The 115,343-nt window shown below is 71.6% G+C and carries 83 protein-coding genes and 3 pseudogenes (1 of these 86 running past the window's edge); 29 read left to right on the top strand and 57 right to left on the bottom strand.

Annotation, left to right across the window (positions count from 1 at the left end):
• From ACFC0D_RS05885 to ngcE, 7 genes are all read right to left on the bottom strand, one after another.
• Positions 1 to 1,009: the 5' portion of a sugar ABC transporter permease gene (locus ACFC0D_RS05885; protein WP_376431445.1), read on the bottom strand. Its footprint begins 329 nt before the window's first position; only the first 1,009 of its 1,338 coding nucleotides appear in the window; it begins with the start codon at positions 1,007 to 1,009; its stop codon lies off the left edge, out of view.
• The gene (locus ACFC0D_RS05880; RefSeq protein ID WP_376431443.1) at positions 1,006 to 1,812 is read right to left on the bottom strand and encodes an ATP-binding cassette domain-containing protein; all 807 of its coding nucleotides are present in this window, start codon (positions 1,810 to 1,812) and stop codon (positions 1,006 to 1,008) included. Before ACFC0D_RS05880 ends, ACFC0D_RS05885 begins: the two co-directional genes overlap by 4 nt.
• 177 nt (positions 1,813 to 1,989) lie before the next feature.
• Positions 1,990 to 3,090 (bottom strand): substrate-binding domain-containing protein, encoded by a 1,101-nt coding sequence (locus tag ACFC0D_RS05875; RefSeq protein ID WP_376431441.1) that lies wholly within the window; start codon positions 3,088 to 3,090, stop codon positions 1,990 to 1,992.
• Between the two features lie 122 nt (positions 3,091 to 3,212).
• A complete protein-coding gene (locus tag ACFC0D_RS05870; protein ID WP_376431439.1) occupies positions 3,213 to 4,436 on the bottom strand; it encodes an ROK family protein in 1,224 nt (407 codons plus the stop codon).
• A gap of 275 nt (positions 4,437 to 4,711) precedes the next feature.
• Positions 4,712 to 5,635 (bottom strand): carbohydrate ABC transporter permease, encoded by a 924-nt coding sequence (locus ACFC0D_RS05865; protein ID WP_376431437.1) that lies wholly within the window; start codon positions 5,633 to 5,635, stop codon positions 4,712 to 4,714.
• Between the two features lie 11 nt (positions 5,636 to 5,646).
• Positions 5,647 to 6,570: a carbohydrate ABC transporter permease gene (locus ACFC0D_RS05860; protein ID WP_376431435.1), complete on the bottom strand. Its 924-nt coding sequence runs from the start codon at positions 6,568 to 6,570 to the stop codon at positions 5,647 to 5,649.
• A gap of 42 nt (positions 6,571 to 6,612) precedes the next feature.
• Positions 6,613 to 8,058 (bottom strand): N-acetylglucosamine/diacetylchitobiose ABC transporter substrate-binding protein, encoded by a 1,446-nt coding sequence (gene ngcE / locus ACFC0D_RS05855; RefSeq protein ID WP_376431433.1) that lies wholly within the window; start codon positions 8,056 to 8,058, stop codon positions 6,613 to 6,615.
• Positions 8,059 to 8,438: 380 nt separating this feature from the next.
• Here ngcE and ACFC0D_RS05850 point away from each other — a divergent pair, with 380 nt between their 5' ends.
• The gene (locus ACFC0D_RS05850; protein WP_376431431.1) at positions 8,439 to 12,257 is read left to right on the top strand and encodes a GH92 family glycosyl hydrolase; all 3,819 of its coding nucleotides are present in this window, start codon (positions 8,439 to 8,441) and stop codon (positions 12,255 to 12,257) included.
• A 69-nt stretch (positions 12,258 to 12,326) separates the two neighbouring features.
• On the opposite strand, the gene acnA is transcribed toward ACFC0D_RS05850, so the two are convergent.
• A complete protein-coding gene (acnA, locus tag ACFC0D_RS05845; RefSeq protein ID WP_376431429.1) occupies positions 12,327 to 15,044 on the bottom strand; it encodes an aconitate hydratase AcnA in 2,718 nt (905 codons plus the stop codon).
• Between the two features lie 219 nt (positions 15,045 to 15,263).
• Positions 15,264 to 16,139 carry an NAD(P)H-binding protein gene (locus ACFC0D_RS05840; protein WP_376431427.1) on the bottom strand — a complete coding sequence of 292 codons (876 nt, stop codon included), beginning with the start codon at positions 16,137 to 16,139 and terminating at the stop codon, positions 15,264 to 15,266.
• Between the two features lie 81 nt (positions 16,140 to 16,220).
• Between ACFC0D_RS05840 and ACFC0D_RS05835 the strand changes: the two genes are divergently transcribed.
• A complete protein-coding gene (locus tag ACFC0D_RS05835; protein WP_376431425.1) occupies positions 16,221 to 17,207 on the top strand; it encodes a cupin domain-containing protein in 987 nt (328 codons plus the stop codon).
• A 4-nt stretch (positions 17,208 to 17,211) separates the two neighbouring features.
• On the opposite strand, the gene ACFC0D_RS05830 is transcribed toward ACFC0D_RS05835, so the two are convergent.
• Positions 17,212 to 18,210, bottom strand: a complete 999-nt coding sequence (locus ACFC0D_RS05830) for a LacI family DNA-binding transcriptional regulator (protein WP_376431423.1) — start codon at positions 18,208 to 18,210, stop codon at positions 17,212 to 17,214.
• A 93-nt stretch (positions 18,211 to 18,303) separates the two neighbouring features.
• Between ACFC0D_RS05830 and ACFC0D_RS05825 the strand changes: the two genes are divergently transcribed.
• From ACFC0D_RS05825 to ACFC0D_RS05815, 3 genes are all read left to right on the top strand, one after another.
• Positions 18,304 to 20,181: an amidohydrolase gene (locus tag ACFC0D_RS05825; RefSeq protein ID WP_376431421.1), complete on the top strand. Its 1,878-nt coding sequence runs from the start codon at positions 18,304 to 18,306 to the stop codon at positions 20,179 to 20,181.
• A 71-nt stretch (positions 20,182 to 20,252) separates the two neighbouring features.
• A complete protein-coding gene (locus ACFC0D_RS05820; protein WP_376431419.1) occupies positions 20,253 to 20,609 on the top strand; it encodes a VOC family protein in 357 nt (118 codons plus the stop codon).
• Between the two features lie 50 nt (positions 20,610 to 20,659).
• Entirely contained in the window at positions 20,660 to 22,189 is a 1,530-nt protein-coding gene (locus ACFC0D_RS05815) for a helix-turn-helix domain-containing protein (RefSeq protein ID WP_376431417.1), read from the top strand.
• Between the two features lie 91 nt (positions 22,190 to 22,280).
• On the opposite strand, the gene ACFC0D_RS05810 is transcribed toward ACFC0D_RS05815, so the two are convergent.
• Positions 22,281 to 23,045 (bottom strand): hypothetical protein, encoded by a 765-nt coding sequence (locus ACFC0D_RS05810; RefSeq protein WP_376431415.1) that lies wholly within the window; start codon positions 23,043 to 23,045, stop codon positions 22,281 to 22,283.
• Positions 23,042 to 23,380 carry a hypothetical protein gene (locus tag ACFC0D_RS05805; RefSeq protein WP_376431413.1) on the bottom strand — a complete coding sequence of 113 codons (339 nt, stop codon included), beginning with the start codon at positions 23,378 to 23,380 and terminating at the stop codon, positions 23,042 to 23,044. The genes ACFC0D_RS05810 and ACFC0D_RS05805 overlap by 4 nt, the downstream gene beginning before the upstream one ends.
• 477 nt (positions 23,381 to 23,857) lie before the next feature.
• Between ACFC0D_RS05805 and ACFC0D_RS05800 the strand changes: the two genes are divergently transcribed.
• On the top strand, positions 23,858 to 26,416 hold the full coding sequence (locus ACFC0D_RS05800) for a helix-turn-helix domain-containing protein (RefSeq protein ID WP_376431411.1): 2,559 nt from the start codon (positions 23,858 to 23,860) through the stop codon (positions 26,414 to 26,416).
• A 57-nt stretch (positions 26,417 to 26,473) separates the two neighbouring features.
• Here the strand turns inward: ACFC0D_RS05800 and ACFC0D_RS05795 are convergent, their stop codons facing one another.
• The 4 genes and pseudogenes from ACFC0D_RS05795 to ACFC0D_RS05780 all read right to left on the bottom strand — a co-directional run.
• Positions 26,474 to 28,027 (bottom strand): MFS transporter, encoded by a 1,554-nt coding sequence (locus ACFC0D_RS05795; RefSeq protein ID WP_376431409.1) that lies wholly within the window; start codon positions 28,025 to 28,027, stop codon positions 26,474 to 26,476.
• A 94-nt stretch (positions 28,028 to 28,121) separates the two neighbouring features.
• A complete protein-coding gene (locus ACFC0D_RS05790) occupies positions 28,122 to 28,967 on the bottom strand; it encodes an alpha/beta fold hydrolase (protein ID WP_376431407.1) in 846 nt (281 codons plus the stop codon).
• 22 nt (positions 28,968 to 28,989) lie between these two features.
• The gene (locus ACFC0D_RS05785) at positions 28,990 to 29,388 is read right to left on the bottom strand and encodes a RidA family protein (protein WP_376431405.1); all 399 of its coding nucleotides are present in this window, start codon (positions 29,386 to 29,388) and stop codon (positions 28,990 to 28,992) included.
• 317 nt (positions 29,389 to 29,705) lie between these two features.
• A pseudogene (locus tag ACFC0D_RS05780) lies at positions 29,706 to 30,827 on the bottom strand (acyl-CoA dehydrogenase family protein); the annotation flags it as partial.
• 119 nt (positions 30,828 to 30,946) lie between these two features.
• On the opposite strand from ACFC0D_RS05780, the gene ACFC0D_RS05775 reads away from it, so the two are divergent.
• From ACFC0D_RS05775 to ACFC0D_RS05765, 3 genes are read left to right on the top strand one after another with little or no spacing between them, the layout of a single operon-like run.
• A complete protein-coding gene (locus tag ACFC0D_RS05775; protein ID WP_376431403.1) occupies positions 30,947 to 32,590 on the top strand; it encodes an AMP-binding protein in 1,644 nt (547 codons plus the stop codon).
• A 9-nt stretch (positions 32,591 to 32,599) separates the two neighbouring features.
• Positions 32,600 to 33,451 carry a PaaX family transcriptional regulator C-terminal domain-containing protein gene (locus ACFC0D_RS05770; protein WP_376431401.1) on the top strand — a complete coding sequence of 284 codons (852 nt, stop codon included), beginning with the start codon at positions 32,600 to 32,602 and terminating at the stop codon, positions 33,449 to 33,451.
• Entirely contained in the window at positions 33,448 to 33,897 is a 450-nt protein-coding gene (locus ACFC0D_RS05765) for a hypothetical protein (RefSeq protein WP_376431399.1), read from the top strand. The genes ACFC0D_RS05770 and ACFC0D_RS05765 overlap by 4 nt, the downstream gene beginning before the upstream one ends.
• Here the strand turns inward: ACFC0D_RS05765 and ACFC0D_RS05760 are convergent.
• Positions 33,884 to 36,571, bottom strand: coding sequence for a bifunctional salicylyl-CoA 5-hydroxylase/oxidoreductase (locus ACFC0D_RS05760; RefSeq protein WP_376431397.1), 2,688 nt, complete (start codon positions 36,569 to 36,571; stop codon positions 33,884 to 33,886). The genes ACFC0D_RS05765 and ACFC0D_RS05760 overlap by 14 nt on opposite strands.
• A gap of 74 nt (positions 36,572 to 36,645) precedes the next feature.
• A complete protein-coding gene (locus ACFC0D_RS05755; protein WP_376431395.1) occupies positions 36,646 to 37,473 on the bottom strand; it encodes an enoyl-CoA hydratase family protein in 828 nt (275 codons plus the stop codon).
• Positions 37,474 to 37,918: 445 nt separating this feature from the next.
• Between ACFC0D_RS05755 and ACFC0D_RS05750 the strand changes: the two genes are divergently transcribed.
• Entirely contained in the window at positions 37,919 to 39,169 is a 1,251-nt protein-coding gene (locus tag ACFC0D_RS05750) for an MFS transporter (protein WP_376431393.1), read from the top strand.
• A gap of 31 nt (positions 39,170 to 39,200) precedes the next feature.
• Here the strand turns inward: ACFC0D_RS05750 and ACFC0D_RS05745 are convergent.
• A pseudogene (locus ACFC0D_RS05745) lies at positions 39,201 to 39,437 on the bottom strand (Tn3 family transposase); the annotation flags it as partial.
• 1 nt (position 39,438) lies between these two features.
• Here ACFC0D_RS05745 and ACFC0D_RS05740 point away from each other — a divergent pair.
• Positions 39,439 to 39,563 (top strand): annotated as a pseudogene (locus ACFC0D_RS05740) (ATP-binding protein); the annotation flags it as partial.
• Here ACFC0D_RS05740 and ACFC0D_RS05735 read toward each other — a convergent pair.
• The 18 genes from ACFC0D_RS05735 to ACFC0D_RS05650 all read right to left on the bottom strand — a co-directional run bounded on the left by ACFC0D_RS05735 (position 39,529) and on the right by ACFC0D_RS05650 (position 68,860).
• On the bottom strand, positions 39,529 to 41,058 hold the full coding sequence (locus ACFC0D_RS05735) for an amino acid permease (RefSeq protein WP_376431391.1): 1,530 nt from the start codon (positions 41,056 to 41,058) through the stop codon (positions 39,529 to 39,531). The pseudogene ACFC0D_RS05740 and the gene ACFC0D_RS05735 sit on opposite strands and share 35 nt — an antisense overlap.
• Before the next feature lie 144 nt (positions 41,059 to 41,202).
• Complete coding sequence (gene argF / locus ACFC0D_RS05730) at positions 41,203 to 42,213, bottom strand: ornithine carbamoyltransferase (protein ID WP_376431389.1); 1,011 nt, start codon at positions 42,211 to 42,213, stop codon at positions 41,203 to 41,205.
• Positions 42,214 to 42,364: 151 nt separating this feature from the next.
• Positions 42,365 to 43,597, bottom strand: coding sequence for an arginine deiminase (locus ACFC0D_RS05725; protein WP_376431387.1), 1,233 nt, complete (start codon positions 43,595 to 43,597; stop codon positions 42,365 to 42,367).
• A gap of 58 nt (positions 43,598 to 43,655) precedes the next feature.
• Positions 43,656 to 45,902 (bottom strand): hypothetical protein, encoded by a 2,247-nt coding sequence (locus tag ACFC0D_RS05720; RefSeq protein ID WP_376431385.1) that lies wholly within the window; start codon positions 45,900 to 45,902, stop codon positions 43,656 to 43,658.
• A complete protein-coding gene (locus ACFC0D_RS05715) occupies positions 45,902 to 48,073 on the bottom strand; it encodes a hypothetical protein (protein WP_376431383.1) in 2,172 nt (723 codons plus the stop codon). The genes ACFC0D_RS05720 and ACFC0D_RS05715 overlap by 1 nt, the downstream gene beginning before the upstream one ends.
• Positions 48,070 to 50,520 (bottom strand): hypothetical protein, encoded by a 2,451-nt coding sequence (locus tag ACFC0D_RS05710; protein ID WP_376431381.1) that lies wholly within the window; start codon positions 50,518 to 50,520, stop codon positions 48,070 to 48,072. Before ACFC0D_RS05710 ends, ACFC0D_RS05715 begins: the two co-directional genes overlap by 4 nt.
• A complete protein-coding gene (locus tag ACFC0D_RS05705) occupies positions 50,517 to 53,978 on the bottom strand; it encodes a tubulin-like doman-containing protein (protein ID WP_376431379.1) in 3,462 nt (1,153 codons plus the stop codon). The genes ACFC0D_RS05710 and ACFC0D_RS05705 overlap by 4 nt, the downstream gene beginning before the upstream one ends.
• Before the next feature lie 39 nt (positions 53,979 to 54,017).
• On the bottom strand, positions 54,018 to 56,441 hold the full coding sequence (locus ACFC0D_RS05700; protein WP_376431377.1) for a VWA domain-containing protein: 2,424 nt from the start codon (positions 56,439 to 56,441) through the stop codon (positions 54,018 to 54,020).
• 6 nt (positions 56,442 to 56,447) lie between these two features.
• Positions 56,448 to 56,993 carry a Pycsar system effector family protein gene (locus ACFC0D_RS05695; protein ID WP_376431375.1) on the bottom strand — a complete coding sequence of 182 codons (546 nt, stop codon included), beginning with the start codon at positions 56,991 to 56,993 and terminating at the stop codon, positions 56,448 to 56,450.
• Positions 56,990 to 58,252 carry a hypothetical protein gene (locus tag ACFC0D_RS05690; protein ID WP_376431373.1) on the bottom strand — a complete coding sequence of 421 codons (1,263 nt, stop codon included), beginning with the start codon at positions 58,250 to 58,252 and terminating at the stop codon, positions 56,990 to 56,992. Before ACFC0D_RS05690 ends, ACFC0D_RS05695 begins: the two co-directional genes overlap by 4 nt.
• On the bottom strand, positions 58,249 to 60,645 hold the full coding sequence (locus ACFC0D_RS05685) for a hypothetical protein (protein ID WP_376431371.1): 2,397 nt from the start codon (positions 60,643 to 60,645) through the stop codon (positions 58,249 to 58,251). Before ACFC0D_RS05685 ends, ACFC0D_RS05690 begins: the two co-directional genes overlap by 4 nt.
• Positions 60,642 to 61,448 (bottom strand): hypothetical protein, encoded by an 807-nt coding sequence (locus ACFC0D_RS05680; protein ID WP_376431369.1) that lies wholly within the window; start codon positions 61,446 to 61,448, stop codon positions 60,642 to 60,644. Before ACFC0D_RS05680 ends, ACFC0D_RS05685 begins: the two co-directional genes overlap by 4 nt.
• Before the next feature lie 76 nt (positions 61,449 to 61,524).
• Positions 61,525 to 62,244 carry a Crp/Fnr family transcriptional regulator gene (locus tag ACFC0D_RS05675; protein ID WP_376431509.1) on the bottom strand — a complete coding sequence of 240 codons (720 nt, stop codon included), beginning with the start codon at positions 62,242 to 62,244 and terminating at the stop codon, positions 61,525 to 61,527.
• A 239-nt stretch (positions 62,245 to 62,483) separates the two neighbouring features.
• Complete coding sequence (locus ACFC0D_RS05670) at positions 62,484 to 65,045, bottom strand: polynucleotide kinase-phosphatase (protein WP_376431367.1); 2,562 nt, start codon at positions 65,043 to 65,045, stop codon at positions 62,484 to 62,486.
• Positions 65,042 to 66,511 (bottom strand): 3' terminal RNA ribose 2'-O-methyltransferase Hen1, encoded by a 1,470-nt coding sequence (locus ACFC0D_RS05665; protein ID WP_376431365.1) that lies wholly within the window; start codon positions 66,509 to 66,511, stop codon positions 65,042 to 65,044. The genes ACFC0D_RS05670 and ACFC0D_RS05665 overlap by 4 nt, the downstream gene beginning before the upstream one ends.
• 46 nt (positions 66,512 to 66,557) lie before the next feature.
• Entirely contained in the window at positions 66,558 to 67,484 is a 927-nt protein-coding gene (gene mmuM, locus ACFC0D_RS05660; protein ID WP_376431363.1) for a homocysteine S-methyltransferase, read from the bottom strand.
• A 16-nt stretch (positions 67,485 to 67,500) separates the two neighbouring features.
• Complete coding sequence (locus ACFC0D_RS05655) at positions 67,501 to 68,424, bottom strand: LLM class F420-dependent oxidoreductase (RefSeq protein ID WP_376431361.1); 924 nt, start codon at positions 68,422 to 68,424, stop codon at positions 67,501 to 67,503.
• A gap of 55 nt (positions 68,425 to 68,479) precedes the next feature.
• Complete coding sequence (locus tag ACFC0D_RS05650; RefSeq protein ID WP_376431359.1) at positions 68,480 to 68,860, bottom strand: nucleotide pyrophosphohydrolase; 381 nt, start codon at positions 68,858 to 68,860, stop codon at positions 68,480 to 68,482.
• Between the two features lie 199 nt (positions 68,861 to 69,059).
• Here ACFC0D_RS05650 and ACFC0D_RS05645 point away from each other — a divergent pair, with 199 nt between their 5' ends.
• The 3 genes from ACFC0D_RS05645 (at position 69,060) to ACFC0D_RS05635 (ending at position 71,887) form a co-directional block, all read left to right on the top strand.
• The gene (locus ACFC0D_RS05645; protein ID WP_376431357.1) at positions 69,060 to 70,604 is read left to right on the top strand and encodes an MFS transporter; all 1,545 of its coding nucleotides are present in this window, start codon (positions 69,060 to 69,062) and stop codon (positions 70,602 to 70,604) included.
• Between the two features lie 228 nt (positions 70,605 to 70,832).
• On the top strand, positions 70,833 to 71,378 hold the full coding sequence (locus tag ACFC0D_RS05640; protein ID WP_376431355.1) for a TetR/AcrR family transcriptional regulator: 546 nt from the start codon (positions 70,833 to 70,835) through the stop codon (positions 71,376 to 71,378).
• Positions 71,379 to 71,668: 290 nt separating this feature from the next.
• The gene (locus ACFC0D_RS05635) at positions 71,669 to 71,887 is read left to right on the top strand and encodes a hypothetical protein (RefSeq protein ID WP_376431353.1); all 219 of its coding nucleotides are present in this window, start codon (positions 71,669 to 71,671) and stop codon (positions 71,885 to 71,887) included.
• Between the two features lie 56 nt (positions 71,888 to 71,943).
• Here the strand turns inward: ACFC0D_RS05635 and ACFC0D_RS05630 are convergent, their stop codons facing one another.
• The 4 genes from ACFC0D_RS05630 to ACFC0D_RS05615 form a co-directional block, all read right to left on the bottom strand.
• Positions 71,944 to 72,438, bottom strand: a complete 495-nt coding sequence (locus tag ACFC0D_RS05630; protein WP_376431351.1) for a DUF6099 family protein — start codon at positions 72,436 to 72,438, stop codon at positions 71,944 to 71,946.
• A 243-nt stretch (positions 72,439 to 72,681) separates the two neighbouring features.
• Positions 72,682 to 73,899, bottom strand: coding sequence for an AAA family ATPase (locus ACFC0D_RS05625; RefSeq protein ID WP_376431507.1), 1,218 nt, complete (start codon positions 73,897 to 73,899; stop codon positions 72,682 to 72,684).
• A 241-nt stretch (positions 73,900 to 74,140) separates the two neighbouring features.
• The gene (locus ACFC0D_RS05620; RefSeq protein WP_376431349.1) at positions 74,141 to 74,560 is read right to left on the bottom strand and encodes a cell division protein SepF; all 420 of its coding nucleotides are present in this window, start codon (positions 74,558 to 74,560) and stop codon (positions 74,141 to 74,143) included.
• A 100-nt stretch (positions 74,561 to 74,660) separates the two neighbouring features.
• Positions 74,661 to 75,116, bottom strand: a complete 456-nt coding sequence (locus ACFC0D_RS05615; RefSeq protein ID WP_329114786.1) for an Lrp/AsnC family transcriptional regulator — start codon at positions 75,114 to 75,116, stop codon at positions 74,661 to 74,663.
• 116 nt (positions 75,117 to 75,232) lie between these two features.
• Here ACFC0D_RS05615 and ACFC0D_RS05610 point away from each other — a divergent pair, with 116 nt between their 5' ends.
• The gene (locus ACFC0D_RS05610; protein ID WP_376431346.1) at positions 75,233 to 76,291 is read left to right on the top strand and encodes an asparaginase; all 1,059 of its coding nucleotides are present in this window, start codon (positions 75,233 to 75,235) and stop codon (positions 76,289 to 76,291) included.
• 154 nt (positions 76,292 to 76,445) lie between these two features.
• Positions 76,446 to 77,900 (top strand): aspartate ammonia-lyase, encoded by a 1,455-nt coding sequence (gene aspA / locus ACFC0D_RS05605; RefSeq protein WP_376431344.1) that lies wholly within the window; start codon positions 76,446 to 76,448, stop codon positions 77,898 to 77,900.
• On the opposite strand, the gene ACFC0D_RS05600 is transcribed toward aspA, so the two are convergent.
• Positions 77,897 to 78,871, bottom strand: a complete 975-nt coding sequence (locus ACFC0D_RS05600) for an NADP-dependent oxidoreductase (protein ID WP_376431342.1) — start codon at positions 78,869 to 78,871, stop codon at positions 77,897 to 77,899. The two genes, aspA and ACFC0D_RS05600, sit on opposite strands and share 4 nt — an antisense overlap.
• Before the next feature lie 69 nt (positions 78,872 to 78,940).
• On the opposite strand from ACFC0D_RS05600, the gene ACFC0D_RS05595 reads away from it, so the two are divergent.
• Together ACFC0D_RS05595 and ACFC0D_RS05590 are read left to right on the top strand one after the other, a co-directional pair.
• Positions 78,941 to 79,930 carry a GlxA family transcriptional regulator gene (locus ACFC0D_RS05595; RefSeq protein ID WP_376431340.1) on the top strand — a complete coding sequence of 330 codons (990 nt, stop codon included), beginning with the start codon at positions 78,941 to 78,943 and terminating at the stop codon, positions 79,928 to 79,930.
• Positions 79,931 to 80,272: 342 nt separating this feature from the next.
• Complete coding sequence (locus tag ACFC0D_RS05590; RefSeq protein ID WP_376431338.1) at positions 80,273 to 80,968, top strand: type 1 glutamine amidotransferase domain-containing protein; 696 nt, start codon at positions 80,273 to 80,275, stop codon at positions 80,966 to 80,968.
• Between the two features lie 54 nt (positions 80,969 to 81,022).
• Here the strand turns inward: ACFC0D_RS05590 and ACFC0D_RS05585 are convergent, their stop codons facing one another.
• Positions 81,023 to 81,415, bottom strand: coding sequence for a nuclear transport factor 2 family protein (locus tag ACFC0D_RS05585; protein ID WP_376431336.1), 393 nt, complete (start codon positions 81,413 to 81,415; stop codon positions 81,023 to 81,025).
• Between the two features lie 51 nt (positions 81,416 to 81,466).
• Positions 81,467 to 82,870: a short-chain fatty acyl-CoA regulator family protein gene (locus tag ACFC0D_RS05580; RefSeq protein WP_376431334.1), complete on the bottom strand. Its 1,404-nt coding sequence runs from the start codon at positions 82,868 to 82,870 to the stop codon at positions 81,467 to 81,469.
• A 427-nt stretch (positions 82,871 to 83,297) separates the two neighbouring features.
• Between ACFC0D_RS05580 and aceA the strand changes: the two genes are divergently transcribed.
• From aceA to meaB, 6 genes are all read left to right on the top strand, one after another.
• Positions 83,298 to 84,584, top strand: a complete 1,287-nt coding sequence (aceA, locus tag ACFC0D_RS05575; protein ID WP_376431332.1) for an isocitrate lyase — start codon at positions 83,298 to 83,300, stop codon at positions 84,582 to 84,584.
• Between the two features lie 98 nt (positions 84,585 to 84,682).
• Positions 84,683 to 86,275 (top strand): malate synthase A, encoded by a 1,593-nt coding sequence (aceB, locus tag ACFC0D_RS05570; RefSeq protein ID WP_376431330.1) that lies wholly within the window; start codon positions 84,683 to 84,685, stop codon positions 86,273 to 86,275.
• Positions 86,272 to 87,186: a 3-hydroxybutyryl-CoA dehydrogenase gene (locus ACFC0D_RS05565; RefSeq protein ID WP_376431328.1), complete on the top strand. Its 915-nt coding sequence runs from the start codon at positions 86,272 to 86,274 to the stop codon at positions 87,184 to 87,186. Before aceB ends, ACFC0D_RS05565 begins: the two co-directional genes overlap by 4 nt.
• Positions 87,187 to 87,424: 238 nt before the next feature.
• Positions 87,425 to 89,233, top strand: a complete 1,809-nt coding sequence (locus tag ACFC0D_RS05560; protein WP_376431326.1) for a methylmalonyl-CoA mutase family protein — start codon at positions 87,425 to 87,427, stop codon at positions 89,231 to 89,233.
• Positions 89,233 to 91,410, top strand: coding sequence for a methylmalonyl-CoA mutase (gene scpA, locus ACFC0D_RS05555; protein ID WP_376431324.1), 2,178 nt, complete (start codon positions 89,233 to 89,235; stop codon positions 91,408 to 91,410). Before ACFC0D_RS05560 ends, scpA begins: the two co-directional genes overlap by 1 nt.
• Positions 91,407 to 92,408 (top strand): methylmalonyl Co-A mutase-associated GTPase MeaB, encoded by a 1,002-nt coding sequence (meaB, locus tag ACFC0D_RS05550; protein WP_376431322.1) that lies wholly within the window; start codon positions 91,407 to 91,409, stop codon positions 92,406 to 92,408. Before scpA ends, meaB begins: the two co-directional genes overlap by 4 nt.
• Positions 92,409 to 92,420: 12 nt before the next feature.
• Here meaB and ACFC0D_RS05545 read toward each other — a convergent pair whose 3' ends face one another.
• The 5 genes from ACFC0D_RS05545 to ACFC0D_RS05525 form a co-directional block, all read right to left on the bottom strand.
• Positions 92,421 to 93,971 (bottom strand): ATP-binding protein, encoded by a 1,551-nt coding sequence (locus ACFC0D_RS05545; protein ID WP_376431320.1) that lies wholly within the window; start codon positions 93,969 to 93,971, stop codon positions 92,421 to 92,423.
• A complete protein-coding gene (locus ACFC0D_RS05540) occupies positions 93,968 to 94,708 on the bottom strand; it encodes a response regulator transcription factor (RefSeq protein ID WP_376431505.1) in 741 nt (246 codons plus the stop codon). The genes ACFC0D_RS05545 and ACFC0D_RS05540 overlap by 4 nt, the downstream gene beginning before the upstream one ends.
• A gap of 84 nt (positions 94,709 to 94,792) precedes the next feature.
• Positions 94,793 to 96,316 carry a streptophobe family protein gene (locus tag ACFC0D_RS05535; RefSeq protein ID WP_376431318.1) on the bottom strand — a complete coding sequence of 508 codons (1,524 nt, stop codon included), beginning with the start codon at positions 96,314 to 96,316 and terminating at the stop codon, positions 94,793 to 94,795.
• Between the two features lie 204 nt (positions 96,317 to 96,520).
• A complete protein-coding gene (locus ACFC0D_RS05530; RefSeq protein ID WP_376431316.1) occupies positions 96,521 to 98,860 on the bottom strand; it encodes an MMPL family transporter in 2,340 nt (779 codons plus the stop codon).
• A 194-nt stretch (positions 98,861 to 99,054) separates the two neighbouring features.
• The gene (locus tag ACFC0D_RS05525; protein WP_376431314.1) at positions 99,055 to 100,263 is read right to left on the bottom strand and encodes a serine hydrolase domain-containing protein; all 1,209 of its coding nucleotides are present in this window, start codon (positions 100,261 to 100,263) and stop codon (positions 99,055 to 99,057) included.
• A 292-nt stretch (positions 100,264 to 100,555) separates the two neighbouring features.
• On the opposite strand from ACFC0D_RS05525, the gene ACFC0D_RS05520 reads away from it, so the two are divergent.
• Positions 100,556 to 101,908: an MFS transporter gene (locus tag ACFC0D_RS05520; protein ID WP_376431312.1), complete on the top strand. Its 1,353-nt coding sequence runs from the start codon at positions 100,556 to 100,558 to the stop codon at positions 101,906 to 101,908.
• A 129-nt stretch (positions 101,909 to 102,037) separates the two neighbouring features.
• Here the strand turns inward: ACFC0D_RS05520 and ACFC0D_RS05515 are convergent, their stop codons facing one another.
• Entirely contained in the window at positions 102,038 to 102,634 is a 597-nt protein-coding gene (locus ACFC0D_RS05515) for a TetR/AcrR family transcriptional regulator (protein WP_376431310.1), read from the bottom strand.
• A 136-nt stretch (positions 102,635 to 102,770) separates the two neighbouring features.
• On the opposite strand from ACFC0D_RS05515, the gene ACFC0D_RS05510 reads away from it, so the two are divergent.
• From ACFC0D_RS05510 to ACFC0D_RS05500, 3 genes are read left to right on the top strand one after another with little or no spacing between them, the layout of a single operon-like run.
• Entirely contained in the window at positions 102,771 to 104,354 is a 1,584-nt protein-coding gene (locus ACFC0D_RS05510; protein WP_376431308.1) for a class I adenylate-forming enzyme family protein, read from the top strand.
• Between the two features lie 34 nt (positions 104,355 to 104,388).
• Positions 104,389 to 105,591: an acyl-CoA dehydrogenase family protein gene (locus ACFC0D_RS05505; RefSeq protein WP_376431306.1), complete on the top strand. Its 1,203-nt coding sequence runs from the start codon at positions 104,389 to 104,391 to the stop codon at positions 105,589 to 105,591.
• Between the two features lie 15 nt (positions 105,592 to 105,606).
• A complete protein-coding gene (locus tag ACFC0D_RS05500) occupies positions 105,607 to 106,743 on the top strand; it encodes a CaiB/BaiF CoA transferase family protein (protein ID WP_376431304.1) in 1,137 nt (378 codons plus the stop codon).
• 45 nt (positions 106,744 to 106,788) lie between these two features.
• Here ACFC0D_RS05500 and ACFC0D_RS05495 read toward each other — a convergent pair whose 3' ends face one another.
• Genes ACFC0D_RS05495 through ACFC0D_RS05470 form a run of 6 tightly spaced genes read right to left on the bottom strand, consistent with a single transcriptional unit; the run spans position 106,789 to position 112,602 of the window.
• Positions 106,789 to 107,841, bottom strand: a complete 1,053-nt coding sequence (locus tag ACFC0D_RS05495) for a pyridoxal-phosphate dependent enzyme (protein WP_376431302.1) — start codon at positions 107,839 to 107,841, stop codon at positions 106,789 to 106,791.
• Entirely contained in the window at positions 107,762 to 108,793 is a 1,032-nt protein-coding gene (locus ACFC0D_RS05490) for a GHMP kinase (RefSeq protein WP_376431300.1), read from the bottom strand. The genes ACFC0D_RS05495 and ACFC0D_RS05490 overlap by 80 nt, the downstream gene beginning before the upstream one ends.
• Complete coding sequence (locus ACFC0D_RS05485) at positions 108,790 to 109,626, bottom strand: Rossmann-like domain-containing protein (protein ID WP_376431298.1); 837 nt, start codon at positions 109,624 to 109,626, stop codon at positions 108,790 to 108,792. The genes ACFC0D_RS05490 and ACFC0D_RS05485 overlap by 4 nt, the downstream gene beginning before the upstream one ends.
• Before the next feature lie 21 nt (positions 109,627 to 109,647).
• Positions 109,648 to 110,445, bottom strand: a complete 798-nt coding sequence (locus ACFC0D_RS05480) for an ABC transporter ATP-binding protein (protein ID WP_376431296.1) — start codon at positions 110,443 to 110,445, stop codon at positions 109,648 to 109,650.
• On the bottom strand, positions 110,442 to 111,593 hold the full coding sequence (locus tag ACFC0D_RS05475) for a FecCD family ABC transporter permease (protein ID WP_376431294.1): 1,152 nt from the start codon (positions 111,591 to 111,593) through the stop codon (positions 110,442 to 110,444). Before ACFC0D_RS05475 ends, ACFC0D_RS05480 begins: the two co-directional genes overlap by 4 nt.
• Positions 111,583 to 112,602: an ABC transporter substrate-binding protein gene (locus tag ACFC0D_RS05470; protein WP_376431292.1), complete on the bottom strand. Its 1,020-nt coding sequence runs from the start codon at positions 112,600 to 112,602 to the stop codon at positions 111,583 to 111,585. Before ACFC0D_RS05470 ends, ACFC0D_RS05475 begins: the two co-directional genes overlap by 11 nt.
• Positions 112,603 to 112,745: 143 nt before the next feature.
• Between ACFC0D_RS05470 and ACFC0D_RS05465 the strand changes: the two genes are divergently transcribed.
• Positions 112,746 to 114,014 carry an MFS transporter gene (locus ACFC0D_RS05465; RefSeq protein ID WP_376431290.1) on the top strand — a complete coding sequence of 423 codons (1,269 nt, stop codon included), beginning with the start codon at positions 112,746 to 112,748 and terminating at the stop codon, positions 114,012 to 114,014.
• A gap of 127 nt (positions 114,015 to 114,141) precedes the next feature.
• Here the strand turns inward: ACFC0D_RS05465 and ACFC0D_RS05460 are convergent, their stop codons facing one another.
• Entirely contained in the window at positions 114,142 to 115,263 is a 1,122-nt protein-coding gene (locus ACFC0D_RS05460) for a DNA alkylation repair protein (RefSeq protein ID WP_376431288.1), read from the bottom strand.
• Positions 115,264 to 115,343 lie beyond the last annotated feature (80 nt).

Below are 115,343 nucleotides of genomic sequence, written 5' to 3'. Positions count from 1 at the left end.
CCAGGATCCGGATCCGGTCGACGTTGATGCCCGCGCGGCGGGCGGCCTCGGCGTTGCCGCCGACCGCGAAGACCTTGCGGCCGAACAGCGTGCGGCGGGCGACGAAGTCCGCGATCACCAGGACGGCGAGGAAGAGGACCAGGGCCAGCGGCAGGCCGCGGGCGCCCTCGGGCTCGTTCAGGACGTACGCGACGACGAAGCAGAGGATCGCGACGACGGCCGTGCGGAGCACGATCTCGCTGGTGGGGCGGGACGGCAGCGCCGCGGCCTTGCGACGCTTGGCGTCGAGGAGCAGCGAGCCGGCGTAGGCGAGGACCGCCACGAGGGCCAGGCCGTACGCGGCGGCCTTGTCCTCGAAGTAGTACGCGGTGAGGTTCTCCACGATCGAGCCGGTGGGGGCGTTGATCGAGCCCTCCTTGCCCATCATCCAGATCTGCAGGCCGCTCCAGCCGAGGAAGCCGGCGAGGGTGACCACGAAGGCCGGGACGCCGATCTTGGCGAAGAAGAAGCCGTGGAGCAGGCCGATGAGGAGGCCGGAGGCGACGGCGATGACGACCGAGAGCAGGTCGTTCATTCCGTTGGTGACGTTGAGTACGGCCCAGACGGCGGCGCCGACGCCGGCGACCGAGCCCATCGACAGGTCGATCTCGCCCAGGATGAGGACGAAGACGATGCCGACGGCCATGATGCCGAGGCCGGAGGAGTAGACCGCGATGTTGGCGACGGAGCTCGCCGAGAGGAAGTTGCTGTTCTGGACCTGGAAGACGATCGCGATGACGATCAGGCCCAGGACGACGGGCAGGGAGCCGAGTTCGCCGCCGCGGATCTTGCGGTTGAACTCGGTCCAGTAGCCCTTGATGCCCTGCTCGCGGACCAGCAGGCGCGGGTCGACGGCGGGAATCGGGGCGGCAGAGGCCTCGACGGGGGAGGCCTGGGCGGGCACGGCGGCCTCGGGCGCCGCGGTGCCGGTGCTCTCGGGCGTCTCGGGGGTCTTGGCGAGGTCGCTCACTTCGCGTCCTCCTTCGTGGCCGTGGCCGAGGCCGTACGGGCCTGCCGACGGGTCACGGCGTTGTCCGTGGCACCGGTGATGGCGGCGATGATCGTCTCGTGGCTGGTGTCCTTCACGTCGAAGACACCGTTGTTGCGGCCCAGCCGGAGGACCGCGACCTTGTCCGCGACGGCGCGGACGTCGGCCATGTTGTGGCTGATGAGGATGACTCCGTGGCCGCGCTCGCGCAGCCGCTCCACGAGGTCGAGCACCTGTGCGGTCTGCTCGACGCCGAGTGCGGCGGTGGGCTCGTCCAGGATGACGATCTTGGGGTCGCCGATCAGGGCGCGGGCGATGGCCACGACCTGACGCTGACCGCCGGAGAGCGCCGCGACGGGGATGCGGACCGACGGAATGCGAATGGACAGGGTGTCCAGGAGCTCCTTGGCGCGCTTCTCCATCGCGATCTCGTCGAGGACGGACGCGGAGCGGAGCTCGCTGCCGAGGAACAGGTTGGCGACGACGTCGAGGTTGTCGCAGAGCGCCAGGTCCTGGTAGACGGTGGCGACCCCGAGGTTCTGGGCGTCGTGGGGCTTGGCGATCTGGACGGGGTTGCCGTCCCACTCGATGACGCCCTCGTCGATCGGGTGAACGCCCGAGATCGTCTTGACGAGGGTCGACTTGCCGGCGCCGTTGTCGCCGACCAGGGCGACGACCTCACCGGCGTGGATCTCCAGTTCTACGTCGGTGAGCACCTGGACGGCGCCGAACCGCTTGGAGACTCCGCGCAACGCCAGCACGGGCGTAGCGGACACGTGAATCATCTCCTTCGCCGCCTGACCGGCGGGGATGGTGGTGCGAAGAGCACAGAGGGGCTGTGAGAGGAGTCCGGCGCCCCGCCCCCGCTTGCGGGGCGTTGAACGGGGCGGGGTGCGCCGGACCGGACCGGGGGCCGCTTCGAAGGAGGTCAGTGGGTCGAAGGGCCGTACCGGCAGCGGGTGTTACTTGATGCCCGCCGCCTCGCAGGCCGCCTTGTACTCGGCGGTGCAGATGTCGGCGGCCTTGTAGACGCCGTCCTTGATGATCGTTCCGGCGATGTCGCCCTTGGTGACCACCTGCGCGTCGTACAGCTTCGCCGGGATGTCCTTGAACTCACCGGTCAGGCTGGTGACCTTGGTGGGAACCAGGTCGTCGATCTTCTCGCCCTTGAGCAGGCGGACCGCGATCTCGGCGGTGGTCTCGGCCTCCGGCTTGATCTGCTTGTAGATCGTGAAGGACTGGTCGCCCTTCAGGATGCGCTGCAGACCGGCGAGCTCGGCGTCCTGGCCGCCGACCGGGACCTTGATGCCCTGCTTGGCGAGGGCGGTGATGATGCCGCCGGCCATGCCGTCGTTGGCCGAGTAGACGCCCTGGAAGCCGTCCTTGCCCAGCGAGTCGATGGCGGCACCCATCTTCTTGTTGGCCTCGTCCGGGGACCAGTCCGGGATGTCCTGCTCGTAGACGACCTTCTTGACGGCGCTGTCGAGGACGCTGTGGGCGCCCTTCTTGAACAGCGGGGCGTTCGGGTCGGTCGGCGAGCCGTTGATCATGACAACGTTGGCGTCCTTGGCCTTGTCGCCGAGCGCCTTCACGAGGCCCTCGCCCTGCAGGCGGCCGATCTTCTCGTTGTCGTAGCTCACGTAGGCGGAGATCGGGCCCTCGGCCAGACGGTCGTACGCGACGACCTTGACGCCCTTCTTCTCGGCCTGCTGGACCCAGGACTTGGTGGCCTTGTAGTCGACCGAGTCCAGGATGATGACCTTCACGCCCTGCGTGACGAGCGCGTCGAACTGCTTCTTCTGCGTCTCGGTGTCCTGCGCGGCGTTGTTGTACTTGACCTCGCAGTCCGAGCAGAGAGCCTTGATCTTGTCCTCGATGATCGGACGGTCGAAGGTCTCGTAACGCGTGGTCTTGTTCTCCGGCAGCAGCAGACCGATGGTCTTGCTGTCACCGCCGTTCCCGTTACCCGAGTCGCTGTCGCCCGCCTTGCCACAGGCGGCGACGGAGAGGGCCATCGAAACGGCGGCCGTGCCTATGACGACGCGACGCGTCAATGCGTTCATGTGGGGTTGCCTCCCTGACGAGGCCGCGACATTGCGGCCGAGGTGGCTGGAAGTCAACTCGGCCGCAACCCCGACGTCAAGGAGTAAATCCTTAACGAGATGACAACGGTGCCATCCGTTATCTAAGTGAAGGCAGGAGTGGAGGCCGGAGCGGCGGCGGGAGCGGCACCGGGAAGGGCACCCTCCAACAGGGTCGAATCACCCATTTCGCTCAGCGCGAGGGCCAGTGCGCCCAGCACCTCGGCCCGTCCGCCGAGAGCCCCCGGGGCCAGCGACAGCTGGCGCGCGGCGCTGGGGATGGCATAGCGCGAGACGGAGTCGCGGATCGGGGCGAGCACCAGCTCACCGGCCTCCGCGAGGTCGCCCCCGAGGACCACCCGGCTGGGGTTCAGCAGGTTGCAGAGGTTGGCGACACCGCTGCCGATGTGGCGGCCCACGTCGGCCACCACACGCCGGCACCCCGGGTCGCCCTCGCGCGCCAGCTGGACGACCCGTTCCATCGTCAGATCGGACCCGTGGCCGGGCTGGAGCAGCGGCAGGACGTACCGGGCGGCGGTGAAGGTCTCCAGGCAGCCGCGGTTGCCGCAGCGGCAGACAGGGCCCGATTCGTCGATCGTGATGTGCCCGATCTCGCCCGCGGTGCCTCCGGGGCCTCGGTAGACCCGTCCGTCGATGACGAGGCCCGCTCCGACGCCGCTGGCGACCTTGATGTAGGCCAGGTCCTTGACCCCTCGCCCACTGCCCCAGACGAGCTCGCCGAGCGCGCCGAGATTGGCGTCGTTGTCGACGTACACGGGCACGCCGAGCCGGCCGGAGAGCTCGTCGGCCGGGTTGATCCCGCTCCAGCCCGGCAGGATCGAGGTGGAGCCGAGCGTGCCGGAGGAGACGTCGATCGGACCCGGTACGCCGAGGCCGACGCCGACGACCTTGTCGCGGCCGATGCCGGTGGCCTGGATCAGCCGTGTGACCAGCCGTTCCGCCCGGTCGAAGCCCTCCGCGGAGGAGGCGTCGACATCGAGCGGCTCGGACTCCTCGGCGAGGACCTGGTGGGCGAGGTTGCCGACGGCGACCCGCAGGTGCGTATGGCCGAAGTCGACGCCGATGACGATGCCCGCGTCGCCGGAGAGCGAGACGCTGCGGGCCCGGCGCCCGCCCGCGGAGGTGGGGGTGACCTCGACGGTCCCGCCGTCCTTCAGCTCCCGCACGATGTTGGAGACCGTGGCGGCGGACAGCCCGGTCGCCCGGGCGATCTCCGCCTGGGTGAGCGAGCCGGCCATGCGTACCGCACGGACGACCCGTTCGAGATTGGCCCTGTGCAGAGATGTCTGCGACCCCGGAGTCTCCATCGACTCATCCACTCCCGCCTGCGATGGACGGCGCGTGCACCGTCCCCGGCCGGGGCCACGCCAATGGGACCCCGGCTACTTCTCCAACTTGTGAACTCTAAGATGAGCCTTTCGGCCTGTCCCCCGTCAAGACCTGAGCGCGAGCGGGCTCGAATGAGCCCGGCCGCCACGGCGTTCCCGGCCTGACACCGCGGCTACCCCCGGACACCCGGCCCGACACGGCCGAGGCCCCGGCGGGATGTCCCGCCGGGGCCTCGCTCGTGGGTGTGGGTGGGCTACTTCAGCGCCCCGGCGGTGAGGCCGGACTGCACCTGTCGCTGGAAGATCGTGTACACGACGAGCACGGGCAGCATGGCGATCATCATGCCGGCCATGAGGGCGCCCCAGTCGTTCTCGTACCCCTGCTGCAGCGCGATCATCGCGAGCCCCTGCGTCAGGACGTACTTGTCCTCCTGCTGATTGAGCACCATCGGCAACAGATACTGGTTCCACTGGCCCAGGAAGTTGAAGATGCCGATGCTGATCAGGCCGGGCTTGGCCATCGGCACCATCACCTGGAAGAACGTCCGGGTGTGCGAGGCGCCGTCGATCATCGCCGCCTCCGCCACCGAGGTCGGCAGCGTGCGGAAGAACGCCGTCATGAAGAAGACGGTGAACGGCAGCGAGTAGGCGATGTAGACCAGGATCAGGCCGTGGTACGTCGCGAGGAGCGAGCTTCCCGGGAAGTCCCGCAGCACGAAGAAGAGCGGGATGACCAGCATGAAGACCGGGAACGACATGCCCGCCACGAACAGGTAGTAGATGAACCTGTTGCCCGGGAAGGTGAAGCGGGCCAGGACGTACGCAGCCATCGAGCCGAGCACCATGGTGCCGATGACGGAGCCGCCGACCACGATGACGGTGTTGATGAAGTACTGGCCCATGTTCGCGTCGTTCCACGCGTTGGACCAGTTCTCCCAGTGCAGGACCGTCGGCAGGCCCCACGGGTCGGTGAGGATGCCGTTGCTGTCCTTGAAGGCGCTCCACAGCACCCAGAGCAGCGGGACGCCCACCATGAGGCCCCAGACGATCAGGATGCCGTGGGAGAAGACGTTGAGGATGCCGCCCTCGGAGGTGCGGCCGGTCGTCGGGCCGAGCTTCTTGGTGACGGTGGCGGGCGTCGTCTCCGGCGCCACCTTCTCGATCTCTTCGGTCGTCATCCGCCGTACCCCTAGTACTCGATCCGCTCACGGCGCGCGAAGCGCATCGTGAGCACTGCGAAGGTCATCGTGACAATGAGCATCGCGATGCCCATGGCGGAGGCGTAGCCGAACTGGCTGTCGCGGAAGGCCGTCAGATAGAGCCTCAGCGGCATGACGTCCGTGGCGCCGTCCGGGCCGCCCATGTTCACCGACATGATCTGGACCAGGGCGAATGCGTCGAGCGCGATGATGCCCATGTACACCCAGCCGGTCTGGACCGTGTCCCACAGCAGCGGCAGGGTGATCTTGAAGAAGGTGTGGAAGCGGTTGGCCCCGTCGAGCAGGGCCGCTTCGTAGATGTCCCGGGGGACGGAGGCCATCGCCGCGGAGAAGAGCACCACGAAGAAGCCGACGTGGCCCCAGACCATGACCGCGCTGATGCACCACAGCGCGAGGCTCTTCTCGCCCAGCCAGGAGTTCTGCAGGCTGTCCAGGCCCACCGCGCCCAGCAGCGAGTTGAGCATGCCGTCCTGCGGGTCCGGGTTGTAGATGTTGAACCAGATGACGGCGACGATCGTGATCGAGATGACCTGCGGGAAGAAGAAGACGAACTTGTACATCTTCGAGCCCGCCACACCGGTGACGACCTCGTTCCTCCTGCGCCGGCCGCCGACATTCAGCATGAAGGCGAAGAAGAGGCCCAGACCGAGCGTGACGACCGGGACCAGCACCAGCATGTAGATGTTGTGGCGCAGTGCGTTCCAGAAGTCGTCGCTGTCCCAGAGCTTCTGGAAGTTGTCCAGGCCGACGAACTCGGCCGTTCCCACGAGCCCGGACCAGTCGGTCATCGAGATCTGGAACGCCTGGACAAACGGCGAGATCACGAAGAGCGCGTAAATGATCAGAGGCAGGGCCAGGAAGCCCACGATGAATCGGTATTTGCCGTGTTGCATGGTGCTCCCCGGCCCTTCCCCTCTTTGTACTGGATCAGCAGGTCAGGCGGTGCGCTTGAACTTGGCGACGGAGCTGTCCTTGGCCACCTTGTCGCATTCCTCCTGGGTCCTCTTGATCCAGTCGGCCGCCTTCAGCTCGCCGGCGAGCAGCTGACCCGTCAGACCACCGATCTTCTCGTCCGTCAGCGCCGGGTACCACTCCTGCAGCTGAAGGCTGATCAGGTTGGTGCCGGCCTCCTTGAAGACCTTGCTGGCGGAGGCGAGGCCGGGCGAGAGCGTCATGCCCTCGGTGGCGTCCATGACACAGGTCAGGGACTTCACCTTGGTGGCGAAGTTCTGCGCGTGCTTCTTCGAGAGCATGATGCGCAGCAGCTCCATACCGCCGGCCGGGTTCTTGCCCTTGGCCGAGACCAGGTACGGCTCGCTCGGCTCGGCGCGCAGGGTGCCGTGCGGCATCTTGTCGCCGGTGCCGTCGAAGAGGGCGCCGACCGCCATGCCGAAGTCGGCGGGGGTGGTCGGGGCGGCCTCGTTCTCGACCCAGGAGCCGTTCGGGATGAAGACGGCCTTGCCCTTGTTCCAGGCGGTCTGCGACTGGATGTGGGTCAGGCCCTGGCTGCCTTCGAGGAAGTACTTCTTGGCCGCCAGCTCCTCGTAGTGCTCGACGACCTCCTTGACCGCGTCGTTGCCGGTCCAGGCGTTGGGCTCGAGGTTGTCGATCGCGATCCACTTCTCCATGCCGCCGATCTTGGCGATCTGCGCGAAGAGGTTGAAGTGGACGTAGTACGGGAACTTGCCGGCGTACGTCCAGGGGGCGATGCCGGCCTTCTTGATCTCGCCGCAGAGCGTGACCATCTCGTCGAGGGTCTTGGGGTACGCCCAGCCCTTGGACTCGAGCAGCTTCTGCGAGTACCAGGTGCCGTAGATCGTGAAGGCGTAGTACAGCACGTCGAACTTGTCGCCGTGCTTGCCCTTCTCGATGGTGCTCGGGTGGATCGTGTCCCGGATCTTCTTGGCCGGGTCGTCCATGGAGGCGGCGTCGAGGAGCTGGCCCAGGTCCTGGAGCTGCCCCTGGGTGGAGAGCTTGTTCATGTCCAGGTGGTCGGCGCCGGAGTTGTCGATGACGTCCGGCGGGTTGCCGCCCGCGAAGCGCGGCGTCAGCTTGGGGCCGACCTGCTGGGTGCCCGTGTGCTTGACCTCGGCGCCGTACGTGGCCTTGTAGTCGGCCTCCGCGTCCTTGGCGTACTGGTCGCCCAGGCCGCCCTTGAAGATGAACGCTTCGAGCGGGGCGCCGTTCTTGACGCCGAGCGGGTTCTTCGCGGTCTTCGCGCCGCCGGCGGCCTTCGGCCCCTGGTCGCCGCCGCCACCACCGGTGGCACAGGCGGACAGGAAGCTCATCGTCGGCACCGAGATCAGACCGAGAGCGGCGGAGCGCTTGATCAGATCGCGGCGGCCGGGGCCTTCGTGGTTGTGCGCGGAGGTGGATCCCATGCTCAAGTCCTCGCCTTCATTCAGGACTCAGGCGGTGTACCGGTCGCCCGTTATCTGCTCGCCAAGGCGAAGGGCCCCGCCACCGCATTCGAATGCAGCTTGGGTCGTACAGGCGTCGTGCCGCCGTGTGAGTGGTACGACGGGCTGGACGCCGACAGGTATAGTCCACTTCCCTTCGAGTGAGCAAGATCGAAAGCAGGTTTGAGCGGCAGTCTTTCCCGAGTTGAGACCTCGGGGATATCCCCGCTGTATCTGTACCGTTTCATCCCTCGACTTGTCGTCAACACCCTTGACACCATCGGCCACTTGGCCCCCTACTGGATTTGCTTCATTCGGATGACAACGTTGTCTAGATCCAGTGGCAGGAGCGGCGACACGGCATGGAGCCCAGAATTCGCACCCGATCAGGGTCCAGAAACCACCCCCTCGCAGCCGCCGCCCTGGTGGCCGCGTCGGCATTGGTACTGGGCTCGGTGCCCTCGGTGGCACAGGCACTTCCCGGCCAAACGGACACAAGCGCACAGGAATTCACCACCTCGTTCGAAGCCGACGAAACTCAACCCACCTGGCGCAACACGGTGGAGGTCGGCGCGGACGGCACCAAACGGACATCAGGGGTCGACGGCGGCTTCGCGAGCGGCATACCGGGCAATGTCACCGACAGGGTGACGGAGCTGCGGGCCAGCGGCGAGAACGCGGGCGCGGGCGAGACCAAGGAGAACCTGGTCGACCTTCAGTCCGGCACGAAATGGCTGGTTTTCGAGCCGACCGCCTGGATCGAGTTCGACCTCGCCGAGCCGGTCAAGGTGGTGACCTACGCGCTGACTTCGGCGAACGACGCCGCCGAGCGCGACCCCCGCGACTGGACGCTCCAGGGCTCGGCGGACGGCAAGGAGTGGAAGGTCCTCGACACCCGGGAGGGCCAGACCTTCGCCAAGCGCTTCGAGACGAGGACGTACGACTTCGCGAACGACACGGCGTACGCGCACTACCGCCTGGAGGTCACGAAGAACGGCGGCGCGGGACTCACCCAGCTGGCGGACGTTCAGTTCTCGAACGGGGACACCTCGGCCCCCGTCCCCGAGGAGATGCGCAGCCAGGTCGACCGCGGTCCCGGCGGCTCCCCCACCGCCAAGGCCAACGCCGGCTTCACCGGCAAGCGGGCGCTGCGCTACGCCGGCACGCACAAGGCCGACGGCCGGGCGTACTCGTACAACAGGATCTTCGACGTGGACACCCGGATCGCCCGGGACACCGAGCTGTCGTACCGGGTCTTCCCGTCCCTGCCGGAGACGGACCTCAACTACCCCGCCACGAACGTGTCGGTGGACCTGGCCTTCACCGACGGCACCTATCTGAGTGATCTGCGGGCCGTCGACTCCCACGGCGGGCTCCTGACCCCGCAGGGCCAGGGCGCCGCCAAGCGGCTCTACGTCAACCAGTGGAACCAGGTGAGCTCGCGGATCGGCGCGGTCGCGGCCGGTAAGACCGTCGACCGGATCCTGGTCGCGTACGACTCCCCCAAGGGGCCGGCGAAGTTCCAGGGCTGGATCGACGACATCGCTCTGAAGGCGAAGGCTCCCGAGAAGCGTCTCGACCGGCTCTCGGACTACGCCTCCACGACCCGCGGCACGAACTCCAGCGGTGCGTTCTCGCGCGGCAACACCTTCCCCGCGACCGCCGTCCCGCATGGCTTCAACTTCTGGACGCCGGTGACCAACGCGGCCTCCAAGAGCTGGCTGTACGAGTACGCGCGCGCCAACAACGCGGACAATCTGCCCGCCGTGCAGGCGTTCGCCGTCAGCCATGAGCCGAGTCCCTGGATGGGCGACCGGCAGACCTTCCAGGTGATGCCCTCGGCGGCGGCCGGCACTCCGGCGACGGACCGGGTCGGGCGGGCGCTGGCCTTCCGTCACGAGAAGGAGACGGCGAAGCCTCATCTGTACGGCGTCACCTTCGAGAACGGTCTGAAGGCGGAGATCACCCCCACGGATCACGCGGCGATGATGCGCTTCACCTATCCGGGTGAGGACGCGAGCGTCGTCTTCGACAACGTCACCGAGGAGGGCGGGCTGACCCTCGACCCGGCGACGAGCTCGTTCACCGGCTTCTCCGACGTCAAGAGCGGTCTTTCGACCGGCGCCACCCGGATGTTCGTGTACGGCGTCTTCGACGCGCCGGTCACCGGCTCCGCGGCGCAGGGCGTGAAGGGCCACCTCCGCTTCGACGCGGGCGCCGACCGCACGGTCACCCTCCGGATCGCGACCTCGCTGATATCCGTGGACCAGGCGAAGGCCAACCTCGCCGGCGAGATCCGCGAGGGCACCCGCTTCGAGCAGGTCAGGGAGCGGGCGCAGGACGCCTGGGACCGGATCCTGGAGCGGGTGGAGGTCGAGGGCGCGACCCACGACCAGCTGGTGACGCTCTACTCCAGCCTCTACCGGCTCTACCTCTACCCCAACTCCGGTTTCGAGAAGGTCGGCGGGAAGAACCAGTACGCCAGCCCCTTCTCCCCCATGACGGGCCCGGACACCCCGACCCGTACCGGGGCGAAGATCGTCGACGGGGAGGTGTACGTCAACAACGGCTTCTGGGACACCTACCGCACGACGTGGCCCGCGTACTCCTTCCTCACCCCGAACAAGGCCGGTGAGCTGGTCGACGGCTTCGTGCAGCAGTACAAGGACGGCGGCTGGATCTCCCGCTGGTCCTCCCCCGGCTACGCCGACCTGATGACCGGCACCTCCTCGGACGTGGCGTTCGCCGACGCGTTCGTCAAGGGCGTGGACTTCGACGCCGAGGCGGCGTACGAGGCGGCGCTGAAGAACGCGACGGTCGTGCCGCCGAGCCGGGGCGTGGGCCGCAAGGGCATGGAGACCTCTCCCTTCCTCGGCTATGCGTCGACGGAGACCCACGAGGGCCTGTCCTGGTCGCTGGAGGGCTACCTCAACGACTACGGCATCGCGAAGATGGCGCAGGCGCTGCACAAGAAGACCGGCAAGAAGCGGTACCAGGAGGAGGCGACGTACTTCCTCTCGCGCGCCCAGAGCTACGTCTCCCTCTTCGACTCCAAGGCCGGCTTCTTCCAGGGGCGCGACCTGAAGGGCGGCTGGCGGGTGCCTTCCGCGCAGTACGACCCGCGGATCTGGGGGTACGACTACACCGAGACCAACGGCTGGGGCTACGCCTTCACGGCCCCGCAGGACTCGCGTGGCCTCGCCCAGCTGTACGGCGGCCGCAAGGGTCTCGGGCAGAAGCTGGACACGTACTTCTCCACTCCGGAGACCGCGAGCCCCGAGTTCGTCGGCTCCTACGGCAGCGTCATCCATGAGATGACCGAGGCCCGGGACGTCCGGATGGGCATGTACGGGCACTCCAACCAGGTGGCCCACCACGTCCCGTACATGTACAACGCGGCCGGGCAGCCCTGGAAGACGCAGGAGAAGGTACGCGAGGTGCTGTCCCGGCTGTACACCGGCAGCGAGATCGGGCAGGGCTACCACGGTGACGAGGACAACGGCGAGCAGTCCGCCTGGTACCTCTTCTCCGCGCTCGGCTTCTATCCGCTGGTGATGGGCAGCGGGGAGTACGCGATCGGCTCGCCGCTGTTCAGCAAGGTGACGGTCCGCATGGACAACGGGCGCACGCTGGTCGTCGAGGCGCCGCGCAACAGTGCGACGAACGTCTACGTCCAGGGCGTGAAGGTCGACGGCCGGCAGTGGAACTCCACCGCGCTGCCGCACGAGCTGCTCGCCAAGGGCGGCACGCTGAAGTTCGAGATGGGGCCGAAGCCCTCGGCGTGGGGCACGGGCGCGAACGCGGGCCCGGTCTCCGTCACCCCGGCGGGCAAGGCTCCCTCGCCCCGTACGGACGCGATCACCGGCGTCGGGCCGCTCTTCGACAACACCTCGGCCACGGAAGGCGCCGTCGCCAGCGTGGATCTGCCGGTGGCGAAGCCGGTCCGGGCCGTCCAGTACACGCTGACCTCGTCCGCACGGGACAAGGCGCCGGCCGGCTGGGTCCTCCAGGGCTCGACCGACGGCACCACGTGGAAGGACCTGGACCGGCGCGCGGGCGAGTCGTTCGCCTGGGACCGGCAGACCCGGGTCTTCTCGGTCGCCGCACCCGGCTCGTACGCGAAGTACCGGCTGGTGGCCGCCGCACCGGGCACGCTCGCGGAGGTCGAGCTGCTCGGTTAGCGAGGCGTGGACGCGAGAGGGCCGCACTCCCCGTGAGGGGGGTGCGGCCCTTCGCTGCTACCGGATCCTTCAGCCGCGGATCAGGTTGCGCAGCACGTACTGCATGATGCCGCCGTTGCGGTAGTAGTCCGCCTCACCGGGGGTGTCGATGCGGACGACCGCGTCGAACTCGACACCGGTGTCGGTGGTGACCTTGACGGTGCTCGGGGTGGTGCCCTCGTTCAGCTCGGTGATGCCCGCGATGGAGAAGGTCTCCTCGCCGGTCAGGCCGAGCGAGTCGGCCGACTGGCCGGCCGGGAACTGGAGCGGGAGGACGCCCATGCCGATGAGGTTCGAGCGGTGGATGCGCTCGTACGACTCGGTGATGACGGCCTTGACGCCGAGGAGCGCGGTGCCCTTGGCGGCCCAGTCGCGGGACGAGCCGGAGCCGTACTCCTTGCCGCCCAGGATGACCAGCGGGGTGCCGGCGGCCTGGTAGTTCTGCGAGGCGTCGTAGATGAAGGAGACCGGGGCACCCTCGACGGTGAAGTCGCGGGTGAAGCCGCCCTCGGTGCCCGGCGCGATCTGGTTGCGCAGGCGGATGTTGGCGAAGGTGCCGCGGATCATGACCTCGTGGTTACCACGGCGCGAGCCGTAGGAGTTGAAGTCACGACGCTCCACACCGTGCTCGGTGAGGTACTTGCCGGCCGGGGTGTCGGCCTTGATGGCACCGGCCGGGGAGATGTGGTCGGTGGTGACCGAGTCGCCCAGCTTTGCCAGGACGCGGGCGCCGGCGATGTCGGTGACCGGCGTGGTCTCCATCGTCATGCCCTCGAAGTACGGGGGCTTGCGGACGTAGGTGGACTCGGCGTCCCACTCGAAGGTGTTGCCGGTCGGGATGGACAGCGCCTGCCACTGGGCGTCGCCCGCGAAGACGTCCTGGTAGGACTTGTTGAACATGTCCTCGCCGATGGCGTTGGCGACGACGTCGTTCACCTCGGCCTCGGAGGGCCAGATGTCCGCCAGGTAGACCGGCTTGCCCTCGGTGTCGGTACCGAGCGCGTCCTTGGTGATGTCCACCTTCATGGAACCCGCGAGGGCGTACGCGACGACCAGCGGCGGGGAGGCCAGGTAGTTCATCTTGACGTCGGGGTTGATGCGGCCCTCGAAGTTCCGGTTGCCCGAGAGGACCGAGGTCACGGCCAGGTCGTGGTCGTTGACGGCCTTGGAGACCTCCTCCGGCAGCGGGCCGGAGTTGCCGATGCAGGTCGTGCAGCCGTAGCCGACGAGGTTGAAGCCGACCTTGTCGAGGTACGGGGTCAGGCCCGCCTTGTCGAAGTAGTCGGTGACGACCTTCGAGCCCGGGGCGAGGGTGGTCTTGACCCACGGCTTGCGGGTCAGGCCCTTCTCCACGGCCTTCTTCGCGACGAGCGCGGCGGCGACCATGACGTACGGGTTCGAGGTGTTGGTGCAGGAGGTGATCGCGGCGACGGTGACGGCGCCGTGGTCGATCTCGTACGTCGAGCCGTCGGGGGCGGTCACGGTGACCGGCTTCGACGGGGCGCCGTTGGGGTGGTTCGCCGGGGAGTCGGAGGCCGGGAAGGACTCCTTGCCCGCCTCGTCGACCTCGTCCACGTAGTTGCGCACGTCCAGCGCGAACTGCTGGGCCGCGTTGGCCAGGACGATGCGGTCCTGCGGGCGCTTCGGGCCGGCGATGGAGGGGACGACCGTGGAGAGGTCGAGCTCCAGCTTCTCGGAGAAGTCGGGCTCGGCGGAGGGGTCCAGCCAGAGGCCCTGCTCCTTGGCGTACGCCTCGACGAGCGCGACCTGCTGCGCGGAGCGGCCGGTGAGCTTGAGGTAGTTCAGCGTCTCGCCGTCGATCGGGAAGACCGCGGCGGTGGAGCCGAACTCGGGCGACATGTTGCCGATGGTGGCGCGGTTCGCGAGGGAGGTGGCGGCGACGCCCTCACCGTAGAACTCGACGAACTTGCCGACGACGCCGTGCTTGCGCAGCATCTCGGTGATCGTGAGGACCAGGTCGGTGGCGGTGGTGCCGGTCGGCAGCTCGCCGGTCAGCTTGAAGCCGACGACGCGCGGGATCAGCATGGAGACCGGCTGGCCGAGCATGGCGGCCTCGGCCTCGATGCCGCCGACGCCCCAGCCCAGCACGCCGAGGCCGTTGACCATCGTGGTGTGCGAGTCGGTGCCGACGAGGGTGTCCGGGTAGGCCTGGCCGTTGCGGACCATGACCGTACGGGCCAGGTGCTCGATGTTCACCTGGTGGACGATGCCGGTGCCGGGCGGGACGACCTTGAAGTCGTCGAAGGCGGTCTGGCCCCAGCGCAGGAACTGGTAGCGCTCCTTGTTGCGGCCGTACTCCAGCTCGACGTTCTGCGCGAAGGCGTCGTTGGTGCCGAACTTGTCGGCGATGACGGAGTGGTCGATGACCATCTCGGCCGGGGAGAGCGGGTTGATCTTCGCCGGGTCACCGCCGAGCGCGGCGACGGCCTCACGCATGGTGGCGAGGTCGACGACGCAGGGCACACCGGTGAAGTCCTGCATGATCACGCGGGCCGGCGTGAACTGGATCTCCTGGCTCGGCTGGGCCTGCGAGTCCCAGTCGCCCAGGGCCCGGATGTGGTCGGCGGTGATGTTCGCGCCGTCCTCGGTGCGGAGGAGGTTCTCCAGAAGCACCTTCAGGCTGTAGGGAAGGCGCGCGGAGCCCTCGACCTTGTCCAGCTTGAAGATCTCGTACGACTCGTCGCCCACGCGCAGCGTGCTGCGGGCGTCGAAGCTGTTCGCCGACACGACAGTCTCCTTCATCAATGTGCGCGTATTACCGCCATGCTGCCGCCACGACTCCTCGCCGATCCGCTAAGGTAAGGCTTAGTTAGGTAACCCTTACCGGGTGGGCGGCCGCGGTGCGCCGTAAGCAGTTATCTCGATGTCGAGATAACTCTAGTGCATCACCGCGGCCCGGTCATGCCCGGCATGACTGTGACGGGCATCATCCTGATGTCCGTCCGGTCAGCCGAGCCACACCCCGGTCGCGGCCGTTGTCCGGACATACTCGGCGAAGTCGCGCGGTTCGCGGCCGAGCGCGCGCCGGACACCGTCGCCGAGCCGGGCGAAACGGCCTTCCCTGATCCAGCCGTAGAGCATGTTCAGCAGCTCCACATGCTCCTCCGACACTCCCTGCCGCGCACCGTACGCCGCGAAGTCGGACGGCGAGACGGCGCGGTGGGCGATGTCGCGGCCCGTGGCACGCGCGATCTCGTCGACCGCCTCGGCCATGCTCAGCAGCCGGGGCCCGGACAGCGCGTACGACTGCCCTTCGTGGCCGTCCTCGGTCAGGGCCGCCACGGCGACATCGGCGATGTCCTCGACGTCGAGCCACGGCTCGAGCCCCTCGCCGGTCGAACTCACGACGTCACCGTCGAGGATCTGCCGGAGGAAGAAGGGGTCCTCGCTGAAGTTCTGCGAGAACCAGGCGGGCTTGAGGATCGTCCACCGCGCGCCGGACTCACGCACGGCGCGCTCACAGGGAAGCTTCTCCTCCCCTTCCGGCGCCACCCAGTCGCTGTGGGAGAGGAGCACCAGGCGCTCGACGCCCATGGAGGCGGCGAGCTTCGCGAAGGCGCGCATCGACGTCCCGGCGTCGGCGCGCTGCGAGTCGACCAGGTAGGCCGCACCGACACCGGCGAGGACCGGCTCCCAGGTGCTCTCGTCGGTCCAGTCGAAGCGGATCGGCCCCTTGCGGGAGACGGCGCGGACCTCGTGTCCCCGCTCGCGGAGGCGGGAGGCGACGCGGCTTCCCGTCTTGCCCGTGCTGCCGAGGACCAGGATCGGCTTGGCGGACTTCGTCGTGTTCGCCGTCGTGTTCGTCGTCGTCTTGATCGTCATGGGAGCAGTCAAACCGTTCACCGGTGAGGCGTGGAATGGTCTGTCCGCTCATTTCGATGTCTCAGCGTCTAACCTTGGCGCATGGATGCGTTGGCGAGTCTGCTGTACGAAGTGCGGTCCGACGGAGCTCTGTTCAGCCGGAACGTCCTGACGCCGCCGTGGTCGATCCGGTTCGCGGACCGCAGACCGATCACTCTCGTCACCATGTTGCGCGGCTCGGGCTGGGTCCTCCCCGGCGACGGCTCCGGCGACGCCACGCCCGACGCCTCGCCGGATGCCGCGCCCGTCGCGCTGGAGCAGGGCGATGTGGCCATCGTCGTGGGCTCGGAGCCGTTCTCCTTCGCCGACAGCGCCGAGTCGCAGGCGCCCCCGCTGTACGTCCTGGCAGGTCCCGACCGGTGCACCACGGCCGACGGCGAGGAGATCAGCGAGGACATCGTCCTGGGAATGCGCACCTGCGGGAACAGCCTGGACGGCCCGACGGTGCTGCTCACCGGCAGCTACCAGGTCGGCGGCCGGGTCTCGGAACGGCTCCTGAGCGCCCTGCCCCGGGTCCTCGTGGTGCGCAACGACGGGCGCCCCGGCCCGATCCTGGACCTCACCGCCGAGGAGGTCTCCCGGGACGAACCGGGACAGCAGGCCGTTCTGGACCGGCTCCTCGATCTGTTGCTGCTGTCGACGCTGCGGGAGTGGTTCACCCGCCCGGAGGCCGACCCGCCCGGGTGGTACCGCGCACTCGGCGACCCCGTCGCCGGCCGCGCGCTGCGCCTGATCCACGACCGTCCCGCACGTCCCTGGACCGTGGCGGCACTCGCCGAGGAGACCGGCGTGTCGCGAGCGACCTTCGCCCGCCGCTTCGGCGATCTGGTCGGCGAGCCGCCCATGGCGTATCTGACCGGCTGGCGGCTCGCCCTCGCCGCCGATCTGCTGGCACGCACCGAGGCCACGGTGGAGTCGATCGCCCGACAGGTCGGCTACGGCAGCGCCTTCGGGCTGAGCGTGGCCTTCCACCGCGTGTACGGAACCCGCCCCACCGAGCACCGCGCGGCCGCCCGCGCGGCGGGGTAGGGCGTCACCGGCTCCTGGGGCGGGACGAAGCACGCGGGCGGAGCAGGGCCGGGATCGTCAGACCGCCCGGCTCGGGGTCGGGGAGTGCGGGGTCGAGACGGGCGACCAGGGTCGTGACGGCGGTCTCCGCGATGGCCTCCGGCCGCAGCGTCACCGTGGTCACCGGCGGGTCGGCCTCGGCGTAGGCCGGGTCCTCGCTGGCACAGACCAGGAGCAGGTCGTCGGGGATCCGCAGACCGTGGCGGGCCGCCGCCGCGTGGACCTGGCGGCCGCCGGGGTCGTAGACGGAGTGGACGGCGTCGCAGGCTCGGTCGGCGAAGACCCGGTCGAAGGCGTGGCCGGGCGCGTCGTCCGGGTCGAAGGCGATCACCTGCGGGGCGTGGCCCCGCTCCCCGCACCACTGTTCGTAGGCCCGGGTCACCGCGCCCGTGTAGTACTCGCGGCCGAATCCGGCGTGCAGCGCGATCCGGTGCGCGCCGGCGGCCGCCAGGTGGTCGAGGACCTCCCGGGTGGTCGTGGCGTGGTCGTTGTCGACCCAGATGTCGTCGGGGCGCGGGTCGGCGGGGCGGCCGTCGAAGACCACGGGGATGCCCCGCGCCCGCAGGGCGCGCAGGACCGGATCGCCGTCGGGGCTGTCGAGCAGGAGCATTCCGTCGACGGTCAGGGTGTGCCACAGGGTCTCGCCGCCGCGCGCCGCGGGGAGGACCGTCAGGGCGTAGCCATGGGCGTGCGCGGTGGCGGTGGCGGCGGTCAACAGGCGGGAGAAGTAGGGTACTTCGAGGTAGTTCCAGGGCTCGCCCGCGTACGTGGTGACGGCGAGACCGAGGGTTCCGGTGCGGGTGAGCGGCGTCCGGCGCGATCCGTAGCCGAGGGCCGCTGCGACCTCGCGGACCCTGCGTCGTGTGGACTCACCGAGCCGGCCCGTGCCGTTGAGGGCGTGGGACACCGTGGCGGTGGACACCTCCGCCGCGCGGGCGATGTCGGTGAGGGTGGGCCCTGACATGCGCGCCATCGTACGGATTTCGCAGGCCGGGGAGGGTACTGGTTATGACGTTAATCAGCGAACGTCCGGCCACAGCCAATCTTTGGAGTGGTCATGACTTCTTCCCTGAGTCGACGCACCGTTCTCGCCGCCGCCGGTGCGGCAGGTCTCGTCGGGATCGCCGCCGGCCCCGCCGCGGCGGGCTCGCGCCCCCGGTCCGCGTCCTTGGTCGTGCACAACGCGCGGGTGTTCACCGGCCTGCCCGGCGGCCGTCCCGTCGAGGCGGTGGCCGTCGGGCGCGACGGCCGGATCCTGGCCACCGGGCGGGGCAACGAGTTGCGCCGGCTCGTCGGCCGGGACACCGAGGTCGTCGACGCGCGCGGGGCGACCGTGATGAGCGGGATACACGACGGTCACGTCCATCCCCTGGGTGCGGGCAGCCGCTCGCTGCGGCCCTCCCTCGAAGGCGCGGAGACGACGAAGGAGGAGCTCCTCGCGATCCTGACCGGCTTCCTGAAGGACACCCCGGGCCAGGAGCCGGACGGCTGGCTGGTCGTGGAGGACTGGAATCCGGTCGGTCTGCTGCCGCAGGGCACCCTCCCCCACCACTCGCTGCTGGACACCCTGCCGACCCGCCGCCCGGTCGCGCTGGTCGGCGGCGACGGCCACAACATCTGGGTCAACGCCCGCGCTCTGGAGATCGCCGGCATCACGGCCGCCACTCCCGACCCGGTGGGCGGGAAGATCGTGAAGGGGCAGGACGGCAGGCCGACCGGGGTGCTCAAGGACGACGCCCAGCCGCTGGTGACCCGGCACATCCCGGAGCCGAGCGAGGCCGAGCTGGTCGAGGCGTGCGCCCGGGTGCTCGGCCGGGCGGCGGCCTCCGGGGTCACCACGATGATGGACGCCTGGGTCGGGCGCGGTGAGCTGGGCACGTATCAGGCACTGTCGGCGGCGGGGAAGCTGCCGCAGCGGATCGTCCCGGCGATCAGGATCGACTCGGAGCAGGCGAAGGACCCGGCGGCCGCCCTCGCGTACGCCCGGGGGCTGCGCCGGGAGTTCGGGGGCGTGCGCGGGCTCCGCTTCGGGATGATCAAGGTGTTCCTGGACGGGGTGATCGAGTACCCGGCGCAGACGGCGGCGCTGATCGAGCCGTATCTGGACGGCGAGGGACGACCGACCACCAATCGGGGCGAACTGTATGTTTCCGGGCGTGACTACGGCCGGCTGACGGCAGCGTTCAACCGGGCCGGGTGGCAGCTGCACGCCCATGGCCTCGGCGACCGTGCCGTGCGTACGGCGCTCGACGGTTACGCGTACGCCCGCCGCACCACCGGGCTGCGTGACGCGCGCAACGCCGTCGCGCACCTTCAGCTGGTGAACCCGGCCGATCTGCGGCGCTTCGCCGAACTGGGCGTCGCGGCCTGCATGCAGCTGCAGTGGGCGGCCCGGGACACCTGGACGATGGAGGCGCTCCTGCCGTACATCGGGCCCGAGCGGCACCGATGGATGTACCCGGCGCGCTCGCTGGAGCGCCATGGCGCGCGGCTCTCGGCCGGCTCGGACTGGCCGGTGGACGCGCTCCAGGTGTGGAACCAGATCCGGACGGCGATCGACCGGCAGGGGGCGCACGGCGAGGGCCCGCTGCACCGGGAGCTGGAGGGGCTCAGCCGCACCTCGGCTCTGCGGATGCACACGTACGGCACGGCCTGGCAGCTGCGCATGGACGGGGAGACCGGGACGATCCGGGAGGGGCGGGCCGCCGATCTGGTGGTTCTCGACAGGGATGTAACGAAATGTCCGGTCGCGGACATCAGCGACACCGCGGTGCGACTCACGCTGGTCGGGGGCCGCGTGGTGCACGACGCCGACTCCATGTCGGGCCGTACGGCGTCCGCCGGACTGGCCCGCGCGGTGTCGGCGCCACGGCCTTCGGCGTACGCGGCGGTGCACGGCGGCCGCCACCGGGCCTGCGGCTGCGGCGCGAACTGACAGGCCCACCCCCACCCTCGTACGGCCGCGGAGGAATTGCCGCGGCCGCACGAGGGGCCGAGGATCGGACCATGTTCAGCGGCGCGCATGTGATCCTCTACACCCCGGACGCGGAGGCCGACCGGGCCTTCGTCAAGGACGTCCTGGGCTTCGACCATGTCGACGCGGGTGGCGGCTGGCTCATCTTCCGGCTGCCACCGGCGGAGCTCGCGGTCCACCCCACGACGGGCGAGCCGAAGCACGAGTTCTACCTGATGTGCGAGGACATCACGGGCACGCTGACCACCCTGGAGGACCGTGGGGTGGAGGTCTCACGGCCCATCAGCGACCAGGGCTGGGGACTGCTCGCCGCCGTACGGATGCCGAGCGGGGCCGAACTGCCGCTCTATGAACCGCGTCACCCCACGGCGCACAGCGCGTCACCCTGACGGCCCACCCCCTCGCAAGACACATCTCATATCTGAGATAACGTGACGGCATGGCAGACGACTACCTCGTACGCATCGGCAAGCTCATCCGTGACGCCCGCCAGCACCGCGGCTGGACCCAGACGCAGCTCGCAGAGGCCCTGGCCACCAGCCAGAGCGCGGTCAACCGGATCGAACGCGGCAACCAGAACATCAGCCTTGAGATGATCGCACGCATCGGCGAAGCGCTCGACAGCGAGATCGTGTCTCTGGGTTATGCCGGCCCCATGCATCTGCGGGTCGTCGGCCGCCGCCGGCTCTCCGGCGCCATCGACGTCAAGACGAGCAAGAACGCCTGTGTCGCGCTGCTCTGCGCCACCCTCCTCAACAAGGGCCGCACGGTCCTGCGCCGTGTCGCCCGCATCGAGGAGGTCTTCCGGCTCCTGGAAGTCCTCAACTCCATCGGGGTGCGCACCCGTTGGATCAACGACGGCGTCGACCTGGAGATCGTGCCGCCGGCCGAGCTGGACATGGACTCGATCGACGCCGAGGCCGCGATCCGCACGCGTTCCATCATCATGTTCCTCGGCCCGCTGCTGCACCGCCTCGACCGCTTCAAGCTGCCCTACGCGGGCGGCTGCGACCTCGGTACGCGCACCATCGAGCCGCACATGATCGCGCTGCGCCGCTTCGGTCTGGACATCACCGCCACCGAGGGCCTCTACCACGCGCAGGTGGAGTCGTCCGTCGTGCCCGACCGCCCGATCGTGCTGACCGAGCGCGGCGACACCGTGACCGAGAACGCGCTGCTGGCCGCCGCCCGCCACGACGGGGTGACCGTCATCCGCAACGCCTCCTCCAACTACATGGTCCAGGACCTGTGCTTCTTCCTGGAGGCGCTGGGCGTACGGGTGGACGGCATCGGCACGACCACGCTGACCGTGCACGGCGTGCCGCAGATCGACGTGGACGTGGACTACTCCCCCTCCGAGGACCCGGTCGAGGCGATGAGCCTGCTGGCCGCGGCCGTGGTGACCGAGTCGGAGCTGACGATCCGCCGCGTACCGATCGAGTTCATGGAGATCGAGCTCGCGGTCCTGGAGGAGATGGGCCTCGACCACGACCGCTCGCCGGAGTACGCGGCCGACAACGGCCGTACGCGTCTGGTCGACCTGACGGTCCGCCCCTCCAAGCTGGAGGCGCCGATCGACAAGATCCACCCGATGCCGTTCCCCGGCCTCAACATCGACAACGTGCCGTTCTTCGCGGCCATCGCGGCGACGGCCCAGGGCAAGACCCTGATCCACGACTGGGTCTACGACAACCGCGCGATCTACCTCACGGACCTCAACCGCCTGGGCGGCCGCCTCCAACTCCTCGACCCCCACCGCGTCCTGGTCGAGGGCCCGACCCGCTGGCGCGCCGCCGAAATGATGTGCCCCCCGGCCCTGCGCCCCGCGGTGGTGGTCCTCCTGGCGATGATGGCGGCGGAGGGCACGTCGGTCCTGCGGAACGTCTACGTCATCAACCGGGGCTACGAGGAGCTGGCGGAGCGCCTGAACTCGGTGGGGGCGCAGATCGAGATCTTCCGGGACATCTGAGGGCTCGTCGAGAACCGCCGGCACCCCTTCGAACCGCGTACCTGCCGGTTCGGAGGGGTGCGTCGGCAGCCGTGGGACTTCCGCCGGCCGGCTACTGCCCGGAGGCGTCGGACGGGAACAACGACTCCACGCCGCACTTGGGATCCTGCGATCCGCCTTCGCTCCAGCCGCCCCCCGGGCACTCGTCAGGGTGGAACTCCGCGAAGAGGACCCGGTGCGACCAGCGCCATCGGTCGCCGAAGCGCTCCATGTAGCTGTAGGACGGCTCCGCATCGCCCGGCCGCACCTGCACGACCTCTGCCCACTCCCCCTGCACCGTCACCTCCCGCAGACTGCCGGACGCCGCGTCGTTCAGCGTCGAGGACTCCGAGCCGGCGAAGAGTTCCCCCACCGCCTTGGCGCACTTGTCCGGGACCATGTCCTCCAGCTTCTTGCGGTACTCCGGCGTCATGAGGGCGCACATGGTCTCCCCGTCACCCTTTCGCACCGCCTCGGACGTGGTGGCCCACGTGTCATGGACACCGGGCTCACCCGGCTGTGCTCCGACATCGAGGACGGAGTCCCCGGCTCCCTGCGTGGCCCAGTAGACGCCTCCGCCCGTGACGGTCAACAGCACGGCCGCGAGCGCGATCCACCAGCGCCCACCCTTCTTGGTCGTGTTGTTGATGTCCCGGCCCACGACGGTGCCCCAGTTGTCCCGGCCGATCGACGGGCCGGTGACCGGGTCGGTGATGTCGTGGCCGGCCAGCAGCGCCCCGTCACCCGCGGTGAATGCGGTGGAGGGCGGATGAGCGGGAGGGGGCGGCACAGCCCCCATCCGGTCGACAGATGCGTGGGAATCCGGTTCGGCTGTCATGAGTTGCCGGCGTCCTCTCCCGCTGTCACATCGCGGAGGTCGGCACCGGAGAGGACGGATCCGTCGCCCGCCGCCATGTGCACTTCTTCACCGACGTCGACCTGCGACGAGCCGCCACGAGGCACACGGGCGTGTGACCGCTCGATGCTTCCCTGGGCGAGGAGCGAGCCACGCCCGGCGCGCATGGTGATCACCGTGGGTGGGCTGCTCGGAGTTCTCAGGAGAATCACCAGCGGCACAACGGCCGCGACGACGCCCGCGATCGCTCCGCACACACTCGCCACCTGATCAACCTGATCCAGGTCTCCGAGGAATGCCCAGGAGGCAAGCCCCACACCGACCAGCGTTCCCAGGCATACCAGGGACCCACAAAGAACTCGCTTCGACATCTCATTTCCCCGTGCGCGTGAATAGCCGTACATCAAGAGGCTTTGGAAAAGCGGTGCACCTTCAGGCCCTTCCTCAGCCGTGTGTGGCGCGGGAAGGGCCCGGGCATTCGGTATCCGACGGTGTGAGCGGTTCAATCCGCGGCATTCACGCGATCAGCCACGGCCGTCGCAGGCCTTGCAGTCACCACTGCCGCGGCAGCTGTCGCACTTCCACACGCCGCGGTATCCGCTTCCGTCGCAAGTGGTGCACTGCCCCTTGCCGTCGCAGCGCTGGCACTTGTTCCACATGGTGAATCCCCTCTTCGTCACTGTCGGGAGACCGGTCGATCTCGAGCATCGGGGGTGGTCGGGATGTTCACCACGCTGAGCGGGCAGCCATAATCAACCGATCATCGAACCAAGCACCTTGAAAGGTGAATCAACTTGGCAGGCAAGCCGGGACGTCGGGAACAGCCGCTCGATCCGCAGGCCGGCCCGCTCGAACGCTTCGCACTGGGTCTGCGTGAGCTGCGCGAAAGGGCCGGCCTGACCTACATGGAGATGGCCGACGTGGCTCATTTCGCGGCCAGCACCCTTTCTCAGGCCGCTGCCGGGCATCGACTCCCGACCCGCCAGGTGCTCCTGGCATACGTCCGTGCCTGTGGCGCGGATCCGGACCCGTGGGAAGAGCGTTGGGAGGTTGTGCGGCACGACCTTTTCGGTCCGGAGGTGGACCGGAAAGCTGCCGCGATCGCCCCGCACGACTCCGGCCCGGAGGAAGTCACGAGTTTCGTGGGCCGCGAGGCCGAACTCACCGCGGGCAGCGCACTGATCGAGCGCTGCCGACTGGTCACGCTGGCCGGAGTCGGCGGTGTGGGCAAGACGCGGCTCGCCAGACGTCTCGTCCGTCAGGTGGCCGACCGGTTCAAGGACGGTCAATACTGCGTGGAGCTGGCCGACGTCGGCGGCGGCGACTCCGTCGCGGCGGCGGTCGCCGCAGCGGTCGGCGTACACACCTCCGCCGAGCAGGACCCACTGGACGAACTCGCCACGGCTCTGCACGGACGTGGCGTACTCCTCCTGCTCGACAACTGTGAGCACGTCCTGGACGCGAGCGCCCGAACCGCCCGCGCCCTGCTCACGCTCCTGCCGGAGCTCCATGTCCTCACCACCAGTCGGCAGCCCCTCGACATCGGGGAGGAGCACGTGCTGCAGGTGGAACCGCTGGCCCTGCCCGCCCTGGGAGACGGCCATCTCGACGAAGCCGGTGCCGAGGGCGGGTTCCACGCGACCTCACCGGCCGTGACCCTCTTCGCCGACCGAGCCAGGGCCGCCTCCCCCGGCTTCCGGATCACCGAGGCGAACCGGCACACGGTCGCCCGAGTGTGCCGAAAGCTGGACGGGCTGCCCCTCGCGCTGGAGATCGCCGCGCGACGGTTACGCACCCTGACTCCCGAAGAACTTCTGGAACGGCTCGATCACCGGTTCCGCCTGCTCGGCCCCGGCGGCCGCGACCGCATGGCTCATCCTCGTCACCATGCCCTGCGCGCACTCTTCGACTGGAGTTACGAGCTGTGCACCGACGCCGAGCGGGCCGCCTGGGAGCAGCTGTCCCTCTGCTCCGGCGGCGTCCTGCTCACCGACGCCGAGCAGCTCTGCGGTCGCACCGCGGCATACGGATCACGGGAGGCCACCCCTGCTGACGAGGCTTTCGAAGCCCTGGCCGGGCTCGTGGACAAGTCGGTGCTCACCAGGGCGGAAACAGGCGGCCACAGCCGTCTGTACATGCTGGAGACCGTCCGGGCCTACGGGCAGGAGCGCCTCGCGGAGAACGACCGTGCGCAGTACGCGCTGCGCCGCCACCGCGCCTGGTACCTGGGCCTCGCCGCACAGGCAGGAGCCGCATACGGCTCGTCCGAAGAGGCCGACTGGTTGCGGCGCCTACGCTCCGAGCACGCCAATCTGCGGCAGATCGTGACGGCGCCCCAGGCGGCCGGAGAGCCCGCGGAGACGGTGCTGCGCGCGTCCCTCGCCTTCTGGCTGCACTGCCTCACCTCGGGTCATGTGGGAGAGGGCGCACAATGGATGCGAAAGATCATCGAGCGGCACCCGCTCCCGCCTCATCCGGAGTCCACCCTCACCTGGTGTCGAGCCGTATGGGTCGCGGGCTTTCTGCTGCTCCTCCACGGAGACCGCACCGGCGCCCACGAGATGATCGGCCGGGGCGAACAGGCTCTGTCCCACGTGCCGGCGGCGGACGTCACGGCGTACGAGGTGACGAGGGCCGAACTCACCGCGGCGTTCCTGCAACTGCGCGGCCTGGCGGCGATGATGACCGAGGACACCGAGGGATCCGAACGCTACGCGCTGTCCGCGCTGGCTGCAGGACACTGGTCCCCGATGTTGCTGACGCAACCGCAGTGCATCGCCCAACTCGGCTTCTCGGCCGTCATCCAAGGAGACCATGCCCGCTCCATCACGCTGCTCGAACAGGCGCTCGCCATGTCCGAGGAGCGAGGGGACACCTGGCACCGCTGCTATCTGTTGTGGGCGCTCGCCATCGAACACGGGGAGACGGGGCGGGCGAAGGAGGCACTCGTTCTCCTCCGACGCGCGCTCCGACATGCCTGGGAGATCGACGAGCACATGGGAGAGGCGACACTGAGCGAGACGCTGGCGTGGGTGCTCGCCTCCTGCGGCGGCGCGCGCTCGGCGGCCCTCGTGCTGGGAGCCGCGGATCGTGTCTGGCACCCGTCCGGCGTTCCTCGACTCTTCGGTTTCGCCGCCATGGCCGCACACCGTGAGCGCGGCCTCGATCGCGCCCGCCAGGCACTCGGCGAGACCGAGTACGCAGACGCGTATCGAGAAGGTCGGGAACTCGGCTTGCGCATGGCGCTGGAGAAAGTGTTCAAGGACATGGAGCAGCTCACCGATCGGGACGGGACTCTCATGGAGGCGGCCGAGGATCGCACCGTCCGTCCCTCTGCCGGGCACCGGGCCTGACACGCCACACGGTGCGGTTTCCGGGGCATCGGGCCGCGCCGCGCGCGGGCCGGCGGCTCAGCCCATCCCGGGGGGTCCCATGCCGCCCTTGAGGCGTTCGATGTCCGAGGCTCGGACCTGGATCACGAACAGGGCTATGAAGAACGCCACGATGGAGAAGGCCGCCGCCGTGATGAAGCCGGACGAGACGCCGGCCGTCAGGACCTCGTCGGCGTAGGGCGGGGGTAGTTGGCCGGTCTTGGCGAACTGGGCCTTCTCCAGGGGGCCCGCCTGGGAGAGGAAGATCGGTATCTGATCCTGTGCCTCGTTGCGGCTGGCCGTGCCGAAGACGGTCACCAGGATCGACAGGCCGAGCGAACCGCCCACCTGCTGGGTGGCGTTGAGCAGTCCGGACGCGGCGCCCGCCTCCCGCTGCTCGACATTGGACAGCGCCATGATGGTCAGCGAGACGAACATCAGGCCCATGCCCATGCCGAAGACGAGGATCGGGCCCAGGATGCTGCCCAGGTAGGTGGAGTCGACGTTGGTCAGGGTCAGCCAGGACAGGCCGGCCGCCGACAGGAGCGAGCCGACGACCATGAAGGGTTTCGGCCCGAACTTTGGCAGCAGCTGGGAGGCGCACCCGGCGCCGACCGCGATGATCGCGCTGACGGGCAGGAACGCGAGGCCGGTCTTCAACGGGCTGAAGTGCAGGACGCCCTGCACCCAGAGCGTCAGGAAGAAGAACATCCCGAAGATCGCCGCGGCCAGGCAGAGCATGATGGCATACGTGCCCGCCCGGTTGCGGTCGGCGAACATGTGCAGCGGGGTGATCGGCTGCCGGGAGCGGCGCTCCACCAGGATGAACAGGAGCAGCAGGACGACCGCCGCGCCGAACGAGGCGAGCGTCCACGGGTCGCGCCAGCCCTCCTGGGAGGCGCGGATGAACCCGTACACCAGCGCCACCATGCCGAGGGTGGAGGTGAACGCTCCGGTGAAGTCGAAGTGGCCGGGGTGCCGCTCGGACTCCTTGATGTGGCGGGGCGTGAGGAACGCGATGAGCAGCGCGATCGGCACGTTGACGAAGAAGATCCAGCGCCAGTCGAGCCATTCGACGAGCAGTCCGCCGGCGACGAGCCCGATCGCACCGCCGCCCGCGGAGACGGCCGCGAACACGCCGAACGCCCGGTTGCGTTCCGGGCCTTCTTCGAAGTTCGTGGTGATCAGGGAGAGCGAGGTCGGGGAGGCGATGGCGCCGCCGACGCCCTGGAGCGCCCGGGCGGCGAGGAGTTGCCAGTCGTTCTGGGCCAGCCCGCAGAGCAGCGAGGCGAATCCGAAGAGCAGGATGCCGAACATGAAGACACGGCGGCGGCCGAGGATGTCACCGGCTCGTCCGCCGAGGAGCAGCAGTCCGCCGAAGGTCAGCGTGTAGGCGTTGACGACCCACGACAGGCTGGTCGTGGAGAAATCCAGCGAGCTCTGGATGTGCGGCAACGCGATGTTGACGATCGTGATGTCGAGAACGACCATCAGCTGGCAGGAGGCGATCACGAACAGGGCGATGCCCTTGCCATCACCGTGCTTCCCGTGCGCTGTGGTCTCCGCCGGAGTCGTCGGCTTCGGGGTACTCATGGCGCATCGCGCCCCTCGCCTGGTGTGGGGGAGCCGTGGGCCGGTCAGTCCACCCTTTCGACATTAAGCCCGGGTCCGGCGGCTGACCAGTTGATCAAGCCCCGCCCGCGGAGGCCTCCGCGACGAAGGCGCGCAGCTCCTTCGCGAGCCGTTCGGGCTGGTCCTCGGCGACGAGCGTCCTGCTGTCCTCGATCTCGACGAGCCGCCCCCGGGGCAGGAGTTCGGCGAGCCGGCGGCCGTGCTCGCGCGGCATCATCAGGTCGTCGACGGCCCAGACGACGAGCGCGGGGCTGTCGAACGTCCGCAGCCCCTCTGCGGCCCGGAGGAGTTCGTCCTTGCGGACGGCGAGGCAGTAGCGGCGGAAGTCGTCGCGGATCGCGGGGTCGGTGCGCAGGGGCCGCAGCCAGCCGTCGGCGACCGCCTCGGGCACGGGCCGTTTGGTCAGCGCGCCGAGACCGACGGGCAGCCGGCGCAGCGGCTTCAGGCCGAGGACCCGGGCCATCAGGAGGACTCCCCCCGGGATGCGGCAGGCCAGGTCGATCATCTTTCCGGGTGCGCCGGGAGGGTAGTTGTCGAAGGCCTCGCAGGAGATCAGGACGAGCCCTGCGAGCCGTTCGGGGTGGCGGACGGCGACGGTCTGGGCGCGTCCGCAGTCGCTCTCGACGAGCGTGACATCGGTGAGGTCGAGCCGGTCGAGGAGTTCGGCGATCAGGTCGACGACGCTGTCGGGCGACAGCGGCACGTCCGGATTCATCGGGGTGCGGTGGGAGCCGTACGGGAGGGTCGGGGCCACCACCCGGTAGTCCGGGGCGAGTTCGGCGACGACCTTGCGCCAGACGGTGGCGTCGTGGACCAGCCCGTGCAGCAGGACGAGCACGGGGCCGGGGCCGCCGGTGTCCTCGTACGCGACGGTTCCGGCGGTCAGCTCGATCTCCGGCACAGCTCCCCCTGTTCGTCCGGCCCTACTCCACGACCGCGAAGCCGTCCAGCTCCACCTGGGCCTGATCGTCCCACAACCGTACGACTCCGATCACGGCCATCGCGGGATAGTCGCGGCCCGCCAACCTCCGCCAGATCGCGCCGAGTTCATGGGCATGGGCGCGGTAGGCGGCGACATCCGTGGCGTAGACGGTGACGCGGGCGAGATCGCGGGCGGTGCCGCCGGCGTGGCGCAGGGCGGTGAGGAGGTTGGTGAGCGCGGTCTCGAACTGCTCGGGCAGGGTCTCCCCCACCACCTTGCCGTCGCGGTCGAGGCTGGTCTGCCCGGCGAGGAAGACCAGCCGGGTGCCGGTGGCGGTCACGGCGTGGGAGAAGCCGGTGGGCGGGGACAGTGCGGCGGGGTTGTGCCGGTGCAGGCTCATCGGGACGACTCCTTCGGCGACTCGGCGACGACGGCGGGCTCGGCGGGCGACCGGGGCCCGGTGGGCGGCTCCGCGGGCGGCCCCCCGGCGACAGGCTCCAGCAGCGACTCGGTCGCCACGGCAGGCTCCGCGGGCGGCCTCTCGGTGGCGGGTTCCACGTGCGGCCCGGGCGCGGTGGCGGCAGGCTCCGCGGGCGGCCTCTCAGCGGCAGGCTCCAGCGGCGACTCGGGCGCCACGGCGGGTTCCGCCTGCGGCCCGGGTGTCACGGGAGGCTCCCCGTTCCGCCGGGCGGTGGCGGGTTCCGGCGGCGCTGCGGCGGCCTCGGCCTCGGCGTACAGCTCCTTGGCGATGATCGTGCGCTGGACCTCGGTCGCCCCTTCGTAGATGCGTGGTGCACGCACCTCCCGGTAGAGGTGTTCCAGCAGATGGCCGCGTTGCAGCGCCCGCGCGCCGTGGAGCTGGACGGCGGCATCGACCACGTATTGCGCGGTCTCGGTGGCCAGGAGTTTCGCCATCGCCGAGCGCCGGGGCACGTCGGCCGCGCCGGCGTCGTACGCCGCTGCCGCCGCGTAGACGAGCAGGCGGGCGGCCTCCGTGCGGGTGGCCATCTCGGCGACCTGGTGGGAGACGGCCTGGAGGTCCCGGAGGACGCCGCCGAAGGCGGGCCGGGCGGCGGTGTGGGCGAGGGTCGCGTCGAGGGCGGCCTGGGCCATGCCGACGGCGAAGGCGCCGACGCTGGGGCGGAAGCGATTGAGGGTGGTCATGGCGACCCGGAAGCCCCGGTCGGTCTCGCCGAGGACGTCCGCCGGGCCGACCGGGACGCCGTCGAAGACGAGGGAGCCGATGGCGTGCGGGGCGAGCATGTCGAGGGGCGTGCCGGAGAGGCCGGGGCGGTCGGCGGGGACGAGGAAGGCGGTGACGCCGCGGGCTCCGGCGCCCTGGGTCGTCCGGGCGAAGACGGTGGCGAAGTCGGCCTCGGGCGCGTTGGAGATCCAGCGCTTCTCGCCGTGGAGGCGCCAGCCGCCCGCGCCGTCGGGCCGCGCCTCAAGGGAGAGCGCGGCGGCGTCGGAGCCGGCGTCGGGCTCGCTGAGCGCGAAGGCCGCGACGGCGCGTCCCGCGACGATCTCGGGGAGCCAGCGGGCCCGCTGCTCGGGCGTGCCGAAGGCGGCGACGGGGTGGCCGCCGAGGCCCTGGAGGGCGAGGGCGGTCTCGGCCTCCGTACAGGAGTGGGCGAGGGATTCCCGCAGCAGGCAGAGGTCGAGGGCGCCTGCCTCGAAGGGCCCGGCGAGCAGGCCGAGCTCGCCGAGGGCGGCGACGAGGGGCCGGTTGACCCGGCCCGGCTCGCCCTTCTCGGCGAGCGGCCGCAGACGGTCGGCCGCGAGGGCGCGGAGTTCGGCACACCGGGCGGTCTGGCGTGGATCGAGTGAGAATACGGACATTCGGACCCCTGTCTCCGTCTGGCTCGCTCGCCTGCATCAGTTCTATCGCGCACCGTTGACTGTCGTCACCATCACGATACGCTCGATGGGCGACCCCACCACGACAAGGGGACGAACTCATGGAGCTGACCCCCTCGGCCCACCACGACACGTTCGCGCGCGACCATCTGCCGCCCACGGACGACTGGCCCCATCTGCTCTTCGATCTGCCGGAACTGGCCTACCCGGAGCGCCTCAACTGCGGGGCGGAGCTGCTCGACCGCACGGTGGAACGATTCGGCACGGAGCGTCCGGCATTCCGGGACGGCAACGGGAATGTCTGGACATATGGACAGCTGCGCGAACGGGTGAACCGGATCGCGCACGTCCTGACCTCCGATCTCGGCATCCTGCCGGGCAATCGAGTGCTCCTGCGCGGCCCCACCACGCCCTGGCTGGCCGCCTGCTGGCTCGCCGTGATGAAGGCGGGCGCGGTCGCCGTCACCGTCCTGGCCCAGCAGCGCGCCCAGGAACTGGCCGTGATGTGCGAGATGGCCCGCTGCACCCACGCCCTGTGCGACATCAGGAGCGTCGACGACCTGGTGAAGGCCGAGGTCCCGGGGCTGCGGATCACCGCCTTCGGCGGGGACTCCCCCGACGATCTACTCTCGCTCGCCATGGGCCGACCGGACAGCTACGAGGCGGTGGAGACGGCCGCCGACGACGTGGCCCTGATCGCCTTCACCTCGGGAACGACCGGTCGGCCCAAGGGGTGCATGCACTTCCATCGCGATGTCCTCGCGGTCGCCGACACCTTCTCGGCCCACGTCCTGCGCCCCGAGCCGGACGACGTCTTCGCCGGCTCGCCCCCGCTCGGCTTCACCTTCGGCCTCGGCGGGCTCGTCCTCTTCCCCCTGCGCGCCGGGGCGAGCGCACTGCTGCTCGAGCAGGCGGGGCCCAAGCAGCTGCTGCAGGCGATCGCGGACCACCGGGTGTCGGTGCTGTTCACGGCGCCGACCGCGTACCGGGTGATGCTGGAGGAGATCGACCGGCACGACGAGTACGACATCACCCCGCTGCGGTCGCTGCGGCGGTGCGTGTCGGCGGGCGAGAACCTGCCCGCCGCGACCTGGGACGCCTGGCACCGGCGTACCGGCCTGAAGCTCATCAACGGCATCGGAGCGACCGAACTGCTCCATATCTTCATCTCGGCCGCCGACGGCGACATCCGCCCCGGCATGACCGGACGGCCCGTGCCCGGCTGGCAGGCGCGGGTGGTCGACCGGGCCGGCACGGAGGTCCCCGACGGCGAGGAGGGCCTGCTCGCGGTGCGCGGGCCCGTCGGCTGCCGATATCTGTCGGACCCGCGGCAGAGCGAGTACGTCCACGACGGCTGGAACGTCACGGGCGACACCTACGTCCGCGACACGGAGGGCTACTTCCGCTATGTGGCCCGCGCCGACGACATGATCATCTCGGCCGGTTTCAACATCGCGGGCCCCCAGGTCGAGGAGGCACTGCTCTCCCACCCGGACGTGGTCGAGGCGGCGGTGGTGGGTCAGCCGGACGAGCTGCGTGGCCAGATCGTGGTCGCGTACGCGGTCGTACGGGACGGGGTGCCGCGCGACGCGGACACGGCGGAGGCGCTGCGGGCGTTCGTCCGGGCCCGGCTGGTGCCGTACAAGAGCCCCCGCAAGATCGTCTTCCTGGACGCGCTGCCACGGACGGCGACGGGGAAGCTGCAGCGATTCCGGCTGCGCGCGGGGCCTGAGGAGACCCCCTAGAGTGATCACGTGGCCGAGCAGCACACCCCCCGTTCCCTGATCGTCTCGCTGTACGGCGCGTACGGCCGTGGCCTCGCGCCGGGCGAGGAGCCGTTGCCCGTGGCCGAGCTGATCCGCCTCCTCGCGGTGCTCGGCGTGGACGCGCCCTCTGTGCGGTCGTCGGTGTCCCGGCTGAAGCGGCGGGGGCTGCTGCTGCCGCGCCGGACGGCGGACGGAGCGGCCGGATACGCCCTCTCGGACGACGCGCGCCAGCTTCTGGACGACGGCGACCGCCGGATCTACACCCGTACCGTGCCCAAGCTGTCCGACGGCTGGGTCCTCGCCGTCTTCACGGTCCCGGAGGCCGAGCGCCACAAGCGCCATCTGCTGCGCTCGCGGCTGGCGCGGCTGGGCTTCGGGACGGCGGCCCCGGGCGTCTGGATCGCCCCCGCGCGGCTGTACGAGGAGACCCGCCACACCCTGGAGCGCCTGGAGCTCTCCGCGTACGTGGACCTCTTCCGGGGCGAGCACCTGGGCTACGCGGCGACGGCGGAGGCGGTGGGCCGCTGGTGGGACCTGCCGTCGATCGCCAAGCTCCACGAGGAGTTCCTCTCGGCCCACGAGCCGGTGCTGCGGGCCTGGACGTCCTCCCCGGGCTCGGCGGAGGACGCCTACCGGGACTACCTCTTCGCCCTGGACTCCTGGCGCCGCCTGCCGTACGCGGACCCGGTCCTGCCGGCCGAGCTGCTCCCGCAGGACTGGCCCGGCGCCCGCTCGGCGGAGGTGTTCGCGGCGCTGCACGAAAGTCTCCGGGACCGGGGCGCCGATTTCGTGCAACCGGCGCAACCTTCCGGGGGTTCCGATCGTCCTACGGGGTCATGAGTGCAGATCCCGGGGAGCCGATGGAACCGGCCTGGCTGGTCGCGGCGAACGTGGTGCTGTGGCGGCGGTGGGGTGACCTCGGGCAGGAGCTGCGGCCCGGCACCAAGGCGTACAAGGGCGGGACGAAGGTGTACGTCGTCGACACCTACCCCGGCATGGGGAACGAGCAGCTGACCACCGTCGGCCGTGGCCGGCACAACGGCCGGTGGATCACCATCGACACGGGCACCCGGCACCTGCACACCTTCCGCGCCACCCTGGTGTACACGCCGGCGGTGCTGCGGCGGCACCGCGGCGCCGGCTGGTTCCCGCGCACGCCCGAAGCGGCCGCGCGTGCGGCCGTCGAACTGGAGCGGACGGCCCGGGAGCTGCGGCGCACGCATCACGCGGGCCCCCACCCCGATCCGTGCCTGTGCCACGAATGCCTCGACGTCAGCCCAGACTGAGCCGCGGCTTCGGGGCGTCCGTGCGGCCCGTCGGGGGTGTGCGGCTGCCGGCGCGGTACGGGGGTGGCCAGGGGGCCGCCGGGCCCTGGTAGTTCTGGTCGGCGGCCGCGTGGAGGGTCCAGTGCGGGTCGTAGAGGTGCGGCCGGGCCAGGGCGCAGAGATCGGCGCGGCCGGCCAGGAGGAGGGAGTTCACGTCGTCCCAGGAGGAGATCGCGCCGACGGCGATCACCGGGACGGCGAGGGCGTTGCGGATCCGGTCGGCGTACGGGGTCTGGTACGAACGGCCGTACTCGGGGCGCTCGTCGGGGACCACCTGGCCTGTGGAGACGTCCAGCGCGTCGGCGCCGTGGGCGGCGAAGGCGCGGGCGATCTCGATCGCGTCCTCGGCCGTCGTGCCCCCTTCCGCCCAGTCGGTGGCGGAGATGCGGACGGTCATCGGCCGGTCGTCGGGCCACGCCTCACGGACGGCGTCGAAGACTTCGAGCGGGAAGCGCAGCCGGTTCACGAGCGCCCCGCCATAGGCGTCGTCGCGCCGGTTGGTCAGCGGGGAGAGGAAGCCGGAGAGCAGATAGCCGTGGGCGCAGTGCAGTTCGAGCAGATCGAAGTCGGAGCGGGCGGCCCGGCGGGCGGCGGCCGCGAACTCCTCGCGTACGGCGGTCATCCCGGACCGGTCCAGAGCGTGCGGGACCTGGTTGACACCGGGCCGGTACGGCAGCGGTGACGCGGCGGTCAGGGGCCAGTTGCCCTCGGGGAGCGGCTGGTCCATGCCCTCCCACATCCTGCGGGTGGAGCCCTTGCGGCCGGAGTGGCCGAGCTGGACGCCGATCGCGGTGCCGGGCGAGCGGCCGTGGACGAAGGCGGTGATCCTGCTCCAGGCCGCCTCCTGCTCGTCGTTCCAGAGGCCGGTGCAGCCGGGGGTGATCCGGCCCTCGGGGCCGACACAGACCATCTCGGTCATGACGAGCCCGGCGCCGCCGAGCGCCCGCGCGCCGAGGTGGACGAGGTGGAAGTCGCCGGGGAGGCCGTCCTCTGCGACGTACATGTCCATCGGGGAGACGACGACCCGGTTGCGGAGGGTCAGTCCGCGCAGCCGGAGCGGGGTGAACATCGGCGGGGTATCGGGCGGGCAGCCGAATTCGCGCTCGACGGAGCCGGTGAAGGCGGGGTCGCGCAGCCGCAGGTTGTCGTGGGTGACGCGACGGCTGCGGGTGAGGAGGTTGAAGGCGAACTGCCGGGACGGCTGGTCGAGGTAGCCGTCGAGCTCCTCGAACCAGCGCAGGCTGGCGGCCGCCGCGCGCTGGGTGGATTCGACGACGGGCCGGCGTTCCGTCTCGTACGCGGCGAGCGCTTCGGCCAGGGTGGGCTGTTCCTCGACGCAGGCGGCGAGCGCGAGGGCGTCCTCGACGGCGAGCTTGGTGCCGGAGCCGATGGAGAAGTGCGCGGTGTGGGCGGCGTCGCCGAGGAGGACGGTGTTGCCGTGCGACCAGCGTTCGTTGACGACGGTACGGAACGCGGTCCAGGAGGAGTTGTTGGAGTGCAGGGCCCGGCCGCCGAGCGCCTCGGCGAAGAGCTTGGCGCAGCGGGCGGTGGATTCCGACTCGTCCAGCTCGTCGAAGCCCGCGGCCTGCCATACCTCCTCGCGCATCTCCACGATGACGGTGGAGGAGTCGGCGGAGAAGGGGTAGCCGTGGAGCTGCATCACGCCGTACTCGGTCTCGGCGATCTCGAAGCGGAAGGCGTCGAAGGCGAAGTCGGCGGCGAGCCAGATGTACCGGCAGCGGTGGGTGGTGAGCGTGGGCCGGAAGACGTCCGCGTGGGCGTCGCGGGTACGGCTGTGGACGCCGTCGGCGGCGACGACCAGGTCGTGCGTGGCGGCGAGGACGGCGGCGGGCGGCGCCTCGGTCCGGAAGCGGAGTTGTACGCCGAGCTCGGCGCAGCGGGCGTGCAGGATCTCCAGGAGCCGGCGGCGGCCGAGGGCGGCGAAGCCGTGGCCCGTGGAGGTGAGGAGGTGTCCGCGGTGGGCGATGTGGATGTCGTCCCAGCGGACGAACGCGTCCTGGAGGGCGCGGTACACGGCCGGGTCGGCGTGCTCGATCCCGCCGAGGGTCTCGTCGGAGAGGACGACGCCGAAGCCGAAGGTGTCCTCGGGGGCGTTGCGCTCCCAGACGGTGATCTCGCGCTCGGGGTCGAGCCGCTTGAGCAGCGCGGCGGCGTAGAGCCCACCGGGCCCGCCACCGACGACCGCGACACGAAGCGGGGCACCGGCCCGGCTTCCGTCGTCCGAGCGCTCGGCCTGCGGGCGGGGGGTCTCCGGCCGGGGGGTCTCCGGCCCGGACGGCTCCGGTCCGCCCGTCTCCAGCCGGGGGGCTTCCGGCCCGGACGTCTCTGGCCCGCCCGTCTCCACCACGGACGGCTCCGGCCCGGAGGGCTCCGGCCCGACCGAGCCGGGGCCGGCCGGCGTGGTGGTGGCGCTGTCCCGAGGGGGCGCCTTCTCCAGCCGGGGCGTCTCCAGCCCGCCCGCCTCCGGCCGGAGCGTCCCCGGCCCGCACGTCCCCGGCCCGACCGCGCCGGTGCCGACCGGCGCGGCGGCGGCATGCCGGGCGGGCGCCATCTCCGGCCCGCACGTCTCCGGCCCGGACGTCTCCAGCCGGCGCGTCCCCGGTCCACCCGTCACCAGCCCAGACGCCTCCGGCCCGACCGTGCCGGGGCCAGCCGGCGCGGTGGCGGTGTCCCGGGCGGGCCCCACCGTCACCGCCCCTGCCACTTCGGGGGCCGCTTCTCGGTGAATGCCGCGTGGAACTCGGCGTAGTCCTCGCCGTTCATCAGCAGTGCCTGGGTGTTGGCGTCCAGTTCGACGGAGGCCGCGAGGGGCATGTCCAGCTCGGCGGTGAGCAGGGCCTTGGTCTGGGCGTGGGCGAGGGCGGGACCGTCGGCGAGGCGACGGGCCAGCTCGGCGGCGCGCGCGTCGGCGCCACCGTCCTCGGTGAGCTCGCTGAGCAGGCCGATCCGCTCGGCCTCGGGCGCGCGGACGGGTTCGCCGAGCATGAGCAGCCGGGTGGCGTGGCCGAGGCCGACGACCCGGGGCAGCAGATAGGCCGCGCCCATGTCTCCGCCGGAGAGTCCGACGCGGGTGAAGAGGAACGCGAAGCGGGCGCTCGGGTCGGCGATCCGGAAGTCCGCGGCGAGGGCGAGGACGGCGCCCGCCCCGGCCGCGACGCCGTGGACGGCGGCGATCACCGGGAAGGGGCACTCCCGGATGGCTCGGACGACCTGTCCGGTCATCCGGTTGAAGTCGAGCAGCTGCGCCGTGTCCATGGAGAGCGTCGCGCCGATGATCTCGTCCACGTCGCCGCCGGAGCAGAAGCCCCGGCCCTCGCCGCCGAGGACGAGCGCGCGGACGGCCCGTTCCCGGGAGAGTTCGGCGAGCAGATCGCGCAGGTCGGCGTAGGCGCCGAAGGTGAGCGCGTTGAGTTTCTCCGGGCGGGCGAGGGTGACGGTGGCGACGCCGTCGTCGACGGTCAGCCTCAGATGGTGCCAGCGCTCGGTGCGGGGTGCGGAGCCGATAAAGGGGCTCATACGGAACGGCCTCCCTTCCTCCTGTTCGGAGAGTATCACCGTGTTGTGACTGTCGTCACGAGCGCGCGATAGAAGCGAGGCCGGACCGTACCGCCGAAGGCCCCCGCCGACCGGGGACTCATGACCTCGTCGCGAGGGAGGGGGTGCCCATGGCGTTCACTCTTACGGTTCGAAGGGCTGAAAGCGGGACGTCTCGGGCTCGCGTCGCCCTCCTCCGCCCTCCCGCGATCGGACCTTGCCGTGGTCGAAGCCACTGACCCCACGACATGGCGCATCCAGCACGGGTTCGTTGGAAGGGTTGCCCGCCTGTCGCCAAACGATCGTTTGACGACAGATTCCTCGGGGGGGGGGTGGCGCGGTCCTGGTTCGGGCCCCTGGCGGAACCAGAGCACGCGATCTTGGTGCTACTCCCGCTGGATCAGCGACCGCTGTTAGCGTGCTTTCCATGATCAAGGGCGACTTGGCGGGTCGAATAGGCCGGATGACGGGGGACAGTGGGCCGGAGCGCGTGCTGGTCGCCGCCAGTTTCGTCAACCGAGTCGGCAATGGTCTGTTCAACGCGGCGTCGGCGCTCTACTTCACCTTGGTCGTGGGCCTGCCTGCGGTGCAGGTCGGCGCCGCGCTCACCATCGCCGGAGTGATCGGGCTGTGCGCGGGGATACCAGGCGGGCATCTCGCAGATCGGCGAGGGGCGCGCACGATCATGATGTCGGCCCTCGCGGTCCAGGCCGTGTCGATGGCGGCCCTCGTCCTCGTCGAGAGCTGGGCCGCGCTCACGATCATCGCGACGGTCGACCAGATCGCCGCGGCGGCCGGCGGGGCGGCGTGGGGCGCACTGGTGGTCCGGGTCGGGGGTGAGCGCCCGGCCCTGTTCCGTGCCAAGCTGCGCACGTTCGTCAACCTGGGCGTCGTCCTGGGAACGGTGGGTGCGGGGCTGGCGCTGGCCGCGGACACCCGCGGTGCCTATGTCACGCTGATCCTCGGCAACGCGACGAGCTTCGCCCTGTGCGCGGTGCTGTTGCTCCTGCTGCCCCGCTATCCGGTGCTGGCAGCGCCGCCGCGCCAGCGTCGCTGGCTCGTCTTCGCGGATCGTCCCTTCCTGGCGTTCACCGCCCTCTACGGGGCCATGGGACTGCAGTACCCGGTGGTCTCCCTGCTCCTGCCGATCTGGATCTCCGAGCACACAGAAGCGCCGCGCTGGACGGTGGCCGCGCTGTTCGCCGTCAACTCCCTCTTCTGTGTGCTGATGCAGACCAGGATCGGCTCGCGTATCGAGACCCCGCACGACGGCGGCCGGGCGTTTCGCACGGCGGGGCTGCTCTTCCTCGTCAGCTGCCCGATGATGGCGCTGGCGGCGTACACCCCGGTCTGGGCCGCGGCAGGACTTGTCCTGGCCGCGATCTTCGTCCACAGCCTGGGAGAGGTCTGGGAGTCGTCTGCGGGCTTCGCCCTGGGCTTCGGTCTTGCCCCAGACCACGCCCAGGGCCAGTACCAAGGTGTCCTCGGTCTCGGCTTCAGCGCGGGCCAGGCTCTCGCCCCCGCGATCCTCACCACGGTAGTGCTCGGCCTCGGCACGACAGGCTGGCTGCTGCTGGCGGCGTTCTTCGCGGCACTGGGCGCTGTTGGCCCATCTCTTGCCCGCTGGGGCACGCGGACCCGGCCGCAGCCAAGCGTTGCCGCGGAAGTGACGGGATGACCAGCGAGTCGGTGTCAGAAGCCGTCTTCCGGTCGTCCTCTGCCAGCTCCGGTGCGTCCGAGTCGCGCAGCGGGCGCAGGGCACCGGCGGCCGGGACACTTGCGGTGTAGCTGTAGCGGCCGAGAAGGTTCAGGTTGCGGTGCTTGAGCGGGGAGAACCGGGCGATGTCCTCGTCGCGGATCTCGTGGCCCTCGGCGCGGAGCTGGGCGACGGCGGCGTCGATGCACTTCGTCACCCAGAACACGATGGCGTTGAGGACCGGGCCGAGCTGGCAGGAGCACGGCCCGGTCTGCTGCTCATCCGCGCGCTCAGCAGCGACTGCGGCCACCGCCCCACCGCGCACGGCAAGGCGGTCTGGTTCACCCTTCTCGCGATACCGGCACAGCGGCGGCCCCGGCGACCTCGGCCGGCATGGCGTCCGCCCCTCCGGCCGCCGTCGGCCCACCGGCGGCCGGAGCGGCATCGGACACCGCCGCATCGGACGGCGCGGCCGTGACCAGGCGCGAGTTGCGGCGCCCGTAGACCGCGTACACCACCGCGCCGACGGCGAGGAAGACCGCGAACTGCACCCAGGTCGCCCAGCCCGTGCCCCAGATCAGATACAGGCAGAAGGCGATGCCGAGCAGCGGGCTGACCGGGTACAGCGGCACCCGGAAGGTGCGCGGCAGCTCCGGGTCGCGGCGGCGCAGCACGATCACCGCGACGTTCACGACGGCCATGACGGCGAGCGTGCCGATCGTCGTCAGACCGACCACCACGTCGAGCGAGGAGAACGCGGCCGGGACCGCGAAGACGGCGGCCACGATCCAGGTGTTGGCCACCGGGGTCGCGCTCTTCGGCGAGACCCGCTCGAAGACCCGGGGGACGAGTCCGTCGCGGGACATCGACATCAGGATGCGGGTCTGCCCGTACATCACCGCGAGGACGACGGACGCGATCGCGACGACCGCGCCGAAGGCGATGATCCCGCCGCCGACCGTCGACCCGGTGACCTGGTCGACCACGAGCGAGAGCGCGGCCGGCTTGTCGCCGACGGCGTCGGCGCCGAGCGCGCCGATCGCGGAGAGCGCCACCGCTCCGTAGAGCACCGTGACGACGCCGATGCAGATGAGGATGGCGAGGGGGATGGTGCGGCGGGGGTTCTTCACCTCTTCACCGGCGGTGGTGATGGCGTCGAAACCGATGTACGAGAAGAAGGCCAGCGAGGCCCCCGCGGTGATCCCGGCGGCGCCGTGCCCCGCGAACGGCGAGAGGTTGCCGTCCTGGAAGGCGGTGAAACCGATCGCGCAGAAGAGGATCAGGACGCCGATCTTGAGGACGGCCATCGCGGCCGTCGCCCGGGCGCTCTCCCGGATCCCGCGCACCAGCAGCACGGCGGCGAGGAGGATGACGACCACCGCGGGCAGGTTGATCATGCCGCCGTCGGCGGGGCCGGAGGAGAGCGCGGCGGGCAGCCGCAGTCCGACGAGGCTGTCGAGCAGCTCGTTGAGGTACTGGCTCCAGCCGACCGCGACCGCCGACACCGAGACGCCGTACTCCAGGAGCAGACACCAGCCGACGAGGAAGGCGACGCGCTCGCCGAGGCTCGCGTAGGCGAACGAGTAGGACGATCCGGAGACGGGGATCGCGCTGCCGAGCTCCGCGAAGGACAGCGCGGTGAAGATGCAGGTGACCGCGGCCAGGACGAACGAGATCACGACGGCGGGGCCGGCCTCGGCGACGCTGTCGGAGAGGCCGACGAAGATACCGGTGCCGACGATCGCGCCGACGCCGAAGCACACGAGCTGGAAGAGGCCCATGGTGCGCTTGAGGCCGTGGCCCTCGAGGTCCGCGCCGGATTCGGCGATCAGCTGCTGGGGGGATTTGATCCGCGACGCGGACGGGGACATGCGGTGGTTCTCATCTCTGGTCGAGCACACGCGCACACGCACGCGTGGGTCACACACGCGTGGGGTTCGAGCGTGCGAGCTCGAACCCCACCAATCGACCGATGGTAACCACGGGTGCACATATCCACCCAATCGGGCGTATCGCTATCCGAGGGCGGGAGCCATCGTCGCGACCAGGACCGCCTTGATCGTGTGCATCCGGTTCTCGGCCTCGTCGAAGACGACGGAGTACTCCGACTCGAAGACCTCGTCGGAGACCTCCAGCTCGGTCAGCCCGTGCCGGGCGTGGATGTCGCGACCGACGGCGGTACCCAGGTCGTGGAAGGCGGGCAGGCAGTGCAGGAACCTCACGTCCGACTTCCCCGTGGCGCGCAGGACGTCCATGGTCACGGAGTACGGGGCGAGGTGGGCGATCCGCTCGTCCCAGATCTCCTTGGGCTCACCCATCGAGACCCAGACGTCGGTGGCGACGAAGTCGGCGTTGTGGACGCCCGCGGCGACGTCCTCGGTGAGCGTGATCGTCGCGCCGCTCGTCTCGGCCAGTTTCCGCGCGGCCGCGACGATCTCCGCGCCCGGCCAGTACGCCTCGGGGGCGACGATCCGCACGTCCATGCCGAGGAGGGCGCCGGTGACCAGGTAGCTGTTGCCCATGTTGAAGCGGGCGTCGCCGAGGTAGGCGAACGTGAGGGCGTCCAGGGGCTTGTCCGTGTGCTCGGTCATCGTCAGGACGTCGGCGAGCATCTGGGTGGGGTGCCAGTCGTCCGTCAGTCCGTTGAAGACGGGGACGCCCGCGTGGGCGGCGAACGCCTCGACGTGCGCCTGACTGTCGCCGCGGTACTCGATGCCGTCGAACATCCGGCCGAGGACGCGGGCGGTGTCCTTGACCGACTCCTTGTGCCCGATCTGCGAACCGGAGGGGTCGAGGTAGGTCGTGGAGGCACCCTGGTCGGCGGCGGCGACCTCGAAGGCACAGCGGGTCCGGGTCGAGGTCTTCTCGAAGATCAGGGCGATGTTCTTGCCGCGCAGCCGCTGGACCTCGTTACCCGCCTTCTTCGCCGCCTTCAGCTCGGCGGCCAGGTCGATCAGACCGCGGAACTCCTCGGCGGTGAAGTCCAGCTCCTTGAGGAAGTGGCGGCCGATGAGGTCGGTGGCCATGGGTGCTCCTGGGTACGGTCGGGTACGGCTGATGAGTCAACGCCTGGAAGTCTATACGTCGATCAGCATTTATATACAGTGATGCGGCCCACTCGTCGCCCGCCCCACCGGCCGCCCCGTCCACCGCTCCCCGGCACAGCCGGCCGGGTCGTCACACCGCGTCCCGCTCCACCGGGCAGCTCATGCAGCGCGGTCCGCCCCTGCCCCGCCCCAGCTCGCTTCCCGGGATCTCGATCACCTCGATCCCCTGCTTGCGCAGATGCGTGTTGGTCGTGACGTTCCGCTCGTACGCCACGACCACGCCCGGCTCGACGGCGAGCACGTTGCAGCCGTCGTCCCACTGCTCGCGCTCCGCCGCGTGGACGTCCTGCGTCGCCGTCAGCACGCGGATGTCCTGCAGTCCGAGCGCGGCGGCGATCGCGCTGTGCATCTGCTCCGGAGGGTGGTCGGTGACCCGGAGCGAGTGCCCCTCGTCGCCCGGTTCGATCGTGTAGGAGCGGAGCATTCCCAGCCCCGCGTACTGGGTGAAGGTGTCCTGGTCGACCATCGTCATCACCGTGTCGAGGTGCATGAAAGCGCGCCGCTTCGGCATGTCCAGCGCGACGATCGTCCGGGCCGAACCGGCCGCGAACAGACCGCGCGCCAGCATCTCCACCGCCTGCGGGGTGGTGCGCTCGCTCATCCCGATGAGCACGGCGCCGTTGCCGATGACGAGCACGTCCCCGCCCTCGATCGTCGACGGATAGTCGGACTGTCCCTCCGACCAGTGGTGGAAGGTGCCCGCCTCGGGTCCGGTGAAGAGCGGATGGTGCTTGTAGATCGCCTCGAAGTGGACCGTCTCGCGTTGCCGTGCGGGCCAGCGCATCGCGTTGATGGAGACGCCGTCGTAGATCCAGGCGGAGGTGTCCCGGGTGAAGATGTGGTTGGGCAGCGGCCGGAGGACGAAGTCGTCCAGGTCCATGACATGGAAGCGGACCGAGGTCGGCTCGCGGTGCGCGGCCAGGAACTCCCGCTTCGTCATCCCGCCGACCAGCGCCTCGACGAGTTCGGAGGCGTCGAGGGAGTCGAAGGCGGCGCGCAGATGGTCGGCGGCCAGCGGGCCGTACTCCTTCTCGTCGAAGACCCGGTCGAGGACGAGCTTGCGGGCGGCGGGCAGCTCCAGCGACTCCCGCAGGAGATCCCCGAAGAGATGGACCTCGACGCCCCGGTCGCGCAGTACGTCGGCGAATCCGTCGTGCTCCTGCCGGGCCCGGCGCACCCAGAGCACGTCGTCGAAGAGAAGAGCGTCCTTGTTGGAGGGTGTCAGCCGCTTCAGCTCCAGATCGGGCCGGTGCAGTACGACGCGGCGGAGACGCCCGGCCTCGGAGTCGACATGGAATCCCATGCGCCCATCCTGACGGAGCCGGGCGGCTCGCGCGTGGTTCTCGGCGCGGTCGCCGGGGTCACGTCGCGTAGATCGCGACGATCACGGAGATGAGGATGACCAACACCGCGACCAGGGCGAGGGCGACGAGCTTGCCGTCCCCTCCCGAGGAGACCGCCGGGGGCGGCTCGGGTCGCCGGGACGGTGGTGGCGGGGCGGCGGGGCGGGGCGGCGGAGGGGATGGGGATACGGGGGTGGGTGCGGGGGCAGGGGCGGGTACGAACGCCGGGCGCATGGCCCGGGGTTGGGGCTGAGGCTGGGCGTAGGCCTCCCTGAGAAGCGCCCGCCAGATGTCCTCGGGGAGTCCCGGCCGCTCGTCGTCCACGATCTGCCGGAACGCGGACCGCGCGGCCGGGACGGGGCTCGACCGGAGCCCGGACAGCAGCGCTACGAGCGCACCGGCCGGGACGTCGCCCTCGTCGAGGAGGGGACGGACGGCCCAGCGGTGCAACGCGGCCGCGTTGGCGGCCCGTTCGGCCTCGCCGGGCTCCCCGGGCTGGGTGGAGCGGGGCGTCGTCGCGAACAGCTCCTGGCCGATCACGAGGTCGCGGAACTCCCTGCGCAGCGAGTGCTCCCAGGACGGCAGACGTCGGGCGACCTCCCCCATGAGCAGGGTCGTGACGGCGTACGGCTGGGGCCGGCGGAGCGCGTCGAGCAGTTCGCCGTCGCCCCCGGCCCGTACGTGCGCCTCCGCGTCCTCGGCGGAGGTCGCGAGCCTCCGTACGAGACCGGTCTCCACGGCCTTCCCCCGTCCCCGTGGCCGCAACAGGCGGCGCTGCCCACCGCCCTCGGGCCCGCGCCAGACGGGGGCCACGACGGGCACGTCCACCGGGTCGTGGGCGGGCGCCGGAGCACGGGGGGCGGGAGGAAGGGGTGCGTCCTTCCGGCCCCCGGGGTCGTGCGCCGCACGGGCCTCCCGCACCTCCTGGGGCACGTACGCCTGGGGCCCGTACGCCTGGCGTTCGCCGCCGTACGGGAGCCGGTCCGCGTGTGGCGCCCCGGGTCCGGGCTCCTCCCGGCGTCCACGGGACTCCTGGTCCTCATGGGACGCCTGCGTATCGCGGACCGCTCCGGCACCACGGGCTCCCCGGTCACCGCCGGACGCATCCCCCGGCGGCCACCCCTCGTGGGGATGCGAGATCCCCGGAGCCTGGGCGGCCCCAGCTGCACGGTTCGGCCCGCCGCCGGCCTCGGTGTCCCCCGGCCACGCCTCCTCGGAGCGCGGGACGCCCCGCCCCTCGGGGACTCCACCGGGCGCTCGCGCACCCGCGTCGCCGTCGTCGTGCGCGTCCCGCGGCCACGTGGCCCGGGCGCGGGAGTCGCCCCGGCGTGCCTCCCCGGCGCCCTGGCTCCGCTCGCGCCGGGTCTCCCCCGCCCGGCGGGTCCTCATGTCGTCGAGCGCGGCGAGTGCGCGCTCCGCCGTCTCCAGCAGGGGGCGGTCTTCCGAGCCCGGTACTGCCCGCAGCGCGTCGGCGACCGAGGCCGTCTTGCGTGCGTCGGCCTCCGACAGGGACCAGAGGTGGTGGTGGACGAGCCGGGTCGCGATCTCCTCCGCGCGGTCGCCGAGGCGTTCGCGTGGGTCGACGCGGCGGCGGTCGGTGTTCCGGCTCGCCGCGCCCGCCCACTTGCCGACGAACACGAAGCGCAGCGCGGGCAGTTCGACCGTGTCGTGGCTCGCGAAGGTCCAGCGCCGGTCGGGGAGGAGCCCGCCGAACATGCCGTGCAGTCCCCACAGCACGGGGCACGCCGTGTCCCCGCGCTCGTCGAGCAGGGTGAACCTCGCCTTCGGGTTGCGCAGCAACTCCGCAGTCGTACCGACGAGTTCGGACTCCACCTCCTGCAGCGCGATCGGCCCGGACGCCCGCTCCAGCGCCCGCGCCGGTACGACGGGGAGCGGACCGCGCACCTCGGCCAGAGGAAGCGCGGCCCCCTCCCAGTTCCACCCGTGGAGTCCCAGGCAGGTGGCGGGATCGAGCAGCTCCGCCGAGCCGACGAGGGCATGGCAGATCACGGAGGACCGTCCCCCGGGGTCCGTCCACGGCGTACGGCGTATCAGCAGTACCCCCGCGCGCTGGTGCAGCCGGAGCAGCGCGGGCCGGGTCTCCTCGCCGCTCGCCCGCAGCAGCGCGCCGAAGATCCCGAAGAGCGTCTCCACCTCCTCGTGCGGCGCCGACCAGGCCACCGGACCGAAACCGGTGCTGCCGGATACGTTCTCGCTGTCCCAGCGGAAGACGATCTGGTCGACCTCGTTCTCCGACCGTGCCATCAGGCTCTCCCCTCGCTCGGTTCCGCCTCGGGAAGCAGCCCGCACATGGCGAAGATGGACAGCAGCGGTGCGAGGACCCGGCGTGACCGGGCCCCGTGGGGGAAGCGGTCCCCCTTGGCCTCCCCGCCGGTCGCCGCGACGAAGTGCAGCGTGCAGCGTGCACAGTCGTCGAAGGGCTTGAGCCAGGCGGAGCTCGCGTGGTGGGCCAGGAACGCGTAGGCGTCCCGGCTCTCCGAGCGCAGCGCCTCCCGGTCGAGTGGCCGGGGCAGCGCGCGGCCGAGCCAGCGGTCGACGGACGGTTCGAAGCGCACCAGGTCGGACTTGTTGACGGCGATGGTCGCCGGCGCGCCCACCAGGCCGCCGTTCTGCCGCGGGATCCGGTTGAGGACCGTCGTGAACGCCTCGTCCCCCAGGTCCCGCCGCGGTAGGCCGTTCTGTTCGCGGACCGGGTCGAGCGACGGCATCCGCAGCGCCCGCAAGGGATCCAGGACGAAGACGAAGGCGTCGACGCCCATCAGGAAGCGGGCGACCTCCCCGTCCTGGGCGAGGTCCTCACCGGCCAGGTCGAAGAAGACGACGGGCCGGGGCAGGGTGCCGCGCGCGGAGACCAGCAGCCCGTCGGCGAACCGGGCGAAGGTCTGCTGGCCCGTGCGGCCCAACTGCCGTCCCTGCTGGAGGCTCTGCACCCGTTCCCGCAGATAGGTGCGGTGCGCCTCGGGGTTGAGCGGCAGGCACTTCAGACCGTACGGCTCCAGGCCGCCGAGCTCGACCTCGCCGAGCATGGCGGCCAGCAGATGGGTCTTGCCCACGGAGGAGCTGCCGACCAGGGCGATGGACAGCGGCTCGCCGTTGGTGAGGTAGGGCACGGGAAGTTCGTGCGCCTCCTCGCCCTTCCCGGCGTGCGGGCACAGGTGGTACGCCTTGCGCAGGGCGTCCTCCCGGTGCCCGGGACGGTGTTCGCCGCTGAGGTCGAGCGGTATCCGATTGCCCTTGGCGTCGATGGTGACGAGCAGGCGCTCGTCGTACTCGACGGGGACCAGACAGTGCGGGCACATCCGCCCCCGCGTGGGCGGCGGGACGGGCTCGGGGACGACCTGAGGGGGCGGCGGGGTCGGATCGGGGTCGCCGCCGCCGAAGAACCGGTCGCGCAGGGAGCGCTTCGGCGGCACCAGGTCGTACGGATTGCGCGGGCCGTCGTACGAGCCGGCCGGAGTCCCGTACGAGGTGTGCGACGGGCCCTCACCCTGCCAGGACGCCCTCGACACCTCGCGCTTGCGCGCGAGTTGGGCGTCGTACTCGGCGCGGCCCGCGCTGAGCGGATCGGCGGTGCCGACCGACGTGGCGAGCGGGTCGGGGACGTGGAGCAGCCGCATCAGTTCGGCGGGGGACGGCCGGGCGGCCGCTTCCGTGGCGAACAGGCCGCTCTGTTCGAGCGCCGCGAGGCGCCGGTAGTCGCCGAGGTCCTCCGGCGGGCCCTCGCCCCGGTCGGGGTGGCCGGACAGCAGGAAGTAGCCGAGCCTGGCCACCGACCACAGGTCGTCCCGGGTGTCGGCGACGCCGCGTCCCGCGCGTTGTTCGGGCGAGGCCCAGGGCGCCCCGCCGAAGACCTCGCGGGACTCGCCGGTGCGCAATGCCGCGTACGGCTCGCACAGCCGCACATGGGTGCCGTCCCAGCGGACGGTGTCGGGTGCGATCGCCCGGTGCACCAGCTCGACCTCGCTCAGGAGCCGTACCGTGAGCGCGAGTTGGGCGATGATCTGCTGCTGTTCGTCACCGCCGAGGCGGTCCCTGCACTCGGCCAGCGGCGTACCGCCCGGCGTCCGGTAGAGGACGAAGGGCTCGGCGCAGTCCAGGTCGAAGCCGATCACCCGGGTGAAGACCTCACCGAACTTCTCGGCGCCGTAACGCCGTTCGAGGGCGACGGCGGCGGAGACCTCCCGTTCGAGCGTCCCGTACGCCCGCGGGTCGCCCTGCGCGGAGAGCGGCAGCCGGAACTGGAGAGCCTGCCAGCCGGTGCTCAGGGTGACCTGCCGGGCGAGGACGCCGGGCCGGCCGGGGAGTCTGCGGTCCTCGCCGTAGCGGACGGAGAACCGGATCGGCTCCTCGAGATGCGTACGGAACTCCAGCTCCTCCTGCGGGCCGGGGCGCTGTGGCGCTTCCGCCTCGGTCATGACGCTCCCGCCCCTTCTTCCCTGACGATGCGGACCACGTCGCCGCGCAGCGGCACGAGACGCAGGATCCCCGCGTGGCGTCCCGCGCGCGTCCACACCACGTCCTCGACCGTGCCCCGCCAGATGTCGTCGCCGGTGGCGCCGCGGCGCATCGCCTCGGGCACGAACCGGACCTGGCGGCTGGCGGAGGGATCGTGGGACAGCAGCCGCAGATGCTCCGGGCCGCACAGCGGCACCGTACGGTCGGGGTCGTCGTCGGCCGCGAGCAGCCGGGCGACCGCGTCCGGCGCCACTCCGGTGAGCCGGGCCGCGTCGGGGCGTTCGCCCCGGTCCGCGGCGCCGGGCGGCGGGGACGCGGCCACGTCGCGCTCCAGCCGGACCCGGGTCTCGTGGAGCAGCTCCGTCAGCCGGTCGTCGAGCGGCAGCCGGCCGGCGTTCCCGGGGTCGCGTTCGATCCCGGCCCAGCAGCTGTCGAGGATGCGGACGGTGCCCTCGCGGAGGTCGGCGACGAGGGTGTCCACGAGAGCGGGTCCCCCGTCGCCGTACCGGCGTTCCAGCCAGGGCGGCGCGGCACCCGCGGCCCGCGCCGGAGCGGGATAGGGCGCCGCGGCCGGGGTGGGAGCGGGTTCGGGGAAGGCGGTGGGGCCGGCCCCCGGCGGCGGATCGTCCGGTACGTCGGACCAGGCGTCGTCCCCCGCGCTGTCCGCCCAGTCCTGCCAGCTCCACGCCGCGGTCGCCCCGGTCACCGGGGCGTCGGCGCGCTCCTCCTTCACCCCGCTGCCCTCGTACCCGTACGCGTCCTCGGACTCGGACTCGTACGGGTACGCGCCCGCGGTGGCCGCCAGTCCGCGCAGCAGCCGGGCGACGGCGGCCGCGCCGTCCGAGCAGTGGTGGCGCACCTCGGCGAAGAGCCAGTCGTGCACCGCGGTCGTGACGACGAGGGTGCGGATCTCCCCGACCACGCGGCCCGCGCTCTCCGGGTCCACCCGGGCCCACCAGTCGTCCACGGCCCGGGTCCAGTCCCGCAGGGCGAGCGCCACGACGGCGACGACGGCCACCGCCAGGGCCACGGCCCCCGCCCAGAGCGGGAGACCGAGGACCTGTCCCAGGCCCGCTCCTCCGGCGCCGCCGACGAGGCCGCCGAGGAGCCGGGGCGCGGCGCCGGTGCTGCCTCCGCCGTCGAGCCGTCCGTCCGGGGAGCGGTTGGGCCTGCGCCGCAGCATCAGATGGGCGAGGGCTGCGCTCAGGACGCCGACGGCGGGGCCGAGTGCCCAACCGGCGACGGGCCAGAGCCCCGCCACGAAGGCGAGGACGGCGGTGACCGCCAAGGCGACGGTCCGTGACCCACCGGCCGTGAACGGATGCTGCGCGGCGAGGCGGTTCCTCTCCTCCCGGCCGCAGATCTCGTCGAGGCGGGCCAGCCGGGCGGCGCTGCCCGCCGGAGCGGTGCGCGCCGACAGGGCGGCGAGGCGGGCGGCGACGGAGCGCAGTGGAAGGCCGCGCCCGATCAGATCGTGGGTGTGGTCGCGCAGCGCGGGGACGATCCCCGCACGCGAGATCTCCCGTGGCATCTCGGGCAGTTCGATGCCCCGGTCGTGCAGCTGCCCTCGGTGCTCGGCCGTCAGCCGTGTGCCGCCCGCCGCGGCGAACGCTTCGGCGACAGCGGTACGGAGGCGGGCGAGGGCGCCCGCCACCCGCTCGATGTCACCGGGCAGGTCGGGCCTCCGGCCGGATCCGCTGAGCAGTCCGGCCGGGCCCCGCACCCAGGTGTATCCCTCGACGGCGTCGTCCAGGGCCTCCTCAGAGGTACGCAGCAGGATTCCGGCCCGTCCCTGGGCGGGAATCCAGTCGTGACCGGAGAGGGAGCGCGGCACGGACTCGTCCAGGAGCACGGCGAGTTCGGCGGGGACGGCGTCTGTGGGCGCGAGGGCCGGGACGTCGGGTCCGGCCAGGCCCTCGACGGCCTGCCGCCAGGAACGCGCACGGGCCTCGTCGGTGAGGTCGTGCTCCAGGACGCGCGCGGAGGGGACGGCCACGCCGCGCACGACGTCCCCGAGCGCGCGGAGCACGGCGTCGAACACCTCGGGGGTGGCCAGCACGTCGACGAGCGGGCGCAGCGCGGCGTCGTCGGAGTCGTCGAGCAGCCACAGAACTCCCGCGCCCGGCGGCCGCAGCGTCAGCGAGCGGCTCAGGATCCGCTGCCCGGGGGCGCCGACGGCCAGACAGACGACCCGTGCGGGGCCGTAGGACGACAGGCGCTCGTGCAGGAGTTGATGGGCGACGAGCCGGTCGGCGTCGTCGAGGACGAGGAAGCGCCGTTCGCCGCGGGGCTGCGGGGCGTCCAGGGCGGCGCGCACCGCGCCGTCGGGGTCGTGCACCCCGGCCCTCAGGTCGAGGCACACGGCATGACCGGGCACCGGATGATCCGGGGTCGCGCGGGGGCTCACTCCTCCTCACCGTCCAGGTCCCAGGGGTAGCGGGCGTTCTCGGGCGCGTCGACGGGGTCGGAGGCCGGCCGCGCCGTGGGCCTGGGCTCGCGCACAGGCCCGGGCTCGTAGGACGAGCGGGGCTCGGACTCGTACGACGACCGCGGCCCGGACTCGTACGACGACCGCGGCGCGCGCTCGGACTCGTACCCGGCCCGCGGCCCGGACTCGTACGACGAACGCGCCTCGGACTCGTACCCGGCGCGCGGCCCGGACTCGTACGACGAACGCGGCTCGCGCTCGTACCCGGCGCGCGGCTCGGGCACGCGCGGGGGCTGCGCGGCCGGGCCGTTCGGGGCGTGGCGTTCGAAGAGGGCGCGCAGGTTGGGGCGGGTGGCCAGGCCCGCCCCGGAGAAGCGCATGTCCAGGGCGCCGGGGAAGGTCACCTCCCAGAAGTGGCGCAGCGGCGCGAGCCACTGCGTGTACTCCTCGCCGTACTCGGCGGCCAGCTCCTCGATCAGGACGAGCTGGCGCGGCGCGACCTTCTCGACGAAGTGGACGAAGAGCGGCGAGGGGCCCGCCGGTGTGGTCGCGAGGCCCTTCGGCAGAGCGCGCATCAGCCGCTCGCAGAACTCTTCGATGATCCGGCCCTCGTCGAGCAGCGCCCAGCGTTCGTAGGCGCGCAGCAGCCCCGCCCAGCTGGAGAGCGCCCCGTCGAAGCCCTCAAGGCGCAGTGACATGGTCGCCGACTCGCCCTCCTGCAGCCGGATCCGGACCAGTTCCGGCGACTCCGCGGGACCCTCGATCATGATGTGTCCGTTCCACATCGCGTTCAGCAGCCGGTGCAGGATCCGCTGCCGGTCCTCCTCGGTGGAGACCAGCCAGTCGTCCTGGTAGCCGAGCCGCTGCCGCCAGTGCAGGAAGTCGTCCTCGCCCGCCGAGTCCCGTGCGTCGGCCCAGAGTTTGAGGACGCCGCGGACCTCGGAGATGTCGGTGAGGTTCATCCCGCTGCGGAACAGGACCACGGTGAGGGAGTCGGTGTCCACGGCCCGGTACTCCTGCGTCGCCCCGGCCGGCAGGTTCAGCTCCGCGCCGAGGTACTCGGCCGCGCGTGCGTCGGACTCGCTCGCCGGATGCACGATGAGGATCTTCAGCGGCCCGCTGCCGTCCGGGCTGAAGCCCAGCGGGAGCAGCCCGGCGATACCGGAGCGGAACTGCTCCAGCCAGCGGACGTCGATCTTCGACTCGGCGGCCTCGTCCCCGGACGCGGCCCGCAGCAGCAGCTCCATCGAGGGCAGCAGCGGGCGGGTGTAACGGTCCTCGTTCGCCTCGCCGAAGAGCCGCTTGACGCGCTGCTCGACGACCTGCTTGATCACCTTGACCGGGGCGCCCGGCGAGTGGCGGACGGCGTCCAGGGCCGAGCGCCAGTCCTCGGGCCGGACCAGCCGGCCCAGCAGGGTGGCCGCGTCGACGTTCTCCGGCAGCCGCTCGCTCTGCGCCAGCCGGTCCAGGACGTCGTCGTAGAAGGCGCGCAGGCTGTTCTGCGGGGGCAGCAGATAGGTGATGCCGGTGCGGTCGTCGCGGTAGAGCTCGCGCCTGCGGTCGGCGAAGAGCCGTCCCTCGTCCTGCTCATGGGCACGGAGCGCCTTCGTCAGCTCGCCGAGGTCGTGGACGATCCGGTGCAGCGCGTCGCGCCACTGCGGCTCGCCCGCCTCCCAGCCGCTGTGCCACAGCTTCCGCGCCCGCCACTGGTACCAGTCCTGCTGTTCGGCCAGCACGTCCTGTACGTCGGGGTCGGTCCACCGCGCCGGTACGAGGCCGGCGGCGCTGCGCCTGATGTGCGGGATCACGGGGGACGCGGTCTGGACGTGCGCGGGCCGTTCGGGGATGTTGCGCCGGTTGTCGAGCATTCCGGTGAACCCTTCCCTGGCGACCCGGTCGGGGTGGCCGGGCAGCCCGTTCAGGACGGCCTCCAGCTGGAAGGGCCCGATCTTGTCGAGCAGTTCACGGGCTCCGGTGCTCGGTTTGAACTCCTCGGTGAGGCGCGGGACTTCACGGTCGAGCTGGCCCTCCAGGCGGGCGAGCGAGTCCTCCATGTCGCCGAGCCGGTCACGCAGCGCCTTGGTGATCGCCCGGTTGCCGCGCGGGAGTTCCTCGGGATCGGGCACGTCCGGGGCCTCGCGGGTCCACAGCCGGCCGATGCCGGAGCGGTTGAAGAGATCCCGTACGAGTTCGGGGGACTCGGTGGAGGGCCGGCGGGCCTTCTCGGTCATGCCGCGGACGGCCTGGGCGAGGAGGCGGGCGGCGACGATCTCGGCGAGGTCGTCGACCGGCACGGTGAGGGAGGCGGCGAGGCTGCTGGACATGCCGCGATAGCCGATGCCGGTACGGGCGGGGGTGGACCGCTCCACGCTCTTGTTGACGAAGCTGGCGGCGAAGGACTGGTAGTCGTCGTCGCTGCCGTGGTTGCCCGATCCGGTGTCCTCGCCGAGTTCGGTGCCGATGAGGGACATCACCATGGCGGTGATGGAGCGGCGCAGGTCCTCGGGCCGGATCACCGAGGGCTTGGAGAAGAGGAAGGCGGTCTGCACGGTCGAGGGCCGCAGCGCGACGACGCCCTCCCCCGGGTAGTGCACGCTGATCCGGCTGCGCTGTCCGATGTCGCCGACCTCGTCGAGGGCGTTCGGCACGTTCTGGTCGTCGACGAGCCGGGAGAGGTCCACCAGGGCGCGGGCCGCGTTGAGTTCGGCCTCCCGGCCGCCGCCCGCCTCGGGCGGGAACGCGGAGGGCATGACGACCAGCGGATAGATCTTCACTCCGCGCACCTTGGCGTGGCGGAACTCGTGCCCGATGAGGTGGAGGAAGTCGTAGAAGATGCCGGCTCCGGTGCCGCCGGCCACCGAGAAGGCGACGAAGACGTCGCAGCCCCGGATCCGGCCGCCACCGACCCGCTGGAGGTCCCCGGCCGCGGTGCCGATGGCGCTGATCGCCTCGCGCAGCTGGCGCAGGACCGGTTCGAGGCCGGAGCGCATCGTCGCGAACAGCGCGGCGCGGCCCACGGTCGGGAGCTGGCCCGCGCCGTCGTGCAGGGGGGCGACCCGGGGCTGGCGGGCCTGCGGCGGCAGCCAGGACCGGGTCTCCTCGTGGAGGGCGATCCGCAACATGCGGGTCACCTCGGGCGAGGAGTCGAACTCGGCCGGCAGCAGGTCGCGGATCACCCTGGACGTACGGGCGTAGGCCTGGCTCTCCGCTCCCCTGGCCCGGAACTGCGGCTGCTGCCGCAGGTCGCCCTCGCTGAAGTCCGCGTACACGAACTGGAGGCATTCGGGCAGCTGGAAGGGGAGCCGCTTCCCCCCGTCGACGAGGTCGGTGCCGTCGGGGCCGCACAGCTCTCTGCGCAGGCTCCGCTCGAGTTCGCTGCCGATGCGTGCGCCGGTGCCGCCGAGGCCGACGAAGAGCATGGGCTGGTAGATCTTCATGTCGTGTCTCCCCTTGGGACCCTGTGCTGCGTGGTCCGGTCAGAAATTCGGGTCCCATGTGCTGGTGGTCGTGGGCTGCTCCCGGCGGCCCTCGTCGGTGTCGGGCGTACGGCTCCGGTCCCGGCCGGTGTCACGGTCGCCGGAGGCGGACGTGCGGCGGCGGGGGACGCGGGCGCGCCAGCCGCCGGTACCGGGTGTGCGGTCCGTGCGCGTCGATCTGCCGCCGCCGCCCGAGCCGCCGGATCCCGTCTGTCCGCCACGGCCGGTGCGGCGGCCGTCCCCGACGATGAGCTCGAAGTCGTCGAGCCCGGCCGGTACTCCGGGGCGTACGGAGAACTCCCGCCCTCCGTTCGGGCGCAGCAGCAGTTCACCGGCGCCCGTGCGGCGCAACCGGTGGGCCGAGGACGCGCCGCGGGCGCGGCGCAGCGCGGGAGCCGCGCCCCTCGCCTCCTCGACCGTGAAGAGGTACTCGCCGCCGCCGCTCCGGCCGTTGCGGACGGTGAGCGTGCTGAGGGACTGTCCGTCGCGGAGGAGTTCGAGCCGGACTCCGGTCAGGTCCTTGCGACGGCTGCGGGCGGCCAGCCGGATGCCCACGACGGCGCCGGCGAGCAGGACGGCCGCCGCCCCGCCGATCACCGCCCACCGCCACGTGTCCCACCAGGTGGGGGGCGCCTCGACGCGTACGTCGAGGAAGGCGGTGTCGAGCGCCTGCCCGGCGGCACCGGTGTCCAGGACTTCGACCAGGCCGCCGAGTTCGCCGACGGGGGTGCCCTTCCCCACGGTGACGGTGAAGTCGAACCGGGTCTTTCGGCCCGCTTCGGCGGTGACCGTGGCCGGGGACACCTTCAGGTCGGTGCCGGCCGCCTGGTCCTTCAGGGCGAGGCGCAGGGTGTGCGGGCCGCTGTCGTTGTTGGTGATGTCGAGGGTGCCCCGCACGGTGTCTCCGGGGTGGACGCTCACCCGGTCGACGGCGAGCCCGGCGGTGACCGCGGGGGTGCCCTCCGACCGTGTGGTGTTGAGCGGGCGGCGGTCGGAGGTGACTCCGGGCGCCGCCATGTCGGTGACGAGTGTCAGGTCGCCGGTGGCGGTGGCGGGGACGGTGATGCGGCCCGAGAACCGGACGTCGCCGGCCCTGCGGTCGGGTGCGCGACCGTCGTCGGTGAGGCGGACGGTGACCGGCGCGAAGCCCGTGCCGGTCAGTACGGCGGAGACCGTGACGCCCTCCAGCAGCTTGGGGTCGGTGATGACGACCCCGCGCCGCGTCTGCATCCGTACCTCCACGACGGCCTCCTGGCCGGCGCGCGGCGAGGCGGGGTCGAGGGTGACCTCGGAGCGCAGCCGGCCCTGCCAGATCGCCCGGACGGCGACCTCGCGGTCCCGGTGGCCCTCCGGGGCCTCGATGTGGACGCGCCAGCGGCCGGGCATCGGGTTCTTGACGCGCAGCGCCTCGACCGGGCCGTCCTGTCCGCTGACCTCGAAGGTGGAACCGTCGAACTCTCCCTGGGTGGGCACCTTGCGCCCGCTCGGGTCGTAGTAGGTCACCCGTACCTTGGGGTCGTGCTTGCCGACCGTGAGCGAGCCGTCGGTGGCGATGGGCGGGATGGTGACGGACAGGTCGGCGGGCGGCTTGCCGACGGTGCCGTGCGCGATGCGTGCGCAGCGGGCTGCCGCGAAGGTCTCCTGGAGCGCCTTGTCGATCTCCGCCGCGGTGTCGACCACCCGCATCTTGGGGGTGGCCTCGGGCAGGTCGGCGCAGCTTCCGCGGTGGCCTCCCTCGGCCATGGCGGTGAGCGTGGCGCGGTCGATCTCGCCGCCGAAGCCGAGCGGCCAGATCTGGATGGACGCGGCCCGGGCGCGGGCGAGTTCCTCGGCGAGCCGCTTCTCGCCGTTCGCCTGCCGGTTGGCCTTGTCGGTGCCGTACTCCGGGCTGTCGCTCACGTCGAGCTTGCCGTCGGTGAGCAGGAAGACGACCTTGGGCGTGTCCTTGCGGCCGTCCTCGGTGAGCCGGGAGACGGCCTGGCGGATCGCGGCGGGGAAGTCGGTGCCGGGGCCCATGCTCGCCGCGTCGCGCCGGGTCAGCCGCGGGACGCAGTCGCTGAGCCGCTGGCGGCCTGCCGCGTCGGCGACGGTGAGCGGGCAGACCTCCCGTACGGGGGACTGGCCGGCCTTCTCGGAGCTGCCGAAGCCGATGACGGTGGCCCGTGAGCGCTCGGATATCTCACCCTGGCTGAGCAGGGCGGCGGCCTCGGTCTCGAGGGCCAGGTCCTTGTCGGCGAGGCTCGCGGACTGGTCGACGACGACGGCGAAGTCGATCGGGTCCGGACCGTCGTCCTTCGGAGGGGCGTTCGTGGCGGCGGGGGTTCGTGGGGTCGCCGCGTCGGCTCCGGTCGGGCCCGTCGGGCCGGAGAGCGCGAGCAGCGCCCCGGCGAGGAGCAGGACGCCCCCGGTGTTTCTCCACTGCATTGTCTCTCACCACAGTTCGCTGAAGAGGGCCGGCAGGGCGCCGAGCACGAGGGAGCAGACGCCCAGGCGCAGCCACCGGTATTTCGCGGCGAGCACGACACCGTGCACGCTCGCCTGTTCGAGGAGCCAGCCGGTGGCGTCGTCACCGGACGCCGTGAGCCGGTCGCGCAGCGCGTCCGCGGGCGTCCCCGCCGTCAGGTCCCGCAGGAGGGTGCGGTCGGCCCCTGTGCGGGTGCGCGGCAGGACCACCGAGACGAGCATCAGGACCCCGGCCGTCCACAGCGTCCCGGCCACGACGATCAGGGCGAGACCCGCGCCGGAGGTGGGCAGCGGGCCGCGGTCCCGGGAGAAGACCACCGCCAGGAAGGCGAGGGCGCCGGAGAGCAGGATCGCCGCCTTGGTGTCGGCCCGGCCGATGTCCTCGCGGACGGTGACGAGCAGCCGGTCGGCCATGAAGCGGAGGTCTTCGGGGTCGGGGGCGGGCGAGGGCGTCGGGGGTACGGGGTCGGACGGCGCCGGGCTCGGCACGGGGGCCGGCGCGGGCGTGGTCATTCGGCGTCCCAGTCGTCGAAGTCGGAGCTGTGCCGGGAGCCGGACGACCGACCTCGGTTGCCGTCGCGGTCCCGCTCGGAGGAGGACTGGACGCGGGTCGGCTCGTACACCGGCCGGTCCCCCTCGGCCCGGTCGTCGACCCGCGCCCGGCCCGCTTCGCGGCGCTCGCCCCAGGCGCCCTCGTCCGCACCGGCGTCGGCGTCCCCGTCGGGGTCGGCGTCCCACGGCGGCTGGACCGGTTCGGGGTGCCCCCGGTCCAGGGCGGCCCGCCCCCGCCCGGAAGCGGGCGGGTTGAGGACGTGCCCGGCGACTCCGCCGAGTACGGAGCCGGTGCTCTCCCGCAGGAACTCCAGTACCTGGTACATCGGTTCGCCGATGTCGTGCCGCTCCAGGACCCCGGTGTCGAGGAGCCGGTTGAACACCGCGAGGAAGTCGGCCTGACCCTCCCGCTTCTCGTGCTGGAGTTCGCGCCTGATGTCCCACTGCTTGTCGGGGTTCATCGCCATGTGGTGGGCGATCTGCGCGAGGTCGCCGCGCCGGAAGAGCTCTTCGAGATCGCGGGCCCGCTCGGCGACCAGCCGCCGTTCGGCCATGTCCTTGAGGCGCTGCTGCTCCATCTCGCGCTCGTCGACCTGCATGGCCACGGAGACCATGTCGCGCTTGCCGATCGCCTCCTTGATGGCGTCGTCCAGGTCGATGAAGACGAGCACACGGGTCCGCAGCCCGAGGTCCGCGCCGAGGCTGAACCGCCCGGAACTCAACTCGTCCCGTACGGCCTCGTCGGCGCGCTGCGCGTCGGTGAGCCGGAACCTGCGGGACACCGCGCGCAGCCCGTCCAGGAGATCGTCGCGCAGCAACTCGGCGACGTCCCAGACCTGTTGGGTGACGACGAGATGCGGGTCCGCGACCTCCCACTGGATCCGGGCGGCGGCCTTGAAGAAGACCCCGTCGCCGGAGGCCGGCAGGGTGAGTTCGAACTCGGTGACGTTCCGTCCGAGCTGGACCTCGAAGACGGTGTACGGAAAGCCCATCAGGGGCTTGTCGGTGTCCTCGTTGCGGTCGGGCCACATGACCCGGTGGCCGCCGTTGCGGTAGAGGAGGACGGCGGCGATCTGGCCGCTGTCACGCTTGTACGGGGGCTTGCGCTCGCGGAGCAGCGGGCCTCTGGCTCCGTTGCCGCGCGGGTCCTGCTCCTGTCGTCCCTGCTCCTGGCCCCGGCGCTCGTCGGACGGGTCGCCCTGGTTCCGCGGGTCGTTCATCGCGTCGCTCCTTCCGCGACGGCGTCCCACATCCGGCCCGCCGCGCGTTTGTCCATGGGCCGGTCCCGGTCGCCGACCAGCTCCTTCAGCAGCCCCCGCAGCCGGTCCCGGTCCCGGCGGCTGACACCGAGCAGCGGCAGGAGCCGGCAGACGTGACCGAGCGCCTCCTCGTCCTTGGCCGCACGGCGCAGCAGGCTGCCCAGACCGTCGAGGGCCACCTCGCCGGCGCGGGCGGTGTTGAGCGTGTGGCGCAGCAGGGCGCCCAGTTCCGGCGTGAGTTCGGGACGGGTGGCGAGCAGGGCGACGAGCAGCGGCCTGGCGGCGTGCGGTTCGAGCTCGCCCACGTCGCGCAGCCCCCACAGGTGGGTGGTACGGAACGTCAGGGTGTCGACCATGGTGACGAGGACCAGGTTGGCGAGATTGTGCCGTCCGTCCTTGAGCCACTCGGTCATCCGCCGGGTCACCGTCTCGGGCTCGCCCGAGGCGAGGAGCCTGGCGACGCTGAATGCGGCGGCGGAGATGACGTCCACGTCGGTCGCCTCGCGCTCGCGCACGACCCGGGCCAGCCCGTCGAGCGAACCGCTCACGGTGCCCGCCGCCAGCACGTAGCCGTGGGCGAGCAGGACCACGTCGCGCAGGTCGTCGTCGCCGGCCCACTCCTTCAGGACGGCGACGACGGCGGGCCGCACACGGGGGTCGCGCGCCGCCTCGGCGAGCGCCGTGGCGGCCGCCATCCGCGGTACGGCGCCGTCCGTGACCGCCAGCGGGGCGATCAGCTCGCCGAACCCGTGGATCCAGTCCCAGGAGCAGAGCACCCCGGCGGCGATGGAGGCGCGCACCCACACCTCCGGGCGCGGGTCGTCGCAGAGCGAGCGGAGCCAGCGGGAGACCGGGCCGCGCACGTTGTGGTAGCCGTGCCAGATCTCGCCGAGGACGGCGGTGGCCAGCGCGTCGCCCTGGAAGCGGATCGCCCGCACGGGCACCTTGGCGGGCCCGAGGTCGAGCTCGCCGTCCTCCAGGACGGAGCGGGCGAGCACCGGGCGGCTGTCGGCGTGGGTGCCGAACAGCCGTCGTCCCGAAGGGTGTTCGGGGTCGAGGGTGGAGCTGAGCTCCCAGGAGAGGAGTTCGGCGGCCTCGGCGGCGATGCTGTACGCCGAGCCGTTGAAGACGGCGACGGCGATACGGAACGCGGTGGCGTTGAGGGCCGGCTGCGCCTCGGGCAGGGTGCCGGGGCGGTCCGCGCCGGCGAACCAGGCACGTGCCTGCGCCCGTACGAACGCCGAGCAGTCCTCCAGGAGCTCCTCGTCGGTGAGCTCCTCCTTCTGACGCCGGGCCAGGTGGTCGGCGAGCCGGGCGGCCTCGCGCGGACGCAGCGCGTCGAGGCCCAGGGCCTTGGTCACCTCGGGCCGCCGGGCGAGCTCACGCGCGGAGTCCAGGGCTCCCGAGGGTTCGCCGCGCAGCAGTTGCCGCAGATGGCGGTGGAGGACCTCGTCGGAGGGCGGTGGCGGGCAGTACATCCCGTACCGTCCGCGCATCAGCCGGTCGGCGAGGTCGCCGCTCTCGACGAGGACGACGCCGTACGCGTCCTGGTCGCGCAGCTGCCGGCTGAACCGGTCGAGGTGCAGTTCGGAGAGGCGGATGCGGGAGCGGCGGCTCCGGTCACGGGACTCGTCCGTGCCGCGCTGCGGTTCGTGGTCGAGGCGGGCGTCGTCGGACGGCAGCTCCAGGAGGTGGCCGCAGGTCCGCTCCAGTACGTCGGTCTCGATCTCGTCCACGCGGTGGCGGGGGTCGAGGCGGGCGACCTTGTGGTCGGTGAGTTCGGAGAGGAGGGCCAGGGCGGTGGCCTTGCGGCCGCTGCCGGTCTCGCCGCACAGGACCAGGAGGCGGTTCTCCCGCAGGAGTTCCTTCATCCGTACGTAGCCGGGAACCTCGCAGTAGATGTCGTCCAGGTGCTGGAGGCTCTCCTCGGGCACCCGGCCCTGCACGATGTCCGAGCGTGTGCCCGGGCTCGACCAGTACTGGGTGATGAACTGGTTGCCCTCGTAGATCTGGCCGTCGCGGCCGAAGTCGTACGTGCGGCCCGAGGGGCGGGGTGCGAGGGTGCGCAGGGCGGCGCGTGCGGTGCCGGCGCCGCCGGTGCCGCCCACGCCGTCGACGGGACTGCGGCCGGCCCGGTCGAAGGGGTTGGCCTCGGGCTGCTGTTCACCCGCGCCGTCGGCCCGGTCGGTACCGGCCCGGTCGCCGCCCGCCCGGTCGGCACCGGCCCGGTCCCCGCCTGCCCGGTCCCCGCCTGCCCGGTCGCCGCCTGCTCGGTCGGCGCCGGAGGATTCGCCGCCGGAGCGGCCGTCGTCCCTGGGCTCGTCCTGGGCCGGGGCGCCGTCGTCGTCGCTCATGCGCCCTCCCCGTGCCGGATGCCGGTGATACCGCCGTGAATGGTGTTGTCCTTGATCACCACGAGGTCACGACCGGCCTGGTAACTGTCGCCCCGTGTGGGGTCGGTGGGCGGTGGGCCGTCCCCCCGCGTCGGCCCACCGCCGGTCTCTGGGTCACCACGGCCGTCCCCGCCGTCCCGCCTTTCGAACGGCGGCATCGGCGGCGCCGTTCTGCGGGGGATGTTGAACCAGGCGGTCTCGTCGGTTTCCTTGGAGCGCACCCGGGCCTGCCGGTAGTGCCCCGGCTCCACGTAGCGGCCACCCTCGACGACCACGTTGTCGTGGAGCCAGTCGGAGACGACGACGAGCAGATCGGCATCGGGCGCGGCGGTCATGATCTGTTTGGCCGTGGGGCTGTCGCAGAGCCGGCATGCCAGGTCGACCGCGCGGCCGACGAGACCGTGCCCGTCGTCCAGAACGAGCCCCGCGTTCATGCCGACCCGCATCCGCAGCCGCTCCTGGCGGCCCGCGTTGTGCTCGCGCAGGCTCTCGTACAGGGTGTCGATCCACCGTCCGACCATGAACGACGGCGGAACCTCCGGGCGCAGCGCACCGAGGATGCCGTCGCCGCGGTCCTCCTGGTGGACCGTGCCCGGCTCGACGCCGATGGCGGCGTACGCCTCGCCGAACGCCTCGTACATGGCGGCACGCATCCGTCGTTTCGTGTCCATGCCCCAGGTGCCCGATCCGACCGCGTCGCCGAAGACGACGAGGCGATGGATCGCTCCCGCACTCGCTCCCGCGCTCGCTCCCGCACTGCTCACTCGGACTCCCTGTGTGCCGTGTTGCCGTGGTGACGGGTCAAGCCTGGCCGCACGCGGCGGCCGGCGATGTAGCCGTTTACACACCCGGCGGAGGTTTCTCCGCCGATTTCGTGTGGGGTGATCCGCCCTGGGCCAGCAGGACCAGGACGGGCATGTCGATGACGACCACACGGCGGTTCGCCGTGCGGACGACGTCCTGTTCCCGCAGCAGCCGGAGGGCCTTGGCCACCGCCTCCCGGGTGGCGCCTATGGCCGCCGCCAGGTCGTGCTGGGGAAGCGGAAGTTCGAGCACGGTGCCGGCGTCCGCCCGCCGGCCGGCCCGCTCGGCGAGCTCGACCAGACGTGCGGCCAGCCGCTGGAGCACGGTCTCGGAGGCGAGGGAGCGGCGCTCGACGTCGGCGCTGCGCAGCCGGGCGGAGAGCTGCCGCAGGATCAGCGAGGTGGCGTGCGGATGGGCGGCGAGGAAGCGGCGGAAGCGGTCGCCGGCGATGGCGACGGCCTCGACGCGGCCGAGGGCGGTGACGGTGGCGCTGCGCGGTCGGCGGTCCACCGCGGCGAGGTCACCGACGACCTCTCCCGCGCCGCGCAGGGCGAGTATGAGGCGGGCGCCGCGCTCGGTCTCGACCGAGACGACGGACCAGCCGGACATGAGGGCGAGGACGTACGCGGTGGTGTCGCGCTCCCGGATCATCACCTCGCCGGGCTCGTAGACGCGCCGGCTCCCCTCGGCGAGGAGCGTCCTGCGGTCCCGGTCGGGCAGGGCGTGGAGGAAGCGGTCCTGGCCGAAAAGACTCACTGCCACCCACCCCCGCCCGCGAAGCCGTGGAAGCCACGTGGGGCCGTGCCCGCGCTCGCCTCTGTGTGTTGGTTCCCACCTCATGTGGCGTGCGCAGTCACTCTGTTGACGTTGCGTCACGTCGTGGGGTGAAGAACGCTAGGGGCTGGCGAAGAAGCCCGTCAACGGGCACGGGGGGCGCAGGGGAGCGCAACTATCCATTCCCCTGCGCCCCCCGTGGGGAGCGTGTCACGGACGTGTCACAGACGCGGGTCCACCGGCTCGGACTCCAGTGCGAGCACCGCGAAGACCGCCTCGTGCACGCGCCAGAGCGGCTCGCCCTCCGCGAGTCGGTCCAGCGCCTCCAGGCCGAGCGCGTACTCCCGCAGCGCGAGTGAACGCTTGTGGCCGAGGAAGCGGTTGCGCAGGCGCTCCAGGTTCTCCGGGCGGGTGTACTCGGGGCCGTAGATGATCCGCAGGTACTCCCGGCCACGGACCTTGATGCCCGGCTGGACGAGCCGGCCGTCCGCGCCGCGCACGAGCGCCCCGAGCGGCTTGACGACCATGCCCTCGCCGCCGGCCGCCGTCATCTCCAGCCACCAGTCGACACCGGCCCGCACCGATGCCTCGTCGCCCGTGTCGACGGTCAGCCGGCGCGTGACCTGGAGGAGCCCCGTCGGATCGTGCTCCACCAGCCGGTCGAGCCATCCGAGCTGCTCGTCGTGCGGCACGGCCGCCAGCGAGCGGCCCCGCGCGGCCAGGATCTGGAACGGCGCGAAGCGCACACCTTCGAGCCCCTGCGTCGGCCAGCAGTACCGGCGGTACGCCTCCGTGAACGCCTCGGCGTCCGCCGCCCGTTCGCGCTGCTTGGCGAGGAGCGCGTCGAGCCCGTTCACGCCCCGCGCCGCCGCCTGCTCCAGTGCGCCGAGCGCGCCGGGGAAGACGGCCCGGGAGGCCGCGCCGACCGCCGCGTACTGCGAGCGCAGCAGCCCGGCCGACTTCAGCGACCACGGCATCAGCTCGCCGTCGAACAGCAGCCAGTCCGTGTCCAGCTCGTCCCACAGTCCGGCGGCGCCGATCGCCGCCCGCAGCCGCTCCAGGACCTGCTCGGTGACGGACGGATCATCGAAGAACGGACGTCCGGTCCGGGTGTGCAGCGCGCCGCTCACCCCGGTGACCCCGAACCGCTCGCTCGCCACCTCCTCGGTCCGGCAGACCAGGGCGACGGCTCGCGACCCCATGTGCTTCTCCTCGCACACGACGCGCTCGACCCCGTCCGCCCTGTACTGCGCGAAGGCCTCGGCCGGGTGTTCCAGGAAGTGCTCATCGGCGGATCCGCCGCGGGCATCCTCCTTCGCGGTCGCCGTCGGGGCCATCGTCGGCGGCAGGTAGGCGAGCAGCCGCGGGTCGACCGCGAACCGGCTCATGACCTCCAGGGCCGCCGCCGCGTTCTCCTCGCGCACGGAGACGTTGCCCATCTGCCGGGTCTCCACGATCCTGCGTCCGTGGACATCGGCGAGGTCGAGCGGCCGTCCCTCGTGGCCACCGGGTGCCCCGGTCGCGAGCGGCCGGGCCGGCTCGTACCAGACCTTCTCCGCCGGCACGTCGACCAGTTCGCGCTCCGGCCAGCGCAGCGCGGTCATCCTGCCGCCGAAGACCGCACCGGTGTCCAGGCAGATGGTGTTGTTGATCCACGAGGTGTTCGGGACGGGCGTGTGGCCGTAGACGACGGTGGCCCGGCCGCGGTACTCCTCCGCCCACGGGTAGCGCACCGGGAGCCCGAACTCGTCGGTCTCCCCCGTGGTGTCCCCGTACAGCGCGTGCGAACGCACCCGGCCGGAGGTCCGGCCGTGGTACTTCTCCGGGAGACCGGCGTGGCAGACCACGAGCTTGCCCTCGTCGAGGACGTAGTGGCTGACGAGCCCGTCGATGAACGCGCCGACCTCGGCGCGGAACTCCTCGGTCTCGCGGCCCAGCTGCTCGATGGTCTCGGCGAGGCCGTGCGTCTCCTGGACCTTGCGGCCCTTGAGCCACCGCCCGAGCTTGTTCTCGTGGTTTCCGGGCACGCAGAGGGCGTCGCCGGACGCGACCATGGACATCACGCGGCGGAGCACGCCCGGGCTGTCCGGTCCTCGGTCGACGAGGTCGCCGACGAAGACCGCCGTACGCCCCTCGGGGTGGTGGCCGTCGACGTACCCGAGCCTCGCGAGCAGGGTCTCCAGCTCGGAACGGCAGCCGTGGATGTCGCCGATGATGTCGAAGGGGCCGGTGAGGTGACGCAGGTCGTTGAACCGCTTCTCCAGGACGACCTCGGCCGCCTCCACCTCCTCGACGCTGCGCAGGACGTGCACCTTGCGGAAGCCCTCGCGCTCCAGCCCGCGCAGCGAGCGGCGCAGCTCGCGGCGGTGGCGCTGGACGACATGGCGGGGCATGTCCGCCCGGTCGGGGCGCACCGCGTTGCGGGCCTGGCAGACCTCCTCGGGCATGTCGAGGACGATCGCGATGGGCAGCACGTCGTGCTGCCGGGCCAGCTGCACCAGCTGGCGCCGCGCCTCCTGCTGGACGTTGGTGGCATCGACGACGGTCAGCCGTCCCGCCTCCAGTCGCTTGCCCGCGATGTAGTGCAGGACGTCGAAGGCGTCCTTGCTGGCGCTCTGGTCGTTCTCGTCGTCGGCGACCAGGCCGCGGCAGAAGTCGGAGGAGATGACCTCGGTGGGCTTGAAGTGGCGGCGGGCGAAGGTGGACTTGCCGGAGCCGCTCGCACCGATCAGGACCACGAGGGACAGATCGGTGACGGGCAGCGTGCGGGTGGTGTCGGTCATGCCGTGTCCTCCTTCGGGGTCGGGGTGCTGGTGTGGGTGAAGACGGCCATCTGGGTGGGCGGGCCGACCTCGGGGTCGTCCGGGCCGACCGGGGTGAAGGCGACCTCGTACCCGTACTGTCCGGCGACGCGCGCCGCCCAGTCGCGGAACTCCTCGCGGGTCCACTCGAAGCGGTGGTCGCCGTGCCGGACGTGCCCGGCCGGGAGCGTCTCCCACCGGACGTTGTACTCGACGTTCGGCGTGGTCACGAGGACCGTGCGGGGACGGGCGGAGCCGAACACCGCGTACTCGAGGGCGGGCAGCCGCGGCAGGTCGAGGTGCTCGATGACCTCGCTCAGGACGGCCGCGTCGTAGCCGGTCAGACGCTTGTCGGTGTACGCGAGCGAGCCCTGGATCAGCTTCACCCGGCCCGCCTGCCGCTCTCCGAGCCGGTCCAGCCGCAGCCGGCGCCCGGCGACGGTCAGGGCACGCACGGACACGTCGACACCGACGATGTCGGTGAAGCGCACGTCCTTGAGCAGCGCCTGCACCAACTGGCCCTGACCGCAGCCGAGATCGAGCACACGAGTGGCGTCGGCGGCGCGCAGCGCGGCGAGGATCGCCTCCCGGCGCTGCTCGGCGAGCGGGACGGGCTTCTCCTCGGTGTCCGTGGTCTCGTCGACCGCGTTGTCGAGGTCGTCGACGTCCAGCCCGTCGCTCTCGGCCAGGCGCACCAGCTCCAGGCGCTCCATCGCCTCACGGGTCAGCCCCCAGCGGCGGGACAGATAGCGGCTGGTGATCAGCTTCTGCTCGGGGTGGTCGGCGAGCCAGCCGTCACCGGCGCGCAGCAGCTTGTCGACCTCGTCGGGCGAGACCCAGTAGTGCTTGGCGTCGTCGAGGACCGGCAGCAGGACGTAGAGCTGGTTGAGGGCGTCGGCGAGCCGCAGTTCCCCTTCGAGGACGAGCCGCACATAGCGGGAGTCGCCCCACTCGGGGAACGCGGTGTCCAGCACCACCGGCTCGGCGTCGACGGTGTCCCAGCCGAGGGGCCCGAACAGCTTGCGGACCAGTTCGGCCCCGCCGCGCGCCGGCAGCGCCGGTACCTCGACACGCAGCGGCAGCGGCTCGGCGGCCCGCTCGGGCATCGCCTTGCAGGCACCGTGCAGGGCGCTCTTGAAGACCGTGGCGAGCGCGACGGCGAGCAGCGAGGACGCGGCGTAGGGCCGGTCGTTCACATACTGCGCGAGCGCTGAATCGGGGGCGCCGCCCCGGCCCTTGCCCTTGCCGCGCCGCACCAGACCGATGGGGTCCACCTCGAGGAGGAGCGCGGCCGTGCACCGCTCCGCGCTCGCCTCGGGGTAGAGGACGTGCGCGCGGCCGTGCGAGGTCGAGAACGTCTGCGCGTTGTCGGGATGCTTGTGCAGCAGAAAGCCCAGATCGGTCGCGGGACGTTCGGGGGTGCCGGTCGTACTGATCGTCAGGAACACATGTCCGAGTATGGTCCGCCCGCCCCTCTCCGACCAGGCATTTTCCTCAGCCCCGGGCCGGTGTTCCGCCCTGCCGCCCCAGCGCGTCGGCCAGTGCGGCGATCCGGTCGGGGCCGACCCGGCAGCAGCCGCCGAGCAGCCGGGCCCCGGCCGCGGGCCAGCCTCGCATCCGCCCGGGATCGAAGGAGCCGCTCCCGCGCCAGGCCCGGGCCCGGGCGTCCCACTCCTCGCCGCTGTTGGGGTAGACGACCACCGGCTTGCCCGTCGCCGTGGCGGCGATCTCCACGGCGCGGCCCGCGTCCCCCGGCTCGCAGCAGTTGATCCCGACCGCGACCACCTGGTCGTTGCCGGCCGCGAGCGCGAACGCCTCCGCGAGCCCCTGTCCGGCGCGGGTCCGCTCCCCGGCGATCGTGTAGGAGAGCCAGACCGGCACGCCGCATCCCTCGACGGCCCGCAGCAACGCCTCGGCCTCGTCGGTGTCGGGCACCGTCTCCAGGGCCAGCACGTCGGGCGCCGCCGCCGCGAGCGCCTCGACGCGGGGCCGGTGGAACCGCTCGAGCTCGGCCACGGTCAGCCCGTACCGGCCGCGGTACTCGCTGCCGTCCGCGAGCATCGCTCCGTACGGGCCGACGGACCCGGCGACCCACACCTGCTCGGCGGCCCCCTCCCCCGCGGCACGGGCCAGCTCCACCCCGCGCCCCAGCAGCCGCGCCGTCTCGGCCCGGCCGATGCCGCGCCGGGCGAAGCCCTCGAAGGTGGCCTGGTAGCCGGCGGTGATCAGGACCCGGGCGCCCGCCCGGACATACGCCGTGTGCGCCGCCGCGATCTGTTCGGGCCCGTCGACGAGCAGCCGGGCCGACCACAGCTCGTCGCGCAGGTCGCAGCCCTGGGCCTCCAGCTGGTTGGAGAGCCCACCGTCGAGGACGAGCACGTCGGCGGTGAGCGCCTCGGCGAGGGTGCGAGCGGGTGCCATCGGGGTGTCCTTCCCGTCAGCCCAGCTGGGACTGGACCTGGGCGGAGATCAGCTCCAGGTGGTCCAGGTCGTCGAGGTCGAGGACCTGGAGGTAGACCCTGGACGCCCCGATCGCGCCGTACCGGCCGATCTTGTCCACGACCTCGGCGGGCGAGCCCGCCAGGCCGTTGGCCTTCAGCTCACGCACCTCGCGGCCGATGGCCGCCGCGCGGCGCGCCACCTCCGCGTCGTCCTTGCCGACGCAGACCACGAGGGCGTTGGAGTACACCAGGTCGTCGGCCCGGCGGCCGGCGGCCTCGGCGGCGGCGCGGACCCGCCCGAACTGGCGCTCGCTGTCCTCCAGCGAGGCGAACGGGATGTTGAATTCGTCGGCGTACTTCGCGGCGAGCCGCGGGGTCCGGCTCGCGCCGTGCCCGCCGATGAGCACCGGGATCCTGGACTGCGCCGGCTTGGGCAGCGCGGGCGAGTCGACGAGCTGGTAGTGCTCGCCCTCGTACGAGAACTTCTTGCCGATCTCGGTGCCCCACAGGCCGGTGACGATCGCCAGCTGCTCCTCGAGCCGGCCGAACTTCTCCTTGGGGAACGGGATCCCGTACGCCCGGTGCTCCTCTTCGAACCAGCCCGCCCCCAGACCCAGTTCGACCCGGCCGCCGGACATCTGGTCGACCTGGGCCACCTGGATGGCCAGGACTCCGGGGAGGCGGAAGGTGCCTGCCGTCATCAGCGTGCCGAGACGGATCCTGCTGGTCTCCCGGGCCAGACCGGCCAGCGTGATCCACGCGTCGGTCGGCCCGGGAAGGCCGTCGGCCGATCCCATGCTGACGTAGTGGTCGGAGCGGAAGAAGGCATCGAAACCGAGGTCCTCGGTGGCCTTCGCGACAGTGAGAAGGGTGTCGTAGTCGGCCCCTTGCTGGGGCTCGGTGAAGATTCGAAGATCCATGACTCCATCCTGCACCGCCGGGTGGCCGTCAACCTCCCCGGCGGCGGGCCCGCACTCACTCCGAAGAGTGACCGTCCCCCGTGCCGGTCGCCTTCTTGGAGCGGCCCGGGGGCCGGCCGACCGGGAATCGGAGCTCGTTCCGGTCGATCTTCGCCGCCAGCGCGGCGAGCGGATCGACGCCGAGCACCCCGCAGAACTGGAGCAGATACGCCAGCACGTCGGCGACCTCGTCCTCGACCCGGTGCGCCCGCTCCGGGTCCTCCATCACACGGTCCGCCTCGTCGGGCGTCAACCACTGGAAGATCTCCAGGAGTTCGGCCGCCTCGACGCTGAGCGCCGCCGCCAGGTTCTTGGGCGTGTGGTACGGCTGCCACTCCCTCGAAGCCGCGAACTCGGCCAGCCTGCGCTGCAATCCCGCTACATCCAGTTCCGTCACGGCTCCAGGTCTATCACCGGGCGACGTCGAGGCGCGACGCGCACCAGCTCGCACACCTGCCGCAGCTCGCCGGGCCGGGAAGGCCGGGCTCCAACTCAGGCTCACACTCCGGCGATTGTTAAACGGGGACAGTCCCTGTATCTTCCTCGACCAGGAACCGTGGAATGTCCCCGTTTAGCTTCCGAGGAGATGCCGAATCATGAGTGAAGAGACCGTCGCGAGCACCGCGGGCCAGAGTCGGCCCACCGAGGGGGCCGCGGCGGACCGCCGCCGCGGCATGGTGCTCGCCATCGTCCTCGCCCTGCAGACGATGCTCATCCTCGACGTGAACGTGGTGAACATCGCCCTCCCCGACCTCAAGGAGGCGCTCGACTTCACCCCGACCGGACTCTCCTGGGTCCTCAGCTCCTACCTGCTGGCCTTCGGCGGACTGCTGCTGCTCGGCGGCCGCGCCGGAGACGTACTCGGACACCGCCGCGGCATGCTCATCGGCGTCACGGTGTTCACCCTCGCCTCGCTGCTCGGCGGCCTCGCCGACTCGGCGGGCACGCTGATCGCCGCCCGCGCCCTCCAGGGCGTCGGCGCCGCCATCGCTGCACCGACCGTGCTGGCGCTGATCGCCACCCACTTCACCGACGACAAGTCCCGGGCCCGCGCCCTCGGTCTCTATGCGGCGGTCTCCGGCTCCGGCGCCGCCATCGGCCTGATCGGCGGCGGTCTGCTGACGGACTGGCTCTCCTGGCGCTGGGTGCTCTTCATCAACGTGCCCATCGGCGTCGCGTTGCTGATCGCGGCCCCGATGTTCATCCACGAGACCGAGCGCACGCCCGCCCGCTTCGACCTCGGTGGCGCCCTGACCTCGACGGTCGGTACGACCGCGCTGGTCTACGGCTTCATCCGGGCCGCCGAGAGCGGCTGGAGCGACACCCTGACCCTCGGCTCCTTCGCCCTGGCGATCGCCCTGCTCGCGTTCTTCGTCCTCATCGAGACCCACGCCAAGCAGCCGATCACCCCGCTGCGGCTGTTCGCCGACCGCAACCGCGCGACCGGGTATCTCTCGCTGCTCTTCGTCATGGCGGCCGGCAACGCGATGTTCTTCTTCCTGACCCAGTTCCTCCAGGAGGTCCGGGGCTTCACCCCGATCCAGGCGGGGCTCGCGTTCGTACCGCTGGCCGTGCTGATCCTCGCCACCTCCGGCATCGCCGCCAAGGTGCTGCCCAGGGTCGGCCCGCGCATGCTCACCGCCGTCGGTGCCGCCGCCATCAGCATCGGTCTGATCTGGTTCGCCCGGATCACCCCGGAGGCCGAGTACCTCTCCGCGCTGCTCGGTCCGATGCTCGTCGCCGGCCTCGGCATGGGCACCCTGCTCGTCGGCGTCACGACCATCCTGATGTCCGGCGTCGCACCGGAGGAGAGCGGTGCCGCTTCCGGCCTGCTCAACGTGATGCAGCAGATAGGTGGCGCGCTCGGCCTCGCCATCATGGTCACCGTCTTCGGCGCCGCAGGCCGCGCCGCCTCGAACGAGTTCCCGTCCGGTCTCGACGCCAAGGGCACGGCGGACTTCGTCCTCACCGAGGGCGTCACCACGGCGTTCGCCTGGGGCGCCGGATTCACCGCGCTCACGATCCTGCTGACGCTGATCATGCGGACCGTCCCGACGGGCGGCGGCGTCACGGAGCCGATGCCGGAGCAGGCGCCGAAGCAAGCGGCGAACCCCGAGGGGCGCGAGGTCACGACCCCCTAGCCCGCCGCCCGCGCCGTGACCGGACAGCCCCGGGCCCACCCCGGCAGGCAGCGGTCCCGAAGCTCAACTCCCCCGCCCGGGCCGGGCGCGGAGATCGGCGAGGAGGGCCCGGAGCGGGAACGGGAACGGGAACGGGATAGAATACGGGGTCATACCCCGGTTTTGGTGCCGCTGCCGTCGCCGACGGGAGCGGCACCGTTCCCAGCACGGCAAGGAGAGGACAGCCCGATGCGCGCAGACGCCCGCCGCAACTACGAGCGACTCCTGTCCGAGGCCAAGAAGGCCTTCCACCAGCACGGCATCCACACGTCGCTCGACGACATCGCCAAGCAGGCGGGGCTGGGCAACGCGACGCTCTACCGTCACTTCCCGACCCGGGAGAGTCTGCTCGAGACGATGCTCCGCGACAGCATCTCCGAACTCGGCGGTACCGCACAGGAGTTGCTGACCACCGAGCCGGCCGGGGCGGCGCTGGCGAGCTGGGTACGGGCAGCGGTCGCCCACGCCACCACGTACCGCGGTCTCGTGACGATGCTGATGGACAGCCTCAAGGACGAGACGTCCGAGCTGAACAACGCCTGCACGTCGATGCAGTCGTCCGGCCGGCAACTGCTGGAACGTGCCCAGCGTGCCGGTGAGGTACGGAACGACATCACGGCCTCCGAACTCTTCGCCCTGATCGCGGCGGCGGCCTGGACCCGAGAGCACGCGCCGGAGGAGGCCGACCAGGTCCTGACGGTCCTCATCGACGGCCTGTGGCCGACACGAAGCTGACCGGGACCGGGACGCGACGGGCGATGACGAGGTACGGGTGCGGTCGCCCTCTACCGCCGCAGGGTCGTCCGTCCATGGCTCCGTCAGCGTCCCGGCCGCGCCTGCTCGGTCGGGTGAATGGCGGCCTTCCGGCGGGGCGCGTCCCGCGAGGCCAGTGACCGTGGCCCGGCGCGCGTCGTTGGCTCGGGCGGAGCCGGACCGCCCGGCCCGCGCGCCGGCGGCCGCTGCCGGTGCGTCGTTCTCACGTGTGGCCCTCCCTTGCGGGAAGGGCCTGGGCCGAGGAGGCCGCCATGTCCCAGGAAGCCGCGCCTGAAAGGGCGATGCCCGAGCAGCCGGTCAAGCATTCCGTGCCCGAGCAGAAGGGCCCCGGCGCCCCGAAGGGCCTGCTGCAGCAGATGGAGGAGCTGATGGCGGCGCTCACCGCCGATCTGTCGCAGCTCGACGCCGACCTTCAGTCCACGGCGGACCGCCGTGAGCCCCCTTCCAAGGACCGACCCCTCACGGACTGAGGGCTCTCCGGCCGTCCACCGCCCGTCTCCACGGCGGGCGTCCCCGCGGTTCCCGTTCACGACGGCCCCGCCGGGCCCGCCCGCTCACGGGCGACGTCGGGCGGCCGGTCCCGCTCCCGTACCGCGAGCCGGCGCAGCATCCCCCGCACCCGGTCGTTCGACTCGTCGGCCGCGTCGATCGCCTCGATGCACTGCCAGTAGAGCCCCTCCTCGTCGGTGACACAGGCCACCCCGACGAGAGCGATTCCCACCTCTCCGAGGAGCGCGCTCAGCGCTGTCAGCGCCACACGCGTGTCCCCCACCTCGGTCAACTGGGCGGCCCTCAAACCGCCTGTACGCAGCGCGGGATGGTCGACCACCCCGCGCGCGCCCCCTGTCTCGCTCAACCCTCGCGCCTCGCCCCGCAGCTCCAGCGGTCCGCCGAGCGCGAGATGACTCCCCATCGCCTGGGCGAGGGCCTGTGCCTGCCATGCCTCCGCCACGATGTCCAAGGCATCCCTGCTCCGCGCCAGCGCGTTCCGCCCCGTCGCGATCAGTCGCTCCGCTTCCATCGACGCCGCCCCCGTTCGTACGACTTACTGCCCACTCAGTCCATTACCCAGCGTGAAGGTGCCTGAGCCCCAACGCCAGGGGAATTCGGAAATCTGTGGACAGGAGGCTCGATGGGGAAATCCCGATCACTCCGAAGAGTGACGATCACCGTTCCCGACGGCGCCCATGGACCGTCCCGAGGCCGACCCCGGGGACAGCGCACCTCGTTCCGGTCGATCCGCCCCTTCGGCAGGGGCATTCCGTCACCGCTCCAGCTCCACCACCGACACCCCGGGCGTCTCCCGCACGCTCGCCGCGACCGTCTCCCCGACGGTCGCCACGAGCCTGATGTGGCCACCGGCACAGATGGTGGTGGCGAGACCCAGCAGCTCCCGGAGCTGACGGGGATCGAGCCCCCGGTCCAGTCCGTCCGAGAGAACGGTCAAGGTCCGCATGGCACCGGGCACTTCGGCGAGCTGATCCATGGCGAGCACACCCGGACCGGTGAGAAGGACGAGTGCGAGCGCGAGATAGCGGAGCTCCCCGTCCCCGAGCCGCCCCAACGGCGTGGCCACCGCCGCCGGCGACGACCCCTGCGCCGGCCCCGCCCCCGCCAGAGCTCCCAAGGCACCGGCCCCGACGCGCGACGCCCCGCGCTCCAGCACCGCCCGTACCCTCCCGTCCGGCAGCTCCTCGACTCCGAGTCCCGTCACCGGCCCCGCGCATCCCGCGCCCGCGACCGAGGCCAACCGGGCGTGCCGGCGGGGGCAGTCGGTGCGGGTGCGGTGCAGCACCTCCGCGAGGTTGTCGCACCCCCGCCGCAGCCGCCCCTCCCCCGTCGGCACGGGTGCGCGCATCCGGTCCGGTCGTGGATCGCAGACGAAGACCGATCGCAGCGCCACCAGCACCTGTTCCGCCGCCGCCAGGACCTCCAACTGCCCCTTCGTCTTGCCCGCGACGCGCAGGGGCAGAAGGGCCGTGCCCAGCAGGTCGTCGGGGAGCGGCGCCCGCGTGACGGGGGTGGCTCCGGCGGTGTGCCATTCGGCCTGGACGGCATCGCGGCCCGGGTCGCGGAGGGCGGTGGTGAGCAACGTACGGCCGCGGCAGGTGAGCCGCTCGCCGACGATCCGGAGCCGGGGCTCGGCCTGTACGGCGATGTCGAGGTGGACGGGACCGACCGGGCCGTCGACCGTGCACCCGATCCGGAATCCCCGCCTGCCCTGGGCGTCGGGCCTGGCCCGTTCGGGAACACAGTCGGCCGCGTCGGGAAACACGGTGGCCAGATCGTCGCCCGCCCCCAGCCGCGCCAGCGCTTCGTACGCCCGCAGAGCACTGGACTTCCCGCTCCCGCTCGCCCCGGCGAAGAGCGTCACCGGCCCCAGGGGATGGACGGCGGCGCGGTGGGAGGCGAAGGCGGAGAGACGCAGTTCGGTGACGGTGGGGCGGGCGGGGCCGGCGGGTCGCCGCGTGGAGTCGCCCATGAGATGCCGCAGCACGTCGTCCGCGGAGTCACCTACGGCGTCACGCGCGGATGCGCGCATGGTGTCGTACGTGGTGTCGTGCGCAGCGTCGAACGCGGGGCCCCGTGCGGGAGCGGGAACAGCGGGAACAAGGGTGGAGATGGCGGAAGCGTCGGAATCGGGCGTAAGGCCGCCGGTGGAGTGCATGATCGGACCGTACGCAGACCGGTGTATGACGAACCGTTACACCGAGATGACCTTCCTACGATCGGGGGACGGCAACCCCGATGCCGTCGTCCTCCGAGTCCGGCGCGCCCTCGACCTCGGTGCCGGCCGGGGTCAGCAGGAAGACGTTGCGGTCGACCCGGTGCATGGAGCTGCCGAGTCCGAAGACGACGCCGCTGCTGAAGTCCAGGATGCGCTTGGCCACTTCGGTGTCGGCGCCGGTCAGGTCCAGCAGCACCGGGATCTGGGCGACGAGGTACTCGGCGACCTCACGGGCATCGGCGAAGACCTGCACCCGCAGGACGACCATGCGGCGCTGCTCGGCGGCCTCGTACGGGTCGTGCATCGCGCGGTGATCGACTCTGGACGGCCATTCGTCACGGCCGCGCAGGGGGACGACCTGCGCAAGGCCCTCCCACTGCTCGTCGGTGACGTCGTACCTCTCGTACCTACTCATGCCCCCATCCTCCCGTCCCTCACTCGTTCGGCCCAACAGCGACACGACCCGACTCGACGCTACTCTCGACAAGTCGACAAGATGCGACCCGGTACGCCCCTCACCGCTCGACAGGAAGCCCGCGCGGCTCCTTGATCCGCTTCATGATGATCTGCGAGTTGACCTCGGTGACTCCGGTCAGCGAGGTCAGCCGCTCGATCCAGAGGCGTTCGTACGCCGCGAGATCGGCGACCGCGATCCGGAGCAGGCAGCCGGGGCTGCCGAAGAGCCGGTGGGCCTCGATGACGTCGGGGATGTCGCGGAGCGCCTCCTCGAAGGCCTCGACGGTCTCCCGGTCGCGCCGGACCTCGATGGAGACGAGCACCTCGAAACCCCGCCCGACCGCCGCCGGATCGATGACCGCGCGGTAGCCCTGGATCACGCCGTCCTCCTCCAGCTGCCGCACCCGCCGCAGGCAGGCCGAGGCACTCAGGCCGACGCGCTGGGCGAGCTCCAGATTGGTCAGCCGACCGTCTTCCTGAAGCTCACGCAAGATACTGCGATCGATGCGGTCCATGACGCAATTATGCACGGTGGAATTCATGATTCCGGGCTCAAATCCGCAATCACATTCGATACAAGCTCACCTATCGTTGCGAGTGCGACGACCTTCGACCTCCGGGACAGACAGACATGCAGTGGACACGCGACGACCGGCCCCGCCGGATCACCCTCATCAGCACCGGCGGCACCATCGCCAGCCGCTGGCAGGGCACCGGGTACGCCGCCGACGCGTCCGGTGACGACGTCCTGGCCACCTCGGCCCTGCCGGAGGGCGTGACGGTCGAGGTCGTGGACCTGTTCAACGTCAACAGCTCCCGGATGACCAGCGCCCGCCAGCTGACGCTGCTGCGCGCGGTCCACGCGGCCCTCGCCGACCCCGGTGTGGACGGCGTCGTGGTCACGCACGGCACGGACACCCTGGAGGAGTCGGCGTTCTTCCTGGACCTCCATCACTCCGACCCCCGGCCGGTCGTCTTCACCGGCGCACAGCGCCCGCTCGGTACGGGGGACGGCGACGGCCCGGGCAATGTGTACGACGCCCTGCAGGTCGCCGCCTCGGTACGTGACCTGGGCGTCCTCGTCGTCTTCGACGGCCGCGTCCACGCGGCGCGCGGCACGGTGAAGACGCAGACGCTCGCGGCCGACGCGTTCGCCGACCCCTCCGAGCAGGGTCTCGGCAAGGTGGGGTTCGGCAGTGTGGACATCCGCCGCAGCCCGGACCGGCCGACGCCCCTCCCCCTCCCCGTGGCCGCGGGCACCCCGCCCCGGATCGACCTGGTGATGCACCACAGCGACGGCGACCCGCTGTTCCTGAAGACCTCCGTCGCGGCCGGCGCCCAGGGCGTCGTGCTGGTCGGCACCGGCGCGGGCAACGCCACCCCCGAGATAGCCTCGGCCGTCGCGGACGCGGTGGCCCAAGGCACCCTCGTCGCCCTCAGCACCCGGGTCCCCGCCGGTCCTGTCGCGGAGATCTACACGGGCGGCGGAGCCGTGGACCTGGTGGCCGCGGGCGCGGTACCGGCCGGAACGCTGCGCGCGGGCCAGGCCCGGATGGCGGTCCTCGCCACCCTGCTGTCCGATGTCGCCCCGGACCGTCGCCCCGCACTGCTGCACGGCCTCCTGAACGGCCCCACCCGCGCGGAACCGGCTCTGACGGCTGCGGGCTCCCGCTTCTCCGGCGGCTCCTGACCACGCGCCGGCGTCCGTCATCTTCCCCTCCGCCGACGGACGCCGGCCCTCCTTCCTCCTCCCTCCCGGCGGGTTCACCCGCCCGGGCACGTCGCCGTGCCCTCCACACGCCTCTCCTCGAAACCCCTCCCCTCCCCTTAAGGCACTGACCTCGATGAAGACTGTCTCCCGCCGTGAGCACGACCTCCTCGGAGAGCGGGAGGTGCCCGCCGACGCGTACTGGGGCATCCACTCCCTGCGCGCCATGGAGAACTTCCCCATCACGGGAACGCCGATCTCCGTCTACCCCCAGCTGATCGACGCGCTGGCCGCCGTCAAGGAGGCCGCCGCACTGACCAACGAGGAACTGGGCCTGCTCGCCCCGGAGAAGGCGGCCGCGATCGTCGCCGCGTGCCAGGAGATCCGTTCCGGAAGGCTGCACGACCAGTTCGTCGTCGACGTCATCCAGGGCGGCGCCGGAACCTCGACGAACATGAACGCCAACGAGGTCGTCGCCAACCGGGCCCTCGAACTCCTCGGCCACACCAAGGGCGACTACCGTCACCTGCACCCGAACGAGGACGTCAACCTCAGCCAGTCCACCAACGACGTCTACCCGACCGCCGTCCGGATCGCGGCGATCACGGCGGTCCGAGGCCTGCTCCAGGCGACGGCGGTCCTCCAGGACGCGTTCGCGGCGAAGGCCGTGGAGTTCCGCGACGTCCTGAAGATGGGGCGCACCCAGCTCCAGGACGCGGTGCCCATGACGCTGGGCCAGGAGTTCTCCACGTACGCCGTGATGCTGGACGAGGACCGCAACCGGCTGGCCGAGGCGGTGGAGCTGATCCACGAGATCAACCTCGGCGCCACGGCGATCGGTACGGGCCTCAACGCCCCCGCCGACTACGCCGAGACGGCCCGCCGCCATCTGTCCGAGATCACCGGGATGCCGCTGGTGACCTCCGCCAACCTCGTGGAGGCGACGCAGGACTGCGGCGCGTTCGTCCAGCTCTCCGGTGTTCTGAAGCGGCTCGCGGTCAAGCTCTCCAAGACGTGCAACGACCTGCGTCTGCTGTCCTCGGGCCCGCGTGCGGGCCTGAACGAGATCAACCTCCCCGCGGTGCAGGCCGGTTCGAGCATCATGCCCGGCAAGGTCAACCCGGTGATCCCCGAGGTGGTCAACCAGGTCGCGTTCGAGGTGATCGGCAACGACATCACCATCACCATGGCGGCGGAGGGCGGTCAGCTGCAGCTCAACGCCTTCGAGCCGGTGATCCTGCACTCCCTGGCGAAGAGCATCACCTCGCTGCGGGCCGCCTGCCTCACCCTAGCCGAGCGCTGCGTCTCCGGAATCACGGCCAACACCGAGGAACTGCGCGCCGCGGTGGAGAACTCCATCGGCCTCGCCACTGCCCTCAACCCGCACATCGGCTACACGGCGGCCACCGCGATCGCGAAGGAGGCCCTCCTCACGGGTCGCGGCGTCGCCGAACTCACCCTGGAGAAGGGCCTCCTGCCCGCCGAGCGCATCGCGGAGCTCCTCACCCCGGAACGCCTGACGGGCTCCCCCGGCCCGCTCCGCCAGGAACTCATCAGGAGCTCACCAGCAGCTCACCAGCAGCTCCGCTAGGAGGCCTGCGCCGCTTCGGACCCGCCGACCACCAGGACGATCTTGCCGGTGGTGCGGTCGGTCTCGCCCAGGGCGTGGGCCTTCGCGGCCTCGGCGAGGGGGAAGGTGGCCTCCACGTGGGCCCGCAGGGAGCCCGCCGCCACCAGGTCGGCGACAGCGCTCATACCCGCGTGGTCGGCCTCGACGAGGAGGGTCTCCACACGGACGCCGCGCGCTTCCGCCTTCTGCGCCTCGTCGGGGTCGGTGGGCGGCAGGAGCGAGACGAGGACGCCACCGGGGCGCAGGACCTCGAGGGAACGCGCGCGGGTCTCCCCCGACATCGGGTCGAGCACCACGTCGATGTCGTGGGCGACGTCCCGGAAGTCGGTGGTGCGGTAGTCGATGACCTCGTCCGCGCCGAGGGAGCGCACGAAATCGTGCTTGGGCGCGCTCGCCGTGCCGATGACGTACGCCCCACGGGCCTTGGCGATCTGGACGGCGAGGTGGCCGACGCCGCCGGCGGCCGCGTGGACGAGGACCCGCTGCCCGGGAGCGACGGCGGCGGTGTCGACGAGGGCCTGGTAGGCGGTGAGCGCGGCGAGCGGGAGGGCTCCGGCCTGGACGTGGTCGATGCCGGCGGGCTTGAGGGCGAAGGCCCGGGCGGGGGCGGTCACGTACTCGGCGTGGGAGCCGACGCCGTAGGGGTAGGGCAGCATCCCGAAGACCTCGTCGCCGGGCTTGAAGAGCGTCACGCCGTAGCCGACGGCCTCGACGACGCCGGAGACGTCCCAGCCGAGGACGAGAGGCATCCGGTCGAGGAACAGCACCTGGGAGCGGTGCTTCCAGTCGGTCGGGTTGACGCCGGCCGCGCGGACGGCGACCAGGATCTGGCTGGGACCGGGGGTCGGTCGGGGGATCAGGACCTCCTTGAGCACGTCGGGGGTGCCGTGGGTGTCCTGGCTGATGGCGCGCATGGTGGCGTTGTTCGTCATGCATCCAGGTTCCCGGCCGGGGCCTGGGCGTACCATGGCATGATTGCCATCTTTCGACAGGATCGTGCCATGGGAAGCGAAAGCGCCACGGAAGTCGCCGCGGAGAGGCCTCATCGGGTCGTCGTCCTCGCCCTGGAGGGGGTGTACCCGTTCGAGCTCGGCATCCCGAGCCGTGTCTTCGGGGCGGCGGGTGACCGGTACGAGGTCCTGACCTGCTCCGTCGACGGCGGCCCGGTGCGTACGAACTCCGACTTCTCCGTCACGGTGGAGCACGGCCCCGAGGCGCTGCGTACGGCGGACACGGTCGTTCTCCCGCCCTTCGACACCGCCCAGGTCACCCGGGAACTCCGGACGGAGATCACGGACGCGCTCGCCGAGGTCCCGCCGGGCACCCGGATCGTCTCCATCTGCACGGGAGCCTTCGTGCTCGCGGCGGCGGGTCTCCTCGACGGGCGGCCGGCCACCACGCACTGGGCGCTCGCGAACGTGTTCCGGTCGTGGTTCCCCCAGGTGGACCTGGACCCGGACGTTCTCTTCGTCGACGACGGCGACCTGCTGACCTCCGCCGGCGCGGCTTCCGGGGTGGACGTCTGCCTGCATCTCGTACGCAAGGACCACGGCACCGCCGTGGCCAACCAGGTGGCGCGGGCCTGCGTCGTACCGCCGTGGCGGGACGGCGGCCAGGCCCAGTACATCGTGCAGCCCGTCCCGGGGCGGGACTCGAGCGGGACGTGGGCCACCCGCCAGTGGGCCCTGGAGAACCTCCACGAACCGCTGACGCTGAGGGAGCTCGCCGACCACGCCCGGATGAGCCTGCGCACGTTCGCCCGCCGCTTCAACGAGGAGGTGGGCATGAGCCCGGGCCGCTGGCTGATCCAGCAGCGCGTGGACCACGCGCGGCAGCTCCTGGAGTCCACCGACCTGGCGGTGGACGACATCGCCGGCCAGGTCGGGTTCGCGACCGGAACCTCGCTGCGCCAGCATCTGCACGCCGCCATCGGGGTCTCCCCGCTCGCCTACCGGCGGACCTTCCGAGGCACCCTGTCGCCGAGCACCTGAGCATCTCCGCAGGTCAGAGCGGCGGTGAGGGTATTCCCTCGGATCCATCGGAGTTCCAATGCCGACCATTGGATTCTCCATTGGAATCCCGTCGACGGCGGGCTTAGCGTCGAGGACATCGCCGCACCGACGATCCGAACCCGGAGTGCCGGCGCTTCCCGGGTGTCGACGCTTCCGGAGTGTCGACCTTCGCCGAGCGTCGCCTTCGGCGAGTGTCGGCATTCGCCGAGTGTCGACACTCGCGAAGCGCAGGCACTCGCAGAGCGTCAGCGCCCGCGGAGCGTCTCCCCGCGGCGGTACCCATCCCGGGCCTCAGGCCCCGCCCCCTCGGAGTGACTCACCATGTCGAAGATTCTTTTCGTGATCACCGGCGCCGACCACTGGACGCTCGCCGACGGCACCAAGCACCCGACCGGCTTCTGGGCCGAGGAGGCCGCGGCGCCGTACGAGGCGTTCGTGGCCGCCGGCCACGAGGTCGTCGTCGCCACTCCCGGCGGCGTCGTCCCCACGGTCGACCGGAGCAGTTTCGCCCCCGAGTTCAACGGCGGTCAGGAGGGCGCGGACAGGGTCGCCGCCGTCCTCGCCTCCTTCACCGAACTCCAGCACCCGATCGCCCTGGAGGACGTGAACCTCGACGAGTACGCGGCCGTCTTCTACCCCGGCGGCCACGGCCCGATGGAGGACCTCGCCGTCGACCGGACCTCGGGGCGGATCCTGATCGACGCCCTCGCCTCGGGCAAGCCGCTCGCCGTCGTCTGCCACGGCCCGGCGGCGCTCCTCGCCGCGACCGAGGACGACGGCACCAACGCCTTCGCCGGCTACCGGGTCGCCGCCTTCACCAACGCCGAGGAGACCCAGTCCGGCTTCGCCGACAAGGCCAAGTGGCTGCTGGAGACCCGTCTGACCGAGGCGGGCGTCGACGTACAGGTCGGCGAGCCCTGGGTGCCGAACATCGTCGTCGACCGCAATCTCGTCACCGGCCAGAACCCGTCCTCCTCCGCCCCGCTCGCGGCCGAGATCCTCAAGAAGCTGGGCTGACCCGGGAGCCGGCGACCGGCTCGGGGCCGCTGACCCGAGGCTCCCGTCCCCGCCTCACTCCTCGGCGGCCTCCCGGGCGATCCGGTCGAACTGGGCGCCCATCGCCTCGGCGAGCGCCTGGGCGGCGGAGAGCGGCCGGACCATGACGGTGAAGTCGTCGATCCGGCCGTCCTCGTCGAAGTGCAGGAAGTCGCAGCCCTGGATCTGACGGCCGTTCACGGTCGCGGTGAAGACGAGCGCGTGGTCCCGCCCGTCGGGGTTGGCGATCTCGCGCACGTAGGTGAAGTCCTCGAAGACCCGCAGCACCCCGCGGAGGATCGCCGCGGTGATCGGCTTCCCGACGTACGGCTTGAACGCGACGGGACTCGTGAAGACGACGTCGTCGGCGAGCAGCGCGGCCACGGCGGACGGGTCACGATTCTCGACGGCCTTGCGGAACGGGTGCATGAACCCTCACATACTCAACTCGTTGAATAGGTGAGGGGGAGGCTACACCAGTCAGCCGTCCTCCACCGTGTACGGAACGAAGGTGCTGGTGTTCTCGTCCACCGCGAGCGGACGGCCCAGCGGGGGGACGGCGCGCTGGGGGCAGTCGAGGCGCTCGCAGAGGCGGCACCCCATGCCGATCGGGGTCGCCGCCCCGGTGTTGTCGAGGTCGATGCCGTCGGAGTAGACGAGTCGGGAGGCGTGGCGGATCTCGCAGCCCAGTCCGATGGCGAAGGTCTTGCCTGGCTCGCCCCAGCCGCCGCGGTTGCGGGTGACGGCGCGGGCGGTCCACAGGTACCGCTGACCGTCCGGCATGGCGGCGACCTGTACGTGGATGCGGCCGGGGGCGGCGAAGGCCTCGTAGACGTTCCAGAGCGGGCAGGTACCGCCGGCGCGGGAGAAGTGGAAGCCGGTGGCCGACTGACGCTTGGACATGTTGCCGGCCCGGTCGACCCGGACGAAGGAGAACGGCACCCCGCGCAGCCTGGGCCGTTGCAGGGTGCTCAGACGGTGGCAGACGGTCTCGTATCCGAGCCCGAAGTGGTCGGTGAGCCGCTCGATGTCGTAGCGGAACTCCTCGGCGGCCGTATGGAAGGCCCGGTACGGAAGGACCAGGGCGGCGGCGAAGTAGTTGGCGATCCCTATGCGGGCGAGGGCGTGCGGGGTGGATCCGGTGGGGAAGTCCTCCGCCGCGAGCCGGTCCAGCTCGGCGGACTGCTCCAGCAGGGCCAGCTGCGTCGCCATACGGAAGGCCTGCTGACCGGGGCGGAGGCGGGTCGACAGGTGCAGTACGCGGCCGGCGTCGTCGTAGTGGTGCAGCCGGTCCGAGTCGGCGGTGACCCGGACGCCGTGCTGTTCCGCGAGCCGGGCGGTGAGGGTGCGTACGACGTCCCCGGGGCGGATGCGGAGCGACCGGGCCAGCTCCTCGGCGGCGAGGTCGATGTCGTGGAGGTAGTTCTGGCGGCGGTAGAAGAACTCGCGGATCTCCTCGTGCGGGGAGCGGGGAGCGTCCGGACGCAGGTCCCCGTCGCGGCCTTCGACGGTCCCGGCGAGACGCTCGGCGAGCTGCTGGCTGCGCCGCCCGAGGTCCAGCAGGACATGCGCGACGGCAGGCATGCGGGAGGCGAGTTCGGCCAGGTCGGAGGGGGACACGCGGGCCTTGTCGACCTCCCCCGCGAGCGCCTCGCGCAGGTCGGCCACGAGGCGGCTGGTGTCCCGTTCCGAGAAGAAGCCCGGGTCGACGCCGAAGGTCTCCGTCAGGCGCAGCAGCACGGGCACGGTCAGCGGGCGTGAGTCGTGCTCCATCTGGTTCAGATAGCTGGGCGAGATGGCGAGCACCCGGGCCAGCTCGGCCTGGCTCATCCGCCGCTCCTCGCGCAGCCGCCGCAGCCGCGCTCCCGCGTAGGTCTTACCCACCGCGCCTCCCTCGTCGACCGTCCCCGGACCGTTCCGCCCCGGACCTTTCCGGCCCCCTTCCGGACCGCCCCGCGACGCGCGTCAGCCTACGTGGAATCCGCGTCGACAGACCTTCGCAGACTTGGCAGAACATCGCGCGAAGATTCGCAGAAGTTGGCAATCGTCCCTGGTTGATGGCACCCGGTGTCATTGGGAGAGTCGTCCTGCGGCCCGCCGGACCAGGCGGCCCAGGCGGTACCACCGGGCGCGATTCATGCCCTGATGTCGGTGATCCCGGCAGGTCCCGGCTGGCGGTTCGACGCGCGATTGCTCAGCTCGTTCCACGAGGGACGGCGGGCCGCACACCCCATCACGGCACACAGTGCCAATGCTTTGCACTTTTGACGTGCACGGCCCGGTCGAACGACTCATGGAGACAGTGACGGTCATGGCAGAGACGAACACGACGGCTGCGGCGGCGAAGCTGGCCGAGCGCTGGGCGACGGACCCCCGCTGGGCCGGGATCGAGCGCACCTACACCGCCGAGGACGTGGTCCGGCTCTCCGGCAGCATCCGCGAGGAGCACACCCTGGCCCGGCGCGGCGCCGAGCGCCTGTGGCGGCAGCTGCACGAGCGGGACTACATCCACGCGCTCGGCGCGTTGACCGGCGGGCAAGCCGTCCAGCAGGTGCGGGCCGGTCTCCAGGCCATCTACCTCTCGGGCTGGCAGGTCGCCGCCGATGCCAACCAGGCCGGGCACACCTACCCCGACCAGAGCCTCTACCCGGTCAACTCGGTGCCGCAGGTGGTGCGCCGGATCAACAACGCCCTGCTGCGGGCCGACCAGATCGCCACCGCCGAGGGCGGCTCGGACGGCATCGACTGGCTGGCGCCGATCGTCGCCGACGCCGAAGCCGGCTTCGGCGGCCCGCTGAACGCCTTCGAGCTGACCAAGGCGATGATCGCGGCGGGCGCGGCCGGAATCCACTACGAGGACCAGCTGGCCTCGGAGAAGAAGTGCGGCCACCTCGGCGGCAAGGTCCTCGTCCCGACCGCCCAGCACATCCGCACCCTGAACGCGGCCCGGCTCGCGGCGGACATCGCCGACACCCCGACCCTGGTCGTCGCCCGCACGGACGCCCTCGCCGCGAACCTGCTGACCAGCGACGTCGACGAGCGCGACGCCCGGTTCGTGACGGGCGAGCGCACGGCCGAGGGTTTCTACCGCGTGCGGAACGGCATGGCGCCCGTCATCGCCCGTGGCCTCGCCTACGCCCCGTACGCGGACCTCATCTGGGTCGAGACCGGCACCCCGGACCTGGCGCAGGCCCGCGAGTTCGCCGAGGCGATCCACGCGGAGCACCCGGACCGGATGCTCGCGTACAACTGCTCGCCCTCCTTCAACTGGAAGGCCGCGCTGGACGACGACCAGATCGCCAAGTTCCAGCGTGAGCTCGGGGCGATGGGCTACCGCTTCCAGTTCATCACCCTGGCCGGCTTCCACTCCCTCAACCACGGCATGTTCGACCTGGCCCGCGGCTACGCCGAGCACGGCATGACGGCGTACGTCGACCTCCAGGAGCGGGAGTTCGCCGCCCAGGCGCAGGGCTTCACCGCCGTCAAGCACCAGCGCGAGGTCGGCACCGGCTACTTCGACCTGGTCTCCACCGCCGTCAACCCGGCCTCCTCCACGACCGCGCTGGCCGGCTCCACCGAGGAAGAGCAGTTCCACTAGCCCACCCTCCGGCGTCCGGCCGGTTCGCGTCCCGGCCGAACGGGGGCGAGCGACCGTCTCCGCCCGCCCCCGTTCACCTCGCAGCTCAGGAGAGTTCGATGACCATCAGCGCCCCGACCCGTCACGTCCGTGTCCTGGCCGCCCCCGGTGACCGCCACGACGAGATCCTCACCCCCGCCGCCCTGGACTTCGTCGGCCGACTCGCCGACGCCTTCGGCGAACGCCGGCAGTGGCTCCTGAAGGAGCGCCGTCGGCAGGCCATCCGGCTCGCCACCGGCTCCCCTCTCGACTTCCCCGTCGCCACCTCGGCCGTGCGCGCCGACCCGTCCTGGCGCGTCGCCCCGCCCGCCCCCGGGCTGACCGACCGCAGGGTCGAGATCACCGGACCGCCGGACCGCCGGATGGCGGTCAACGCGCTCAACTCCGGAGCCCAGGTGTGGATGGCCGACTTCGAGGACGCCACCGCCCCCACCTGGGACAACGTCATCGGCGGCCAGCTCACCCTGCTCGACGCCATCGAGCGCCGCATCGACTTCACCACGCCGGAGGGCAAGGAGTACCGCCTCGGCGAGAACCCCGCCACCATCGTGGTCCGGCCGCGCGGCTGGCACCTCGACGAGGAGCACCTGGAGTTCGGCGGCCGCCCGGTCCCCGCCTCGCTGGTCGACTTCGGTCTGTACTTCTTCCACTGCGCGCGGCGCCAGATCGACGCCGGGTACGGCCCGTACTTCTACCTCCCCAAGCTGGAGAACCACTACGAGGCACGACTGTGGAACGACGTCTTCGTCCTCGCCCAGGAGCTGCTCGGCATCCCCCGTGGCACCGTCCGCGCCACCGTCCTCATCGAGACGATCACCGCCGCGTTCCAGATGGAGGAGATCCTCCACGAGCTGCGCGAGCACAGCGCCGGTCTCAACGCCGGCCGCTGGGACTATCTGTTCAGCCTGATCAAGACCTTCGGCCACCGCACCGACTTCCTCCTCCCCGACCGGGCCAAGGTCACCATGACCGCCCCCTTCATGCGCGCCTACACCGAACTCCTGGTGCGCACCTGTCACCGGCGCGGCGCCCACGCCATCGGCGGCATGGCCGCCCAGGTCCCGAGCAAGGACCCGGCCGCGCACGAGGCGGCCCTCGCCAAGGTCCGGCTCGACAAGGAACGCGAGGCCGAGGACGGCTTCGACGGATCCTGGGTCGCCCACCCCGGACTCGTCCCGGTCTGCCGCGGCGTGTTCGACGGCGTGCTGGGCGACCGGCCCGACCAGATCCACCGGACGCGCGACGACGTGGAGACGACCGCGGACGACCTGCTCTCCGTACGGCGGATCAGCGGCCCGCCGACCGAGGACGGCGTGCGAACCAACATCGCCGTCGCCCTGCGCTACTTCGACGCCTGGCTGCGCGGGCAGGGAGCCGTGGCGCTGTACGGGCTGATGGAGGACGCCGCCACCGCCGAGATCGCGCGGGTCCAGGTCTGGCAGTGGCTGAGGCACCAGGTGATCGACCGCACGACCGTGCTGGAGGTTCTGGACGAGGAGCTGGCCAAACTCGGGGCGGAGTACCCGTGGGCGGCTCTCGACGAGGTGCGTGAGCTGTTCGCGAGGACCACGCTCGCGGCCGAGCTGCCGCTCTTCTTCACCCCGGACGCCTACTCCCGGCACCTTGTGCGACGGACGGAGTCCGCAGCATGAGCGGACGCAGCGGAGACAGCGGGGCCAGCGCGGTCAGCGCGGTCAGCGGGGACATCCGGCGCGTCGGGATCGTCGGCGGCGGGCAGATGGGGGCGGGCATCGCGGAGGTCTGCGCCCGCGCCGGCCTCGACACCGTCGTCTGCGAGGCCGACGCCACGGCGGCCCGCGCGGCCCGCGATCGCGTCGCCGTCTCCCTCGACCGCGCCGTCCGGCGCGGCAGGCTCGACCGGGCCGCCGCCGAGGACGCCCTGGCCCGTCTCCTCTTCACCGGAGATCTCGACGATCTCGCCGACCGTCAGCTGGTCGTCGAGGCCGTCGTCGAGAACGCCGACGCGAAGACCGGGATCTTCGCCGCTCTCGACAAGATCGTGGCGGACCCGGAGGCGATCCTCGCCAGCAACACCTCGGCCGTCCCGATCATGCGGCTCGGCATGGCCACCCACCGGGCCGACCGGGTCGTGGGCGTGCACTTCTTCAACCCCGTGCCGGTGCTCCCCCTGGTGGAGATCGTCCCCTCGCTCCACACCACGCCGGAGACCACGGCACGGGTCGAGAGCTTCGTGCGCGACACCCTCGGCAAGACCGCGATCCGCTCCCAGGACCGGTCCGGCTTCGTCGTCAACGCCCTGCTCGTGCCGTACCTCCTCGCGGCGGTCCGGATGGCCGAGTCCGGGTTCGCGACGGCGAGCGACATCGACGCCGCCATGGTGCTGGGCTGCGCCCACCCGATGGGCCCGCTGAAACTGGCCGATCTGATCGGCCTCGACACCGTCGCCGCGATCGCCGAGTCGCTGTACGAGGAGTTCAAGGAACCCCTCTACGCCCCGCCCCCACTGCTCCGGCGGATGGTCCAGGCGGGGCTGCTCGGCCGCAAGAGCGGCCGCGGGTTCCACACGTACGACCAGGACTGAGGGGTCCTGGTCCGCCGCCCGGGCAGAGGGAGCCCGGCTGCTGAAGGAACCGGTGGGGGTGCGACCCGCGGTGCGGTCGCGCCCCTTCCGTGTGGTCCGGTCCGCCCTCGGCATCCGGCGCTCGCGGACGTGAACGGTCCCATGCGGCATAGAACGGATTACCCCGCAGGTTCAAGGAGGGCAAGGTCACAGCCATGTGGCCTGCTGCTCCTTTGTTCACCTGACCTAGCATCCGAGCATGACAGTCCTTCCCGACGACGGGCTTGCCCTCGCCGCCGAATTCTCCGACGCGACCCGTGAGCAGTGGCAGCACCTTGTGTCCGGCGTGCTGCGCAAGTCGGGCAAGGAGGTGGAAGGCGCGGCCGCCGAGGACGCCCTCTCCACCACGCTGGAGGACGGGCTTCGCGTCCGCCCGCTGTACGCCGCCGACAACGCCGCACCCGAGCCCGGCTTCCCCGGCTTCACCCCCTTCGTCCGGGGCAGCAGGGCCGAGGGGAACACCCAGGGCGGCTGGGACGTACGCCAGCGGCACACGGCCGCGGACGGCCCCACGGTGCTCGCGGACCTGGAGAACGGCGTCACCTCGCTCTGGCTGACCGTCGGAGAGGGCGGCATCCCGACGGCCTCGCTCGGCTCCGTCCTCGACGGCGTCTACCTCGACCTCGCCCCCGTGGTCCTCGAAGCCGGCCACGAGCTCGAAGAGGCCGCCGAGGCACTGCTGCGCCTGTACGCGGAGCGTGGCGTCGCGAACGAAGCCGCCCGCGGCAACCTGGGAGCCGATCCCCTCGGCCTCGAGGCCCGTACGGGACAGGCGTCGGAGTTCGCGCCCGCGGCCGGACTCGCGCGGCGGTGCGCCGAGGAGTACCCGGGACTGCGCGCGATGACCGTGGACGCGCTGCCGTACCACGAGGCCGGCGGCTCGGCCGCTCAGGAGCTGGGCTGTTCGCTCGCGACGGGCGTCGCGTATCTGCGGCAGCTCACCGAGGCGGGTCTCAGCGTGGAACAGGCCTGTGGCCAGCTGGAGTTCCGGTACGCGGCCACCGCCGACCAGTTCCTCACCATCGCCAAGCTGCGGGCGGCCCGCAGGCTGTGGGCCCGGGTCGCCGAGGCGTCCGGAGCGAGCGGCGCGGGCGCGCAGATCCAGCACGCGGTGACCTCGCCGGTGATGATGACGCGCCGCGACCCCTGGGTGAACATGCTGCGCACGACCGTCGCCACCCTGGCCGCCGGCGTGGGTGGAGCCGATTCCGTCACCGTGCTGCCGTTCGACCACGCACTCGGACTGCCCGACGCCTTCGCGCGCCGAATCGCCCGCAACACCTCGACGATCCTGATCGAGGAGTCGCACCTGTCCCGCGTGATCGACCCGGCGGGCGGCTCCTGGTACGTGGAGCGCCTCACGGACGAACTCGCCGAGGCCGGGTGGGAGTTCTTCCGCACCGTCGAGCGTGCCGGCGGTCAGGCCGCCGCACTGCGGTCCGGGATGATCCGCGACCGGCTCGCCGAGACCTGGTCGGCCCGCAGCACGAAGCTGGCCAAGCGGCGCGAACCCATCACCGGCGTCAGCGAGTTCCCGCACCTGACCGAGAACCCGGTCGTCCGCGAGCCCGCGCCCGAACCGCCGTCCGGCGGCCTGCCCCGCGTACGCCGCGACGACGCGTACGAGGCGCTGCGCGCCCGCTCCGACGCCCACCTCGCGGCGACGGGCACCCGGCCGCGGATCTTCCTCTCCACCATCGGCCCGGCCGCGGCGCACACGGCGCGGTCCACGTTCGCCGCCAACTTCTTCCAGGCGGGCGGCATCGAGCCCGTCACGGAGGGCACCTTCGAGGAGAGCGGCGCGAGCGAGGCCTGCCTCTGCTCCAGCGACGCGCTCTACGAGGAGCAGGCCGCGGCCCGCGCGCAGGAGCTCCGGGCGAGCGGCGCCGGGCATGTGTTCCTCGCCGGACGGCCCGCCGAGCACGCCGGTGTGGACGCCTTCGTCTTCGCCGGCTGCGATGCCGTCGCCGTACTCTCCGCCACGCTCGACCGCATGGGAGTGTCCTGATGTCCATCCCCGATTTCTCCGCGATCGAGCTGGGGACCCCGACCGCCGACGCCGGCGCCGACGAGTGGCGGTCGGCGGTCAAGAAGGCCGCCGGCGGTGACGACCTGCTCTGGGAGACCCCGGAGGGCATCGCGGTCAAGCCGCTCTACACCGGGCAGGACCTGGAGGGCCTGGACTTCCTGGAGACGTACCCGGGCATGGCCCCGTATCTGCGCGGCCCGTACCCGACGATGTACGTCAACCAGCCCTGGACGATCCGTCAGTACGCGGGCTTCTCCACGGCCGAGGAGTCCAACGCGTTCTACCGGCGCAACCTGGCGGCCGGCCAGAAGGGGCTTTCGGTCGCCTTCGACCTGCCCACCCACCGCGGCTACGACAGCGACCACCCGCGCGTGACCGGCGACGTCGGCATGGCGGGCGTGGCCATCGACTCGATCTACGACATGCGGCAGCTCTTCGACGGCATCCCGCTGGACAAGATGACCGTGTCGATGACGATGAACGGCGCCGTGCTTCCCGTACTCGCGCTGTACATCGTGGCGGCCGAGGAACAGGGCGTGCCGCCCGAGAAGCTGGCCGGGACCATTCAGAACGACATCCTCAAGGAGTTCATGGTCCGCAACACCTACATCTATCCGCCGAAGCCGTCGATGCGGATCATCTCCGACATCTTCGCCTACACCTCGCAGCGGATGCCGCGCTACAACTCCATCTCCATCTCCGGGTACCACATCCAGGAGGCGGGTGCGACGGCCGATCTGGAGCTGGCCTACACCCTCGCCGACGGCGTGGAGTACATCCGGGCGGGACGGGAAGCGGGCCTGGACGTGGACGCGTTCGCCCCCCGGCTCTCCTTCTTCTGGGCGATCGGCATGAACTTCTTCATGGAGATCGCCAAGATGCGGGCCGCCCGGCTGCTGTGGGCCAAGCTGGTCAAGCAGTTCGATCCGCAGAACGCCAAGTCGCTCTCCCTGCGCACCCATTCGCAGACCTCGGGCTGGTCGCTCACCGCGCAGGACGTCTTCAACAACGTCACGCGTACGTGTGTCGAGGCGATGGCGGCCACCCAGGGCCACACCCAGTCGCTGCACACCAACGCCCTCGACGAGGCGCTCGCCCTGCCCACCGACTTCTCGGCGCGGATCGCCCGCAACACCCAGCTGCTCATCCAGCAGGAGTCGGGCACGACCCGGGCGATCGACCCCTGGGGCGGAAGCGCCTATGTGGAGAAGCTGACCTACGACCTGGCCCGCCGCGCCTGGCAGCACATCCAGGAGGTCGAGCGGGCGGGGGGCATGGCGCAGGCCATCGACGCCGGCATCCCCAAGCTGCGCGTGGAGGAGGCCGCGGCCCGTACGCAGGCCCGCATCGACTCCGGGCGCCAGCCGGTCATCGGCGTGAACAAGTACCGGGTCGACGCCGACGAGCAGATCGACGTGCTCAAGGTCGACAACTCCTCCGTGCGCTCCCAGCAGATCGCCAAGCTGCGGCGGCTGCGGGAGGAGCGCGACGAGGCGGTCACCCAGGACGCACTGCGGGCGCTGACGAACGCGGCGGACCGCGGCGACGGCAACCTGCTCGCGCTGGCGGTGGACGCGGCCCGCGCCAAGGCGACGGTCGGTGAGATCTCCGACGCCCTGGAGAAGGTGTACGGGCGGCACGCGAGCCAGATCCGTACGATCTCCGGCGTGTACCGCAACGAAGCCGGCGACTCCCCGTCCGTGGAGCGCACCCGTACCCTCGTGAACGCCTTCGCCGACGAGGAGGGCCGCCGTCCCCGCATCCTGGTCGCCAAGATGGGCCAGGACGGCCACGACCGCGGCCAGAAGGTGATCGCCACCGCCTTCGCCGACCTGGGCTTCGACGTGGACGTCGGCCCGCTGTTCCAGACGCCGGCCGAGGTCGCGCGCCAGGCCGTCGAGGCGGACGTGCACATCGTGGGCGTGTCGTCGCTGGCGGCCGGTCACCTGACTCTCGTACCGGCGCTGCGGCAGGAACTGGCCGCGGAGGGGCGCGAGGACATCATGATCGTGGTGGGCGGCGTCATCCCGCCGGCCGACGTCCCCACGCTCCTCGAGATGGGCGCGGCGGCCGTGTTCCCGCCCGGGACGGTGATTCCGGACGCGGCGCACGACCTGGTGCGGCGGCTGTCGGCCGGCCTCGGGCACGAGCTGTGATCGACGTCGACGCGTATGTGAAGGGTGTACTCGACGGGAAGCGGGCGATCGTGGCCCGCGCCATCACGCTCGTCGAGTCCACCCGCCCCCAGCACCGGGCTCTGGCCCAGCGGTTGCTGACCGAGCTGCTGCCGCACAGCGGGAAGGCACGCCGGATCGGGATCAGCGGTGTGCCGGGGGTCGGGAAGTCGACGTTCATCGACGCGTTCGGCACGATGCTGACCGGCCTCGGCCACCGGGTCGCTGTTCTCGCCGTCGACCCCTCGTCGAGCCGCACGGGTGGCTCGATCCTGGGCGACAAGACGCGGATGGAGCGCCTCGCCGTGGACCCGGCGGCCATCGTGCGGCCGTCCCCCACGGCGGGAACGCTGGGCGGGGTCGCCAAGGCGACGCGTGAGTCGATCCTGGTGATGGAGGCGGCGGGCTACGACGTGGTCCTCGTCGAGACCGTCGGCGTCGGCCAGTCCGAGACCGCCGTCGCCAACATGGTCGACTCGTTCCTGCTGCTCACGCTCGCGCGGACGGGTGACCAGCTGCAGGGCATCAAGAAGGGCGTCCTGGAGCTGGCGGACGTGGTCGCCGTCAACAAGGCGGACGGACCGCACGAGCGCGATGCCCGTACGGCCGCCCGTGAACTGTCGGGCGCGCTGCGGCTGATGCAGAGCCGGGACGCGGCCTGGTCCCCGCCCGTCCTCCACTGCAGCGCCCGCGAGTCGACCGGCCTGGACACCGTCTGGGAGCGCCTCGAACAGCACCGCACCCTGCTCGACTCGACCGGCAGCCTCGCCGCCCGCCGTCGCGACCAGCAGGTCGACTGGACGTGGACCATGGTCCGCGACGACCTCCTGGGCCGGCTCCATGCGGACCCTTCCGTCCGCGCGCTGGCCCCGTCCCTCGAACAGCAGGTCAGAAACGGCCAGTTGACGGCGACTCTCGCCGCGGAACGCATCCTGCGTGCGTTCGAGACCGCCGGAGGGACCGCCCCGGAGGACGTCTGACCGCGTCCACGGTCACGTACTCCCCTCGCCGCCACCGTGCGACGGGTCGGGGAGGGGGAGTTCGATGCGGAAGGTGCAGCCGTCGCCCGGGGCTGTGTCGAGGGTGATGTGGCCGCCCTGGGCGGAGACGAGGGCGTGGGCGATGGCGAGACCGAGGCCCGAGCCGCCGGTTGCGCGGGTGCGGGAGTCGTCGGCGCGGTAGAAGCGGTCGAAGACCCGGTCGCGTTCGGCGGGGGTGAGACCGGGGCCCTCGTCGGCGACTTCGAGGACGGCGTGGGTTCCCGCGGTGCCGACACCGATACGGATCGGGGTGCCGGCGGGGGTGTGGCTGACGGCGTTGCCGATGAGGTTGGTGACGACCTGGCGGAGCCGGGCCTCGTCGGCGACGGCGGGGGCGCTGGACGGCTTTCCGCCACCGGGACCGGTCAGGGTCACCGGCCGGGTCGTGTCCAGGGCGCGTACGTCGTGGAGGGCGTCGGCGGCCAGGGTGCGCAGGTCCATGGGGGCGAGGTCGAGGGCGAAGGCCGGTCCCCGGTCGGCGTCGGCGCCCGGGTGGGTGTCCTCGTCGAGGCGGGCGAGGAGCAGCATCTCCTCGACGAGCCGGGTGAGGCGTTCGGACTCCGCGGCGATCCGGGTCATGGTCTGGTCGACGTCCTCCCGGGTGGGCAGGGCACCCATGCGGTAGAGGTCGGTGTAGCCCTTGATGCCGACGAGGGGCGTACGGAGTTCGTGGCTCGCGTCGGCGAAGAAGCGCCGCGTTCTCGCTTCGGCCTCCGCGCGGGCCCGGAAGGCCGTGTCGATCCGGCTCAGCATCTGGTTCAGGCAGGCGGTCAGGCGCCCCACCTCGGTGTGGGGGGCGGCGAGTTCGGGGACCCGGTGCGAGTAGTCGCCGGCGGTGATGGCCGTCGCGGTCTCCTCGATACGGGTCAGGGGGCGCAGTCCGGAACGGACCGCGAACCAGCCGGCGACGGCCAGCGCCGCGAGCAGGGCGGCGCCCACCGTCAGCGAGAGGTTCCGGGTCTCGGCGATCGTACGGTCGACCTCGTCGAGGGAGGTGGCCACGAGGACGCTGCCCCTGGTGTCGGACCGTCCGGGCGGGAAGACCTGGTCGGGCTGGGTGAGGGCGATGACGCGCCAGCTGTGGTCGCCGTCGTGCGCGGGAACGGTGAAGGGGCGGCCCTCGTGGGCGACGACGCCGGCGCGGTCGAGGGCGGGCAGGTCGGGGCCACCGCCCGGTGGCGCGGTGCTCGCGTCGAACGATCTGCGGGTGGCACCGTCGTCGTCCAGGTAGGTCACGGTCGTGTCGCCGAGGACGCTGAGCGCCTGCACGCCGGGCGGGGTACCGGTGCCGGAGGGCGGTGACAGCCGGGCGGCGATCTGCCCGGTCAGGACGAGCCGGTCGTCGACCCGGTCCTGGAGGTAGGCGTGCAGGGCCGTGGTGACGAACATGCCCGTGCCGAGGAGGCCGACGGCGACCAGGGCGATGGACAGGCACAACAGGCGGGTACGGAGCGACAGCCGGCTCGGCCGGGGCCGGGGCGGCGACAGCGTGGGACGCTTCACGGCCGGGGCTCCCGCATCACGTAACCGACGCCCCGGACGGTGTGGATGAGCTTGGGCTCGCCGGTGTCGACCTTGCGGCGCAGATAGCTGATGTACGTGTCGACGATGCTGGGGTCGCCGCCGAAGTCGTACTCCCACACGCTGTGCAGGATCTGGTTCTTCGTCATGGTCCGTTCCGCGTTGGCGACCAGGAAGTGCAGGAGGCGGAACTCGGTCGGGGACAGCCGCACGGTCCGGCCCGCCCGGGTGACGTGGTGGCTGTCGGGTTCGAGTTCCAGATCGCCGACGGTCATCCGGGCCGGCTGCTCGCCCCGGGTGCGGCGCAGCACCGCGTGGATCCGGGCGATCAGCTCTTCGAGGTCGAAGGGTTTGGTGACGTAGTCGTCGCCACCGAGGCGCAGGCCGTGCAGCCGGTCCTGGCGGTCGTCGCGTGCGGTGACGAAGAGGACCGGCACGTCGCCGCCGCGTCCGAGCCGGGGTGAACGAGGCTGGGAGCGCAGTCGGCGGATCACCTCGAAGCCGTCCATGTCGGGGAGCATGACGTCGAGCAGGACGAGATCGGGGGTGCGCCGGGCGGCCAGGTCGAGGGCTTCCCGGCCGGTGGCGGCGGCGTCGACGTCGAAGCCGGCGTAGCGCAGCGCGGTGCGCAGCAGTTCCCGGACGGTGGGTTCGTCGTCGACGACGAGCAGATGGTCCGGGCGCGCCGCGGTACGGGAGGAAGGTGTCGGTGCCGCCATGGTGAGGATCTCCTCCTTCACGGACACGGGCTGGGCCGGCGGGACTGAGGGCCGGCGGGGATTCTCAGGAGATCACACGGGGCTTCACGGAGCCGAGTCGGACGGGACTCGGGATGCGGACCGGGCGAGGGCGGATCCCGCCGGGCGCCGGAGCGCGGTGCCGGGCGCCCCGGCGGCGCTGTTACGGCCCCGGGCCCGCCGGCCGTGCAGGCGGCTGCCGCCGTACGCGGCGAGGGCGGCCAGGACGCACCCGACGAGCGCGGACAGCCCCGGGGTTCCTTCCAGCCCGGCGGCGACGCCACCCAGCTCGCCGCCCATGGCAGTGATGCCGATCCGCAGCGACCCCCTCGCCAGCAGCGGCAGCACCAGCATCGAGACGCCGACCGCGATGCCCGTGCGCAGGGCGATCTCCACGTGGCGGCCGAGCAGGGACTCGGATTCCTCCCGCGGGGTGCGTGCCGGGGTACGGCCGGCGGCGACGTACCCGGCGATCACCAGCAGGAGCAGCGTGAGCGGCAGCGCGATCAGCCACACCGGTACGCCGGCGCCCGACCAGCCGCCGAGGTCCACGGACCTGTCCGCGCCCGCCGCGTCGCCCTGGGCCCCCGCGCCGATCATGCCGAGCAGCCCGCCGCCCTCGGACTGCAGGCGGTGCACGCCGGCCTCCCAGGAGGTGCCGAAGCCGGTGGTGAGCAGCGCGGCGATCAGGTTGGGACCGACGAGCAGCAGCATCCCCGCGGCCTCGGCGGCCTGCTCACGGCCGGTCAGGGCGGCGGCGCCGGCCACCAGCGCGGCAGCCGGGGCCGACCAGCACAGCACGGCCGCCAGGCCGGTCAGGGTGGAGGCGACGGCGTTCCACTTCCGCCGGAACCGGCCCAGCGCGATGGGGCGCGGCAGGGGCGTACGGCGGGCCGCGACGCAGCCGACCGCCAGGACGACGGCCACCCACAGCAGGCCGAAGAAGACGGTCGCGGCGGTGTCGGTCTCGAAGGTGACCGAGAACAGCCCCTGGAGGAGGTCCCCGCCGCTCCCGTCGCCACCGCCGGTGAAGCGGCCGAACGCCTCGGCCGAAGGGCCGTCGCCGAACCGTTCCGTCACGCTCTCGGGCAGCCGGGCCGTGCCATGGGCCAGGCCGGCGAGGACCGGGAGGACCACCGCCGCGGTCACCACTGCGCCGCCGCACCGGGCCCACAGCATCACCGGGGCGGGCCGCGGCCGCCGGCGCAGGGGCCGGAAGAAGGCGATCGCGAGGACGGCGGTGCCCAGGAAGGTCAGGGTCAGCGGGGTCAGCGCCGCCTCGCCGTCCAGGCCGAGTTCGAGACCCCCGCCGAGGCCCGCGAGCAGCCCGCCGAGGCCGCCTCCGTCGGCGGACTCGGACGCGGCGGAGGTCGCCGACTCCACGGTGACGTCGCCGCCGACGGCCATGCCGACGACTGTCGGCACCAGTCGGGAGAGCGGCGCGACGGCGCCGGCGCCGAGGACGGCCAGGGCCGCCCATGCGGTGACGGCCATGACCACGAGGGCGGTCGCGACGGAGAGCGCCCCTTCGACGGCGTGACGCCTTGGTGTGACGGGAGGAGCGGAGTGCGGCGGCGGGGCTGCGGACATGGGCGGGCTCCTTGTGGAGAGGTGTTCGGGGCGGGCCGGCGCGCGGCGGGCCGAGCGGGGGCTGCGTATCGCGTACGCCCGGGCGGCGAGGGTGTTCGGGCGCGGGCGGGCGGCGAAAGCGCTCTGGCGCCGGCCTGGTGCCTAAGACGCTCCGGCGCCGGCCGGGTGCGGAAGACGCTCCGGCGCCGGCCGGGCGGGGAAGACTCAGCTGCTGGCCGGAGGGATGGCTGAGCTTCCGGAGGGGCGGCTGCCGCCGCTTCCCGCGGTCTCGACGACGGAGTCCGGACCGGCACCGGACACGGTCGACACCGCCGTCGCCTCGCGTGGGGCTCGTTCGAGCCGTTCGCCTTCGACGTCGAGGTCGGGGACGAGCCGGTCCAGCCAGGCGGGCAGCTGCCAGGCGCGCCGGCCGAGCAGGGCGAGGACGGCCGGTACGAGTGCCATGCGGACGACGAACGCGTCGAAGAGGACGGCCGCGGCGAGCCCGAAGCCGACGGTCTTGAGCATCTGCTCGTCGGAGCCCAGGAAGGCGGCGAACACCGAGATCATGATCACGGCCGCGGCGGTCACCACCCGTGCACTGTGCTCGAAACCGCTGACAACGGAGTCCGACGGCGACTGCCCCTGCACATACGCCTCGCGCATCCTGGTCACCAGGAACACCTCGTAGTCCATGGCGAGACCGAAGACCACACCGACCATGAAGATCGGCATCACCGACATCACCGGCCCCGGTACCGCCACCCCGAAGACGGCCGCCGCCCAGCCCCATTGGAAGACCGCGACCACCGCACCGAGCCCGGCCAGGACCGAAAGCAGGAAGCCCAGTGCCGCCTTGAGCGGCACGAGGAGCGACCGGAAGACGACGATCAGAAGCAGGAACGCCAGACCGACGACGAGTGCCAGGTACGGGATCAGCGCGTCGGACAGTTTCTGCGAGACGTCCACGTTCATCGCCGTCGTACCTGCGACGAGGACGCGGGCGTCGCTCGCGCTCGCGAGCACCGGGTCGCGCAGTGCGTGCACGAGCTCGGCAGTCTCCTCGCCGGCCGGCGAGGTGGCAGGGACGACGTTCATCACGGCGGTGTCGCCGGACTGGCTCAACCGCGGCTGCCCGACGGCGGCGACGTCCTTCCTGCCACGGATCTGCTCGCCGACGCTCTTCGCGGCCGCCTGGGCGCGGCCGCCGTCGGCGGCCTGGACGACGACCGTCAGCGGGCCGTTGTGGCCCGGGCCGAAGCCCTCGGCGATCAGGTCGTAGGCCCGGCGCTCGGTGGTCGACCGGGTCTTGCTCTCGTCGCCGGGCAGCCCCATCTCCAAGGAGGCGGCGGGGACCGCGACCACGCCGAGCAGGACGACACCGCCGAGGAGTACCGCGATGGGCCGCCGAACGACGAACCGGGCCCAGCGCACACCCGTCCCGACCGACGGAGCGCCACCGGCGTCGCTCCCCCGGCCCGCGTCGCTCCCCACGTCCGCGCCCTTCCCCCGGCCCGCGTCGCTCCCCCGGCCCGCGCCCCTCCGTCGCCGCCGCGGACGCGCCGGACCGATCCGACGGCCGCAGATCCCGAGCACGGCGGGAATGAGGGTGACGGCGATCAGCACCGCGATGACGACCGTGCCGGCCGCGGCGAGACCCATCTGCGTCAGCAGCGGGATACCGACCACGCACAGCCCGGCAAGGGCGATCACCACGGTCAGACCGGCGAACACCACCGCCGACCCCGCCGTTCCGACCGCATGCGCCGCCGCCTCCTCGCGCTCCCGGCCACGGGCGAGTTCGGCCCGGTAGCGGGAGACGACGAACAGGGCGTAGTCGATGCCGACGGCCAGCCCGATCATGGTGGCGAGGCCGGACGTCGTCGAGCCGAGACCGAGCGGCTCCGCGAGTACGCGGATCGCCAGACCGCCGATGCCCACACCGAGTACGGCGGTGAGCAGCGGAAGTCCGGCCGCCAGCAGCGAGCCGAAGGTGATGACGAGCACGACGGCGGCCACGGCCAGGCCCACGGCCTCCGAGGAGTGTCCACCGGCCACCGCGTTGACGGCGTTGCCGCCGACCTCGACGGCCAACTCCCCCGAGCCCGCCTGCTCGACGGTGTCCCGCAGGGCGGTGCGGGAGGCCTCCTCGAGCTCCGACGCGGGCACGGGGTAGGAGACCTGCGCGTAGGCGGTGGTGCCGTCCTCGCTCACCGACCGTGCGGTGAACGGATCGGTGACGCGCGCGACCTGAGGATCGTTCGCGAGGGCTCGGACCGTCTCCCCGATCGCCTTCTTCGCCTCCGGGTCGGTGACCTTGCCGTGCTCCGCCCGGAACACCACGCGGGCGGTCGCCCCGTCGGCGTGCAGCTGCGGGAAGCGCTCCTCCAGCAGGTCGTACGCCTGCTGCGCCTCGGTGCCGGGCATCGAGAAGTCGTTCGGCGGCGGGGCCGGCGCCCTCCCGGCCAACACCCCCGTCCCCACGAGCAGGACGACCCACAGCAGGGCGACCAGCCGGCGCCTCCGGAAGGAGAGGCGGCCGAGACCGCAGAGGAAGGTGGCCACAGCAGCGGCTCCAAGTCAGGTCGATGCTCATCGGAAGACGGCACCGACGCTGTCAGCCCTCCCTGACCGCACCCGGAGAGATCCTGGGAGCTTTCTGAGAACTCGGACCGCCCGCGGCACGGCGGAAGCGGACCCAACCGGACATACCTCCGACCTCCGCTGCGTGATTCACAGAAAGCTCTTCGAATGGCCGGTCAGCCCAGCGAGCCGAGGTGGACGCCGATCCTGACGAAGGCCTGGGCCAGCGGGGCGACGGGCACGGCGGAGGAGATCACCTGGGAGCCGAAGTGGACGACCACGAGGTCGAGTCCGGGTGAGACGAACAGCCGCTGGCCGTGGATGCCGCTGGCCATGTAGGAGCCGTAGGGGTCGTTCGGGATCCACCACAGGTCGTGGTACGAGAGCGTGGCCGGGGAGGTCGGGGGTGCGGCAGGGAAACGTACGCGACGCGGGTAGCCCTCCGGGACGCCGCTGACGACGGTCGTGGCCACCTCTTCGGGCACCACCTGCCGGCCCCCGACCGCACCGCCGCAGCGCAGCATCTCGCCGAGCCGGGCGACATCACGCGCCGTGGCGCTGAAGCCACCGCACGCCGCCTCGATGCCGTCGCTGTCGAGGATGTAGTACGCGTCCTCCTCGGCGCCGATCCTGGACCAGAGCAGTTCACCGAGCAGGTCCGAGGTGGTCAAGCCGGTGATCCGGCGGAGGACTTCGGCCAGTGTCTCGACATTGCCGTTCTCGTAGCGGAACTCGGATCCCGGCTTCCCGGTGGTGCGGGCGGTCAGGAGGTGTTCGCGGATGGTGGTGGGGCCGCTGTAGCCGAAGGGGCGCAGTTGGGGGGCGATGACGGCGAAGTACCGCTGGGCTTCGATGGCCTTGTCGAAGGTCCGGCCCGCGTAGCAGACCTGCGTGCCCATGTGGAGCAGGTCCTCGATCCGGGCTTCGCCGAAGGCCGTTCCGGCGAGTTCGGGAACGTAGGCGGACGTCCGGGCATCGCGTTCCAGGAGGCCTTGGTGCGCCAGCATCGCGGCCATGAGACCGATGTAGGACTTGGCCGCCGAGGCGTTGAAGTGCGGGGTGTGCGGGGTGGTGCCGTGCAGGTACGTCTCGTACACGACGGAGCCGCGGTGCATCACGAGGAACGCGTCCGTCTGCGCGGCGGCGAACAGGTCCGGCAGCGTGATCGTGGCGCTCCCGCCGTCCAGCTCGATGGGGAGCGTGTCGAGGTCGGGCGCGTCCAGGGAGGCGGGCCGGGCGGGAAGGTCCCGGGGGCGATCCGGGCCGCGCCAGACGCGGCGGGTCGGCGAGAGCTCGCGGCCGACGGACGTGAAGCGCCGGATCCAGGCAGGGTCCGTGTAGCCGCGCGTCCAGAGGAGATCGCTCAGCGGGGCCGTCTCTGTCATGTGTCGCTCCGTTCCGAAGCCGGGTTCCCGTACGGGCTCATCATTAACGTACAGGTAGTTCAGTTTCAGGAACAGGGGCCAGGTTCTTACCGTCGGAGTCGCGACAGCCGTTGACGCACGCATCGACGGACGTTACGTTGCCACATCATTCGATCGTTATCAGACAGCCTGTACGAGATGCGTGACCGTACGGCTGCTTCGAATTCCACTGCGGGCCGACGTGCGCTCCGGGCGCGCACCCACCGCCGCCCGCCTCCGCACCCATTCCTCCCGAGCCGCAGGAGTGTGCCCCATGGTCGAGAACGCCACCGTCGACTCCGTCGAAAGTCCGCCGAGTCCGACGTTCGATCGGCGGCGCGCATGGCTGATCGCCGCGATGATCGTGACGTTCATGCTCATCAACTACGCGGACAAGTCCGTCCTGGGACTCGCGGCCGTACCGATCATGGACGAGCTCGGCATCAGCAACAGCACGTACGGGATGATCTCCGGCTCCTTCTCGTTGCTGTTCAGCCTCTCCGGGCTGGTCGTCGGCTTCGTCTCGGCGCGGGTCTCCAGCAGGGTCCTGCTGTTCACGATGGCGGCGCTGTGGGCGGTGGCCCAACTGCCGGTGCTGTTCGTGGCGTCGGTGCCGGCGCTGGTGGCGGGGCGGGTGCTGCTCGGGGCGGCGGAGGGGCCGGCGGCGTCGATGTCGATGCACGCGCTGTACAAGTGGTTCCCGGCGGACCGGCGGGGCCTGCCCTCGGCGCTGCAGATCAGCGGTGCCGCGCTGGGCATGCTGGTCGCGGCGCCGGTCGTGACCTGGCTGATCACCGGTTTCGGCTGGCGGTCGGCGTTCGTGGTTCTCGCGGTGACGAGCGCGGTGTGGAGCCTGCTGTGGTGGAGGGTGGGACATGACGGTCCGTACGGCCAGGAGCCCGCTCCGGGCGCGCACACGAGCACCGACGCGCCGCGGGCGCCGAAGCGGCTCCCGTACCGGCTGCTGCTGCTGAACGGCACGGTTCTCGGAAGCATCGCCGCGGCCTTCGGCGCGTCCTGGGCGCTGGCGTTGAGCCACGCCTGGCTGCCCGCGTACCTGCGCACCCAGCTGGGCATGACGCCGGGCGGGGCGGCCACGCTCATCAGCGCGATCTCCGCCCTCAGCCTCGTGCTGCTGCTCTCCGTGCCCGTGCTGGTGGACACGCTCCGCCGGCGGGGCTGCTCGGGCCGCTGGTCGACCGGCGCGCCTCAGGGTGTCGCGGTGGCCGTCGCGGCCCTGGCGATGGCGTCCTTCCCGTTCATGGACGGGCGGGTCTCCCATCTCGTGCTGCTCGCCGTGGCGTTCGGCGGTCACGCCATCGTCTTTCCGCTGCACTACATGACGGCCTCGGCCGTGGTCCCACCGGTCCAGCGGGGCGCGGTCTTCGGCATCGTCGCCGCGGCCGGAACCCTCCCGGGGCTGATCGCCCCGTACCTGACCGGCCACCTCCTGGACTCCGCGGCCTCACAGAGCACCGGTTACACCCAGGCCTACCTGCTGTCCGCCGCCGTCATGCTGACGTGCGGACTGCTGGCCCTGGCGGCGATCCGGCCGGAACGGGACGCGCGGCGACTGGGACTGACGGACGAGAAGAAGCCCGCCCCGGCGCCGACCGCCACGGGGTGAGCCGAGCATCGGGGCCCGCCACCGAGGGCGACCGGGCACCGCAGGGCGGTCGGGCGCCGACTGTCGGGCACCGGCGGTCGGACACACCCCCGGGACAGACCGACGGCCGACTCGACCCACCGCCCCGAGTCAGGCCGGCGTCTCGAACCCGCTGGCCCAGTAGCGACCGTGCAGTGCCAGGTCGAGGAGCATCCGCACGACCTCCTCGGCCGGCAGGGACGGGGTGTCCTGTTCCACCCACCAGCGCAGTACGGCGATCTGCTCCCCCACCCACACCCGCGCCAGCAGCTCGGGGTCGATGCGCGGCTGCACCGCGTTGCGCTCCGCGCGTGCGCGGAACTCCTCCGCCGTCGCCCGCGCGCAGGCGTCCACGAACATCTGCAACGGCTTCCCGTCGCCCTCGCCGCGCAGGACGATCCGGTACAGGTCCCGCTCCTCGCGCGCATGGCGCAGCATCTCCAGGACAGGCTTGCCGGTGAAGCCGACGGCGCTGTCGGCGACGGCGGGCTCCAGCCGCTCGGCGAGTCCGGCCAGGAGGTCGGACGTCACGCGGGCGAACAGGTCTTCCTTGTCGCGAAAGTGCGCGTAGAACGTGGCGCGGGCCACGTCCGCCCGCTCGGTGATGTCCTCCACCGTCAGCGCGGTGAAGCCGCGCTCCAACACCAGCTCCACCAGGGCCGCCCCCAGGGCACGGCGTGACCGCCTCGTCCGTCTGTCCTCGGCCATGGAGCCGCCTCTCCTCGATCGTCGCGCTGCGAGCGCGCCCAGTCTAGAAGACGCTTGACACCTCAGCAGTTACTGAACAAGCTGTCTGCAATTGATCCACCTGTAAATCTTCTGGCGTCTTCGGAAGCAGGCCTTCATGAACCTCGGCACCTATCTGTCGCGCAGCGCTCGCCACTGGCCCCAGGCCCCCGCCCTCGTGTGCGGGGACCGTTCCTGGTCCTTCGCCGAACTGGAGCGCTCGGCCAACCGTCTCGCCTCCGCCCTGGCCGCCCGGGGCCTGCGCCCCGGCGACGCCGTGGCCTCCCTCGCGTGGAACCGCGGCGAACTCGTCGAAGTGGAATTCGCCCTGTACAAGGCCGGTTTGACGCGCGCACCGATCAACGCACGCCTCGGCCGGGGCGAGGTCGCGCACATCCTCCGCTACGCCCCCGTACGCGCCCTGGTCTTCGACGCGGCCCACCGCGAAGACGCCCTGGCCGCGATCGCCGCGGCCGGCACCGACTGTCTGCCCGTACCCCTGGACGACCCGCTCGAGCCCGGATCGTCCGCCGTCGCCTACGACACGCTGCTCACCGAGGGCGACGACTCGCCCTTCCTCGTCGAGGTGGACGAAGACGAACCATGTGTCCTGAACTTCACCTCCGGCTCCACCGGTGCGCTGAAGGCCGCCGTGCAGACCGTCGGCAACCGGCTCGCGAACATGCGCAAGCTGCTCATGTCCGACGAGTCCCGGCCCCGCCCCGGCACCCGCTACCTCGCCTGCGGCCCCATCACCCACGCCACCGGAATGGGCCTGCTGGCGGGCGTGTTCGGCGGCTCCACGACATACGTCCTGCCCACCTGGAGCCCGCAGAGCTTCCTGGAGACGGTCGAGAAGGAGCGCATCACCGCCACCTTCCTCGTCCCGGCCATGCTGAACATGGTGCTCGCCCACCCCGGGGCCGCCGATCACGACCTGACCTCGCTGACGAGCGTGCGGATCGGTGGCGCGCCCATCTCACCGCAGCGTCTGCGCGACGCCGTGGAGTTCTTCGGACCCGTCGTCGCCCAGGGGTACGGACTCGGCGAGACCACCAGCGTGGTCGCGGGCCTGAGCGCGGACGAGATCGCCCACGCCGTGCGGGAGGACGCCGAGCTGCTCCAGTCGTGCGGGCGGGCCTCGTACGACACCGAGATACGCGTCGTCGACGAGGCCGGCCGGGAGCTCGGCCCGCGCGAGGTCGGCGAGATCATCGTGCGCGGCCCCGACTGCGTACGGGAGTACTGGCAGGAGCCCGAGCTGTCCGCCGAGACCTTCCGCGACGGCTGGGTGCACACCGGCGACCTCGCCTGGATGAGGGAGGACGGCTACCTCTTCCTCGTCGACCGCAAGAAGGACATGATCATCTCGGGCGGCTTCAACATCTACTGCACCGAGGTCGAGGCCGCGCTGTACGAGCACCCCGCCGTCCAGGAGGCGTGCGTCGTCGGCGTACCCGACGAGAAGTGGGGCGAGGCCGTCAAGGCCGTCGTCGTACCGCACCCCGCCGCGACGGCCGCCGCCGTCCCCGCCGTCACCGCCGACGAGCTGATCGCCTTCTGCGCCGAGCGCCTCGACCGCTTCAAGAAGCCCCGCTCCGTCGACTTCGTGACCGAGCTCCCCCACAACCGCAACGGCAAGCTCGACCGCAAGGCCGTACGCGAGCCGTACTGGGCGAACGCCACCCGCCGCGTCAACTGATTTGCCCCGCCGACCCGTTGCCTCAGGAGCACCCGTGACCTTCTCCCTGCGTCCCACCTATGACGACCCGCGCACGGCCGAACTCGTCGACCGACTGCGCGACTACCTCGACGGCGAGCTCGCCGACCACGAACGCGAGCGGGGCATCTCCCCCACAAGCCGACTCACCCGCGCGGACCTCGAACCGGTCTGGCGCCGCAGTCGCGAGCTCGGCTTCTACGGCATCCACCTGCCGAAGGAGTACGGCGGGCAGGACCTCACGTACACCCAGCTCGCCGCCCTGAAGGAGGAGCTCGGGGCAAGTGGGCGCGTCCTGTCGCACTGCGTACTGGGCGACATGGGCGGCCCCCTGCGCGCCGGCGACATCCTCAAGCACGCCACCCCGTACCAGCTCGACACGTACCTGCTGCCGCTGATCCGCGGCGAGCGCGCCTGCTGCTTCTCCCTCACCGAGACGGACGCAGGATCCGACGTCCGCTCCATGCGTACGGTCGCCGTACCGGACAGTGAGGGCGACGGCTACCGGCTGACCGGGCACAAGGTCTTCTCCTCCGCCGGCCCGTTCGCCGACTTCGCGATCGTGGTCGCCCGCATGGCGGGCACCGGTGAACGGGAGGGCGACAAGCCGCGGTTCTCCGCGTTCCTGGTCGACCTCGACAGCCCCGGCTGCCGTGTCGAGGACGGCGCGACCCCGATGTCCGGCGAGCACATCGAGAGCGACATCGTCCTGGACGACTGCTTCGTCCCCGCCGCCAATCTGCTGGGCGAGGAGGGCAAGGGGATGCGCATCGCGCTCGGCCGGGTCACCACGAACCGGCTGCTGCACTGCCCGACCGTCCTCGGCGCCACCCGCCGCGCCCTCGATCTGACCCTGAACCGGACGCGGACCCGCCTGGTCGCGGGCGGACAGCCCCTGCTCATGCTCCAGGCCATCCAGCACAAAGTCGCCGACATGGCCACCGAGCTGTACGCCGCGCGCTCCATGACGTATGCCGCGCTCGCGGCCCTCGACGAGGGCCGGGAGATCCACACCGAGGCCTTCATGTGCAAGCTCTTCGTCGCCGAGTCCGCCTTCCGCATCCTCGACGAAGCCGTGCAGATCCACGGCAAGGAGGGGCTCACGCAGGGCAACGAGATCGAGTTCCTGTTCCGCAAGATCCGTATGTTCCGTGTCCTCACCGGCACTTCGGAGATCCAGCGCAACGGCATCGCCAAGCTGCTGGCGTTCAACCACTGACCCGGGACACCTACCGTGAACACCGCACCCCCGCCCTGGTCCGCCCTGACCGGCAAACGCGTCCTCGACCTGTCCCGCCTCCTCCCCGGCCCGTACGCCACCTCGATGCTCGCCGACCTCGGCGCGGACGTGATCAAGGTCGAGGACCCGGCCGGGGGCGACCCGCTCCGCGTCGCCCCACCGCTCTTCGTCCCGCTCAACCGCAACAAGCGCTCGATCGCCCTCGACCTGCGCACGGACGACGGCCGGGAGACCTTCCTACGGCTCGCCCGCACCGCCGACGCCGTTGTGGAGAGCTTCCGCCCCGGCGTGCTCGACGCGCTCGGCCTGGGCTTCGACACCCTCCACGGAACAAACCCGCGGCTCGTGCTGTGCTCGCTCACCGGCTACGGCCAGACGGGCCCGTACGCAGCCAGGCCCGGGCACGAGCTCAACTTCCTCGGCCTCTCCGGCTTCTTCGCCGTCCCCGGCCGCCTCGACGGCGCGATCGTCCGCCCCGGCGTCCGCATCGGCGACATGGCAGGCGCCATGCACGCGGCCCTCGCCCTCACCGCCGTCCTCAGCGGCAGCGGCGAAGGGCAGCACCTCGACGTCTCCCTCAGCGACTCCATCACCGCCTGGTGCTCCCTCTTCGCCCTCCCCCTGCGGGACATCGAGGACCCGCTCGCGGCCGGACTCGTCCAGGGCGACAACGACGTCTTCACCACCGCCGACGCCCGGCTCCTCTCCCTGGCCACCTTCGAGGACAAGTTCTGGCACCGTCTGCGCACCGCGCTCGCCCCAGAGTTCCCCGCACTCGACACGCCCGCCTATGACCGCCGGGCCGACCGCACGGCGGCCGGGGACCGCGTGCACGACCTGCTCCGCCAGGTCTTCGCGGCTCGGGAGTTCGACTGGTGGCAGGCGCGGCTCACCGAGATCGACGCGCCCTGGGCCCCGGTGCTCACCCGCTCCGCCGATCTCCTGACCCACCCGCACACCACCGCGCGCGCCCTCTTCGAAACACCCGACGCGCGCACCTCGACACCACAGGCTCGCTTCCCCGTCGCCTTCGGCGCCGGCCTCGACACCTTCCGCCGCCCGGCCCCCGCCCTGGGCGAACACTCCCAGGACCTCCTCGACGAACTCGACGAACTCGACAGGCCCCACTGACACGACGTGGCACCGCAGGGCTGCGGCCACGGACCCACCGGCTGATCAGGCGCCCGGGCCGACGCCGTCGCCACCCACGTGTGCGCTGCCCGGCGCCGGCGCCCCGGCGCGCCTCCAGGCCATTCGGGACCAGGGGAGGGTCAGTTCGCTCTGGTCGGTGACCTCTCGGGGAGCCAGGTCCGTGACCGGGGTGGCCTCGTGGTGGCGGGCGTAGACGGTGTCGATGTAGCGGTGGCCGGTGTCGGCGGCGAGGAAGAGGACCGTTCGCTCGGGGGCGCGGTCGCGTTCGTGGCGGGCGGCCAGGTAGCCGGCGCCGGTCGAGAGGCCAGCGAAGAGCGCGTGCCGGCGGAGCAGGTCGATGCTGCCGGCCAGGGCCGCGTCGAAGGAGATCCAGTGCAGGGTGTCGTACAGCTCGTGCGAGACGTTCTCGAAGGGGATGGAGCTGCCGATCCCGGCGATGATGATCTCGGGGTCCGCGACATGCTCGGCGCCGAAGGTGACGCTGCCGTACGGCTGGACACCCACGAGATCGACGTCGGCCGGGCCGTCGGGGGCGGCGCGCAGATAGCGGGCGAGGGCGCCCGTCGAGGCTCCCGAGCCGACCCCGCCGACGACGGTGAGGCCGTCCGCGCCGGTCGCCTCCCGGATCCGGTCGGCGATCGCGCGGTAGCCCAGGTAGTGGATGTCGTCGTGGTACTGCCGCATCCAGTGGTACTCGGGGTGCTCGGCGAGGATCTCGTGGATCCGCGCCACCCGTCGCTTCTGATCGAGCTTGAGGTCGCTGCAGGGCTCCATCTGTTCCAACGTCGCTCCGAGGATGCGGAGTTGGGTACGGAGCGTGTGGTCGACCGTCGTCGAGCCGACGATGTGACAGCGCATGCCGTGCCGGTGACAGGCCAGGGCCAGCGCGTACGCGTAGATGCCGCTGGAGCTGTCGAGCAGGGTGTCCCCGCGCCGTACGACTCCGGTGTCGAGCAGGTGGCGCACCGCCGCGAGCGCGGAGACCACCTTCATCGTCTCAAAGCGCAGGCAGACGAGCCGGTCGTCGAGCCGTATCAGGTCCGGCCGGCCGATCGCCTCCGCGATGTGCTGGTCCATCCAGGATCTCCTTGAGGGTGGTGAACGTCGTGAAGGCCCGCGTGGCGGGGATGCCATGGGCGTCCAGGGCGCGCAGGCAGCTGCGCACGCGGTACCGCAGGCCCGGCGCGGCGGCGTCGAACAGCACGCCCGCCACCGCGCCGCTGTGCGCGATCTGCACGCCCGCCGCCCCGACCCGGCGGGCGATGGCCGTCAGCGCGTCGAACTCCGTGTGTCCCAGAACCTGTTGGCCGCGTCGGGCGCTGGCGGTGGCGACCTCCCCGAGGAGTCGGGCGTCGCCGGTCGCCACCGCCCGGCGCAGCAGCGTGCGCAGTCGCTCGAAGTCGCGGATGTCGGCGTCGGCGGCCTCCCGCACGGGCAGGGCGAGAGTGTCGACCGGCGCGCCTCCGCCGAGGGTGCAGCCCACGACGACCAGGGGCGGCAGCGCCGGACCGAGGACCTCCAGGACGCGGCCCTCCCGCTGGGCGAAGAGCACCGGCCGTCCGTCCAACATCAGCGGATCACTGGCCAGTTCGGCGCTCACCGCGAGCCGTGCGACCGTCTCGGGGGCGAGCCGGAGCCCGTACGCGTCGGCCACCGCGCGCACGGTGGCGATCACGTCGCTCGTGGAACTGCCCATGCCCAGGCCCACCGGAATGTCGCCCGAGATCCGCAGCTCCCCTCCGCAGCAGGGAAGTCCGGCCCGCTCCGCGCACTCTGCGACCGCGAGGACCGCGGCCTGCGCGGCCTTCGTGCGGTCGGCCGGTGCGACGGTGAGCGCATCGGGCGCGGTACCGGGGTGGGGGACGAACTCGGCGCTGCTGCCAGGACCGGCCATGGGGAGGGTGACGAGGCCCGCGCACCGGCGTCCGTCGGCGTCGAGGAAGACGCCCTGGAGGATCTCGCCGTGGTGGCAGGGCGCGCACCCCGTGCCGGTGGAGACGGGTGCGGCCGGGCGCGCGACGGGAATCACGCGCCGCCCACCGTCCGGTAGCGGTACAGAGCCGTCTCCTCGGCGCTGAACTGGGAGAAGGGGAAGGGCTCCGCGGACAGCGCGGTCACGCCCGAGCCGAGGAAGGCACGCGCGACGGCGCTCCCGGTCTGCGCGTACACGATCACCGGGACACCCCGGGACCGGCAGCGCTCCAGGACGGTGTCGAACGAGCCGTTGCTCAGCGTCATCCCGGTGACGACGACGGCCTCGGCCCGGTCGAGCACCTCGTGCATGTCGTCGGTGACGGGGTCGCCCCACTGGGTGGTCTCGAGGTTGAAGTCGCACGGCAGCGGTTCGCCCCCGCGCTCGCGGATCGCCGCGACCAGCGGGTTGACGACGCCGATGAGGCCGACCTTCGCGCCCTGCTCGATGTCGAGCAGGCCCGCGATGGCCGCGTCGCGGGCCTTCGCGCGGACCTCGGGGGTACCGGCGGGGAGGGTGACGGGCTCGGCGTCGCCCTCCTCGGCGGCGACGCGGTGCGGGCGGACCTCGGAGAGGTACGCGTCGAGGGCGGCGATCCGCAGCGGCCGCGGGGCCTCGCGCAGCAGGACGTCGAGCGGGGTGCCGGAGGAGTCGTGGCAGATCGAGGGGTCGATCTCGCCGGCCTCGAAGGCGCAGCCGCCGAAGGAGCCACCGAGGCGGACCAGGACGTACTGGTTGAGGTACGTGGTGTCCCCGCCCGCCAGGCGGGTGCCGTGGTGGATCCAGAACACGCTGGTCGCGACGAGTTCCGAGGGGAGCGGGCCGTGTTCGCCGGCCAGGACGGCCTCGATGAGTGCGTCGACGGAGAGAGCGGGGGTGGTCACAGTCATGGGATTCCTTTTCACAGAGCTTCACAGGGCGGGTTGGGGCGCCGGGAGCGGGCTGCCGAGCGGTCGGCGGTAGGTGACGGTCGGGTGTCCCAGCGCGTCGGTGGTCAGTTCGGCGTCGACCTCGAAGACCTCGGCGAGCCGCTCGGCGGTCAGGACGGCCGCGGGGGTGCCGGAGGCGATCAGGCGACCGTGGTGGAGGAGCAGCAGCCGGTCGCAGTACCGGGCGGCGAGCGACAGGTCGTGCAGCGCGACCAGGACCGTCCGGTCGGCACCGGTCAGCAGCTCCATGAGTTCCAACTGGTGTTTGACGTCGAGGTGGTTGGTGGGCTCGTCGAGGAGGAGTGCGTACGGCTGCTGGGCCAGTGCGCGGGCGATGTGAGCGCGCTGGCGCTCGCCGCCCGAGAGCGCCTTCCAGGAGCGGCCGGCGAGCGCGGTGAGTCCGACGCGCTCCAGCGCGGCGGCGACCACGGCCCGGTCGGTGGCGTCCGGCCCGCGCCAGCGGTCCCGGAACGGGGTGCGCCCCAGGCCCACGACATCCGCGACCCGCAGATCGCTGTCGGCGCCCGAGTCCTGTTCGACGAAGGCGACATGGCGGGCGATGCGGCGCGCGCTCCAGTCCCGTACGGACTCGCCGTCGTAGCGGACCGTGCCCGCGTCGGGGGCCCGGAGCCCGGCCAGGCAGCGCAGCAGCGAGGACTTGCCCGAGCCGTTGGGCCCGAGCAGTCCGACCGTCTCACCGGGGGCGATGTCCACGCCGACCTCGCGTACGACGGGGGTGCCCGCCACCGACCAGCTCAGTTTCTCGGCGGTGATCCTCACAGCTCACCCCGCTTGCGCAGGACGAGGAGGAAGAGCGGTACGCCGAGCAGGGCGGTGATCACGCCGACGGGAACCTCACGGGGCGCGAAGGCGATCCGTGCCAGCGCGTCGGTCCACACCAGGAACACCGCGCCCGCGAGCGCCGCGTACGGCAGCAGCACCCGGTGCAGCGGCCCGACGAGGAACCGCACCCCGTGCGGGACGATCAGCCCGACGAAGCCGATGGCACCGACGGTGGCGACCGCCACCGCGGTCAGCGCGGCCGTGACCACGAGCAGGAGCATCCTCGTGCGTCGCACGCCGATGCCGAGGGAGGCGGCGGTGTCGGTGCCGAAAGCGAGCCCGTCGAGGGCGTTCGAGCAGAGCCAGGCGACCGCGAGACCCAGCGGGGTGACGATCGCGCAGACCACGACCGTGTCCCAGCGGGCGGGCGCCATCGAACCGAGCAGCCAGTGCGTGACGGCCCGCGTGGTGTCCGCGTCCGCCGAGGCCATCAGGACGAGTGAGGTCAGCGCCGTGAAGAGCTGACCGACCACGACGCCGGTCAGGACGATGCGTACGGAATCCAGTCCGGTACGCCGCAACAGTAGAAGGAGCAGCCCGAAGGAGAGCAGCGCCCCGGCGAGCGCACCGCCGGTGACCCCGAGGGTGCTCGCACCGACCCCGAGGACGACGACGGTGACGGCTCCGGTCGACGCACCGGAGGAGACACCGAGCAGGTACGGGTCGGCGAGCGCGTTGCGGGTGACCGCCTGGAGCACCGTGCCGCACACGGCGAGCGAGGCGCCGACGAGGGCGGCCATCAACACGCGCGGCAGCCGCAGGTCCCAGACGAGCGAGTCGGCCAACGGCGGCAGCGGCTGTACGTCCAGGCCGAGATGGGCCCCGAGGACGCGCCCGAGGTCCGTCCAGCCCACGTCGGCGACACCGATGCGCACGGCCGCCGCCACCGAACCCGCCAAGGTGCCCGCGGCCAGGAGCAGGAGGACCGCTCGGGCGCCTCCGGACCGAACGGACCGCCCGGACTGCCCGGACCGGACGGACCGCCCGGCCGGCTCTTCGACGGCGCCCTCCGTCACCACCCGCCCGCGTGCCGCCGGCAGCAGCAGATCCACGGACCCGGTGCGGGTGTCCGGTTCAGCGGACATACCCGAGGTCCTTCATGCCCTGGGCCAGCAGCCCGAGGGCGTGTACGGAGCGTACGGACGGGTCCAGCTCGATGCCCGGCACGGTGAGGATCCTGTTGTCACGGACCGCGGCCAGCCGGGAGATCACCGGGTGCCGGGTCATGGTGGCGCGCTTCTCGGCGGCGCTGTCGCCGGGCCTGCCTCGCTCGGACAGGTCGCCGATCACGATGAAGTCCGGGTCGCGCTCGGCCACTTCTTCCCAGGAGACCTCGGGCCAGTCCTCGTCGACGTCGTCGAAGGCGTTCTTCGCGCCGACGATCCGGCTCATCTCACTGGGCAGGCCGGTCTTCCCCGCCACGTACGGCATCCCGTTGAAGACGGAGTAGAGGTAGACGACGGTCGGCCGGTCCGCTCCCTGGGGAACCTTGGGGGCGTTCTCCCCCGCCTTGGCGACGGCGGCGCGCTGCTCGGCCGCGAGCTTGCCTGCCCGCTCCTCGGCGCCGAAGACCTTGCCCAGATTCTCGTAGTCGGAGAAGAGCAGCTCGAAGGGGGTCTTGCCGGCCGGGTTCTGCTGCGGGCAGTCCACGGCGCTGACGAAGGTGGGGACCTTGAGGGATTCCAGCTCCTCGCGGGTGCCGGCGCGGTCCTTGGTGTAGAGGTCCGCCGATCCCGCGACGACGAAGTCGGGTGTGGCGGCGCGCAGTTGCTCGCCGGTGGCGATCTTCGGGGCGACGACCGGGACCGTGGCGTACGCGGCCTGGTACTGCGCGGGGATCTTCGTCTTGAGGTTGGCGGTTCCCGCCATCCGGCCCTGGAGTCCGAGTTCGAGAAGGGTCTCGGTCGAGGTCTGGTCCAGGGCGACGGCGCGCTGCGGCGGCTGGGCGAAGGACTGCTGACGGCCGCAGCTGGTGACGGAGGCCGCCTGGGCCGTGGACTTGGTGTCCGCGTCGGGACCGCCGGCCGCCGTGGAGCAGCCGGCGGTGGCGAGGGCGAGGGTCAGGGCGATGCCGAGACGGGCGGGGTGGCGCATGGGTTCTCCGGTCTGAGGGGGCAGGGCGCTGCACCGGGCAGGAGTGCCGCGTTCGAAAGGGTACTGTAACGACAATCATTTTCATTAACCAGTCGGGGTGCGGTTCGCCGAGCCGCACCCCATCCCCAAGGAGCAACCCCACCGTGGCCACCACACCCACGCCGACAGCCCCCAAGTCCGCTGCCCCGCCTCCGCGTTCGGTCCTCCGCGACCCCGCCTTCCTGCGCCTGTGGGCGGGCACCACCGCCTCCGGGCTCGCGACCTGGGCCCTGCCCTTCGTCCTCGGACTCGCCGTACTCCACCGCGACCTCGGCGCCGCAGGCCTCGGTCTGGTCCTCGCCGCCCGTACCGTCGGCTTTCTCGTCGCCGTCACCGTCGGCGGCGTCCTTGCCGACCGGCACTCCCGTCGCGCGGTCGTCCTCTGGTCCGCCCTCGCCGCGGCGATCGCCGCGCCTCTCCTCGCCGCCGGTCTGGGTCGTTCGCTGGTCCTGATGACGGCCGCCGCCGTTCTCGCCGGTGCCGGACAGGGCGCCTGCCGCCCGGCCTTCCAGGCGCTCACCGCCGAGATCGTCGATCCCGATCGCCGTCAGCAGGCGAACGCCGCGATGACCATGGCGGTACGGAGCTCCACGCTCGCCGGACCCGCGCTGACCGCGCTGCTCGCGGCGTTCCTCGACGTCTGGACGCTGCTGCTCGGCATCGGCCTGCTCTGGCTGGTCGCCGCGCTGGTCCCGGGCAGGGGCGGCGCCGCGCGCGCCACGACGGAGGACCCGGCCACCGCACCCACCCCGCACGCCGGCTTCCGTACGGAGTTCCTGGAGGGCATACGCGAGGCGCGCCGCCACCCCTGGTTCCTGGCCGGACTCGGCGCCCTTGTCGCCGTCATCGCCCTCGGCTACTCCGCCACCAGCGTCGCGCTGCCCCTGATCAGCCGGGACCGGTACGGCACCGAATGGGTGCTGGCCGCCGCCATGACCGCGTACACCGTGGGCGCGCTCGCCGGCGCCCTGGTCATCGCCCGTTGGCGACCGCGCTCCCAGGGCTGGGCGGCCTTCGCGGGGCTGGCCGCGTACGGCGTCGCACCGCTGAGCCTGATGCTGCCCGTCCACCCCGTCGTGGTCGTCGCCGCGTACGCCGTCGCCGGGATCGGGATCGAGCTGTTCAACGTCCCCTGGTTCACGGCCACCCAGCGCGAGGTCGCCCCGGACAAGCTGGCCCGCGTCTCCTCGCTGGACTTCCTGGTGTCCTACGGCCTCGCGCCGATCGGTCTCGCCCTGATCGCCCCGGCGACATCCCTCTTCGGGGTCACGACCGTACTGGCCGTCTGCGCCGCCGCCTGCTTCCTCGTACCGGCCGCGGCGGCCCTGGTACCGACCGCCCGCCACTTCGGCCGTACGCCCACGACGGACTGAGACGCGACCGACCCGGCCGCCGCCACGAGGGCACCGCCCCCGCACGGCGGATCGCACCGCTCACCGGCGGCGGCCCTGTCGCTCGGGCGGCATCCGAAGTCAGCGCCGAGAACCGACCGGAAGCCGCTCAGGTGTGCAGATCGAATCGCCCGGTGGCCTGGACGAGACCGTTCACCTGGATGTCGACGGTGTGCTCACCGGCGTAGTACCGGCGGGTCTGCACCTCCTTGATCGCATGGGTCTTCTCCAGGGACCGCCTCTCTCCCGGGCCGAGTTCGAGGGTGGTCAGCTTGAAGACCTTCGGGATGCTGCGCCCGTTCTTGCGCACGTGGTGCACCACGTAGTCGACCGCGATGCTGTGCGCCCGGTCGTCGGTGTTCTCGATGTCGAAGCCGATGAGGAGGGTCTCCCCGAGCGTCACCGACCGGGGGGTGATCGTCAGCCGGGGTACGCGGACATGCTCGCCGCCCGTGGCCCCGAGAATGGCGAGGGCCTGCTGATCGCCCTTCTTCACCAGGGTGCGCAGTCCGTGCTTCACGATCCAGCCGGTCTCAGGGGTCGGGCTCTCCTCCAGCCACCGCAGCGCGGTCGCGAGCGCGAGATCGGGTGCGTCCTTGGAGATGTCGTTGAGGTTGTTGGCGACGGACTTGCGCACATACCCCGAGGGGTCGCTGCGCAGTGGTTCGAGGATCTCCAGGACCGGCCGGGGGTCCTTGACGAACACGGTCAGGGTCCGGGCCCAGGGCAGGCGTGGGCGGATTCCCTCACTCGCCAGGCGCCGCACGTTGTGGCTCGGGCTCAGCGCCCACCGGGCGACGCGCTCCATCGACAGCGCGTAGTGCTGTTCGAGGTAGGGCCGGATCGCGTACTCGCCCGTGTGCCGCTTGGTGATCTCCTCGATGGCGTCCAGCGACAGGCCGGGGTGGTCGAGCCCGTACTCCTCGACGAATCGCGCGACCGGCATGAGGAACCAGCTGGAGTTGAACATGCCCTCACCCTCGGCGAGTTCGTCACCCAGGATGGCGAGCAGGATCGGTACGGCCTCGGCGTAGTCGGCGGGCAGGCGGGTACGCAGACCCTCGGCCAGGACGAGGACGCGGTCCTTCAGCTCCTTGCCGGGCATGCGTGAGGCGACCTCGGCCGCGTAACTGTCCACGTCGAACTGGGGGTGGACGACTCGGATCCTGTCGCCGATCAGGCGAGCCGCGTCGGCATTGAAGTGTCGCTTGAGCCCGTATTCGCCGGCCATGGTCGTGGTGCCTCTCCGTCTGGTTCTTCCGGTCGTCGAACGCCCGTGACGACCAACGGAGCCCCACCATCCAATGGCTG

The sequence above is a fragment of the Streptomyces sp. NPDC056222 genome, from assembly GCF_042264065.1.
In the GTDB taxonomy this organism is placed as follows: domain Bacteria; phylum Actinomycetota; class Actinomycetes; order Streptomycetales; family Streptomycetaceae; genus Streptomyces.
Note: the sequence above shows the minus strand (reverse complement) of the source record. Positions and strands in the feature narration are given on the sequence as shown.

Bases quoted from the DNA above. Each gene is read 5' to 3' on its own strand.
- ACFC0D_RS05610 (WP_376431346.1), top strand. From the start codon at position 75,233: ATGCAGTGGACACGCGACGACCGGCCCCGCCGGATCACCCTCATCAGC.
- ACFC0D_RS05670 (WP_376431367.1), bottom strand. From the start codon at position 65,045: ATGACCGACACCACCCGCACGCTGCCCGTCACCGATCTGTCCCTCGTG.
- ACFC0D_RS05590 (WP_376431338.1), top strand. From the start codon at position 80,273: ATGTCGAAGATTCTTTTCGTGATCACCGGCGCCGACCACTGGACGCTC.
- ACFC0D_RS05520 (WP_376431312.1), top strand. From the start codon at position 100,556: ATGGTCGAGAACGCCACCGTCGACTCCGTCGAAAGTCCGCCGAGTCCG.
- ACFC0D_RS05640 (WP_376431355.1), top strand. From the start codon at position 70,833: ATGCGCGCAGACGCCCGCCGCAACTACGAGCGACTCCTGTCCGAGGCC.
- ACFC0D_RS05470 (WP_376431292.1), bottom strand. From the start codon at position 112,602: ATGCGCCACCCCGCCCGTCTCGGCATCGCCCTGACCCTCGCCCTCGCC.
- ACFC0D_RS05870 (WP_376431439.1), bottom strand. From the start codon at position 4,436: ATGGAGACTCCGGGGTCGCAGACATCTCTGCACAGGGCCAATCTCGAA.
- ACFC0D_RS05835 (WP_376431425.1), top strand. From the start codon at position 16,221: ATGGATGCGTTGGCGAGTCTGCTGTACGAAGTGCGGTCCGACGGAGCT.
- ACFC0D_RS05850 (WP_376431431.1), top strand. From the start codon at position 8,439: ATGGAGCCCAGAATTCGCACCCGATCAGGGTCCAGAAACCACCCCCTC.
- ACFC0D_RS05725 (WP_376431387.1), bottom strand. From the start codon at position 43,597: ATGGGATTCCATGTCGACTCCGAGGCCGGGCGTCTCCGCCGCGTCGTA.
- ACFC0D_RS05540 (WP_376431505.1), bottom strand. From the start codon at position 94,708: ATGGCGGCACCGACACCTTCCTCCCGTACCGCGGCGCGCCCGGACCAT.
- ACFC0D_RS05820 (WP_376431419.1), top strand. From the start codon at position 20,253: ATGTTCAGCGGCGCGCATGTGATCCTCTACACCCCGGACGCGGAGGCC.
- ACFC0D_RS05595 (WP_376431340.1), top strand. From the start codon at position 78,941: ATGGGAAGCGAAAGCGCCACGGAAGTCGCCGCGGAGAGGCCTCATCGG.
- ACFC0D_RS05695 (WP_376431375.1), bottom strand. From the start codon at position 56,993: ATGACCACGCCCGCGCCGGCCCCCGTGCCGAGCCCGGCGCCGTCCGAC.
- ACFC0D_RS05860 (WP_376431435.1), bottom strand. From the start codon at position 6,570: ATGCAACACGGCAAATACCGATTCATCGTGGGCTTCCTGGCCCTGCCT.
- ngcE (WP_376431433.1), bottom strand. From the start codon at position 8,058: ATGGGATCCACCTCCGCGCACAACCACGAAGGCCCCGGCCGCCGCGAT.
- ACFC0D_RS05795 (WP_376431409.1), bottom strand. From the start codon at position 28,027: ATGAGTACCCCGAAGCCGACGACTCCGGCGGAGACCACAGCGCACGGG.
- ACFC0D_RS05785 (WP_376431405.1), bottom strand. From the start codon at position 29,388: ATGAGCCTGCACCGGCACAACCCCGCCGCACTGTCCCCGCCCACCGGC.
- ACFC0D_RS05880 (WP_376431443.1), bottom strand. From the start codon at position 1,812: ATGATTCACGTGTCCGCTACGCCCGTGCTGGCGTTGCGCGGAGTCTCC.
- ACFC0D_RS05645 (WP_376431357.1), top strand. From the start codon at position 69,060: ATGAGTGAAGAGACCGTCGCGAGCACCGCGGGCCAGAGTCGGCCCACC.
- ACFC0D_RS05535 (WP_376431318.1), bottom strand. From the start codon at position 96,316: ATGTCCGCAGCCCCGCCGCCGCACTCCGCTCCTCCCGTCACACCAAGG.
- ACFC0D_RS05510 (WP_376431308.1), top strand. From the start codon at position 102,771: ATGAACCTCGGCACCTATCTGTCGCGCAGCGCTCGCCACTGGCCCCAG.
- ACFC0D_RS05750 (WP_376431393.1), top strand. From the start codon at position 37,919: ATGATCAAGGGCGACTTGGCGGGTCGAATAGGCCGGATGACGGGGGAC.
- ACFC0D_RS05625 (WP_376431507.1), bottom strand. From the start codon at position 73,899: ATGGGCGACTCCACGCGGCGACCCGCCGGCCCCGCCCGCCCCACCGTC.
- ACFC0D_RS05830 (WP_376431423.1), bottom strand. From the start codon at position 18,210: ATGTCAGGGCCCACCCTCACCGACATCGCCCGCGCGGCGGAGGTGTCC.
- ACFC0D_RS05460 (WP_376431288.1), bottom strand. From the start codon at position 115,263: ATGGCCGGCGAATACGGGCTCAAGCGACACTTCAATGCCGACGCGGCT.
- ACFC0D_RS05565 (WP_376431328.1), top strand. From the start codon at position 86,272: ATGAGCGGACGCAGCGGAGACAGCGGGGCCAGCGCGGTCAGCGCGGTC.
- ACFC0D_RS05815 (WP_376431417.1), top strand. From the start codon at position 20,660: ATGGCAGACGACTACCTCGTACGCATCGGCAAGCTCATCCGTGACGCC.
- ACFC0D_RS05485 (WP_376431298.1), bottom strand. From the start codon at position 109,626: ATGACTGTGACCACCCCCGCTCTCTCCGTCGACGCACTCATCGAGGCC.
- ACFC0D_RS05615 (WP_329114786.1), bottom strand. From the start codon at position 75,116: ATGGACCGCATCGATCGCAGTATCTTGCGTGAGCTTCAGGAAGACGGT.
- ACFC0D_RS05715 (WP_376431383.1), bottom strand. From the start codon at position 48,073: ATGACCGAGGCGGAAGCGCCACAGCGCCCCGGCCCGCAGGAGGAGCTG.
- ACFC0D_RS05775 (WP_376431403.1), top strand. From the start codon at position 30,947: ATGGAGCTGACCCCCTCGGCCCACCACGACACGTTCGCGCGCGACCAT.
- ACFC0D_RS05810 (WP_376431415.1), bottom strand. From the start codon at position 23,045: ATGACAGCCGAACCGGATTCCCACGCATCTGTCGACCGGATGGGGGCT.
- ACFC0D_RS05495 (WP_376431302.1), bottom strand. From the start codon at position 107,841: ATGGACCAGCACATCGCGGAGGCGATCGGCCGGCCGGACCTGATACGG.
- ACFC0D_RS05560 (WP_376431326.1), top strand. From the start codon at position 87,425: ATGACAGTCCTTCCCGACGACGGGCTTGCCCTCGCCGCCGAATTCTCC.
- ACFC0D_RS05685 (WP_376431371.1), bottom strand. From the start codon at position 60,645: ATGAGCGACGACGACGGCGCCCCGGCCCAGGACGAGCCCAGGGACGAC.
- ACFC0D_RS05630 (WP_376431351.1), bottom strand. From the start codon at position 72,438: ATGGAAGCGGAGCGACTGATCGCGACGGGGCGGAACGCGCTGGCGCGG.
- ACFC0D_RS05825 (WP_376431421.1), top strand. From the start codon at position 18,304: ATGACTTCTTCCCTGAGTCGACGCACCGTTCTCGCCGCCGCCGGTGCG.
- aceA (WP_376431332.1), top strand. From the start codon at position 83,298: ATGGCAGAGACGAACACGACGGCTGCGGCGGCGAAGCTGGCCGAGCGC.
- ACFC0D_RS05585 (WP_376431336.1), bottom strand. From the start codon at position 81,415: ATGCACCCGTTCCGCAAGGCCGTCGAGAATCGTGACCCGTCCGCCGTG.
- scpA (WP_376431324.1), top strand. From the start codon at position 89,233: ATGTCCATCCCCGATTTCTCCGCGATCGAGCTGGGGACCCCGACCGCC.
- ACFC0D_RS05840 (WP_376431427.1), bottom strand. From the start codon at position 16,139: ATGACGATCAAGACGACGACGAACACGACGGCGAACACGACGAAGTCC.
- aspA (WP_376431344.1), top strand. From the start codon at position 76,446: ATGAAGACTGTCTCCCGCCGTGAGCACGACCTCCTCGGAGAGCGGGAG.
- ACFC0D_RS05755 (WP_376431395.1), bottom strand. From the start codon at position 37,473: ATGAGCCCCTTTATCGGCTCCGCACCCCGCACCGAGCGCTGGCACCAT.
- ACFC0D_RS05620 (WP_376431349.1), bottom strand. From the start codon at position 74,560: ATGAGTAGGTACGAGAGGTACGACGTCACCGACGAGCAGTGGGAGGGC.
- ACFC0D_RS05765 (WP_376431399.1), top strand. From the start codon at position 33,448: ATGAGTGCAGATCCCGGGGAGCCGATGGAACCGGCCTGGCTGGTCGCG.
- ACFC0D_RS05700 (WP_376431377.1), bottom strand. From the start codon at position 56,441: ATGCAGTGGAGAAACACCGGGGGCGTCCTGCTCCTCGCCGGGGCGCTG.
- ACFC0D_RS05475 (WP_376431294.1), bottom strand. From the start codon at position 111,593: ATGTCCGCTGAACCGGACACCCGCACCGGGTCCGTGGATCTGCTGCTG.
- mmuM (WP_376431363.1), bottom strand. From the start codon at position 67,484: ATGGCACCCGCTCGCACCCTCGCCGAGGCGCTCACCGCCGACGTGCTC.
- ACFC0D_RS05705 (WP_376431379.1), bottom strand. From the start codon at position 53,978: ATGAAGATCTACCAGCCCATGCTCTTCGTCGGCCTCGGCGGCACCGGC.
- ACFC0D_RS05515 (WP_376431310.1), bottom strand. From the start codon at position 102,634: ATGGCCGAGGACAGACGGACGAGGCGGTCACGCCGTGCCCTGGGGGCG.
- ACFC0D_RS05655 (WP_376431361.1), bottom strand. From the start codon at position 68,424: ATGGATCTTCGAATCTTCACCGAGCCCCAGCAAGGGGCCGACTACGAC.
- ACFC0D_RS05525 (WP_376431314.1), bottom strand. From the start codon at position 100,263: ATGACAGAGACGGCCCCGCTGAGCGATCTCCTCTGGACGCGCGGCTAC.
- ACFC0D_RS05735 (WP_376431391.1), bottom strand. From the start codon at position 41,058: ATGTCCCCGTCCGCGTCGCGGATCAAATCCCCCCAGCAGCTGATCGCC.
- ACFC0D_RS05720 (WP_376431385.1), bottom strand. From the start codon at position 45,902: ATGGCACGGTCGGAGAACGAGGTCGACCAGATCGTCTTCCGCTGGGAC.
- aceB (WP_376431330.1), top strand. From the start codon at position 84,683: ATGACCATCAGCGCCCCGACCCGTCACGTCCGTGTCCTGGCCGCCCCC.
- ACFC0D_RS05865 (WP_376431437.1), bottom strand. From the start codon at position 5,635: ATGACGACCGAAGAGATCGAGAAGGTGGCGCCGGAGACGACGCCCGCC.
- ACFC0D_RS05635 (WP_376431353.1), top strand. From the start codon at position 71,669: ATGTCCCAGGAAGCCGCGCCTGAAAGGGCGATGCCCGAGCAGCCGGTC.
- ACFC0D_RS05600 (WP_376431342.1), bottom strand. From the start codon at position 78,871: ATGACGAACAACGCCACCATGCGCGCCATCAGCCAGGACACCCACGGC.
- ACFC0D_RS05690 (WP_376431373.1), bottom strand. From the start codon at position 58,252: ATGAACGACCCGCGGAACCAGGGCGACCCGTCCGACGAGCGCCGGGGC.
- argF (WP_376431389.1), bottom strand. From the start codon at position 42,213: ATGGCCACCGACCTCATCGGCCGCCACTTCCTCAAGGAGCTGGACTTC.
- ACFC0D_RS05875 (WP_376431441.1), bottom strand. From the start codon at position 3,090: ATGAACGCATTGACGCGTCGCGTCGTCATAGGCACGGCCGCCGTTTCG.